Source organism: Achromobacter veterisilvae (assembly GCF_900496975.1).
GTDB lineage: Bacteria > Pseudomonadota > Gammaproteobacteria > Burkholderiales > Burkholderiaceae_B > Achromobacter > Achromobacter veterisilvae.
The window spans coordinates 113,094-222,075 of the sequence record NZ_UFQC01000004.1; the positions used below are offsets into that span (position 1 = coordinate 113,094).

At 65.2% G+C, this 108,982-nt stretch carries 119 protein-coding genes, 3 tRNA genes and 2 pseudogenes (2 of these 124 only partly in view); 46 read left to right on the forward strand and 78 right to left on the reverse strand.

Features of this window, described 5'->3' with window-relative positions; genetic code table 11:
* The 4 genes from AVE30378_RS04805 to AVE30378_RS04820 form a co-directional block, all read right to left on the reverse strand.
* Positions 1-1,035 carry the start of an autotransporter domain-containing protein gene (locus AVE30378_RS04805; RefSeq protein WP_129239636.1) on the reverse strand. The gene continues 3,222 nt to the left of window position 1, outside the view, so the window shows 1,035 of its 4,257 coding nt (coding positions 1-1,035); its start codon is at positions 1,033-1,035; the stop codon falls past the left edge of the window.
* 189 nt (positions 1,036-1,224) lie between these two features.
* Positions 1,225-2,268 (reverse strand): rod shape-determining protein, encoded by a 1,044-nt coding sequence (locus AVE30378_RS04810; protein WP_129239637.1) that lies wholly within the window; start codon positions 2,266-2,268, stop codon positions 1,225-1,227.
* 12 nt (positions 2,269-2,280) lie between these two features.
* Positions 2,281-2,982 (reverse strand): SLATT domain-containing protein, encoded by a 702-nt coding sequence (locus AVE30378_RS04815; protein WP_165360085.1) that lies wholly within the window; start codon positions 2,980-2,982, stop codon positions 2,281-2,283.
* 212 nt (positions 2,983-3,194) lie between these two features.
* Positions 3,195-7,877, reverse strand: coding sequence for an autotransporter domain-containing protein (locus tag AVE30378_RS04820; protein WP_129239639.1), 4,683 nt, complete (start codon positions 7,875-7,877; stop codon positions 3,195-3,197).
* Between the two features lie 318 nt (positions 7,878-8,195).
* Between AVE30378_RS04820 and AVE30378_RS04825 the strand changes: the two genes are divergently transcribed.
* Entirely contained in the window at positions 8,196-9,056 is an 861-nt protein-coding gene (locus tag AVE30378_RS04825; RefSeq protein WP_244234970.1) for a winged helix-turn-helix domain-containing protein, read from the forward strand.
* A gap of 84 nt (positions 9,057-9,140) precedes the next feature.
* Here AVE30378_RS04825 and AVE30378_RS04830 read toward each other — a convergent pair whose 3' ends face one another.
* From AVE30378_RS04830 to AVE30378_RS04860, 7 genes are all read right to left on the reverse strand, one after another.
* Positions 9,141-9,521, reverse strand: a complete 381-nt coding sequence (locus AVE30378_RS04830) for a hypothetical protein (RefSeq protein ID WP_129239641.1) — start codon at positions 9,519-9,521, stop codon at positions 9,141-9,143.
* Between the two features lie 909 nt (positions 9,522-10,430).
* Positions 10,431-10,817, reverse strand: a complete 387-nt coding sequence (locus tag AVE30378_RS04835) for a helix-turn-helix domain-containing protein (protein WP_341868026.1) — start codon at positions 10,815-10,817, stop codon at positions 10,431-10,433.
* A gap of 257 nt (positions 10,818-11,074) precedes the next feature.
* Positions 11,075-12,292 carry an EAL domain-containing protein gene (locus AVE30378_RS04840; RefSeq protein ID WP_165360086.1) on the reverse strand — a complete coding sequence of 406 codons (1,218 nt, stop codon included), beginning with the start codon at positions 12,290-12,292 and terminating at the stop codon, positions 11,075-11,077.
* Positions 12,293-13,015: 723 nt separating this feature from the next.
* A tRNA-Leu gene (locus AVE30378_RS04845) sits at positions 13,016-13,100 on the reverse strand.
* A 324-nt stretch (positions 13,101-13,424) separates the two neighbouring features.
* A complete protein-coding gene (gene secG, locus AVE30378_RS04850; RefSeq protein ID WP_129239643.1) occupies positions 13,425-13,898 on the reverse strand; it encodes a preprotein translocase subunit SecG in 474 nt (157 codons plus the stop codon).
* 21 nt (positions 13,899-13,919) lie between these two features.
* Positions 13,920-14,666, reverse strand: coding sequence for a triose-phosphate isomerase (gene tpiA / locus AVE30378_RS04855; protein WP_129239644.1), 747 nt, complete (start codon positions 14,664-14,666; stop codon positions 13,920-13,922).
* A 135-nt stretch (positions 14,667-14,801) separates the two neighbouring features.
* Complete coding sequence (locus AVE30378_RS04860) at positions 14,802-15,779, reverse strand: NAD(P)H-quinone oxidoreductase (protein ID WP_129239645.1); 978 nt, start codon at positions 15,777-15,779, stop codon at positions 14,802-14,804.
* A 123-nt stretch (positions 15,780-15,902) separates the two neighbouring features.
* On the opposite strand from AVE30378_RS04860, the gene AVE30378_RS04865 reads away from it, so the two are divergent.
* From AVE30378_RS04865 to AVE30378_RS04880, 4 genes are all read left to right on the forward strand, one after another.
* A tRNA-Ser gene (locus tag AVE30378_RS04865) sits at positions 15,903-15,990 on the forward strand.
* 243 nt (positions 15,991-16,233) lie between these two features.
* On the forward strand, positions 16,234-16,740 hold the full coding sequence (locus AVE30378_RS04870) for a sigma-70 family RNA polymerase sigma factor (protein WP_129239646.1): 507 nt from the start codon (positions 16,234-16,236) through the stop codon (positions 16,738-16,740).
* On the forward strand, positions 16,737-17,732 hold the full coding sequence (locus tag AVE30378_RS04875) for a FecR domain-containing protein (RefSeq protein ID WP_129239647.1): 996 nt from the start codon (positions 16,737-16,739) through the stop codon (positions 17,730-17,732). Before AVE30378_RS04870 ends, AVE30378_RS04875 begins: the two co-directional genes overlap by 4 nt.
* A gap of 66 nt (positions 17,733-17,798) precedes the next feature.
* Positions 17,799-20,195 carry a TonB-dependent siderophore receptor gene (locus AVE30378_RS04880; RefSeq protein ID WP_129239648.1) on the forward strand — a complete coding sequence of 799 codons (2,397 nt, stop codon included), beginning with the start codon at positions 17,799-17,801 and terminating at the stop codon, positions 20,193-20,195.
* Between the two features lie 45 nt (positions 20,196-20,240).
* On the opposite strand, the gene AVE30378_RS04885 is transcribed toward AVE30378_RS04880, so the two are convergent.
* Positions 20,241-21,380 (reverse strand): CaiB/BaiF CoA transferase family protein, encoded by a 1,140-nt coding sequence (locus AVE30378_RS04885; RefSeq protein ID WP_129239649.1) that lies wholly within the window; start codon positions 21,378-21,380, stop codon positions 20,241-20,243.
* Positions 21,377-22,537, reverse strand: a complete 1,161-nt coding sequence (locus tag AVE30378_RS04890) for an acyl-CoA dehydrogenase family protein (protein ID WP_129239650.1) — start codon at positions 22,535-22,537, stop codon at positions 21,377-21,379. The genes AVE30378_RS04885 and AVE30378_RS04890 overlap by 4 nt, the downstream gene beginning before the upstream one ends.
* Positions 22,538-22,624: 87 nt before the next feature.
* Between AVE30378_RS04890 and AVE30378_RS04895 the strand changes: the two genes are divergently transcribed.
* Positions 22,625-23,533: a LysR family transcriptional regulator gene (locus tag AVE30378_RS04895; protein ID WP_129239651.1), complete on the forward strand. Its 909-nt coding sequence runs from the start codon at positions 22,625-22,627 to the stop codon at positions 23,531-23,533.
* A 27-nt stretch (positions 23,534-23,560) separates the two neighbouring features.
* On the opposite strand, the gene AVE30378_RS04900 is transcribed toward AVE30378_RS04895, so the two are convergent.
* Positions 23,561-24,577, reverse strand: coding sequence for a Bug family tripartite tricarboxylate transporter substrate binding protein (locus AVE30378_RS04900; RefSeq protein WP_165360087.1), 1,017 nt, complete (start codon positions 24,575-24,577; stop codon positions 23,561-23,563).
* A 226-nt stretch (positions 24,578-24,803) separates the two neighbouring features.
* On the opposite strand from AVE30378_RS04900, the gene AVE30378_RS04905 reads away from it, so the two are divergent.
* Entirely contained in the window at positions 24,804-26,360 is a 1,557-nt protein-coding gene (locus AVE30378_RS04905; RefSeq protein WP_129239653.1) for an AMP-binding protein, read from the forward strand.
* Positions 26,361-26,469: 109 nt separating this feature from the next.
* Entirely contained in the window at positions 26,470-26,907 is a 438-nt protein-coding gene (locus tag AVE30378_RS04910; RefSeq protein WP_129239654.1) for a universal stress protein, read from the forward strand.
* A gap of 6 nt (positions 26,908-26,913) precedes the next feature.
* On the opposite strand, the gene AVE30378_RS04915 is transcribed toward AVE30378_RS04910, so the two are convergent.
* The 5 genes from AVE30378_RS04915 to AVE30378_RS04935 all read right to left on the reverse strand — a co-directional run bounded on the left by AVE30378_RS04915 (position 26,914) and on the right by AVE30378_RS04935 (position 32,132).
* Positions 26,914-27,828 carry a hydroxymethylglutaryl-CoA lyase gene (locus AVE30378_RS04915; RefSeq protein WP_129239655.1) on the reverse strand — a complete coding sequence of 305 codons (915 nt, stop codon included), beginning with the start codon at positions 27,826-27,828 and terminating at the stop codon, positions 26,914-26,916.
* 27 nt (positions 27,829-27,855) lie between these two features.
* Complete coding sequence (locus AVE30378_RS04920) at positions 27,856-28,815, reverse strand: Bug family tripartite tricarboxylate transporter substrate binding protein (protein WP_129239656.1); 960 nt, start codon at positions 28,813-28,815, stop codon at positions 27,856-27,858.
* A 76-nt stretch (positions 28,816-28,891) separates the two neighbouring features.
* On the reverse strand, positions 28,892-30,100 hold the full coding sequence (locus AVE30378_RS04925) for a CaiB/BaiF CoA transferase family protein (protein WP_129239657.1): 1,209 nt from the start codon (positions 30,098-30,100) through the stop codon (positions 28,892-28,894).
* Between the two features lie 161 nt (positions 30,101-30,261).
* Complete coding sequence (locus tag AVE30378_RS04930; protein ID WP_129239658.1) at positions 30,262-31,173, reverse strand: LysR family transcriptional regulator; 912 nt, start codon at positions 31,171-31,173, stop codon at positions 30,262-30,264.
* Entirely contained in the window at positions 31,170-32,132 is a 963-nt protein-coding gene (locus tag AVE30378_RS04935; protein WP_129239659.1) for a LysR substrate-binding domain-containing protein, read from the reverse strand. The genes AVE30378_RS04930 and AVE30378_RS04935 overlap by 4 nt, the downstream gene beginning before the upstream one ends.
* A 92-nt stretch (positions 32,133-32,224) precedes the next feature.
* Here AVE30378_RS04935 and AVE30378_RS04940 point away from each other — a divergent pair, with 92 nt between their 5' ends.
* From AVE30378_RS04940 to AVE30378_RS04965, 6 genes are all read left to right on the forward strand, one after another.
* Complete coding sequence (locus tag AVE30378_RS04940; RefSeq protein WP_129239660.1) at positions 32,225-33,148, forward strand: carbon-nitrogen hydrolase family protein; 924 nt, start codon at positions 32,225-32,227, stop codon at positions 33,146-33,148.
* Positions 33,149-33,719: 571 nt separating this feature from the next.
* Complete coding sequence (locus AVE30378_RS04945; RefSeq protein ID WP_129239661.1) at positions 33,720-34,199, forward strand: RNA polymerase sigma factor; 480 nt, start codon at positions 33,720-33,722, stop codon at positions 34,197-34,199.
* Positions 34,183-35,124 (forward strand): FecR domain-containing protein, encoded by a 942-nt coding sequence (locus AVE30378_RS04950; RefSeq protein WP_165360088.1) that lies wholly within the window; start codon positions 34,183-34,185, stop codon positions 35,122-35,124. The genes AVE30378_RS04945 and AVE30378_RS04950 overlap by 17 nt, the downstream gene beginning before the upstream one ends.
* A gap of 99 nt (positions 35,125-35,223) precedes the next feature.
* Positions 35,224-37,677: a TonB-dependent siderophore receptor gene (locus AVE30378_RS04955; protein WP_129239663.1), complete on the forward strand. Its 2,454-nt coding sequence runs from the start codon at positions 35,224-35,226 to the stop codon at positions 37,675-37,677.
* Positions 37,678-37,682: 5 nt separating this feature from the next.
* Positions 37,683-38,630: an alpha/beta hydrolase gene (locus tag AVE30378_RS04960; protein ID WP_129239664.1), complete on the forward strand. Its 948-nt coding sequence runs from the start codon at positions 37,683-37,685 to the stop codon at positions 38,628-38,630.
* Between the two features lie 131 nt (positions 38,631-38,761).
* Positions 38,762-39,325: a PIN domain-containing protein gene (locus AVE30378_RS04965; protein ID WP_244234971.1), complete on the forward strand. Its 564-nt coding sequence runs from the start codon at positions 38,762-38,764 to the stop codon at positions 39,323-39,325.
* A 7-nt stretch (positions 39,326-39,332) separates the two neighbouring features.
* On the opposite strand, the gene AVE30378_RS04970 is transcribed toward AVE30378_RS04965, so the two are convergent.
* The 4 genes from AVE30378_RS04970 to rpsO all read right to left on the reverse strand — a co-directional run bounded on the left by AVE30378_RS04970 (position 39,333) and on the right by rpsO (position 44,201).
* The gene (locus AVE30378_RS04970) at positions 39,333-40,550 is read right to left on the reverse strand and encodes a threonine ammonia-lyase (RefSeq protein WP_129239666.1); all 1,218 of its coding nucleotides are present in this window, start codon (positions 40,548-40,550) and stop codon (positions 39,333-39,335) included.
* A 15-nt stretch (positions 40,551-40,565) separates the two neighbouring features.
* On the reverse strand, positions 40,566-41,288 hold the full coding sequence (locus AVE30378_RS04975) for a hypothetical protein (RefSeq protein WP_129239667.1): 723 nt from the start codon (positions 41,286-41,288) through the stop codon (positions 40,566-40,568).
* Positions 41,289-41,678: 390 nt separating this feature from the next.
* Positions 41,679-43,841 carry a polyribonucleotide nucleotidyltransferase gene (pnp, locus tag AVE30378_RS04980; protein ID WP_129239668.1) on the reverse strand — a complete coding sequence of 721 codons (2,163 nt, stop codon included), beginning with the start codon at positions 43,839-43,841 and terminating at the stop codon, positions 41,679-41,681.
* Between the two features lie 90 nt (positions 43,842-43,931).
* Positions 43,932-44,201, reverse strand: coding sequence for a 30S ribosomal protein S15 (gene rpsO, locus AVE30378_RS04985; RefSeq protein ID WP_006223612.1), 270 nt, complete (start codon positions 44,199-44,201; stop codon positions 43,932-43,934).
* A 337-nt stretch (positions 44,202-44,538) separates the two neighbouring features.
* On the opposite strand from rpsO, the gene AVE30378_RS04990 reads away from it, so the two are divergent.
* Positions 44,539-45,057 carry a hypothetical protein gene (locus AVE30378_RS04990; protein ID WP_129239669.1) on the forward strand — a complete coding sequence of 173 codons (519 nt, stop codon included), beginning with the start codon at positions 44,539-44,541 and terminating at the stop codon, positions 45,055-45,057.
* 43 nt (positions 45,058-45,100) lie between these two features.
* Here the strand turns inward: AVE30378_RS04990 and pssA are convergent, their stop codons facing one another.
* The 4 genes from pssA to AVE30378_RS05010 all read right to left on the reverse strand — a co-directional run bounded on the left by pssA (position 45,101) and on the right by AVE30378_RS05010 (position 49,560).
* Positions 45,101-45,874 carry a CDP-diacylglycerol--serine O-phosphatidyltransferase gene (gene pssA / locus AVE30378_RS04995; protein ID WP_129239670.1) on the reverse strand — a complete coding sequence of 258 codons (774 nt, stop codon included), beginning with the start codon at positions 45,872-45,874 and terminating at the stop codon, positions 45,101-45,103.
* A gap of 300 nt (positions 45,875-46,174) precedes the next feature.
* Positions 46,175-47,191, reverse strand: a complete 1,017-nt coding sequence (gene ilvC / locus AVE30378_RS05000) for a ketol-acid reductoisomerase (RefSeq protein WP_129239671.1) — start codon at positions 47,189-47,191, stop codon at positions 46,175-46,177.
* Between the two features lie 75 nt (positions 47,192-47,266).
* Positions 47,267-47,758, reverse strand: a complete 492-nt coding sequence (ilvN, locus tag AVE30378_RS05005) for an acetolactate synthase small subunit (RefSeq protein WP_006223608.1) — start codon at positions 47,756-47,758, stop codon at positions 47,267-47,269.
* 11 nt (positions 47,759-47,769) lie between these two features.
* Positions 47,770-49,560: an acetolactate synthase 3 catalytic subunit gene (locus AVE30378_RS05010; protein ID WP_167507609.1), complete on the reverse strand. Its 1,791-nt coding sequence runs from the start codon at positions 49,558-49,560 to the stop codon at positions 47,770-47,772.
* 479 nt (positions 49,561-50,039) lie between these two features.
* On the opposite strand from AVE30378_RS05010, the gene AVE30378_RS05015 reads away from it, so the two are divergent.
* Positions 50,040-52,262 (forward strand): FUSC family protein, encoded by a 2,223-nt coding sequence (locus AVE30378_RS05015; protein WP_129239673.1) that lies wholly within the window; start codon positions 50,040-50,042, stop codon positions 52,260-52,262.
* Between the two features lie 299 nt (positions 52,263-52,561).
* Here the strand turns inward: AVE30378_RS05015 and yaaA are convergent, their stop codons facing one another.
* The 3 genes from yaaA to AVE30378_RS05030 form a co-directional block, all read right to left on the reverse strand.
* On the reverse strand, positions 52,562-53,332 hold the full coding sequence (yaaA, locus tag AVE30378_RS05020; protein ID WP_129239674.1) for a peroxide stress protein YaaA: 771 nt from the start codon (positions 53,330-53,332) through the stop codon (positions 52,562-52,564).
* Between the two features lie 16 nt (positions 53,333-53,348).
* Positions 53,349-54,131 (reverse strand): 3-hydroxybutyrate dehydrogenase, encoded by a 783-nt coding sequence (locus tag AVE30378_RS05025; protein WP_129239675.1) that lies wholly within the window; start codon positions 54,129-54,131, stop codon positions 53,349-53,351.
* A 105-nt stretch (positions 54,132-54,236) separates the two neighbouring features.
* Positions 54,237-55,442, reverse strand: coding sequence for a cation:proton antiporter domain-containing protein (locus tag AVE30378_RS05030; protein ID WP_129239676.1), 1,206 nt, complete (start codon positions 55,440-55,442; stop codon positions 54,237-54,239).
* 256 nt (positions 55,443-55,698) lie between these two features.
* Between AVE30378_RS05030 and AVE30378_RS05035 the strand changes: the two genes are divergently transcribed.
* The 3 genes from AVE30378_RS05035 to AVE30378_RS05040 all read left to right on the forward strand — a co-directional run bounded on the left by AVE30378_RS05035 (position 55,699) and on the right by AVE30378_RS05040 (position 56,376).
* Positions 55,699-55,789: transfer RNA gene (locus tag AVE30378_RS05035), tRNA-Ser, on the forward strand.
* Positions 55,790-55,948: 159 nt separating this feature from the next.
* Positions 55,949-56,107, forward strand: a complete 159-nt coding sequence (locus tag AVE30378_RS32520; protein WP_165360089.1) for a hypothetical protein — start codon at positions 55,949-55,951, stop codon at positions 56,105-56,107.
* 50 nt (positions 56,108-56,157) lie between these two features.
* The gene (locus AVE30378_RS05040) at positions 56,158-56,376 is read left to right on the forward strand and encodes a hypothetical protein (RefSeq protein ID WP_129239677.1); all 219 of its coding nucleotides are present in this window, start codon (positions 56,158-56,160) and stop codon (positions 56,374-56,376) included.
* Here the strand turns inward: AVE30378_RS05040 and lysC are convergent.
* The 9 genes from lysC to AVE30378_RS32530 all read right to left on the reverse strand — a co-directional run bounded on the left by lysC (position 56,373) and on the right by AVE30378_RS32530 (position 59,954).
* Entirely contained in the window at positions 56,373-56,552 is a 180-nt protein-coding gene (lysC, locus tag AVE30378_RS33085; protein ID WP_425265774.1) for an Rz1-like lysis system protein LysC, read from the reverse strand. The genes AVE30378_RS05040 and lysC overlap by 4 nt on opposite strands.
* Positions 56,482-56,898: a hypothetical protein gene (locus AVE30378_RS05045; RefSeq protein ID WP_129239678.1), complete on the reverse strand. Its 417-nt coding sequence runs from the start codon at positions 56,896-56,898 to the stop codon at positions 56,482-56,484. The genes lysC and AVE30378_RS05045 overlap by 71 nt, the downstream gene beginning before the upstream one ends.
* Positions 56,895-57,302 carry a M15 family metallopeptidase gene (locus tag AVE30378_RS05050; RefSeq protein ID WP_129239679.1) on the reverse strand — a complete coding sequence of 136 codons (408 nt, stop codon included), beginning with the start codon at positions 57,300-57,302 and terminating at the stop codon, positions 56,895-56,897. Before AVE30378_RS05050 ends, AVE30378_RS05045 begins: the two co-directional genes overlap by 4 nt.
* Positions 57,303-57,424: 122 nt before the next feature.
* On the reverse strand, positions 57,425-57,769 hold the full coding sequence (locus tag AVE30378_RS05055; RefSeq protein ID WP_208742349.1) for a hypothetical protein: 345 nt from the start codon (positions 57,767-57,769) through the stop codon (positions 57,425-57,427).
* On the reverse strand, positions 57,762-58,058 hold the full coding sequence (locus AVE30378_RS05060) for an ADP-ribosyl-(dinitrogen reductase) hydrolase (RefSeq protein WP_208742350.1): 297 nt from the start codon (positions 58,056-58,058) through the stop codon (positions 57,762-57,764). The genes AVE30378_RS05055 and AVE30378_RS05060 overlap by 8 nt, the downstream gene beginning before the upstream one ends.
* A 473-nt stretch (positions 58,059-58,531) precedes the next feature.
* Positions 58,532-58,705 carry a hypothetical protein gene (locus tag AVE30378_RS32525; RefSeq protein ID WP_165360090.1) on the reverse strand — a complete coding sequence of 58 codons (174 nt, stop codon included), beginning with the start codon at positions 58,703-58,705 and terminating at the stop codon, positions 58,532-58,534.
* Between the two features lie 70 nt (positions 58,706-58,775).
* Positions 58,776-59,063, reverse strand: a complete 288-nt coding sequence (locus AVE30378_RS05065; protein ID WP_129239680.1) for a hypothetical protein — start codon at positions 59,061-59,063, stop codon at positions 58,776-58,778.
* Entirely contained in the window at positions 59,060-59,791 is a 732-nt protein-coding gene (locus tag AVE30378_RS05070) for a Rha family transcriptional regulator (RefSeq protein WP_129239681.1), read from the reverse strand. Before AVE30378_RS05070 ends, AVE30378_RS05065 begins: the two co-directional genes overlap by 4 nt.
* Positions 59,784-59,954 carry a hypothetical protein gene (locus AVE30378_RS32530; protein ID WP_165360091.1) on the reverse strand — a complete coding sequence of 57 codons (171 nt, stop codon included), beginning with the start codon at positions 59,952-59,954 and terminating at the stop codon, positions 59,784-59,786. Before AVE30378_RS32530 ends, AVE30378_RS05070 begins: the two co-directional genes overlap by 8 nt.
* A gap of 90 nt (positions 59,955-60,044) precedes the next feature.
* Between AVE30378_RS32530 and AVE30378_RS05075 the strand changes: the two genes are divergently transcribed.
* Entirely contained in the window at positions 60,045-60,638 is a 594-nt protein-coding gene (locus tag AVE30378_RS05075; protein ID WP_129239682.1) for an Arc family DNA-binding protein, read from the forward strand.
* The gene (locus tag AVE30378_RS05080) at positions 60,635-61,204 is read left to right on the forward strand and encodes a hypothetical protein (protein WP_129239683.1); all 570 of its coding nucleotides are present in this window, start codon (positions 60,635-60,637) and stop codon (positions 61,202-61,204) included. The genes AVE30378_RS05075 and AVE30378_RS05080 overlap by 4 nt, the downstream gene beginning before the upstream one ends.
* 101 nt (positions 61,205-61,305) lie before the next feature.
* On the opposite strand, the gene AVE30378_RS05085 is transcribed toward AVE30378_RS05080, so the two are convergent.
* Genes AVE30378_RS05085 through AVE30378_RS05105 form a run of 5 tightly spaced genes read right to left on the reverse strand, consistent with a single transcriptional unit; the run spans position 61,306 to position 67,109 of the window.
* Entirely contained in the window at positions 61,306-63,843 is a 2,538-nt protein-coding gene (locus tag AVE30378_RS05085; RefSeq protein ID WP_129239684.1) for a glycoside hydrolase family 24 protein, read from the reverse strand.
* Positions 63,843-65,051 carry a hypothetical protein gene (locus AVE30378_RS05090; protein ID WP_129239685.1) on the reverse strand — a complete coding sequence of 403 codons (1,209 nt, stop codon included), beginning with the start codon at positions 65,049-65,051 and terminating at the stop codon, positions 63,843-63,845. The genes AVE30378_RS05085 and AVE30378_RS05090 overlap by 1 nt, the downstream gene beginning before the upstream one ends.
* Positions 65,052-65,059: 8 nt before the next feature.
* The gene (locus AVE30378_RS05095) at positions 65,060-65,794 is read right to left on the reverse strand and encodes a hypothetical protein (protein WP_129239686.1); all 735 of its coding nucleotides are present in this window, start codon (positions 65,792-65,794) and stop codon (positions 65,060-65,062) included.
* Positions 65,795-65,806: 12 nt separating this feature from the next.
* Positions 65,807-66,691: a hypothetical protein gene (locus AVE30378_RS05100; RefSeq protein ID WP_129239687.1), complete on the reverse strand. Its 885-nt coding sequence runs from the start codon at positions 66,689-66,691 to the stop codon at positions 65,807-65,809.
* Between the two features lies 1 nt (position 66,692).
* Complete coding sequence (locus AVE30378_RS05105; RefSeq protein WP_129239688.1) at positions 66,693-67,109, reverse strand: hypothetical protein; 417 nt, start codon at positions 67,107-67,109, stop codon at positions 66,693-66,695.
* A 56-nt stretch (positions 67,110-67,165) separates the two neighbouring features.
* On the opposite strand from AVE30378_RS05105, the gene AVE30378_RS05110 reads away from it, so the two are divergent.
* The gene (locus AVE30378_RS05110) at positions 67,166-67,849 is read left to right on the forward strand and encodes a hypothetical protein (RefSeq protein ID WP_129239689.1); all 684 of its coding nucleotides are present in this window, start codon (positions 67,166-67,168) and stop codon (positions 67,847-67,849) included.
* Here the strand turns inward: AVE30378_RS05110 and AVE30378_RS05115 are convergent.
* From AVE30378_RS05115 to AVE30378_RS05225, 23 genes are all read right to left on the reverse strand, one after another.
* Positions 67,781-69,553 carry a hypothetical protein gene (locus AVE30378_RS05115; protein WP_129239690.1) on the reverse strand — a complete coding sequence of 591 codons (1,773 nt, stop codon included), beginning with the start codon at positions 69,551-69,553 and terminating at the stop codon, positions 67,781-67,783. The two genes, AVE30378_RS05110 and AVE30378_RS05115, sit on opposite strands and share 69 nt — an antisense overlap.
* A complete protein-coding gene (locus tag AVE30378_RS05120) occupies positions 69,554-70,258 on the reverse strand; it encodes a phage adaptor protein (RefSeq protein ID WP_129239691.1) in 705 nt (234 codons plus the stop codon). It abuts the gene before it with no gap.
* Positions 70,255-71,265 (reverse strand): collagen-like domain-containing protein, encoded by a 1,011-nt coding sequence (locus tag AVE30378_RS05125; RefSeq protein WP_129239692.1) that lies wholly within the window; start codon positions 71,263-71,265, stop codon positions 70,255-70,257. The genes AVE30378_RS05120 and AVE30378_RS05125 overlap by 4 nt, the downstream gene beginning before the upstream one ends.
* The gene (locus AVE30378_RS05130) at positions 71,262-71,555 is read right to left on the reverse strand and encodes a phage holin family protein (RefSeq protein ID WP_129239693.1); all 294 of its coding nucleotides are present in this window, start codon (positions 71,553-71,555) and stop codon (positions 71,262-71,264) included. Before AVE30378_RS05130 ends, AVE30378_RS05125 begins: the two co-directional genes overlap by 4 nt.
* Positions 71,552-71,989 (reverse strand): hypothetical protein, encoded by a 438-nt coding sequence (locus AVE30378_RS05135; protein WP_129239694.1) that lies wholly within the window; start codon positions 71,987-71,989, stop codon positions 71,552-71,554. The genes AVE30378_RS05130 and AVE30378_RS05135 overlap by 4 nt, the downstream gene beginning before the upstream one ends.
* On the reverse strand, positions 71,989-73,284 hold the full coding sequence (locus AVE30378_RS05140) for a hypothetical protein (RefSeq protein WP_129239695.1): 1,296 nt from the start codon (positions 73,282-73,284) through the stop codon (positions 71,989-71,991). Before AVE30378_RS05140 ends, AVE30378_RS05135 begins: the two co-directional genes overlap by 1 nt.
* Positions 73,285-73,290: 6 nt before the next feature.
* Positions 73,291-73,731 carry a hypothetical protein gene (locus tag AVE30378_RS05145; RefSeq protein WP_208742352.1) on the reverse strand — a complete coding sequence of 147 codons (441 nt, stop codon included), beginning with the start codon at positions 73,729-73,731 and terminating at the stop codon, positions 73,291-73,293.
* 53 nt (positions 73,732-73,784) lie between these two features.
* A complete protein-coding gene (locus AVE30378_RS05150; RefSeq protein WP_129239696.1) occupies positions 73,785-74,831 on the reverse strand; it encodes a phage major capsid protein in 1,047 nt (348 codons plus the stop codon).
* A gap of 311 nt (positions 74,832-75,142) precedes the next feature.
* The gene (locus AVE30378_RS05155) at positions 75,143-76,231 is read right to left on the reverse strand and encodes a hypothetical protein (RefSeq protein WP_129239697.1); all 1,089 of its coding nucleotides are present in this window, start codon (positions 76,229-76,231) and stop codon (positions 75,143-75,145) included.
* A gap of 9 nt (positions 76,232-76,240) precedes the next feature.
* The gene (locus tag AVE30378_RS05160) at positions 76,241-78,307 is read right to left on the reverse strand and encodes a hypothetical protein (RefSeq protein WP_208742353.1); all 2,067 of its coding nucleotides are present in this window, start codon (positions 78,305-78,307) and stop codon (positions 76,241-76,243) included.
* Between the two features lie 2 nt (positions 78,308-78,309).
* A complete protein-coding gene (locus AVE30378_RS05165; protein ID WP_129239698.1) occupies positions 78,310-79,710 on the reverse strand; it encodes a terminase in 1,401 nt (466 codons plus the stop codon).
* Complete coding sequence (locus AVE30378_RS05170) at positions 79,707-80,480, reverse strand: terminase small subunit (RefSeq protein ID WP_129239699.1); 774 nt, start codon at positions 80,478-80,480, stop codon at positions 79,707-79,709. Before AVE30378_RS05170 ends, AVE30378_RS05165 begins: the two co-directional genes overlap by 4 nt.
* Entirely contained in the window at positions 80,455-80,727 is a 273-nt protein-coding gene (locus tag AVE30378_RS05175) for a hypothetical protein (RefSeq protein ID WP_165360092.1), read from the reverse strand. The genes AVE30378_RS05170 and AVE30378_RS05175 overlap by 26 nt, the downstream gene beginning before the upstream one ends.
* A gap of 2 nt (positions 80,728-80,729) precedes the next feature.
* Positions 80,730-81,227, reverse strand: a complete 498-nt coding sequence (locus AVE30378_RS05180; RefSeq protein ID WP_129239701.1) for a hypothetical protein — start codon at positions 81,225-81,227, stop codon at positions 80,730-80,732.
* Positions 81,224-82,033 (reverse strand): RuvC family protein, encoded by an 810-nt coding sequence (locus tag AVE30378_RS05185; RefSeq protein WP_129239702.1) that lies wholly within the window; start codon positions 82,031-82,033, stop codon positions 81,224-81,226. Before AVE30378_RS05185 ends, AVE30378_RS05180 begins: the two co-directional genes overlap by 4 nt.
* On the reverse strand, positions 82,033-82,626 hold the full coding sequence (locus AVE30378_RS05190; RefSeq protein ID WP_129239703.1) for an endonuclease domain-containing protein: 594 nt from the start codon (positions 82,624-82,626) through the stop codon (positions 82,033-82,035). Before AVE30378_RS05190 ends, AVE30378_RS05185 begins: the two co-directional genes overlap by 1 nt.
* A complete protein-coding gene (locus tag AVE30378_RS05195) occupies positions 82,623-83,099 on the reverse strand; it encodes a hypothetical protein (RefSeq protein WP_129239704.1) in 477 nt (158 codons plus the stop codon). Before AVE30378_RS05195 ends, AVE30378_RS05190 begins: the two co-directional genes overlap by 4 nt.
* Positions 83,096-83,866 (reverse strand): hypothetical protein, encoded by a 771-nt coding sequence (locus AVE30378_RS05200; RefSeq protein ID WP_129239705.1) that lies wholly within the window; start codon positions 83,864-83,866, stop codon positions 83,096-83,098. Before AVE30378_RS05200 ends, AVE30378_RS05195 begins: the two co-directional genes overlap by 4 nt.
* The gene (locus AVE30378_RS05205) at positions 83,859-84,743 is read right to left on the reverse strand and encodes a helix-turn-helix domain-containing protein (protein ID WP_129239706.1); all 885 of its coding nucleotides are present in this window, start codon (positions 84,741-84,743) and stop codon (positions 83,859-83,861) included. The genes AVE30378_RS05200 and AVE30378_RS05205 overlap by 8 nt, the downstream gene beginning before the upstream one ends.
* Positions 84,740-85,126: a DUF1364 domain-containing protein gene (locus tag AVE30378_RS05210; protein ID WP_244234966.1), complete on the reverse strand. Its 387-nt coding sequence runs from the start codon at positions 85,124-85,126 to the stop codon at positions 84,740-84,742. The genes AVE30378_RS05205 and AVE30378_RS05210 overlap by 4 nt, the downstream gene beginning before the upstream one ends.
* A 92-nt stretch (positions 85,127-85,218) precedes the next feature.
* On the reverse strand, positions 85,219-85,677 hold the full coding sequence (locus AVE30378_RS05215; RefSeq protein ID WP_129239707.1) for a recombination protein NinB: 459 nt from the start codon (positions 85,675-85,677) through the stop codon (positions 85,219-85,221).
* A complete protein-coding gene (locus AVE30378_RS05220) occupies positions 85,677-85,856 on the reverse strand; it encodes a hypothetical protein (protein ID WP_129239708.1) in 180 nt (59 codons plus the stop codon). The genes AVE30378_RS05215 and AVE30378_RS05220 overlap by 1 nt, the downstream gene beginning before the upstream one ends.
* Positions 85,853-86,146, reverse strand: a complete 294-nt coding sequence (locus AVE30378_RS05225; RefSeq protein ID WP_244234967.1) for an XRE family transcriptional regulator — start codon at positions 86,144-86,146, stop codon at positions 85,853-85,855. Before AVE30378_RS05225 ends, AVE30378_RS05220 begins: the two co-directional genes overlap by 4 nt.
* A 177-nt stretch (positions 86,147-86,323) precedes the next feature.
* Here AVE30378_RS05225 and AVE30378_RS32535 point away from each other — a divergent pair, with 177 nt between their 5' ends.
* Complete coding sequence (locus AVE30378_RS32535; RefSeq protein WP_165360093.1) at positions 86,324-86,488, forward strand: hypothetical protein; 165 nt, start codon at positions 86,324-86,326, stop codon at positions 86,486-86,488.
* A gap of 115 nt (positions 86,489-86,603) precedes the next feature.
* Complete coding sequence (locus AVE30378_RS05230) at positions 86,604-86,798, forward strand: hypothetical protein (RefSeq protein ID WP_125283734.1); 195 nt, start codon at positions 86,604-86,606, stop codon at positions 86,796-86,798.
* Positions 86,799-86,923: 125 nt separating this feature from the next.
* On the opposite strand, the gene AVE30378_RS05235 is transcribed toward AVE30378_RS05230, so the two are convergent.
* Positions 86,924-87,109, reverse strand: a complete 186-nt coding sequence (locus tag AVE30378_RS05235) for a ClpX C4-type zinc finger protein (protein WP_129239710.1) — start codon at positions 87,107-87,109, stop codon at positions 86,924-86,926.
* Between the two features lie 267 nt (positions 87,110-87,376).
* Between AVE30378_RS05235 and AVE30378_RS05245 the strand changes: the two genes are divergently transcribed.
* The 12 genes from AVE30378_RS05245 to AVE30378_RS05295 all read left to right on the forward strand — a co-directional run bounded on the left by AVE30378_RS05245 (position 87,377) and on the right by AVE30378_RS05295 (position 93,271).
* Positions 87,377-87,739, forward strand: a complete 363-nt coding sequence (locus tag AVE30378_RS05245; protein ID WP_129239712.1) for a helix-turn-helix domain-containing protein — start codon at positions 87,377-87,379, stop codon at positions 87,737-87,739.
* 175 nt (positions 87,740-87,914) lie between these two features.
* Positions 87,915-88,790, forward strand: coding sequence for a YdhT family protein (locus AVE30378_RS05250; protein ID WP_129239713.1), 876 nt, complete (start codon positions 87,915-87,917; stop codon positions 88,788-88,790).
* Positions 88,791-88,832: 42 nt separating this feature from the next.
* Positions 88,833-89,132: a hypothetical protein gene (locus AVE30378_RS05255; protein ID WP_129239714.1), complete on the forward strand. Its 300-nt coding sequence runs from the start codon at positions 88,833-88,835 to the stop codon at positions 89,130-89,132.
* 2 nt (positions 89,133-89,134) lie between these two features.
* The gene (locus tag AVE30378_RS05260) at positions 89,135-89,497 is read left to right on the forward strand and encodes a hypothetical protein (RefSeq protein WP_129239715.1); all 363 of its coding nucleotides are present in this window, start codon (positions 89,135-89,137) and stop codon (positions 89,495-89,497) included.
* A gap of 94 nt (positions 89,498-89,591) precedes the next feature.
* Positions 89,592-89,831, forward strand: a complete 240-nt coding sequence (locus AVE30378_RS05265) for a hypothetical protein (RefSeq protein WP_129239716.1) — start codon at positions 89,592-89,594, stop codon at positions 89,829-89,831.
* A complete protein-coding gene (locus AVE30378_RS05270) occupies positions 89,828-90,124 on the forward strand; it encodes a hypothetical protein (RefSeq protein WP_129239717.1) in 297 nt (98 codons plus the stop codon). Before AVE30378_RS05265 ends, AVE30378_RS05270 begins: the two co-directional genes overlap by 4 nt.
* Entirely contained in the window at positions 90,121-90,294 is a 174-nt protein-coding gene (locus tag AVE30378_RS32540) for a hypothetical protein (RefSeq protein WP_165360094.1), read from the forward strand. The genes AVE30378_RS05270 and AVE30378_RS32540 overlap by 4 nt, the downstream gene beginning before the upstream one ends.
* A gap of 96 nt (positions 90,295-90,390) precedes the next feature.
* Positions 90,391-91,329, forward strand: a complete 939-nt coding sequence (locus AVE30378_RS05275; RefSeq protein ID WP_129239718.1) for an ATP-binding protein — start codon at positions 90,391-90,393, stop codon at positions 91,327-91,329.
* A complete protein-coding gene (gene ssb / locus AVE30378_RS05280) occupies positions 91,329-91,832 on the forward strand; it encodes a single-stranded DNA-binding protein (protein ID WP_129239719.1) in 504 nt (167 codons plus the stop codon). Before AVE30378_RS05275 ends, ssb begins: the two co-directional genes overlap by 1 nt.
* An 11-nt stretch (positions 91,833-91,843) precedes the next feature.
* Positions 91,844-92,350: a siphovirus Gp157 family protein gene (locus AVE30378_RS05285; protein ID WP_129239720.1), complete on the forward strand. Its 507-nt coding sequence runs from the start codon at positions 91,844-91,846 to the stop codon at positions 92,348-92,350.
* A 34-nt stretch (positions 92,351-92,384) separates the two neighbouring features.
* On the forward strand, positions 92,385-92,714 hold the full coding sequence (locus AVE30378_RS05290) for a hypothetical protein (protein WP_129239721.1): 330 nt from the start codon (positions 92,385-92,387) through the stop codon (positions 92,712-92,714).
* A 29-nt stretch (positions 92,715-92,743) separates the two neighbouring features.
* A complete protein-coding gene (locus AVE30378_RS05295) occupies positions 92,744-93,271 on the forward strand; it encodes a hypothetical protein (RefSeq protein ID WP_129239722.1) in 528 nt (175 codons plus the stop codon).
* A gap of 125 nt (positions 93,272-93,396) precedes the next feature.
* On the opposite strand, the gene AVE30378_RS05300 is transcribed toward AVE30378_RS05295, so the two are convergent.
* The gene (locus AVE30378_RS05300) at positions 93,397-93,744 is read right to left on the reverse strand and encodes a hypothetical protein (protein ID WP_129239723.1); all 348 of its coding nucleotides are present in this window, start codon (positions 93,742-93,744) and stop codon (positions 93,397-93,399) included.
* 112 nt (positions 93,745-93,856) lie between these two features.
* Here AVE30378_RS05300 and AVE30378_RS32715 point away from each other — a divergent pair, with 112 nt between their 5' ends.
* The 7 genes and pseudogenes from AVE30378_RS32715 (at position 93,857) to AVE30378_RS05330 (ending at position 97,434) form a co-directional block, all read left to right on the forward strand.
* Complete coding sequence (locus AVE30378_RS32715; protein ID WP_208742354.1) at positions 93,857-94,561, forward strand: hypothetical protein; 705 nt, start codon at positions 93,857-93,859, stop codon at positions 94,559-94,561.
* A complete protein-coding gene (locus tag AVE30378_RS05310) occupies positions 94,561-94,782 on the forward strand; it encodes a hypothetical protein (protein WP_129239724.1) in 222 nt (73 codons plus the stop codon). The genes AVE30378_RS32715 and AVE30378_RS05310 overlap by 1 nt, the downstream gene beginning before the upstream one ends.
* A gap of 4 nt (positions 94,783-94,786) precedes the next feature.
* Positions 94,787-94,942, forward strand: coding sequence for a hypothetical protein (locus AVE30378_RS32545; RefSeq protein WP_165360095.1), 156 nt, complete (start codon positions 94,787-94,789; stop codon positions 94,940-94,942).
* Complete coding sequence (locus tag AVE30378_RS05315; protein WP_129239725.1) at positions 94,939-95,955, forward strand: hypothetical protein; 1,017 nt, start codon at positions 94,939-94,941, stop codon at positions 95,953-95,955. Before AVE30378_RS32545 ends, AVE30378_RS05315 begins: the two co-directional genes overlap by 4 nt.
* Complete coding sequence (locus tag AVE30378_RS05320; protein WP_129239726.1) at positions 95,948-96,250, forward strand: ASCH domain-containing protein; 303 nt, start codon at positions 95,948-95,950, stop codon at positions 96,248-96,250. The genes AVE30378_RS05315 and AVE30378_RS05320 overlap by 8 nt, the downstream gene beginning before the upstream one ends.
* A 90-nt stretch (positions 96,251-96,340) precedes the next feature.
* A pseudogene (locus AVE30378_RS33090) lies at positions 96,341-96,409 on the forward strand (hypothetical protein); the annotation flags it as partial.
* A 53-nt stretch (positions 96,410-96,462) separates the two neighbouring features.
* Positions 96,463-97,434, forward strand: coding sequence for a tyrosine-type recombinase/integrase (locus AVE30378_RS05330; RefSeq protein WP_129239728.1), 972 nt, complete (start codon positions 96,463-96,465; stop codon positions 97,432-97,434).
* 208 nt (positions 97,435-97,642) lie between these two features.
* Here AVE30378_RS05330 and AVE30378_RS05335 read toward each other — a convergent pair whose 3' ends face one another.
* From AVE30378_RS05335 to AVE30378_RS05345, 3 genes are read right to left on the reverse strand one after another with little or no spacing between them, the layout of a single operon-like run.
* A complete protein-coding gene (locus AVE30378_RS05335) occupies positions 97,643-98,260 on the reverse strand; it encodes a flavin reductase family protein (protein ID WP_129239729.1) in 618 nt (205 codons plus the stop codon).
* A 3-nt stretch (positions 98,261-98,263) separates the two neighbouring features.
* Positions 98,264-99,226, reverse strand: coding sequence for a carbon-nitrogen hydrolase family protein (locus AVE30378_RS05340; protein WP_129239730.1), 963 nt, complete (start codon positions 99,224-99,226; stop codon positions 98,264-98,266).
* Between the two features lie 14 nt (positions 99,227-99,240).
* Entirely contained in the window at positions 99,241-100,893 is a 1,653-nt protein-coding gene (locus tag AVE30378_RS05345) for an MFS transporter (RefSeq protein ID WP_129239731.1), read from the reverse strand.
* Positions 100,894-101,065: 172 nt separating this feature from the next.
* Here AVE30378_RS05345 and AVE30378_RS05350 point away from each other — a divergent pair, with 172 nt between their 5' ends.
* Positions 101,066-101,914: an IclR family transcriptional regulator gene (locus AVE30378_RS05350; protein WP_129239732.1), complete on the forward strand. Its 849-nt coding sequence runs from the start codon at positions 101,066-101,068 to the stop codon at positions 101,912-101,914.
* Between the two features lie 15 nt (positions 101,915-101,929).
* Here AVE30378_RS05350 and AVE30378_RS05355 read toward each other — a convergent pair whose 3' ends face one another.
* The 4 genes and pseudogenes from AVE30378_RS05355 to AVE30378_RS05370 form a co-directional block, all read right to left on the reverse strand.
* Complete coding sequence (locus AVE30378_RS05355) at positions 101,930-103,516, reverse strand: EAL domain-containing protein (RefSeq protein WP_129239733.1); 1,587 nt, start codon at positions 103,514-103,516, stop codon at positions 101,930-101,932.
* Positions 103,517-103,639: 123 nt separating this feature from the next.
* Positions 103,640-103,858 (reverse strand): annotated as a pseudogene (locus AVE30378_RS05360) (tripartite tricarboxylate transporter substrate binding protein); the annotation flags it as partial.
* A 21-nt stretch (positions 103,859-103,879) separates the two neighbouring features.
* Complete coding sequence (locus AVE30378_RS05365) at positions 103,880-104,785, reverse strand: dihydrodipicolinate synthase family protein (protein WP_129239734.1); 906 nt, start codon at positions 104,783-104,785, stop codon at positions 103,880-103,882.
* Positions 104,786-104,801: 16 nt separating this feature from the next.
* On the reverse strand, positions 104,802-105,929 hold the full coding sequence (locus AVE30378_RS05370) for a mandelate racemase/muconate lactonizing enzyme family protein (RefSeq protein WP_129239735.1): 1,128 nt from the start codon (positions 105,927-105,929) through the stop codon (positions 104,802-104,804).
* Between the two features lie 162 nt (positions 105,930-106,091).
* On the opposite strand from AVE30378_RS05370, the gene AVE30378_RS05375 reads away from it, so the two are divergent.
* Entirely contained in the window at positions 106,092-106,970 is an 879-nt protein-coding gene (locus AVE30378_RS05375) for a LysR family transcriptional regulator (RefSeq protein ID WP_129239736.1), read from the forward strand.
* A 12-nt stretch (positions 106,971-106,982) separates the two neighbouring features.
* Here the strand turns inward: AVE30378_RS05375 and AVE30378_RS05380 are convergent, their stop codons facing one another.
* Together AVE30378_RS05380 and AVE30378_RS05385 are read right to left on the reverse strand one after the other, a co-directional pair.
* On the reverse strand, positions 106,983-108,179 hold the full coding sequence (locus AVE30378_RS05380; protein ID WP_129239737.1) for an amidohydrolase family protein: 1,197 nt from the start codon (positions 108,177-108,179) through the stop codon (positions 106,983-106,985).
* Positions 108,180-108,216: 37 nt separating this feature from the next.
* Entirely contained in the window at positions 108,217-108,414 is a 198-nt protein-coding gene (locus tag AVE30378_RS05385; protein WP_043543675.1) for a hypothetical protein, read from the reverse strand.
* Between the two features lie 190 nt (positions 108,415-108,604).
* On the opposite strand from AVE30378_RS05385, the gene AVE30378_RS05390 reads away from it, so the two are divergent.
* On the forward strand, positions 108,605-108,982 hold the 5' portion of the coding sequence (locus AVE30378_RS05390; RefSeq protein ID WP_129239738.1) for an ASCH domain-containing protein. Its footprint extends 117 nt past the window's final position; the window shows 378 of its 495 coding nt (coding positions 1-378); its start codon is at positions 108,605-108,607; its stop codon lies off the right edge, out of view.

The following is a 108,982-nucleotide window of genomic DNA, read 5'->3' on the forward strand; positions in this document are numbered from 1 at the left end:
GGTGCTGTCGACCGTGCTGCCGTAGGCGGACGCCAGGCCCGACGCGTAATCGCCTTGCGTCGCGATCGACACCGACTGCAGCGTGATCTCGCCTGCCGTGGGTTCGGAGGAGTCGCCCGCCACCACTCCCGCGGCGCCCGCGCCCGTGGTCGAAATCGTCGTGTTCTGCAGCGATACCTGGCCGGCGCCCAGACTGCCACCGTACGCCCGGATCCCGGCGGCCCCCACGCCTTCCGTCTGGATATCGCCCCCCAGGTAAGAGAGGGTCGCGCCGTTGAAGACTTCCGCCCCGAAACTGCCGGCGCCGTGCGTCGTAATGGAGGTGTCCTGGGCCTCGACCGCGGCGCCCTTGTTGGCCGCCTGGATCCCGACGGCGTAGCTGTCGCCCAGCGTTTCCACCGAGACCCCGTCCAGCGTGATGCGGGTCAGTTGCTCCGGGTCGTTGGGCGTGCGGTAAGCCACGATGGCATGGCCGAAATGGTTGCCCGTGGTGACCTGCACGCCAACCGCGTCGATGGACCCGCCGTCGTTGGCCTGCAGGCCGACGGTGCGCTTGCTGCCCTCCACCGATACGGTTCCGCCATTCAACCTGACGTTGCCGCCGCCGGAAGCGCCCACGCCGGCGGTGAACGCGTGCGCGTAATCCGTCCCGTTATTGGTCGAGTACGCCGAGACCGAAATCGTGGCGTTGTTCAACGTCGCGGAAGCACCCGCGCCCGTGGCCAACACGGCCCGGCCGTTCTGCCCGGTCGGGCTGTCCAGGTTGTTGGTGATCATCAGGTTATCCAGCACCGCCTGGCCGCCGGCGCTGATCTTCAGCAGGTCGTACGCCCCGCCGGAAATGATGCTGGAATCGCCCGTCAGCACGCCCCCCGCCACGACATTCAACGCGCCGTTGACGGTTTGCGAGCTGATGTCCTGGGCGCTGTCCACCGTGGTCTGCCCGCTCGTTTCCGATGCGTAGCCGAACGCCCCCGTCAGCGCGACGACCAAGGCCGTCCGCTGCATGCGTCTTGACTGAAGTCTTGATTTCACCGTTTTCTCCATTGATGCGCTTGGGCCGGGAACTGTTCGCCGGACACCGTGCTGAAAGCCTTGCCGGCCGCGTCCCCACGCGATGCCGGGTGACCACCTGATGTCAGGTGCAACGAAACTTGTGTTTGAATACAAATCACAAATGTGTTACTTCGGGACGTGCGCGGACAACAACCGTGCCGCGCCCGGCTAGTCGTTCGCGAAAATTGCGCTCAGCTTCTCCAAATGCTCCAGCGCCTGGCCGCAGCCTTTCACGACACAGGTCAGGGGGTCATCGGCCACGAAGACGGGCAATCCCGTCTCTTCCTGGAGCAATCGGTCCAGGCCGCGCAGCAGGGATCCCCCCCCGGTCAGCGCAATGCCGCGTTCGGTAATGTCGGCGCCGAGTTCCGGCGGGGTCTGTTCCAGGGCGATCTTCACCGCCGATACGATCTGGTTCAGCGGATCCGTCAAGGACTCCAGAATCTCCGCGGACGACACGGAAAAACTGCGCGGCACGCCCTCGGCAAGATTGCGCCCGGTGACCTCCATCGTTTTCAGTGGCGCTCCGGAATAGGCGGCGCCCACTTCCTTCTTGATCAGTTCGGCGGTGGGCTCGCCGATCAGCATCCCGTAGTGGCGCCTGATGTAGTTGACGATCGCCTCGTCGAACTTGTCTCCGCCGACCCTGACCGATCCCTTGTAGACCATGCCGCCCAGCGAGATGACGGCCACCTCCGTCGTGCCCCCGCCGATATCGACCACCATCGATCCGGACGCTTCCGCCACCTCCAGGCCCGCCCCGATCGCTGCCGCCATCGGCTCCTCGATCAGATAGACGCGCGACGCTCCCGCGCCCAGCGCGGACTCCCGGATCGCCCGCCGCTCCACCTGGGTCGACCCGCAGGGAACGCAGACGATGATGCGCGGGCTGGGCGCGAACAGGCTTCTCGAATGGATCATGCGGATGAACTGCTTGAGCATTTGCTCGGTGACCGAAAAGTCCGCGATGACGCCGTCCTTCATCGGCCGGATGGCCTCGATATTCCCCGGCACGCGCCCCAGCATCTGCTTCGCGGCCTGGCCGACTGCCTGGATGACCCGCTTTCCCATCCCGGATCCGTCGTCCCGGAGGGCGACGACGGACGGTTCATTCAGCACTACTCCTCTTCCTCGCGCATAAATCAGGGTATTCGCCGTGCCTAGATCGATCGCCAGATCCGTTGCGAATCTATGACGGAGAAATTGCATCATCGCCGGTTCTCACTAGCGGGCGAGGCCAGGCAGATGCAGCACATTCGGGTAGAGCGCGGTCAGCGTCAGCATGTCCGAAACGAACGCCATCTCCATCAGGATGAGCAAGAGCGGAATGACGTAGTTGGACAATACGGAGATGCCGAGCCCCACCCGCAAGGCCAGGCGCTTGCCCGGCCACATCGGGAAATACTCTTTCATCTCGAGCTGCGCCTGGAGATAATCCGAGCGCGAGTGCGCCTCCTTGCCGGAGGTCAGCGCGGCATATTCCTGGTGATACTCTTCCAGCCGCACTTCCGAACCCCCCGCCATGTACCGGGTCAGGCGACGGCTCAGGTCCTTGAGGGAATCGCCCTCCTGATTGAGCTTGTCGGCCCGCAGTTCGAAGCCGGCCTTGCCCGCGATCACGGTGAACACCAGGATACCGACGGCCAGCAGGACCTGGACCATCGCCATCACGGCGGGACTGAAGCCCAGCGTAATGGGGGAGTTCTGGAGCAGCGGAATGATCATCAGCCCCACCGCGAACATCATCGAGGTGAAAAGCCGGAATCGATAGGAACGTCGCAGGCGGACGGACGCGTTGTAGCGGCACTTCTGGGAAATGCGCATGCGCAGCAACAGCGTCTCCGCCTCCGTGCGCGGCCGTATAAGCTCATTGATCGGCGTTAGCACGTCTTCTTGCATGGAGGTGATGTCGGCGGTGTCTTTCATGGATCCGAATCGTCGTGGTTTGGGAATGCCTGACTTCCTGAATGCATCGGAAGCTTCGAAAAAATCCGCCAGACCCGACACATTGGCGGGCCTGACATTGTCGGAAGCGAACAAGCGACCAAGGCGAGGAATCTGCATTCGTTTCGCGGGGTGGTTACTGGCCGGAGAGACTCAACGTCCCTCCGGCGATTGCTTTGAATGACGACTGCCGATCAGAAGCGGACTTTCATGAACAGCGAACCGGCATTGTCGGTATTGCCGCTGCCGAACTGGCCGTCATAGCTCAGCCCCAGGGCAAAGTTCTTGTCCAGGCCGACTTCACCGCTCAGCCCTACGACCGCGGCGTTCTTGGCTATCGGCGAACCGTAGACCGAAAACGCGCTGCCGCCGCCCTGAACGAACGACATCGAACGCGAGGGATCGCGGTCGCCCGTGGCATGGCGCCAGCCCACATGGCCTCGCAGCGTGAACGGATTGGTCTTCCCGGGGTAGACCAGCGCCGTGCGCAGACCCAAGGTGTAGGTGCCGAGGTCCTCGCGCGACGAGCCCGCCTTCAACGCGGCGTCTCCGCCCGACTCGTCAAAGCCGCGCAGGCGCTGTTTGAACCAGGCGACGTTCACATACGGCTCAACCGAATAGTTGTCGCCCAGCGCAATCGCATAGCCCAGATCGCCGAAGAGCTGCCAGGTCGATCCGTTGTAGTCGGCGTCCAGGTCCTGCGAACCGGCCAGGTCGACCGTACGGCTGGTGTCGATGTTGTGCCGCGTGTAGCCGCCGCCGACCAGCAGTTTCAGGCTGCCCGGGCCGGCCTTCCAGGCGTTGCCGCCATACAGCATCATCGTGTAGTTGTTGACGCTGCCGTCCGAGTTGCGGTCGTTGAGCTTGAAATCGCCGCTGCTGACGCCAGCCGCGGCGCCGAGACGCCAGCCGCCGCCGATGGCCGCGTCGCCGCCCACCAGCAGCCGGGTGGTCGAATAGCGCGTGGATGCGGCATTGCCGTCATCGTTCGTCGTCATTCCCGCCGCATTGAAACTCGCCCACAAGGGATAGGCGCCGCTGACCGGCATGGCATCCGGCGATGCCGCGTCGGTCGAGGCGGTCGGCTGGCCGGGCAGCATCTGCGCGCCCAGGTTTGCGCGCATCTGGCCCTGCATCGCCGCGCTGGTCGACAGCATGTCGTTAAAGAGAATGGACCGCACGCTCGCGTGGACTTCACCCGAAAGCTGGTCGAACGCGTTCCTGGGGTTGGCCGAGAAGAAGGCCTCGTCCACGCTCGCGTTGGAGCCGGCCAGCGTTGCCGAACCCAAGGCCGCCCCGCGTTGGTTGCGCGAGAAGCCGTAGTTCTTGATGGCCCCGGTGTCCGGCGCCATGCGGACGGCCACCGATTGCGGCGCATAGATCGTGCTCAGCGCAAGCAAGGGATAGGCCTGTCCGTCCCAGGACGTAGCCGTGAATTTCCCCTGCACGCCCGACGCCGCGGTGAGCACCGTGTAGTCGTGATTGAGAAGGACGCGGCCCACGCCGTTCTCGGGTTTGACCACCAGGCTGGCCTTGCTGATGTCCGCGCCGCCGCTGCCGGTGACTTCCACCAGGTCGGATTGGCCTTGGGCGTTGATTTCCGCCTGATAGACCGAGCCGGCCTGCCAATCGATGGCGTTCGTCGTGATCGCGCCGACGGAGTTGCCCGGGCGGATGATGGCGCCATTGCGGCCCGTCAAGGTGCCGCCGATCTTCCAGTTTCCGCCCAGGGTCGCGTTGTCCACGACAACGTCGCCGCTGGCCGAGATCCGGTTATCGACCGTGCCGCCGCTCGAGACGGCATGATTGTCGATCAACAGCGAGCCAAGCGTGCTGCCGTCGGCGAAATGCAGGGTCTGATTGCCTCCCTCGGTCACGACTTCCCGCACGCCTTGCATGAGGCCGTCATACGAAGCCAATGCGCCCAGACGCACGTACGTGCCGCCGTCTCCGACCAGGTCCTGCTGAATGTCGACGATATTGCCCTTGGTGACCGAACCGTCCTTGAGATCCAGGTTCACCCGGCCATCCCGGCCTTCCTCGCTGCGCTCCACCTGCAGCAGCGTGCCGTTGTTCTGCACCAGCGTGGCGCCGCTGTCGATCGAGATGTTCTGGCGCTGCCCAGCGGTATCCAGGCGCGACGTCAGGCTGGCGCCGGTGGATCGCACGACGGAGTTCGCGATGCTCAGATTCGCCGAATTCTCCAGCACGATGCCCGACGCGTTCTCGCCGGTCGCGCTCAGTGTGCTTCCGGAGATCTCGAGCGACGACACCGCCCTGTGGTGCCGGCTGACGACCGAGCCCACGCGGGCGGCTGCCGCGCCCGCGCCCGACGCGCTGACACGGCTGTCGGCCAGGCCGACCTGGCCGCCATCTTGCACCGACAGGCCCGAGGCTTGCTCGCCGGTCGTCGTGATGGTCGATCCCTCGATCAGCGCGACGCTCTTCCTTCCTTGCACCAGCACGGCGTCGCTGCGGTCGCCCGAAGTCGACACCGTGGCGCCGGACACCCAGGCCCCGGCTTCGTTGCGGTCGCGATCATGGCCACGGCGGCCGCGGCGGTCGTCGTTGTCCCGGGTGGTCCGCACGATCAAGGCGTTCGCGTCGTTGCCCGTCGCGTCGAGGGTCACGTCCTTCAGAAGCGCCAGGCTATTCTCGACCTTCACCGCCGCGCCGCCGTCGCCCAGCGCCGTGACCTGGCCGCCCAGCACCGCGGCGGTCGCCCCGCCGGAGACCGCGATGCCAACCCCGGGGGCCGGATCGCTGCGCCTTGTATAAATCTGCGTGTCGGTGCCGGCCTGCACCGTGGTGTTGATGGCCAGCAGGGAGCTGTCCCGGCCGTCGACGCTGATGCCGATGGCATCGGCCGACACCGTCGACCCCAGCAGGGCCGCCCCGGCGCCCTTGCTGATGGCCACCCCTTGGCTGTCCTGTCCGGTCGCCGCGATGTCGGTGTCGACCGTCCAGACCGAACTGCCCTTGCCGGAAACGTTTATGCCGCGCGCATCATCGCCTTGCGCCTGCACGTCGCCGCCCAGGACGAGGGCCTTGCCGCCCTTCGTGACATTCAATCCAATAGGGGATTCGGGCTGGTAGCGGCCCCGGCCATAGATATTCTCCTGGGCCTGCGCCGAAATCTGGCTGTTCTTGGCAACCAGCAGGCTGCCGCTGCCCGTCACGGTTGCGCCGGCCACCGACCCGACCGCGACGCTGTCGGCCAGATAGGCGAAACCGGAAGACTTGATCTCCAGCGCCTGGCCATCCTGGCCGTTCGCGGTCAATTCGCTGTCGAGGATGAGGGCTCGGGCGCCCTCGCCGCTGACCGCCGCGGCGATGCCATTTTCCCCATTCGCCGACATTTCGCTGTCGGTAACGACCGCCAGGCCGCCGCTCTTGACCGACAGCGCCTTGCTGTCCTTGCCGGAGGCGGAGATTTTCAGATCGTCAGCGATAGCCTTGGAACCGCTGCCTTGCACCGACAGGCCGTCGGCGCTGCGGCCGCTGGTGCCGATCTGGCTGCGCGACATCCGCAGTTCGGCGCCGCTGCCGACCGCCACGCCATCGCTGTCGCGGCCCGAGGTGCTGATGGAGCTGCGCGAGACATTGGCCTGCGCCTTGTCGGACAGGACGATGCCGCTGGCATCGGAGCCGGAAGTGCGGACCTCCGTCTTGCGGACGCTCGCGTCGCTGCCGCGCCCATCCACGCGGATGCCGGCGCTGCCGGAACCCGACGTCGACAGTTCGCTGTCGGTAACGACCGCCAGGCCGCCGTTCTTGACCGACAGCGCCTTGCTGTCCTTGCCGGTGGTGGAGATTTTCAGATCGTCGACGATAGCCTTGGAACCGTTGCCTTGCACCGACAGGCCGTCGGCGCTGCGGCCGCTGGTGCCGATGTGGCTGCGCGACATCCGCAGTTCGGCGCCGCTGCCGACCGCCACGCCATCGCTGTCGCGGCCCGAGGTGCTGATGGAGCTGCGCGAGACATTGGCCTGCGCCTTGTCGGACAGGACGATGCCGCTGGCCCCGGAGCCGGAAGTGCGGATCTCCGTCTTGCGGACGCTCGCGTCGCTGCCGCGCCCGTCCACGCGGATACCGGCGCTGCCGGAACCCGAAGTCGACAGTTCGCTGTCTTCAATCTCTACGTCACCGCCACGGCTGACTTCAACCGCGCTGGAAGAGGCCCCGCGGGTACGGATTTCCGAGCGCTTCAGCTCCGCATCGGAATTCCGCCCGTCGACACGCAATCCGGCGGCGCTGGCCCCGGACGTCTTGATTTCGCTGCGGTCCACGCGCGCCTGGCCACCGTCGGTGACCTCGACGCCATCGGCGTTCGAGCCGCGCGTTTCGATTTCCGTCCGGTACAACGTGGCGCTGGAGCGATTGCCGTGTACCGCCACACCATCCGCGTCCCTGCCCTGGCTCTTGATCGAAACATTGCGCAACTCGACCGTGCCGCCCGACACCGCCTTCGCGACATCGCTGCCGTTGCCATAGGTTTTCAGTCGGGTGCCGTCCGCACTGACCGTGGCGTTGCGGCCCGAGGCCTGGAGCGCGGGCGAATTTGAAGCCTGCGTGGTCACGCTGCCGCCTTTGAGCGACACCTCGGTGTCGCGGCCCCGGGAGTGGCGGTTGTCATTGCTGGTCGCGCTGACGGCGGGCCCCTGCTGGACGTGGTGGCTATGCCGGCTCTTCCCATCGGCGGAGACATCGGTGTCCACCAACTCGATCTTCCCGCCGTCGATGGCTTTCACCAGTTCGCCGGAGCGGCCCTCGACGTCCACGCGCGACCCGCGGATCGTGCCCCCGTGCGTCGCGGTCAGACTGGTGTAGTCCTTGCCCCGCTTCAGCGTGACCTTGTCACGGCCTGAAGCCGTCACGTCGCGGGTGGGCTCCGCATGGGCTTGCGGAAAGGCAAGCAACAAAGCAACCGTCAACGTGCTCAAAACAAGCGTCGGCGCGCTTCTCGACCAATTGATCCTTGACATCAAAGTCCCTCCCGAGCCCCTCGGGCTCATCAGCATGCTGTGACACAGATTGTGTTAAAAGTTTTCGAAACAGGCCGACGAATTTAATTTTTCTTATAAAAATCATTGACTTAAAAAAAATTCGCTTGATCCAACAAGTTTCGTCGTGTTTAAATTATAAACACACTTGTGATTAATTGTGTGGGAGTTGCGGTGAAACCACGCGTGAAGATGATTTCCGAAGATCAAAGCACTGTCAGCGTTTCGGCGGCCTCCGATGGCGGGCTGCCGGAGGGTTGGCTGCCGCGCCATCCTCTTCCCGACGACGGCGCCAGCCGCGGCCTTCGCCAGCGCGCAAGGGAGACGGCGTTCCCGCTCCTTGGCGGCCAAGGTTCCAACATCAGCTATTTCTCGGTGGGGGACGTGGACAGCCAGCGTCAGGTCGAGAGCCTCAGGCTCCTGGGATTCGACGTAAAGATATGTTCCGACAGGCTATGGGCCGGCCTGGAGACCCTCGAGCCCGGGGGAATCCCGATCGTCGTGCTCCATGCAAGTCCCGCCACGGCCCTGCTGGGCGTCGCGCGCCTGCGATCGCTGCTTCCTTCGGCCTGGTTGATTGTGACTTCAGAGTTCCCGGACAAGGTCTCTCGCGTCGCGGCGATGCTGGCGGGAGCGGATACGTGCGCCGACGCCTCGCTGGACTCTCTGGAATTGGCCGCCACCGTTTTGGCCGCGGCCCGAAGACGGGAACCACGGCAGGGAGTGCGCAAAGCACCGCCGCAGGCCGCAGAGGCCCGCCAATTCAAGGCATGGAACCTGACCAATGACGGCTGGACGCTCAATTCGCCCAATGGCACGGCAATCGAGCTGAATCAGATAGAGCGGGAAATCATGCGGGACCTCATCGAAAAGTCCGATAGGCCGCTTATGCGTTCCAGCCACGCCGCCAACGGCGTGAACGACCGCGTGAGCCGCAACCTCGATGTTGCGGTCAGTCGATTGCGAAAAAAAGCCGCTGAGCACTCTATCCGTCTTCCGATCAAGAGCATTCGCGGCGTCGGCTACGTCTTCGTCGCTGAAGAGCCTTTCTAGCCCCGGTTCGGACCACCGATGCGCGCGGCCTGTTCGTCCGCGACCGTTTTGTCCATTGGCCTGGACATGCATCCGGGGCGGATTCTAATCCCCTCCGAAGTCAGGATCGTGCCGGTGGGTCATGTGGTCTGCGAGTTTCTCGATCCTGTCGTTCAGCAGGCCCATGGATTCAATGCAGAGCGATAAAAGCTCATCCACCTGCATATGATTGATAAGGACGTCGTTCGATTGCCCGCCCTCTGGAACGCCGTGTGTCTTGAGCAGCACCAGCAGCGATGCGACTCCGCAAGCCAAATTGCGGGTTGTCTCCAGCGTCTGCAACAATGGAACAGCATCCAATTTTTTTCGGCTGGCTGCTTCATAGGTTGCGCGGTCAAACCGCCCTCCACGAGGCTCACCAAACTCATCGCCAATTCCCATATTTCCCACCGTTACTTTATTACCGTTAATTTCAATGTCCGGCAAGGAAGAGGCGCGCGGTGTCCCTGACAACCATCCCTCATGGTTGAGGAATAGCCGGCGGCGATACCATTAACCCCCGCTCCCGTCTCGACAACAGTCCCCTTCCGCCCAACCACCATGTTCTAAACACAATTGTGTTTGTATTCTTTTTTAAATTCTCGCACAATACCTTATTTCTAGACTATATTTACCTAAGTGCTTATCAGCATCAGGATTAAGTGAATACAAAAAATACTTCACTTGTGTTAGTCAGGCGCGTATGATGGGGATGCACGGAACGTGGCCTCGGGAAGAGGATGACTTTTATGTCAGTTCTTCCGCCAGGCCAGGGCATGGCAATGTGGCCGCTGCGCCGCCGGTGAAGACGCATTGACTAAAGTAACAGCCGCTTTTCAGCCTGCCGAATGCGTTGCACGCGGCAATTTGTTGGCCGAAACATCCCGAGGCAAGCACACAGATGGCCTCGGTTTTATTAGAACTGTTTAAAGCCCGGGCGAGATATTGCCATGGCAGTCGAAACCGCTCTACAGGGCCCGATGCCCCTCCCGGCCATTCGCTGGCCGGCTGGACTCCGGCTATTGGGATATACCGTCAAGGCGACGGATGCGCGTGCCCGGCCTGGGGACGATCAGGCACGGAACAGATCCGCCCTGCGCCGAGGCAAAGTCCCCGATCATTGAAACCTTGGATACTGCCCAAGAGAAGCCGGATAAATGCGCCGATGGCAGCCGCCGTATACGGCCGCCTATTCCAGGGGGAATATAGGTGAAACCCCCAAGGCCCGAGAGTATTGAATACTCCTGGGATTCCCCGGGCGGTTCATGCGAGCAATTTCAAAGAAAACGGTGGCGCCAATATTAGGAAATTTATTTTTGGCAGGCGCACGAAAAATATGGCATTCGTAAACGGCAACTAGCGTTTATGCTGGCAAGCTTGAATATACGTTGCAACCATGCTCGAGAGAATTTTCTTCTCGGATGCGCTCAGGGACAAGTATTCCTCAAGGCTCACTTCCCTGAACGGCCAACGCACCGGCGAACTGTCCAGGGGATTCCTGGATGCCTTTCTTGCGGTGGCGCCGTCTGCTCCAGGCCCTTCGTCCCCATGGCTCAGCCAGCCCGGACTTACCTTCAGCGCCTGAGCAAGGCCGACCAACGCCTGGCCGGAAGGCTCAACTCTCTGCCCGCTCTCATAATTGCCGATTGCGCTCTGCGTGAGGCCACTGGCGAGTGCCAAGTCCTTTTGTGTCCATCCAAGACGCAGCCGCATTTTCCGCACTCTATTGCCGAAGGTATCCACAGTTCTAGTTCTTTTCCATTCGCAGATCGCCGCATAAGATGCAGGCAAGCCATTTCAATTTTAATCTCAATCTTAGCTAACTAAAGCCCCTCCAACGCGACCGCGAGGAATAAGTTAAGAAATGTTTCTCTTTGAATCCTTTTGAATATCTCTATTAACGTGGGCGCCTTATCGGCCACAGCAGTTAAACATATTCGGCGGTATATATCATATGAAACGGCGCGACTTATTCAATTTTAAGCTTAGATCGCAACATTTCATCGCAATGATACAAATTGTGACGTACTATTGAGCCACGGAGGAGCCCTGTCCGGCATGGCGATGGCGAAGCCTTGCACGGCGGACACGCCTCCGCCGGCCCTGGCCAGATTCAGCTCCGCCTCATTTTCTATCCCTTCGACCACCACGCAAGGGCTGCAACTGGCACACAGCTTGATCAGCGCCTGAAATCGCCGCCCCCCCTCTTTTGATTGCGCGGCCCGCCGCAACATCAAACGGTCGATTTTTATGATGCACGGAGAGGCTTCCAGCAGGAACGCCAAGGTGCAGTTACCCACTCCCACATCATCGAGCGCAACTCTTACGCCCGCCTTGCGCAATCGCAAAATCAAACCAAGCGATTTTCTTAAATCCCGCAGCACCCCGGTCTCTGTTATCTCAATGATGAGACGCGCGGCAACAGAGGGGCGCGACTGCAAAAAATCCATCACCTCGAACCACCATGGATCCGGATAAAAGGAAAACGCCGACACATTACATGCCAGGTGCCGCGTCGGATGCGCCTCCAGCACCTCGATCGCTGTCCAGACGATGCTACGATCCAGTAACCAGGCAATCCCCAGCCTTTCCAGGGCGATAGCGATCTGCCCGGGCCCGCCCACGGCGGGACGAAGCAACAACTCGTCGTACAGGACCGAAGACAGGTCCTGAATAAGGACCACGGGCTGGAACGCCAACGGCAACTGGCCGGTTCGAAGGCTCTCCAGCAGATACGATGCCTTGGCCATGTCGTCACGAAATTGCCCAGCCCGCGCCGGCTCGCCGCTTATCCCCTCCGTTCCTGGAACTCCGGCCTCGTCCGCGCCGGACGGTATGGCGCCGCAAGGCCTGCCGGCGCCAACGGACAAGAGTTCCGTGGCTATCAGCGGACATACCCACGAATCAGGCGTTATTTCGATTGGCATGCTAAGTGCCGTCCGCTGGCTCAGTTCGTAATTGAGGATGCCGTCAGCCAAGCCTTCCCACGTCTGGGCAGCATATCCCAAACTCACCGTCAGCACATCGTTCTCGCGCCAGACCGGAATCTCCGGCCCGCCCACAAGGGCCAGGCGCGTCCACAGCTCCCGCCTCACAGCGACGGCTACGTCGAGCCCGTATGCGAGTTCAATGTCCCGTAAATTGACTATCCGGACTCTCAAATAGGGGCACGCATCCCACTGGGCATCGACCCGGCTCGTTTCTATCGACGGAATCATGGAGTACATCCCAAAGCGCAGCGAAGCTGATACATGGATCTACCTCAAGACCTTCCACGTCGATGAGGACGCCCCGATTCGTACTCAGGCCGTTTGCCGGATGTCCTGGCTGTGACCGACCGACCAATGCCGCACCTGATTCTTGAACATGAACGGTAAGCCAGCCGCGCGCGATCATGGGTGAGGGACCATAACCGCGCGCGGCAGCCTTCCAGGGCATACTGCCCTACACGTATGTGTTTTTATATTTAAACACAATCGTTGTACTCTGTGAGGCCTGCCGAAAAGAAAATTTCCACATCCGGGAATGGCAATGAACAGCAATACGCGCTAAATCAATATATGAATTCCGCTCAAGAAATAAAACCATGCCGCGCCATTTAAAATGGCTCGCATTCCGCAATAAATATCCGCGATCAACCTATTTGTTTTTATTGATTTCGCGTTGACATTAATTACCCGAGCTTCAGGCAATATCTGAATCCTTGGAACTCAGGACGATCGCGCGACGCGCGGGATGGCAATACAACGAATTCGGCGAAATGGCGGCGGGCTCGCCGGGCGATGAAAAAAGCCCCCCACACCGCGCGCACGTCGTGCGCTTGCTGCTCCCCTTCCTCCCCCAAGGGGGCGCTTTTTGTCTTGGGGCGACAAAAAACCCGCATCCTCATAGGAGAGATGCGGGTTCTTTACTCTTCCAGGAGCGATCCCGGAACAAATTCTTGGTGCCGACGGCGAGACTCGAACTCGCACAGCTTTCGCCACTACCCCCTCAAGATAGCGTGTCTACCAATTTCACCACGTCGGCTGAACTGACCAGAAAAGCGTGCTTTCCTGGAAAGTCGAACATTCTATCACGCAAATCGGAATTCGGGTGAACCCAGCCAATCTCGCCGCGGGAATCCCCTCTTTTCCCCTTCGGGCGGCGGGGCAGACCGCTGGGCATCGAAGGGGCGGGTCTCGCTGCGCCCCCTCACCTGGACGTCCGGATGCGCGGCCAGGAAGCGCCGCAGGCGCGGAATCAGCCTGCGCGCGCCGAACGTGGGCTGGGGGCCGATCCGAATATGCCTTTGCAAGAATCGCGCGCCAATGAAAAAGGCCGGCATGCGCCGGCCTTTTCGCGTGCTGTGGCTTACTTCGCGGGCGTTTCGGCCGGCTTGCCGCCTTCCGGAGCCGGGGCGGCGGGCGCTGCCGGCACCGAGGGCACCGACGCGTCGGGCTGGGCCGGCGCGGCCGGAACCGAACCGGCGCCCGGCACGGACGACGCGCCGGACGGAGCGGCGGGCGCCGAACCCGGCACCTGCGGAACCGAACGGTCGGCCGGGAAGCTCTGCATCACGCCCGAATCGACGGCGGGGCCAGCCGAACCCTTGTGGCTGACGTAGGCCAGGCCGGCGGTGGACGCGAAGAAGACGACGGCGGCCCATTTGGTCGCGCGCGACAGGAAATTCGCGGCGCCGGTGGCGCCGAACAGGCTGCCGGCCGAGCCGCTGCCGAAGGCGGACCCCATGTCGGCGCCTTTGCCCTGCTGCAGCAGGACCAGGACGATAATAGCCAGCGCCGAGAACACTTGGACGGCCAGCAGAAGTTTGAGCATCAAGGGCATTGCAGACTCCGGAACGGAAACTTAGATGGCGGCGATTCGCAAAAATTCTTCAGCCACGAGCGACGCGCCGCCGACCAGGGCCCCGTCGATATCAGTCATGGCGAACAAACTGGCGGCATTGGCAGCTTTTACGCTGCCGCCGTACAACACTTGCACCTGCCCGGCGCCCAGCGCGCGCAAGGCGGCGCGGATGGCGCCGTGGACTTCCTGCGCCTGCTCGGGGCTGGCGCTGCGGCCCGTGCCGATGGCCCAGACGGGCTCGTAGGCCAGGACCATGCGGGACACTTCCGCCGCGCCCAGGGCCAGCACGGGCTTGAGCTGGCGTTCGATGACGGCGAGGGTATTGCCCGCGTCGCGGTCGGCCAGGGATTCGCCGACACAGACCACCGGGGTCAGGCCGGCGGCCAGGGCGGCCTGGGCCTTGGCGGCAACGGCTTCGTCCGTTTCGCCATGCAGCACGCGGCGCTCGGAATGGCCGGCCAGCGCCCAGCGGCAGCCGAACTCTTTCAGCATGGCGCCGGAAACCTCTCCAGTGTAGGCGCCCTTGCCGTGCGCGCTGACGTCTTGCGCCCCCCAGGACACGCTGCTTCCGGTCAGGGCCGAGGCGGCCTGCGCCAGGTAGGGGAACGGAACGCAGACGCCGATTTCGCAGTGGCTCGCAGCATCCGCGGCACGCAGCTCCGTCAGCAACGCGGCGTTCTCGGCCAGGTTACCGTGCATCTTCCAGTTGCCCAGCACGAGGCGGGCGCGGTTTTCGACTGAAGTCATGGCGAATTGTCTAGAGAGGGGCCTAGAGGGATAGCGGGCGGCGGCAAGCGCCCACGGGCCTGCCTGGAAAAAATTCCAGGCGAAACCCGAGATTGTATCCTGTTGCGGGACGCTACGCCGAGCGGCCCGCGATTCTTACATTGTCAGGATGATTTTGCCGATGTTTTCACCGCTTTCCATCATGGCATGGGCGCGGGAGGCCTCGGCCAGCGGGAACGTCGCGTGCACGATGGGCTTGATGTCCCCTTTTTCAAGCAAGGGCCAGGCGTGCTCGCGCAGGGCGCGGGCGATGGCGCCCTTGAAGGCGACCGGACGGGGACGCAAGGTGGAGCCGGTGATGGTCAGGCGGCGGCGCATGACCTGGGCCGTGTCCACATTGGCGTGCGAACCGCCCAACTGGGCGATGATGACGATGCGGCCGTCGTCGGCCAGGCACTGCATGTCGCGGGCGATGTAGTCGCCGGCCACCATGTCCAGGATCACGTCCACGCCGCGCCCGCCAGTCGCATCCAGCACTTCCTTCACGAAGTCCTGGGTTTTGTAGTTGATGCCGCGTTCGGCGCCCAGGGCTTCCACGGCGCGCGCCCGGTCGTCGCTGCCGACCGTGGCGTAGACCTTGTGGCCCATGGCGCGGGCTAGCTGGATCGCCGTGGTGCCGATGCCGCTGGCGCCGCCGTGCACCAGCAGGGCCTCGCCTTCGGACAGGCGGCCGCGGTCGAACACGTTGCTCCAGACGGTGAAATAGGTTTCCGGCAGGCCCGCGGCCTCGATGTCGGACAGGCCCTTGGGTAGGGGCAGGCATTGCGCGGCGGGCGCTACGCAGTATTCCGCGTAGCCGCCGCCCGCCACCAGGGCGCAGACCTTGTCGCCCACGGCGAAGCCGCTGCCGGCAAGGTCGCCGCCGACGATCTCGCCGGCCACTTCCAGGCCCGGCAGGTCCGAGGCGCCGCGCGGCGGGGCGTAGTTGCCCTTGCGCTGGAACACGTCGGGGCGGTTGACCCCGGCGGCGCTCACTTTGATCAGAACTTCACCCGCGCCGGTTTCCGGCGTGGGACGCTCCACGGGAACCAGGACCTCGGGGCCACCAGGGCGAGAGATTTCTACGGCGTGCATCGCGTGCCTCCTTTGCAGCAAATGGATTATTATTGCGCCCTTTGCTGCGGATCGCGTCCGCTTCGGGCAGATTGTTTGCCAGATGGCCGGATTGCCGGACAATACGCGGTCAAGGCAGTACCCGGAAGCGTGGCAGAGTGGTCGATTGCACCGGTCTTGAAAACCGGCAACGGGCAACCGTTCGTGAGTTCGAATCTCACCGCTTCCGCCAGAACAAGAACAAAATCAACGGCTTGCGGGATTGGCATGCCGATCGCCGCCATCTCCCTGGGCTGCCGGCACTGTCCATCGCGCGCCGCCCGGCCCATCTTCTTCTATTTTTGCGCCCCCGACAGCCTGCCGCCGCCAGGGGGCGCCTCGTTTCGCCCCAGAGCGCACGCCAGGCTGGCATGCGGCCGTGCCCGAAGCTAGAATAATTCTCATCCTCAAATTTTCCGGCCCGCCCGCCCCGTCCATGACCGCCCTCGATCCGACCGCGCAGCAATTGGCGCACGCGCTCTATCGCGACCATCACGGCTGGCTGCAGGGATGGCTGCGCAAGAAGCTGGGCTGCGCCTTCGACGCGGCCGACCTGGTGCACGATACCTATGCGCGCGTGCTGGCGCACCGCGAGCTGTCCGGCATCCACGAGCCGCGCTCCTATCTGGCCACGGTGGCGCACGGCCTGATGGTGAATCACTTGCAGCGCAAGGATCTGGAACGCGCCTACCTGGAAACGCTGGCGCGCCTGCCCCCTTCCGCGGCGCCGTCGCCCGAGGCGCGCGCGCTGGCGCTGGAAGCGCTTCAGGAAATCGACACGCTGCTCGACGGGCTTCCGGCAGCCGTCAGGCGGGCCTTCCTGCTGTGCCAGCTCGAAGGCCTCACCCATGCGGAGATCGCCGCCCGCCTGCATGTGTCGGTCGGGTCGGTGCGGCAGTACATCGCCCGCGCCCTGCGCCAGTGCCTGGAGCTTGCCGCGTGAGCGCGAGGGAAGCCGCGCGCATCGACCCGCGCGCGCTGGACGGCGCCGTCGAATGGTTCCTGCGGCTGACGTCCGGCGCCATGACCGACGCCGACCAGGCCGCCTGGCTGGCCTGGCGCAAGGCAGACCCGGAACACGAGCGCGCCTGGCAGCGCACCGAAGCGCTGACCCGCCGCTTCGAGGCCCTGCCGGAAGGCGCGCTACCCGTGCTGGCTCGTCCCCGCTCGCCCGCGCGCCGGCGGGCCCTGGCCAAGCTGGCCGTGCTCGCGGGCGCGGGGGCGGTGGGCTGGTCGGCCTGGCGCGAAGCCCCCTGGCAAGCCTGGACGGCTCAATATCAAACGCCGGCCGGCGGCAGGCGCGAATTGGTGCTGGCCGACCAATCCCGCATCGTGCTCAATACCCGCACGGCGATCGACGTGCTGTTCGACAGGACGCAGCGCCTGGTGGCCCTCCACGCCGGGGAAATCCTGGTCGATGCCGTGCCGGACCGCCAACCCGACCCTCGTGCCTTCGTGATTCGCACGAGCGAAGGCCGCATCGCGACGTCGAGCGCCCGCTTCGTGGCGCGGCACGACGACCGCACGTCCTCGGTGCAAGTGCTGGAGGGCGAACTGCGCGTGCAGCCGCTGGGCGCATCCAGCGCCAGCGTCGTGCCCGCGGGGTTCGGGCTGAAGTTTTCCGCGGCGCGGGCGGCCTCGCCCGAGGCGCTGGCCGGCGATCCCTCGGCCTGGTCGCGCGGCATGCTCCAGGTGGACGGCATGCCGTTGGCGGAGTTCCTCGAAGAGCTTCAACGCTATCGCACGGGCTGGATCGATTGCGCGCCCGAAGTGGCCCGCCTGCCGATTTCCGGTTCCTTCCCGCTGGCCGACACCGATCGGGTGCTGGCTGCGGTGGCCGACACGCTGCCGCTGCGCCTGCGCTACCGCACCCGCTACTGGGTCTCGGTGCTGCCGCAGGATGCCGCGGAGCGCGCGGGCACGGCTTTTTTGTAACAGCGACTGGCACTTTTCGCGTTTCGTCTGGCTATGAAGGCAAGACCAACGATTGGAGTGTCTTTCATGTCCTCGCGTATTCCTCCGCGGCGCGCGCGCCGCTCCCGTCTCGCCCTGCGCTGCGCCATCGCGTTCGCCCTGCCGCTGGCGGGCGCGGCGCCCGCACACTCCCAGGCGCCGGCGGGCTCGGCCAGTGTCGCCATCTCCCCGGGGCCGCTCGGCGCCGCGCTGGCGGCCTATGCCGCGAACGCCGGCGTGCTGCTGTCGTTCGATCCGGCGTTGACCCAAGGGCTGCACACGGCGGGCCTGAGCGGAAGCTATCCATTCGAAGAGGGATTGCGGCGTTTGCTGGCAGGAAGCGGACTGACGCCGCAGCGCAGGTCCGACGGCAGCTACACGCTGCGTCCGGAGCCGCAGGGCGCGACGACCTTGCCGGCGGTGACCGTGCACGGCGCCGCCGAGACGGCATGGGGGCCCGTGGGCGGCTACGTCGCGCGCCGCAGCGCCACCGGCACCAAGACCGATACGCCGCTGATCGAGACGCCGCAGTCCATTTCGGTGGTCAGCCGCGAGCAGATCGAGGACACCGGGGCGGCCAGCCTGGGCGAAGCGCTGCGCTACACCGCCGGCATCCTGTCGCAGGAAGGCAACGACCGCACCACGGACGGCTTCGTCATGCGCGGGTTCCAGCTTTCCGGCTACGGCGGCATCTACCGCGACGGCATGAAGTACATGGGCAACGTCTACGACGGCACGCAGGAGCCCTACGGCATGGAACGGGTCGAGGTGCTGCGCGGCGCGGCATCGGTGCTGTATGGCCAGGCCTCGCCGGGCGGGCTGGTCAACGTGACCAGCAAGCTGCCCACCGCGGAGCCGCTGCACGAGCTGCGCACGTCGCTCGGCAACCATTCGCGCTACGAACTCGCCACGGACCACGGCGGCAAGCTGACCGAGGACGGCACCTGGACCTACCGGCTCACCGCCCTCGCGCGGGACAGCGACACGATGGTGGACTACGTTCCGGACAATCGCACGTACATCGCGCCGGCGCTGCGCTGGCAGCCTTCGGCCGCCACGTCGATGACGTTCCTGGGCACCTACCAGCGGACCCGCACGGCCTACGTCTACGGCCTGCCGGCAATCGGCACGCTGGAAGACTCGTCCCAGGGCAGGATCCCCACGCGGCGCTTCACCGGCGAACCCGGCTACGACAAGTCGGAGACCCGGTTCTACGACATCGGCTATCGCTTCGAACACGCGTTCAACGACGCGGTGACGGTGCGGCAGAACCTGCGCTACTTCTCGTCCCGCAACGAACTGCCGTCCGTCAACCTGGGAGGCTTCGTGCCGGGCACCGGCGACACCGTGATCGATCGCGGCGCGCAGGACCGCGTGGACCATTCCGACAACTTCGTGGTCGATACTCAGCTCCAGTTCAAGGGGCTGACCGGGCCGCTCGCCCATACGCTGCTGGCGGGGGTGGACTATGCGCACCGGCGCCATCGCTCCGAGCGCTACAACCGCACGCTGGCGCCGCTGGACCTGTACCACCCGGTCTACGGAGCCGAGCCCGGCGTCCGCGTGCCGGCGCTCAACAGCTCCACTTCCAGCGACGACCGCTTCGGGGTGTACCTGCAGGATCAGGTGAAGATCGCCGACAAGTGGGTCCTGCTGCTGGGCGGACGCTACGACTGGTCCAGCGAACGCACCAACGCAATCTTCTTCGACGCGAAGCAAAAGACGGACAGCGAGGCCTTCACCGGCCGCGCGGGCCTGGTCTATCTGGCCGACAACGGCCTGGCGCCGTTCGTGAGCTTCAGCCAATCGTTCGAACCGACCAGCGGCGTCGACCGCGGCGGGTCGCCCTTCAAGCCCACCCGCGGCGAGCAGTACGAGGCCGGGGTGCGCTACCAGCCGGCCGGCAGCGATACGCTGATTTCCGCCTCGGTCTACCAGCTCACGCAGAAGAACGTGCTGACGCCGGATCCGTTGTTCCCGATGGATTTCCAGGTCCAGACCGGCGAAGTGCGTTCGCGCGGCTTCGAGCTGGAGGCGCGCAGCGCCGTCGGCGCGCACGGGCGCATCATTGCGTCCTATGCCTACACCAATGCCGAAATCACGCGCAGCAACAACCCGGCCGAGGTGGGGCAGCGGCGGGGAATGACGCCGCGCAATACCGTATCGCTGTGGGGCGACTACCGGCTGGCCGCCCTGGGCTTGCCCCGGATGCGGATCGGCGCGGGGGTGCGCTATATCGGGTCCACGCTGGGGCTTTTCAACACCGCGATCGAGGTGCCGTCCTACACGATCGTGGATGCCATGATGAGCTACGACGCCGGGCCGTGGCAGTTCACGCTCAATGCCAACAACCTGACCGACCGCGTCTACGTCGCGTCCTATTCCTATGGCGCGTTCTACGGTCCGCGGCGCAGTGTGATCGGCACGCTGGCGTACCGCTGGTAGGCCGGCGGCTTCCGGGGCGCGTCATGCCTGGCCGCGCGGCCCGGCCTATCGCGGCCCGGCCTGCCCCCCCGCCCGCAGGCGCGCCAGGATCTCCTCGCGGTGCTGGTCCAGGGCGGGGACGCCGGATGCCGAAGGCGGCAAAGGCTTGGAGAACTTCACCGGGAAGCCGACCAGGCGCCCCTCGGGCGTATCGGAGGTGACCGCGCGGTGCCGCACATGCGGATCCTCGAACACCTCGTCATGCCGCAGGACGGGCGCCCAGGGAATATCGTGCCCGTCGAAGACGCGTTCCCAGTGAGCCAGGCCGCGGCTCTTGAACAGCGCGCGCAGGAGATCGTTCAGGGCCCGCTTCTCCCGCATCCGCCCCGCCCGGGTCCGATAGCGCGCGGCGGCCAGGCCGGGGCAGGACGGCGCGAGCGCCGCGCACAGGTTGCGCCAGAAGGCTTCCTCCAGGATACCGAGCGCAAGGTGCCGGCCGTCCGCCGTCTCGAAGACATCGTTGTCGGGCATGACGTGCGCCATGTGCTCAATGGCGGCGCCGGCAGGGCCGTTCATGGCCTGGAGGGCGGGCGCCATCCACGCCATCAGCGTGTCGTGGATCGACACGTCCAGGTGCTGGCCCGCGCCCGAGGCGCGCGCATCCTGCACGGCGGCCAGGATGGCCAGCGCGGCATGCATGGCCGCGCAGTAATCCGACAGGCGCAGGCGGGGCCTCGCCATGACGTCGCGCACCTGCGACGGCACCGCCCAGTATCCCGCCAGGGCCATGTAGTTCACGTCATGGCCGGGACGCTGCGCATAGGGCCCCGTCTGGCCGAAGCCCGAAATGGAACACAGCACGACGCGCGGATTGGCGCGCGCCAGCCGCGCGTAGTCCAGGCCCAGCCTGGCCATGACCCCGGGCCTGAACCCCTCCACCACGACGTCGCAGCGTTCGACCAACTGCAAGAAAATGCGCTGGTCTTCGGCGCGCTTCAAGTCCAGGCAGATGGACTGCTTGCCGCGGTTGTACTTGGCGAAGGTCTCCGCCCCCAGTTGGCGCGCGGTGTCGCCTTGCGGCTTTTCCACCTTGATCACCGTCGCCCCCAACTGGCCGAGCAGCAGGGCGGTGTAGGGGCCGGGATGCAATTGCCCCAGGTCCAGCACCGTCAGGCCGCTCAGATAGCCCGCCGCGCCGGCGCTCACGCGAGTATCCCCTTGGCGATGGTGTTGCGCTGGATCTCGCTGGTGCCGGTGACGATGCGGTACAGCCGCAGCCGCCGGAAGATGAACTCCACCGGATGGTTCTTCGTCACGCCGACGTTGCCGTGGATCTGCATGGCCTTGTCGGCGATTTCGAAGCAGCGCTCCGACACGAACAGCTTGCACATCGAAGCGGCGTCGCGCACGTCCTCGCCGGCGTCGGCCCGCGCGGCCGTGGCAAGCACCATGTGCTCGCAGGCATAGAGCGCGGTCGCCATGTCGGCCAGCATGTGCTGGATGGCCTGGAAGCGGCTGATGGGGCCGCCGAATTGCTGGCGGTGTTTGGCATAGTCCACCGCCAGCCTGAAGGCCTGGCGCGCCAGGCCTATCATGGTCGGACAATGCAGCAGGCGGTTCACGCTGATGCGGTTCATGGCGATCTTGAAGCCCTGCCCCTCCTGGCCGATCAGGTTTTTCTTCGGCACCCGGACCCGGTCGAACACGATGTCCGCGTCGACGTACTGCCCGGTCATCGGCACGCAGTCGTGCACCAGGCTCACCCCGGGGCTGTCCAGGTCGATGAATATCGCCGAAATGCCGTCGGCGCCCCGCGCGGGATCCGTGACGCACATCGTGATGGCGAAGTCGGCGAACATCGAGGCGGTGATGTAGTGCTTGGTGCCCGTCACGATGTAGTCGTCGCCGTCCGGCACCGCCGCGGTCTGCAGCCGGGTGGCGTCCGAACCTGACTGCGGCTCGGTCATCGCGAAGCAGGCCCCGCGCTCGGCGTTGACCACGGGCATGATGTAGCGGTCCCGCTGATAGGGCGTGGCGTACTGGATCAGGTTACCGATGCGCGAAGGGCCGCCCCAGTCTCCCAGCACATGGGGGAACAGGATCGCGCCGGACGCGGCGACGTCGTCCTTGAGCGTGCACAGGTCCCGGTAGGACAGCCCCTGCCCCCCGATCTCGCGGGGGAGCTGGGCGCCATAGAACCCCAGCTCGCGGCATCGCTTCCACACGGATTTCACCAAATCGCGCGCGAACTTGTCTTCGTACCCCAGCCCCAGCGACTGCTCGAGCGGAATGAGTTCGTCCTGCAAATATTGCTGCAACCGGGCGCGCAGACCGGCCAGCGCCGGGCTTGTGTCTTGGGGCATGTCGTCTCCTCTCAGTCGTTCCAAGCTTGACAGCGCCAGGCATCCTCGTGATTATCTTTTCTTCGTTTTTGATAACCGGGCGGAATCATGAGACTGGAAGACCTGGACTACTTTCTGGCTGTCGCCCGGCTGGGGCACGTGGGCCGGGCCGCCGACGGCATCGGCGTCAGCCAGCCCGCGCTGACCAAAGGCATACGCCGGCTGGAAGAAGAGCTGAAGCTGCAGTTCTTCGTCCGCACGCCCAAGGGCATGGAGCTGACGGTGCCGGGGCGGGCCTTCTATCAGCGCTCGGTACAGGCAAGGCGCGAACTCGATGACGCGATGCAGGAAGCCGGCGACCTGCACCGGGGCAGCATCGGCTTGCTGCGCGTCGGCGTCACGCCGCTGCTGGCCGAGCCGTTCTTCAACCCGGCCTGCATCGAACTGCTGGCGCAACGGCCGGCGGCCAAGGTCCAGGTCATGGTCAGCCTGAACGACGCCTTGATTCCCGCCCTGCGCCAGGGGGACGTGGACTTCGCCATCAGTTCGTTGTTCGAGTCCGCGACCGCCGGCGAATTCGACCGGGAACCCTTGTTCTCCGACAAGCTCTTCGTCGCCGCTCGTCCCGGGCATCCTTTGCTGGACCGCCGCAAGATCCGCTTTGCCGACCTGATGGCCTACCAGTGGATGCTGCCGGGCCCGCAAACCGCGTCGCGACGCTGGCTGGAAGCCAAATTCGAACAGCACGGCTCGCCCCCGCCCAATGTGATGATCGAGTCCAACGCGTCGGTGTCGGGCTTGCTGGGCATCCTGCACAGCACGGACCTCCTGACCCTGGTGAGCGAGATCACCCTGTCGGCGCACGCCGGCCAGGGCCTGAGCGTCCTGCCCCTGGACGAAATGACCTGGCACCGCCAGATCGGCGTGCTGACGCGGCGCAACAGCTACCAGTCGCCGCTGACGCAGCGGCTGCTGGAGATCCTGCGCGAGCACGCCCGGGCCAGGGCCGCGGCGTAGCGCGCGCATGCCCGCGCGCGGGCCGGCCTAGTCCGCATGCAGTCCCAGTTTCTCGATCAGCGGCCCATAGCGGGCGGACTCTTCATCGATGAGCGCGCGCAGTTGCTCCGGCGTGCCGCTGATGGGCGTGAACGACTGCGACTCCAGCGCCCGCAGCACCTGGGGGTCCTGCATGGCGCGGCCGACGGCGGCCGCCAGCTTGTCCACGATGCCGCGCGGCGTATTCTTCGGCACGGCGATTCCCGCCCAACTGCCGCTGTCGAACCCGGGGTAGCCCAGCTCGGCCACCGAGGGCACGTCCGGCAGGGACACGGCGCGCCTGGCGCTGGTGACTGCCAGCGCGCGGATTTTCCCAGACGCGAGGAAAGGCATGGCGGGCGCCACCGCCACGATGCCCATGTCGATCTGTCCGCCGGCCAGATCATTGAGCGCGTTGCTGCCGCCCCGATAAGGCACATGGATGGCGTCCAGGCCGAAATGCTGCTTGATCGTCTCGAACGTCAGGTGCATGGAAGAGCCGACGCCCGGGCTGCCGTAGCTCAGCTTGCCGGGATGGGCCTTGGCGTAGGCAAGCAGTTCCGCGAAGGTCTTCACCGGCAGGGCGCTGCTGACCAGGACCACGTGGGGCGCGATGCTCAGCCCGGACACCGGCGCCAGGTCCGCGATCGGGTCGAACGACAGATTGGGCGTGAGGTGCTTGGCGATCGCGAAGTTGCCGCCGTACTCCAGCAGGGTGTAGCCGTCGGCGGGCGCGTTGGCGACCTTGGCGCCGCCCAGGTTGCCGCCGCCCCCGCCCACGTTCTCGACAATGATGCTCTGGCCCAGTTCCTTGCCCAGCGGCACGGCGACCAGCCGGGCGATGTAGTCGAACTGGCCGCCCGCCGAGAACGGAACGATGAGGCGTATGGGTTTGTCGGGGTAGCCGGACGCCGCCGCGCCGGAGGCCTGCGCGGGCGCGGCGGCCAGGACGGCCGCCAAGCCCAGGCTGGCCGACGCCAGGCAACGGACCGCCCTGCCCCAGAGGCGGGAATTTCGCTTATCCACTTTGTCTCCTGTTCTTGTACAAGGCGTGGCCCGGCGCGGGCCCGCTTTCGCATAGAGGTAACCCGCGGGCCGCCGGAACATGATGCCGTATCGGGCGAATTCCATAACGCCCGGGAATCGCGCCGTCGCGATAACGGGGCGGCATGAGGATTCGCGTCTCCGTTATCCGCTTGCGGCCGCCGGCCCCGCAGGATAGCGGCACGCAAACCCCTGACACGGATACCTCATGAACCAAGGCCGATACACCACCCGCAACGCCCGCTATTGGCGCGACCGCCCCGCCGTCATTTTTGGCGACCGGACGCTGAGTTTCGGACAACTGGAGACCCGCTCCAACCGCCTGGCCAACGCGCTGCTGGGGCTGGGGCTGAAAAAGGGCGACCGGGTTGCCATTCTGGCCTGGAATTGTCCGGAACTCATCGAACTGGAATGCGCGCTCTACAAGGCCGGGCTGGTCAAGGTGGCGCTGAATGCGCGCCTGTCCAACCAGGAAGCGCTGGACTCGGTCAACAATGCCCAGGCCTCGGCGTTCATCGTGGACCCGGCCCATGTGGAAGGGGCGGAATCGATCCTGGACGCGCTGGAGGGCGTGCGGCACAGACTGGTGACGGGGGCCCGCGACATCGGGGGCTGGCTATCGTACGAGCGGCTGCTGGAAGCGGCCGCGGACCGCAATCCGGACGTCCCGATGCAGGCCGACGATCTGGCCGTGCTGCACTTTACGTCCGGATCGACGGGCAAGCTCAAGGCCGCCATGCAGACAGTCGGCAACCGCCTGGCCTCGCTGCGCAAGGTCGTGATGGGCCGCATGCGCGCCAACCCCGGCGAAGTGCTGGCGCTGGCCGGGCCAATTACGCACGCCAGCGGCATGTTCATGCAGCCGTTCCTGTTCCAGGGCGGCACGATCCTGCTGCATGACCGCTTTGAACCGGAAAGCTTCCTCGCATCCGCGGCACGGCACCGCGCCGCCTTCAGCTTCATGGTGCCCACGATGGTCAATATGCTGATCGCGCACCCGCGGCTGCACCAGCACGACCTGAGCGCGCTGCGGCAGATCTCGTATGGCGGCGCGCCGATGGCGCCGGCACGCATCCGGGAAGCCTGGGAAGCGCTGGGGCCCAAGCTGAGCCAGGGCTATGGCGCGGGCGAAACCACGGGCGGCCTGGTGCTGCTGAGCGCCCTGGACCATGCCGAAGCCCTGTCGCGCCACCCGGAACGGCTGCTGTCCTGCGGCCGCCCGTTCGGCGAAAGCGAGGTGCGCCTGCTGGGCGACGACGGCCAGGAAGCCGCGGCGGGCGAGGTCGGCGAAATCACCGTCAGCGGCCCCGACGTCTTTGCCGGATACTGGCGAGAGCCCGAGCTGTCCGCGCAGGCCCTGCGCGGCGGCAGGCTGCATACGGGCGACCTGGCGCGGATGGACGACGAGGGCTTCCTCTATGTCGTGGACCGCAAGAAGGACATGATCATATCGGGCGGGTTCAACATCTATCCGACCGAAGTCGAGCAAGCCCTGTATCAGCATCCGGCCGTGTACGAAGCCTGCGTCTTCGGCGTGCCCGACAAGCTGTGGGGCGAGACCGTCAAGGCGATGCTGGTGCTCAAACCGGGCGAAACCGCCACGCAGGCCGACCTGATCGAGCACTGCCGCAAGCACCTGGCGGATTTCAAAAAGCCCCGCAGCATCGAACTGGTGGCCGAACTGCCGAAAAACGCCAACGGCAAGCTGGCGCGCAAACAACTGCGGGACGCGCACTGGGCGGACGAGGAACGAAAAGTAGGCTGAAGCCGCGCAAATTGCCGCGGCAAGGGGTAGTATGGGCGAAGCGGTTGCTGTTCACGCTCCTTGGAGGCCGGCGGGCTCGCGCCGTCCTCTTCACCCTCAGGAGGTCGTCATGTACAAGCACATCCTTATCCCCATCGATGGATCCGCCCTGGCCGCCGCCGGCCTGGAACAAGGCCTGGGCCTTGCCCGCGCGCTGGGCGCCAGCGTCACGGTGCTGACGGTCTACAGCCCCTTCCAGACGATTTCAATGGAAAGCGTGCAGCTTGAAGGCGTGCGCTCGGAATATGAACGCCACGCCCGGGATCTGGCGCAGTCATACCTGTCCGAGGCGGCGGCCCGCGCAAAGGCCGCGGGCGTGGAGTGCACGACGGAAATGCGGGAAAGCAGCAACCCCTACCAGGCCATCATCGACCTGGCCATGACCCAGGGCTGCGACATGATCGCCATGTCGTCGCGGGGCCATGGCGCCATGGCGGCCATGCTGCTGGGCAGCCAGACGCAAAAGGTGCTGGCGCACTCCACGCTGCCGGTGCTGGTGTACCGCTGAAGCCGGCTAGGCCCGGAAGGTCCTGGGAATGCCCGCGGCGGCCACGCCGCTGCGCAGGCTTTCCCGCGGCAGCGCGCTGGCCAGCAAGGCGCGCGCGGCCAGCAGCCTGGGCAGGTCGACACCCGTGCGGTACCCCATGCTTTCCAGCATGAACACGAGATCCTCGGTAACGATGTTGCCCGACGCGCCCGGCGCGAAGGGGCAGCCGCCCAGCCCGCCCAGGCAGGCGTCGAAACCGCGGATGCCCTCGTCCAGGCCCGCCAGCGCATTGGCCAGGCCCAGGCCCATCGTGTCATGCAGGTGCAGCTTGGCCAGCCGCTCGCCCACGGCGTCCTGCGTGGCGCGCACCGCGTCGCGGACCTGCGAGGGATAGGCGTAGCCCACGGTGTCGGCCAGCGCGATTTCGTCCGCCCCCGCCCGCGCGGCGGCGGCGGCCACCTGCGCCACCCGCCGCACCGGCACCGCGCCTTCCATCGAACAGCCGAAGGCCGTGGCCACGGCCGCGTCGATGCGCATGGGCCGGGCCTGCGACTGCGCCCAATCGACGATGGACGCCAGCACCTCCAGTTGCGCGTCGGTTCCCTTGCCCACGTTGGCGCGGCTGTGCGTGTCGCTGACCGAGACCGGGAACGACAGCACGTGCGCGCCCGCCTCGTGGGCGGCGATGGCGCCCTTGAGGTTGCAGGCCAGCGCGCAGACGGTCAGGCCGTCCATCTTCAGGACTTCGGGCAGGATGGCGCCGGTATCGGCCATCTGCGGCACCAGCCGCGGCGACACGAAGCTGCCCACCTCGATCTCGCGCAGGCCGGCGTCGGCCAACTGCCGTATCCAGCGCAGCTTGTCGGCGGCGGGCATCATGCCCTTGGCCATCTGCAGCCCGTCGCGCGGGCCGACCTCGCAAAGCCTCACTTCCTGGTTCATGGCTGTGTCCTGTGGTCTGCGCCGGGGCTATTGCTGCACCACGATGCCCGCGCTCTGGATCGTCTGGCGCGCCTTGCCGATGTCCGACTGGATCAGCGCGGCGAACTGTTCCGTGGAGACCGGATCGGTTTCCAGTCCCTGCGACGCCAGCGCTTCCTGCACGTCCTTGCGCGCCAGCAATTTGTTGAAGTCGCCGTTCAGGCGCGAGACGACGGCGGCCGGCGTCTTGGCCGGAGCCAGCACGCCGTAGTAGGTGACCACGCTGAAATCCTTGTAGCCCAGCTCCGCGACGGTGGGCACGTCCGGCAGCGCGGGATTGCGCTTGGGCGAGGTCACCGCCAGCGCGCGCACCTTGCCGGACTTGATCAGCATCGCCGCCGACGAGATCGACGAGCCCGCGAACTGCAGGTGCCCGCCCATCAGGTCGGCCAGCGCGGGGGCCGATCCCTTGTACGGCACGTGCTGCATCTTGAAGCCGGCCTCGTGTTGCAGCATTTCCATGGCGATGTGCACGCCGCCCCCGGTTCCCGACGTGCCGTAGGAGATCTTGTTGGGTTCCTTCTTGGCGGCCTCGATCACTTCGGGCAGCGTCTTGTACGGCGAACCGTCGGCCACCAGCAGCACCATGGGCGTGGTGGCCACCAGCGCCACGGGCGCCAGGTCCTTGACCGGGTCGTACGACACCTTCATCAGGAGCGGAATCAGCGTGACGTTGTCGGACTGCCCGATCACCAGGTCGTAGCCCTCGGCAGGCGAGCGCGCCGCCTCGGCCAGGCCCAGCGCCGTGCCCGCGCCGGGCTTGTTCTCCGGGATGACGGACCAGCCGTTAAGTTCATGCAGCTTGGTGCTCATCAGGCGGCCGATGTAGTCGGTGCCTCCGCCCGGGGTGGACGGAATGATGATGCGGATGGGTTTGCTGGGGTAGTCCTGCGCGTGCGCCGTGCAAGCGGCGGCCAGGGCCGCCACCGCCAGAAGTTTGCGGATCATCTCGGGTTGTCTCCTCTTTGATGGACGTCTTGGCGGTCTGATGCCGCCTCGACAGGGGTCGGGCGCTAGCGCCCGGTCATGCAATGACTCCCGCCGCGCGCAGGGCGTCGATGCGCGCGGCATCCCAGCCCAGGCCGCGCAGGATGGCCTGCGTATCGCCGCCCTGCGCGGGCGGGTCGGAACGCTTGCCGGCCTTGCGGCCGTCGAACTCGATGGGCAGCGCGGCCGCGTCGATCTCGCCGCCGTCCGGCAGCCGGGTCTTCAGGAGCGCGCCGCCCGCGTTCAGATGAGCATCGTCCAGCAGGTCGTGCGGCTGGCGGATGGGCCCGTACGACAGGTTGGCGGCTTCCAGCGCCGCGCACAGTTCGTCGGTCTTCCAGGTCTTGAGGATCTCGCCCACGCCCGGCACCAGCCAGGGCCGGGCGGCCTCGCGATCGACGGCGGTGGCCAGCCGCGGATCGGCGGCCCATTCGGGCGGCAGGAACTTCTGGGCGAAATTGCGCCATTGCGCGTCGCCGACGACGGCGACGAACACCCGGCCGTCCGCCGTCTCGAAGATGTCGTACACGCCCCAAGGCGGCCTGCGCTCCGAGCCCATGGGCTTGGGCGCGGCGCCGGTCAGTTGGTACTGGGCGACGAACTGCGCGACCAGCAGCAGGTTGTTCTCGAACAGGCCGGAGCGCACGTGCCGGCCGCGCCCCGTGGCGTGGCGGTCGTGCAGGGCCGCCAGCGCGCCCACCACCCCGAAGGTTCCGCCGAGGATGTCGTTGACCGACGCCGCCACCCGCTGCGGCGTGTCCTCGCCGCCGTTGATGTAGGCCAGCCCGCCCATCATCTGCACCACTTCGTCGAGCGCGGTGCGGTGCTTGTAGGGACCGGACAGGAACCCCTTGAGCGACACATAGATCAGCCCCGGATTCTCGGCGGACAGCGATTCGTAATCCAGGCCGTACTGCGCCAGGCTGCCGTCGCGGAAGTTCTCCACCAGCATGTCGGCCCGCAGGGCCAACTGGCGCACCGCGGCCTGCCCTTCCGGCGCCTTCAGGTCGATGGCCAGGCTTTGCTTGTTGCGGTTGAAGACGGGGAAGTAGCCGCTGCCCGAGCCCTTCAGCCGGCGCGTGCGGTCGCCCTCGATGGGTTCCACCTTGATGACCTCGGCGCCCAGGTCGGCCAGCGACAGGCCCGCCGCCGGCCCCATGATCATGTGGGACAGTTCCAGCACCTTGATGCCGCGCAAGGGCAGTTCGCTGCTGTCCATGAAGGGTGAAGCCGGTACTGCGCTCATCGGTGTTTCCTCTTGCCTGCCGGATGGATGGATCGGCGCGGGCAAGTGGAAGACCGGGCTTGCCGCTGCCGGAATGCGCCCATGATCGCCGCCGCCGCGGCATCGCGGGTAGCGGTCTTTCAGCACCGGGGTATTCTCGTTTCGGAACGTCCGGGTTAGCCCTAGGGCAGCACGCCCAGGTGCGCCAGCAGGGTGCGCGCCGCGGGCGCCAGCGCGTCCGGATCCCGCACGGCAATGCAGATGGGCGTGCTGGACCACGGGCCGGTCAGGCGGATGAAGCGGATGTCCAGGTGCGCATAGCGGGCCTTCAGGTACAGCGGCACCACGGCCACGCCCATTCCCCGCGCGACCAGCGTGCAGATGGTTTCGTGCGCGCTGACCCGCGCGCTGATGCGCCGCGTCACGCCCGCGGCCTGGGCCGCCTGCTCGAAGACGCTGCTGATGCCGTTGTCGCGGTTCAGCTCGACCAGCTCGAAAGGCAGCAGTTGCGCATAGTCCAGCGTCTCGCGCTCGGCCAGCAAGTGCTGGTCCGGCACCACGGCCGCCAGCTCGCAATGGCCGCAGGGATACACCTGCAAGCCGTCGTGGCCGAAGTCCGACCCCGCCGCCACGTCCGCCTGCCCTTCCAGCACGGCGCGGAAAGCGGCCTGCGTGGTGTCCTCCTGCAACAGGATGTCGATCTGGGGATGGGCGCGCCGGAAGGACTGGATCCGCTCCGGCAAATCGCCCGACAGGGCTGCGACGCTGACCGCCAGCCTGACGCGTCCGCGCACGCCGGTGGCGTATCCCGCCATTTCCCGATGCATGCGCTCCATGTCCTGCAGCAGCCGGCGCACGTGCGCGGCCAGCGCGGTGCCGGCGGGCGTGGGCTGCACGCCCTTGACGCCGCGGTCCAGCAGCAGCACCCCGAACGCCTCCTCCATTTCCGACATGCGCTTGCTGACTGCGGACGGCACGATGTTCTCGCGCGCGGCGGCCCGCGCCAGGCTGCCCTCTTCCAGGGCGGACAGGAACAGGCGCAGCGACACCAGGTCGATATCGCGCGGCAGGGAAACGGGCTGGGCGGGCTTCATGGCCGCAAGTGTCCCGCGCCTGGCGGCGGTGCGCAATCGGTCCAGTCGAAACCTTCCAGCAAGCCCAGCACGCAGCGCCTGACCGCCGCCACCGCCTCGTCGCGCAGCGCGTCCGCCCGCCATCCCATTTCGATGGCGTAGCCCGGCATGGCGACCGGGCAGGGCAGCATGCGCAGGCCCGCCGCCGCGGCCAGGCCGCGCGCCGCATGCGCCGGCAGGGTCGAGACGGAATCGCCGCCGCGCAGCAGGAAAGCCAGGGCGGAGAAATGCGTGGTCGAAGCCCGCACCCGGCGCGCCAGCCCCAGGCCGTGCAGCACCTCGTCCACCACGCCGATGAAGCCGCCCGAGGATACGAGGACGTGCTGGCGGCGGATGAATTCCTCCACCGACAGGGCCGCCTGGCCGGGCGCCAGGCTCGCGGGATCCACCAGGCAGGCATAGCCGCCCTGCCCGACCGTCACGCGCTGCAGGGCATGGGCGGCAAGGCCGCCCGAGGCGATCACCAGGTCGGCCTCCCGCGCCATGAGCATGTCCGCGGCCAGCCGGCTGTGGGTCTGTCGGAAGATGATGCGCAGGCCAGGCGCGCTTTGCGCGACCGCCCGGATCGCGTCCCGTCCCAGCGCGATCTCGAAATCGTCCGACAGGCCCAGCGTCACCGACCTGCCCGCGAAGTCCGTTGCGCCTGGCCGCGCCAGCGCCAGGCTCTGCCGGCATTTGTCCAGCGCCTCGCCGATGACGGGCCGCAGTTCGCGCGCGCGCAGACTGGGCGCCAGTCCCCGCCCGGTGCGGGTGAACAGGGCGTCTCCGTACAGCGCGCGCAAGCGGCCCAGCGCCGCGCTGACGGCCGACTGCGTCACGCCCAGCCGCAACGCCGCGCGGCCGGCGCCGCCCTCGTCGTAGATCGCCTCGAAGACCTTCAACAGGTTCAGGTCCGTCGACTCGATATCAATCTTGTTCATATCATTTATCTCTGGGCGGGATTGATTGATTTTAGAGCCCGCCGGACACTAGGACGCATCGGCATTCCTCCCCCACGCACCGAGACCTGGCCATGACCACCAAAACCATCGCCGCGCTGCAGATCGGCTCCTCTCCGGAAGGCAAGGGCCGGACCCTGGAGAACATACTGGCCTACGAAAGCGAGATCGCCGCCTCCGGCGCCTCGCTCGTCGTCATGCCCGAAGCGCTTCTGGGCGGCTACCCCAAGGGCGAGATCTTCGGCACCCGCCTGGGCTACCGCCTGCCCGAAGGCCGGGAAGCCTACGCCCGCTATTACGAGAACGCGATCGACGTGCCCGGCCCGGAGACGGAAGCGCTGGCCGGGCTGTCGCAGCGCACCGGCGCCAGCCTGGTCGTGGGCGCGATCGAACGCGGCGGCAACACGCTGTACTGCACGGCCCTCTTCTTCGAACCCGCGGCCGGACTGGCCGCCAAGCACCGCAAGCTCATGCCGACCGGCACGGAACGCCTGATCTGGGGCCAGGGCGACGGCTCGACCCTGCCCGTCATCGACGCGGCGGCCGGCCGCATCGGCGGCGCCATCTGCTGGGAAAACCACATGCCGCTGCTGCGCACGGCCATGTACGCCAAGGGCGTCGAGATCTGGTGCGCGCCCACGGTGGACGAACGCGACATCTGGCAATGCTCGATGCGCCACATCGCCCACGAAGGCCGCTGCTTCGTCGTCAGCGCCTGCCAGGTGCAGCCCTCGCCCGCCGACCTGGGCGTGGACGTGCCCGGCTGGGACGCCGCCCGGCCGCTGATCAACGGTGGATCGGTCATCGTCGGCCCGATGGGCGACGTGCTGGCCGGCCCGCTGCGCGGCAAGGCCGGCCTGCTGACCGCCCAGGTGGACACGGACGAACTGGTGCGCGCGCGCTACGATTTCGACGTGGTGGGACACTACTCCCGCCCGGACATCTTCTCGCTGACCGTGGACGAACGGCCCCGCCCGCCCGTGCGTTTCGTGTCGTGACCGGCGGTCCCGGCGGGATGGTATAGTCACGCCGCTGCCGGCCCTTCCGGGGCCGCGCAACGCCCGAGTGGTGAAATTGGTAGACACAAGGGACTTGAACTAATTTGAGCCCTTCGGAGGAAACTCCAAAGGTGTAGCCCGTCAAACTCGGCGAATGCCCTGGACCCGTTCCGAGCCGACGCCGAGCCAAGCCCAGGCCGAAAAGCCCGGGAAGGTGTAGAGAGCAGACGGCGGGCACCTAAGGCCGCAAGGCTACGGTGAAGGCGTGCTCCAGACCACGAACGGCGCCCCCGCGCTGGCGGCGAAAGCCGAAGTGGTAAGAAAATCCCTCGGCCTCGCGGCCGTACCGGTTCGATTCCGGTCTCGGGCACCACCCGCCCGCCTCAATGGCGCGCGCCTCGGCTTTCTCTTCTTTTGCAGCGCGTCCGCGCAAACCTCCTCGCGTTCCGCCCGCTTCCCATGCGGGCATGCGGCGGCTAGAATTGCGTCTGATTCTTATTCGCAAACCATTTTCTTCAACGTGGAAGCGCCCTCGACTCCTGCGCCAGCCGATCGCACCGCGGTGGCATCGATGTACCGCGAGCATCACGCCTGGCTGTTCGCGCTGGTGCGGCGCCACGCGGGCGGACACCCGGCCGACGCCTGGGACCTGGTGCAGGACACCTTTGAACGCCTGTTGCGCCAGACCTACCTGGAGCAACGCGGCTGGAGCCGCGGCTATCTGGCCACCATCGCCCGCCGCCTGCTGATCGACTGCCACCGGCGCCGCGCGCTGGAGGCCGCTTATCTGGCGGCGCTGGCGCAACAGCCCGAGCCGCTCTCGCCGTCGCCCGAAATGCTGGCCCAGGTGTCGCAGCAACTGCTGGCCGTATGCGCCGTGCTAGACCGCATGCCGCCGCGCATGCGCCGGGTGTTTCTGCTGGCGCGCCTACAGGGCCTGTCTTACGAGGCGATCGCGGACCGCCTGAAGCTCACGGTCAATGTGGTGCAAAAGGACATGGTCCACGCCTGGCAACGTCTTTATCACACGCTCGATGTCGACACGCCCTGACCCGCGCAAGCCTGACGCGGTCGCCCAGGCGGCCGGCTGGCTGGTGCGCCTGGAGCGGGACGACAGCGCCGCCACGCGGGAGGCCTGGCAGCGCTGGTACGCGGCGGACCCCTCGCACGCGGCGGTCTGGCAGCGCTTCGCGCTGCTCCAGGAGGCCGTGCCCGCAAACGGCGCCGCCGCCGCCGCGCTCGGGGCCATCGACTTCCAGCATGGCCGCCGCCGCGCCCTCAAGCTGCTGGTGGCCGGCGCCGGGATAGGATTGGGCGGCCCCCTGCTCTACGGCCGGGCGCAAGAAGCGGGCTGGCTCGCGGCCTACCGCAGCGCCACCGGCGAACAGCGCAGCCTGGCGCTGAATGACGACGTCGCGCTGATGATGAATACCGACACCGCCCTGGACGTGACGCGCGACGGACGCCGCCTGGACATCGCCCTGCGCGACGGCGAGATCATGCTGGACACCCGCGCGGCGGACCCGGCGGTGCGGATCCTGACCCGCGGAGGCTGCATCGTGCCCACGCGCGCCCGCCTGGTGGTGCGCGCGCAAGGCCCGCAGACCCGCGTGGCGCTCGAAGCGGGGCAGGCCGCCATCGCCACGCGCGGCGACCTCAACCAAGAACTGCGCGCGGGCGACGTCCGCCGCTTCTCGGCCCACCAGATCGCGGAGGTCGCGGGATGGGCCGGGCGCGAGTTCGCCTGGGTGCAAGGCATGCTGATCGCCGACGACATGCCCCTGGACGCATTTCTGGCGGAATTGGCGCGCTACCGGCCGGGCCTGATCCAGTGCGACGATCGCGCGGCCGCCCTGCGCGTGAACGGCAGTTTCCGGCTGAAGGACACGGACCAGGTCCTGGAAGCGCTGGCCGCCACGCTGGGCCTGCGGATCCAGTACCGCACGCGCTACTGGGTCCGCGTCGAATCGGCCTGATATTGAAACAATATGTAAATATCCGGCAGGTTCGCGGCCCCCGCTCGTTTGGATAGGTTGAAGCCCGCTGCGCGGGCCCCAACCCAAGAACCCATACCGATGTCCCAACGAATCTCCCATGACGGCCAGGTCCGCCGCTTCAAGCCCGCCACGCTTTGCCTGCTTCTGTGCGCCGCCGCGCTGACCGCGGCGCCCCCGGTATCCGCGGCCGAAAGCGCCGCGGTGGATATCGCCCTGCCGGCGCTGTCCCTGCAAGACGCGATTTTGCGGCTGGGCCAGGCCGCCCGCGTGACCATCATCAGCGCGCCGCCGCTCACGGCGGGCAAGCAGGCACCCGCCGTGCATCTGCAGGGATCGGTGACGCAGGCGCTGCGGCAATTGCTGCAAGGCAGCGGCCTGCGGGCGGTGCCCAACGCCAATGGCGAGGGATACCGCATCGAGCGCGCGCCCGAGCCTGTCGGGGAAGGCGCGGCCATGCTGCCCGCGGTGACGGTGACCGGACTGGGCGCCGGCGACATCGGCCCGCTCGCCCTGGACAGCAGCGTGGGCACCAAGACCGACACGCCCATCATCGAAACCGCGCAATCGGTATCGGTGGTCAACCGCGACCTGATGGACATGATCGGCGCCAAGACCACCGCCGAAGCCCTGCGCTACAGCGCCGGCGTTTCGGTGGGCTCGTATGGCGTGGACAGCCGCGTCGACGAGATTTCCGTGCGCGGCTTCCGCACCGGCAGCTTCGCCAACAACCTCTACCTCGACGGCCTGCGTCCGCCCGGCAGCAGCAGCGGCGCCACCGCCTCGGCCACCCAGTTCGACGGTTTCGGCCTGGATCGCGTCGAAGTGCTGCGCGGTCCGTCGTCGGTGCTGTACGGCCAGATCGCGCCGGGCGGGCTTATCAACGTGGTGAGCAAACGGCCCACCGATTACGCGCGCGGCGAGATCGGGGTGGGCACCGACAACTATGGCCTGGCGCGCCTGAACGCCGACGTCAGCGGGCCGGTCGATGCCTCGGGCGAATGGCTGTACCGCGTGGTCGGGACCGCCTACCACAGCGACACCCAGGTCGATTACGTCGAACTCAACCGCGTGATGCTGGCGCCCAGCCTGACGTGGCGGCCGTCGGCCCGCACCTCGCTGACGCTGCTGGCCAACTATCAGCAGGACCGCGGCGGCAGCACCTACCAGTTCCTGCCTTCGCACGGCACGTACTACGGAACGGCCTATGGCCGTTTCGGTTCCGACCGATTCCTGGGCGAGCCCGGCTTCAACCGCTACGACCGCACGCAGTACGCCATCGGCTATGAATTCAGCCACGCCCTGACCGACCATGTGAAACTCGGCCAGAAACTGCGCTACATGCGCGTGGACACCGACAACGACGGGGTCTCGCGGCAGGGCGATCTGCAGGCCGACGGCCGCACCCTGCGGCGCACTGCGTCCAGTAACGAGATCCGCTCGGAAGGCTTCACGGTCGACAATAACGCGCAGTTCGATTTCGGCCTGGGCCAGACCGCGCACACCCTGCTCACCGGCCTGGACTACCGCACCCAGACGATCCGCGTGGCGCAAGCTTCCGGCACCGCGCCCCCGCTCGACGTATTCGACCCGGTCTACGGCGGCCCGGTCGTGATGGGCGCCATGGCGCCCAGCCGGCGCAGCGACAGCGAACAGACCGGCGTCTATGCGCAGGACCAGATCCGCTGGGGACAATGGGCCGCCACGCTGGGCGTGCGCCACGACTGGTCGCGGGATAATTCGCTGGTGCGCGCCACGGGCGCCAAGACGCGCTATGACGACGAAGCCACCACGTGGCGCGCCGGCGCGGTCTATCTGTTCGAGAACGGCCTGGCGCCCTATGCCAGCTATGCCACCTCGTTCGAGCCGGTCAACGGCGCCGGCTTCGAAGACCAGCCCTTCAAGCCGACCGAAGGCAAGCAGGCCGAGGTCGGCATCAAGTACCAGCCGCCGGGTTCGCGCAGCATGATTACGTTCTCGGCGTATGAAATCACACAGCAGAACATCACCACGCCGGACCCGGACCCCACGCACCTGTGCAACGGCAGCCAATGCCAGGTCCAGACCGGTGAAGGCCGCGTCCGCGGCCTGGAGCTGGAAGGTAATTTCGCGCTGACCGACAGCATTACCGTGGTGGCTTCGGCGACGCTGATGCGCAGCGAAGTCACCAAGAGCAACGGCACGGAGCGGGGCAATGAACTGCCGCGCGTGCCGCGCCACAGCTACAACCTGTGGGTGGACTACCGCCTGCCGCTGGATATCGCGCCCGGCCTGAGCATCGGGGCCGGCGTGCGCCATACCGGCAGCAGCTACGGCGATACCGCCAACGATTACCGCAGCCCCTCGGCGAACCTGATCGACGCGGCCATACGCTACGATCTGGGCGCGGTCGATCCCAGCCTGAAGGGCCTGAAATTCTCCCTCAATGCCAGCAACCTGACCGACAAGGAATACCTGGCAAGCTGCTCGGGCAACGCCAGTTGCTACTACGGCGCCCGGCGCAATATTTCGGCGAACCTGAACTACACCTGGTAGACCCCATGACACACAAGATTTCGCGCCCGATTTCCGCCGCCGTGCTGGCGTGCATCCTGGCCGCGGCGGCGCAGGCGCAGACGGCGGCGCCCGACTCGCCGGTGCGCCCCGGCATGCAGCCGCTGGGAGAAACCGTGGCCGACCGCCCCTCGGCGGTCTACCGGTTCGAGACGCACAGGCTGGATTCGGACGACGGCAAGCGCCATTACCGCATCCAGATCGCCATTCCCAGGAATGCACCCGAGGCCGGCGGCAGCCCCGCGCTCTATATGCTGGACGGCAACGCCGCCCTGGCCACGTTGACGCCGGCCGACCTGGACAAGCTGGGACAGGGCCGCGCGCCGGTACTGGTCGCGCTGGGCTACGACGTGGCCACGCGCAACGACGTCGTGTCGCGGGCCTACGACTACACCCCGCCGGTGTTCGAGAACGGCAAGCCCGTGCCCGGCCCCGTAGTGCGCGGCCGCGTCGGCGGCGGCGCCGACGTTTTCCTGGAGTTCATCCGCGCCAAGGTAAAGCCGCTGGTGCGCGAGCGCGCCGCCATCGACCCGGACCGCGAATACCTGTGGGGGCATTCGTACGGCGGCCTATTCACCCTGCACGTGCTGTTTACGCAGCCGCAGGCGTTCGCCCGCTACGTCGTCGGCGACCCCTCGGCCTGGTGGCACGACGGCGCGCTGGTCGAGGAGTGGCGGCAGTTCGACGCCCGCAAAGCCGCCGGCAAACGGGTGGCCGTCCTGGTGGGTACCAAGCCGCGCGACCCCGGCCGCCCCCCGCCCGGCGGCGCGGAGCCGGCCGCGGGCGAGGATCCCCGCGCCGCGGTGCGCGAAATGGCCCAGGGCCTGAAGGCGGCGGGCGCCGACGCCACCTACGAAGCCTTCCCGCAGTTCGGCCACGGCGAGATGATCCGCGCATCGCTGGAAAGGGCCCTGGAGGTGGCGGTCCAGCCTTGAAGCCCGGCGTTTCGGCGGGAGCGCTTACACTGCACGGTCGCGGTCTTATCCCGACCGCCCCGAACGCCTCGACAGCCTTGACCATCCCGAACGCCTCCCCGCCCTTCATCGTCCTCGACGCCTGCGTCCTCATGTCCGGCATCCTGCGCCGCCTGCTGCTCCGGCTGGCCGAGGCCGGCGTGTTCGTGCCGGTCTGGACCGACCGCATCGGCGAGGAATGGCGCCGCAACGCGTCGCGCATCTGGGAAATACCGTCCGAGGTCATGACCGAGATGTGGGACGACATGAATGCGCGCTTTCCCGCCGCCCGCGAAACGGACACGCAGGTCTACGAGGCCTCCTTGCGCTACAGCGATCCCAAGGACTTCCACGTGATCGCGGCCGGCCTGGCGCGCCGCGCCCGCTGCGGCCTGCAGCAGCCGCCCGTGGTGCAGGTGCTGACCTGGAACCTGAAGGATTTCAACCGCTCGGAATTGCGGCGCCAGGGGCTGGACGTCTACAACCCCGACCGCATGCTGGTGCAATGGTGGCAGGCCCGCGCGGACAGCATCCGCGAGGCGGTGGCGCAGGTGCCCGCCGACTACGTCGCGCTGGGGCGCGAGCCCGAGCCGCTGTCGGCGACCCTGCACCGGGAACGGCTGTACGGCCTGAAGAACCTGCTGGCGCGCGACGTCGCCCCGGCCGGCGCGGCCTGAGGCGTCCTCAGTGGTCGTGATTGCTGGCGGCGAAGCCCGCCGCGTTCAGCACCGCGATCACTTCCTGGATATGCTCGTGCCCGCGCGTCTGCAGGACGAAGTCCACTTCGACATTGCGCACCGGCAATGAGGTGAATGCGCGCTGGTGGTGCACCTCGGTGATGTTGGCCTGCGCGTCGGCGATGAGCTTGGTGGCGTGCGCCAGCGCGCCCGGCAGGTCGCGCAGGTCCACGCGGATGCGGGCCAGCCGCCCGGCCCGCACCATGCCCCGCTCGATCAGCTCGCCCAGCATCAGCGGGTCGATGTTGCCGCCGGTCAGCACCAGCCCGATGCGCTTGCCCTTGTAGCGGTCGCTGCCGTCTTTCTGCGCATGCAGCAGCGCGGCCAGACCCGCCGCGCCCGCCCCTTCGACCACCGTCTTCTCGATTTCCAGCAGCACCACGATGGCGTGCTCTATATCGCTTTCGGAGACCAGTTCGATGCGGTCGACCAATTGGCTCACGATCGGCTGCGTCAGCGCGCCGGGGGATTTCACGGCGATGCCCTCGGCGATGGTGTACAGCCCCTGCGGCATGGACACGCCGTTGACCGCCGCGTACATGGACGGAAAGCGTTCGGTCTGCACGCCGACGATCTCGATGCCGGGCTTGAGCGCCTTGGCCGCGGTGGCGATCCCCGAAATCAGGCCTCCCCCGCCGATGGCGATGACCAGCGTGTCCAGTTGCGGCTGGTCCTCCAGCATTTCCAGCGCCACCGTGCCCTGCCCCGAAATGACGGCCTCGTCGTCATACGGATGGATCATGATCAGGCCGCGCGATGTCGCCAGCTCATAGCCATGGGCCTTGGCGTCGTCGAAGGTGTCGCCCGCCAGCACCACTTCGGCGCCGAAGCGGCGCGTGTTGGCGATCTTGACCGTCGGCGTGAAGCGCGGCATCACGATCACGGCCGGCACGCCCATGCGCTGCGCATGGTAGGCCACGCCTTGGGCATGATTGCCGGCCGACACCGCGATCACGCCCTTGGCGCGCTCTTCGTCGGACAAGGTCAGCATGCGGTTCAAGGCGCCACGTTCCTTGAACGACGCGGTGAACTGCAGGTTCTCGAATTTCAGCCAGATTTCGGCGCCGAAGATGTCGGACAGCGTACGCGACAGGGTAAAGGGGGTCTTCAGCACCTGGCCGCGCAGGTTTTCGCGGGCGGTCTGGATAGAGGCGATATCGATCACGATGGGTAGATCCGGTTAGCGGACAGGCAGAAAATTGAACAGCAGCAGGCCCTGCGCATAATTGATCCCGATGCGCCGCGAGTTTTCACCCAGCAGGTTGGCGATCAGGTCCAGCCGGCCGATGATGGCGCCGAACTCCCGCTCGAAGCTCAGATTCGTGGCGTTGGGGGACATTTCGTTGGCCAGCAACAGCGGCTCGCCTTGATTGTTGCGGCGCGACGCCAGCAACCAGGCGGCGGCCTCGACATTCCGTGCGGCATTGTAGACCCGCTGGCCATCCAGCGCGTCGGTGGCATACAGCCGGGTCTTGCCGTTGTGAGCCGCGATGATGGTGTCCGCCAGGCCGTAGATGAAGGCGCCGACGCGGTCGCCCGTGTAGTTGGGGTCAAGCGACACGGCCAGGATCTGGATGTCGCGCAGGCCGGCCAGATCGCCGGGCGGGACGCGGACTTCGATGGCATGCTTGACGCGGTTCACGGCCGTCTTCTGGTCCGCCACGCCGGTCTTGCGCCATTCGCGGGGATTGCGGCGGTAGAGCTTGTCCAGGAGGGAATACAGGCTCGTGAGGTTGTCGCGGACTTCCAGGGTGACCGTGCGGTTGAAATCGGTCTGGGCGAACTGGTCGGCCGACATGTCTTCGCCGGCGGGGCCGCGCTGGCCAGGACCGGGGCTGCCCATGCAGCCGGCCAGCATGGCAAGCAGCACCGCCATAACTGTGGTTGTCAGCCATCTATTCATGCTTGGCTCATCCGATTTCCCCCTTCGCGCCAGACTTTACAGGAATCCCGGGATTCGTAGGATGGGTGGAGCGCGAGAGTTCTTAAGCAAGAACCCCAGCATCCAGCGCGCGCAACCCATGCTGCCGTGAGCAGACAGCGCCCGACATCGGCCATGGGCAGACGGCTCCCCCCGCATCGGCCATGGGCGGACAGCCCCCCCCGCATCGGCCGAAAAAAACAGTCGATTGCAGCCGTATGGGTTGCGCGCGTTCGGCATCCGGGTTCTTGCCTAAGAACTCTCGCGCTTCACCCATCCTACGTCGTCGCCAGAGTCTCGGCACAGCACAACGCCCCCCCCAAAGAAAAACGGCGCCTTGCGGCGCCGTTCTTCGTCAATCAGCCTGCAAGCTTATTCGGCTTGCGGTTCCGATTGGGGAGCGGCTTCGGTAGCGGCAGCGGGTTGCTGCGCTTCGATGCCGCCGATGGCCTTGATGGACAGGCGCAGGCGGCCCTTGTCGTCGGCCTCGATGACCTTGACGCGGACCTGCTGGCCGACCTTCAGCACATCATTGATGTTGGCGATGCGGTAGTTGGCGATTTCCGAGATGTGCAGCAGGCCGTCGCGGCCCGGCAGCACCTGCACGATGGCGCCGAAGTCCAGCAGGCGCAGCACCGAGCCTTCGTAGACCTGGCCCACTTCGACGTCGGCGGTCAGCTCGACGATGCGGCGCTGGGCTTCCTTGGCCTGCGCTTCGTCGACGCTGGCGATCACGATCGTGCCGTCGTCGGAGATGTCGATCTGCGTGCCGGTTTCTTCGGTCAGCGCGCGGATGGTGGCGCCGCCCTTGCCGATCACGTCGCGGATCTTCTCGGGGTTGATCTTGATGGTCAGCATGCGCGGGGCGAAAGCCGACAGTTCGCCGCGCGAACCGTCCAGCGCTTCCTTCATCTTGCCCAGGATGTGCAGGCGGCCTTCGCGGGCCTGGGCCAGCGCCACCTGCATGATTTCCTTGGTGATGCCCTGGATCTTGATGTCCATCTGCAGCGCGGTGACGCCGTTTTCGGTGCCCGCGACCTTGAAGTCCATGTCGCCCAGGTGATCTTCGTCGCCCAGGATGTCCGTCAGCACGGCGAACTTGCCGCCGTCCAGGATCAGGCCCATGGCCACGCCGGCCACGTGATCCTTGACCGGCACGCCGGCGTCCATCATGGCCAGCGAGCCGCCGCAGACCGAAGCCATCGACGACGAGCCGTTGGACTCGGTGATTTCCGACACGATGCGGATCGTGTACTGGAAGTCTTCAGGCGCCGGCAGCAGCGGGATCAGCGCGCGCTTGGCCAGGCGGCCGTGGCCGATTTCGCGGCGCTTCGGCACGCCGATGCGGCCCGTTTCGCCGGTGGCGAACGGAGGCATGTTGTAGTGCATCATGAAGCGGTCGCGGTACTCGCCCATGAGCGCGTCGATGATCTGTTCGTCTTGCTTGGTGCCCAGCGTGGCCACGACCAGCGCTTGCGTTTCACCACGGGTGAACAGCGCGCTGCCGTGCGCGCGGGGCAGCACGCCCAGGCGCACGCTGATGGGGCGCACGGTGCGGGTGTCGCGGCCGTCGATGCGCGGTTCGCCGTTCAGGATCTGGCCGCGGACGATGGCCGATTCCAGCGAGAACATGATGTTGTCGACGGTCACCGCGTCCGGGGCGGACTCGCCCTTTTCAGCGGCGGCGGCGGCCAGCTTGGCCGACACGTCGGCCGACACTTCACGCAGCTTGGCGGTGCGGGCCTGCTTTTCGCGGATCTGGTAGGCGGCGTTCAGGCCTTCCTGGGCGGCCGAGGTCACGGCGGCGATCAGGGCTTCGTCCTTGGCGGGCGCTTGCCAGTCCCAATCGGGCTTGCCGGCGTCCTTGACCAGTTCGTGAATGGCGTTGATGACGGCCTGCATTTGCTCGTGGCCGTAGACCACGCCGCCCAGCATGATTTCTTCGGACAGTTGCTGCGCTTCCGATTCCACCATCAGCACGGCGTTTTCGGTGCCGGCGACGACCAGGTCCAGCTTGGACGACTTCAGTTGCGAGGCGGTCGGGTTGATGGCGTACTGGCCATCGATGTAGCCCACGCGCGCGGCGCCGATCGGGCCGTTGAACGGGATGCCCGAAATGGCCAGCGCGGCCGAGGCGCCGATCATGGCGGCGATGTCGGGATCGATCTCGGGATTGACCGACAGCGTGTGGATGACCACCTGGACTTCGTTGTAGAAGTCTTCGGGGAACAGCGGGCGCAGGGGACGGTCGATCAGGCGCGAGGTCAGCGTTTCCTTTTCGGACGGCTTGCCTTCGCGCTTGAAGAACCCGCCCGGAATACGGCCGGCAGCGTAGGTCTTCTCGATGTAGTCGACGGTCAGCGGGAAAAACGTTTGACCCGGCTTGGCCTTCTTGGAAGCCACGACGGTGGCCAGGACGACGGTGTCCTCGATCGACACCACCACGGCGCCGGAGGCCTGGCGAGCGATCTCGCCAGTTTCCAGGACGACCGTGTGCTGGCCGTACTGGAACGATTTTGTCACTTTATTGAACATGACGATTATTCCTTACAAATGAAAAACCGTGGCCGTCGCGACATGCGTCGCACCGACCACGGTTGCGTCATGGGGAGCCAGCCCCGTCGATCACTTGCGCAGACCGAGTTTTTCGATCAGTGCGCGGTACGAATCGGGATTGCGGCCCTTGAGATAGTCGAGCAGCTTGCGGCGACGGCTGACCATGCGCAGCAGACCGCGGCGCGAGTGGTGGTCCTTCATGTGTTCTTTGAAGTGACCGGTCAGTTCGTTGATACGGGCGGTGAGCAGAGCCACCTGGACTTCGGGGGAGCCGGTATCGCCTTGAGCGCGTTGGAATTGCGCAACGATATCGGATTTCTTGATGTCAGCTACAGACATTGATGACCTCTTCGGACATGCGACAGGGCCGAGGCGCCCTGACGTGGTTTGGAAAAAATTTGCGCGAACCTGGCTGAATTCGCTTTCTCACTGCTGCCATTGATGACTCAAACAGCAACCTGGAACGAGCTTGACGCTCGGGTCTAAATCCTGGGACTTACACCCCGGGGGTCCAGTCCCATCCTCAGGCTTCCGCGGCCAGCGCAAAGTATCTTGCAGAATCAATACACTTGATAAAGCTCGATGATTATAGCCGATTCGCTAGAATTACCCCAATGCGCCGGCCGTCCCCTTCCCTGGGCCGGATGGCCGCCCCCCGCCTCCGCAGGAGAGAGACATGTCCAAATATTACAAAACCGCCCGCACCGCGCTTGCCGCCGCGGCGCTGGCCGGCCTGACCGCCTGCGCGAACCTGGCCCAGATCCCCCCCGGCGCGCCCTACGCCGACGTCCTGACCCAGTTCGGCCGTCCCAATTTCGAATGCCCGCTGGCCAATGGCGGAAGCCGCGTCATCTGGACCCAGCAGCCCATGGGCCAGTACGCCTGGGGCACCAACGTCGGCACCGACGGCCGCGTGGACCGCGTGGTGCCGCTGCTGACGGACGCGCACTTCAAGGTGCTGGCCGAAGGCGACTGGGGCCCCGAGCGCGTGCGCTGCGAATTCGGCCCGCCCGCCGTCATCGAGGAATCCGGACTGGGCGAAAAGCGCGAAGTGGTGTGGTCGTACCGCTACAAGGAGAACAGCGTCTGGAACTCGCTCATGTACGTGTACATGGGCCGCGACGGCAACAAGGTGACGCATTTCCACCCTGGCCCGGACCCGATGTACGACGACGACAAGTTCATGTGGCGGTAAACCCGCCGCGGCGGGTTTTTGCTTTTCTGATGGCGGGGGCCGGTCAGGACGAGTGGCCGCGGCGCTCCTGCGTCAGGCGGCGCGCCCGGTTCCAGCGCCAGGCCCAGGTGATCCAGCCGGACAGGCCGTACAGCACGAACAGGCCGAACAGCACGACCGGGGGATCGCTGGAGATAAAGACGAACACCGCCACCACCAGCAAGATGCCCCAGAACGGCACGCTGCGGCCCAGCGCGAAGCTCTTGCCGCTGAAGAACGGCGCGTTCGACACCATGGTGATGCCGGCGTACATGGTCAGCGCGAACGCCACCCAGGCCATCAGGCTGTCGTGGATGGGCAGTTTGTTGTCCACGGCCAGCCAGACGAAGCCCGCCACCAGCGCGGCGGCGGCCGGGCTGGGCAGCCCCTGGAAGTAGCGCTTGTCCACCACGGCAATGTTGGTGTTGAAGCGCGCCAGGCGCAGCGCAGCGCCCGCCACGTAGACGAACGCGGCCAGCCAGCCCCAGCGGCCCAGGTCGTTCAGGATCCATTCGTACATGACCAGCGCGGGGGCCACGCCGAAGGACGTCATGTCGGACAGCGAGTCGTACTGCTCGCCGAAGGCGGACTGGGTATTGGTCAGGCGCGCCACCCGGCCGTCCATGCCGTCCAGCACCATGGCGACGAAGATGGCGATGGCGGCGACTTCGAAGCGGTCGTTCATGGCCTGCACGACGGCGTAGAACCCCGCGAACAACGCCGCGGTGGTGAACGCGTTGGGCAGCAGGTAAATGCTTCGGTGGCGGTTCTCGGAATCGCGCATGGAAAAATTGGGCATGGTCTCAATAACTTACAACGGACATGGAAAGGTTAACCCATCTGGCCCCGCTTGCGGGCCGGAGCAAGGGGCGTGCCTGCGCAATCGGCCAAGAAAAAGCGGCACGCCGATGCGGCGGGGTGTCTGACACCGGGGAATGGGTCAATGCGGCAAGGTGTCTGACACCCCCGAAGCACCGCCTCAACCCGACGCCCCTCTCCCACGGGTGTCAGACACCCGGAATGAAAAAAAGCGGCATGCCCTCGCAGGCATGCCGCTTTTTGACCAGTATCGCGGGAACGGGTCCCGCATCCGCATGGATCAGTTCTTGGACTTGTCCACCAACTTGTTGGCGGCGATCCAGGGCATCATGGCGCGCAGCTTGCCGCCCACCACTTCGATCTGCGATTCCGCGTTGATGCGGCGGCGCGAGGTCAGCGTCGGGGCGCCGGCGGCGTTTTCCAGGATGAACTTCTTGGCGTATTCGCCAGTCTGGATGTCCGTCAGGCACTGGCGCATGGCCTTGCGGGTTTCGTCCGTGACGATCTTCGGACCCGTTTCGTACTCGCCGAACTCGGCGTTGTTCGAGATCGAGTAGTTCATGTTGGCGATGCCGCCTTCGTAGATCAGGTCGACGATCAGCTTCAGTTCGTGCAGGCACTCGAAGTACGCCATTTCGGGCGCGTAGCCGGCTTCCACCAGCGTGTCGAAACCGGCCTTGATCAGTTCGACGGTGCCGCCGCACAGCACGGCCTGTTCGCCGAACAGGTCGGTTTCGGTTTCTTCGCGGAAGTTGGTTTCGATGATGCCGGCACGGCCGCCGCCGTTGGCGCTGGCGTACGACAGGGCCACGTCGCGCGCGGCGCCCGACTTGTCCTGGTACACGGCCACGAGGTGGGGCACGCCGCCGCCTTGCTTGTAGGTGTTGCGCACGGTGTGGCCCGGGGCCTTCGGCGCGATCATGATGACGTCGATGTCTTCGCGCGGCACGACCTGGCCGTAGTGCACGTTGAAGCCGTGGGCGAACGCCAGCGCGGCGCCCGGCTTGATGTTGGCATGCACTTCCTTGTTGTAGACGGAAGCGATGTTCTCGTCGGGCAGCAGCATCATGACGATGTCGGCGGACTTGACGGCGTCGGCGACTTCCTTGACTTCCAGGCCGGCGTTGGCGGCCTTGTTCCACGAGGCGCCGCCCTTGCGCAGGCCGACCACGACCTTCACGCCCGATTCATGCAGGTTCTGCGCGTGCGCATGGCCTTGCGAGCCATAGCCGATGATGGCGACGGTCTTGCCTTTGACGAGGGAGAGATCGCAGTCTTTGTCGTAGAAAACTTTCATGTTGTGCTCCAGATTCCAGTATTTTGGATATTGTTCAGTTCAGATGTAGGGTGCGGCTTGGCCTGGAAGGCCGGGTCAAATCTTCAAAATCCGTTCACCGCGTCCGATGCCGGACACGCCGGTGCGCACGGTTTCAAGGATGGCACTGCGGTCCAGGGCCTCCAGGAAGGCCTGTACTTTTTCCTGCACCCCCGTCAATTCGATGGTGTAGGACTTGTCGGTCACGTCGATGATGCGGCCGCGGAAGATGTCCGCCATGCGCTTCATCTCTTCGCGCTCCTTGCCCACGGCGCGCACCTTCACGAGCATCAGCTCGCGCTCGATGTGCGCGCCCTCGGTCAGGTCGACGACCTTGACCACGTCCACCAGGCGGTTCAGGTGCTTGGTGATCTGCTCGATCACCTCGTCGGAACCGGTGGTCACGATGGTCATGCGCGACAGCGTGGAGTCCTCGGTGGGCGCCACCGTCAGGGTCTCGATGTTGTAGCCCCGCGCGGAAAACAGGCCCACCACGCGCGACAGCGCGCCGGGTTCGTTTTCGAGGAGGACGGAAATCACGTGCTTCATGGGTGGCCTCCTTACAGGTCTTCAGAGCCGAGCAGCATTTCGGTCAGCCCGCGGCCGGCCTTGACCATCGGCCACACGTTTTCGGTGCGGTCGGTGATGAAGTCCAGGAAGACCAGGCGGTCCTTGTGCTTCTTGAACGCCTCGCGCAGCGCGGGCTCGACGTCAGCCGGGCGCTCGATGCGCAGACCCACGTGGCCATAGGCCTCGGCCACCTTGACGAAATCGGGCAGCGAATCCATGTAGGACTCGGAATAGCGCGAACCGTAGTCGATCTGCTGCCACTGCCGGACCATGCCCAGGAAGCGGTTGTTCAGGCAGACGATCTTCGGCGTCAGGCGGTACTGGTGGCAGGTCGACAGTTCCTGGATGTTCATCTGGATGGACGCCTCGCCGGTGATGACGGCCACGTCGTGCCCAGGATTGGCCATCTGCACGCCCATGGCGTACGGCAGGCCGACACCCATGGTGCCCAGGCCGCCGGAATTGATCCAGCGGCGCGGCTTGTCGAACTTGTAGTACTGGGCCGCCCACATCTGGTGCTGGCCCACGTCGGACGTGACGAAGGCGTCGCCGCCGGTCACTTCCCACAGCTTCTCCACCACGTACTGCGGCTTGATGACCTCGTCCGAATTGGCGAACTTCAGGCATTCCTTGCCGCGCCAGGCTTCGACCTGCTCCCACCACTTGGCGATGGAGGCGGGCTTGTGCTCGGCCGAGGCGATGTCGTATTGCGCGCTGAGATCGGCCAGGACGTCCTTCACGTTGCCCACGATCGGGACGTCCACGCGCACGCGCTTGGAGATCGACGAGGGGTCGATGTCGATATGGATGATCTTGCGGGCGTTCTGCGCGAAGTGCTTGGGGTTGCCGATCACGCGGTCGTCGAAGCGGGCACCGATGGCCAGCAGCACGTCGCAATGCTGCATCGCCATATTGGCTTCGTACGTGCCGTGCATGCCGGGCATGCCCACGAACTGGCCGCTGCTGGCGGGGAAACCGCCCAGGCCCATCAGGGTGCTGGTGCAGGGCGCGCCCAGTTGCGAAACGAGCTTGTTGAGCTCGGGCGCGGCATTCGACAGGATGACCCCGCCGCCCGTGTAGATCATCGGGCGCTCGGCCGACAGCAGCATCTGCACGGCCTTCTTGATCTGCCCCTGGTGGCCCTTGTTGACGGGCGCGTAGGAGCGCATCGAGATCTCGCCCTTGGGCGGGGTGTACTTGCACTGCGCGACGGTGATGTCCTTGGGGATATCCACCAGCACCGGACCGGGGCGGCCGGTGCTCGCGATGTAGAACGCGCGGCGCATGGTCTCGGCCAGGTCCTTGACGTCGCGCACCAGGAAATTGTGCTTGACGCAGGGACGCGTGATGCCGACGGTGTCGCACTCCTGGAAGGCGTCCTCGCCGATGGCCGCAGTGGGCACCTGCCCGCTGATGATGACCATCGGGATGGAATCCATATAGGCGGTGGCGATGCCGGTGACGGCATTGGTCACGCCCGGGCCGCTGGTCACGATGCAGACGCCGACCTTCTGCGACGAGCGCGAATAGGCATCGGCGGCGTGCACGGCGGCTTGCTCGTGGCGCACCAGGATATGCTGGAATTTGTCTTGCTTGAAAATCGCGTCGTAGATGTAAAGCACCGCGCCGCCGGGGTAGCCGAAAACGTGTTCCACGCCTTCTTCGGCCAGGCAGCGCACGACGATATCGGCGCCATTCAGTTCCATGTTGTCATTCCTTTCAAAACCGGCCCTGCAAACCCTGCCTGCTGCTCGCCCGGATACGGCGGCAACTGAACCCATACCGGCTACGACAACATGATCCGGCGCTTAGCGGCTCACGGAGCCACGCCACCCGGACACCTTGCCGACCCGGCACACGCTCGACAGAACGCAGTGCGAACGCCCCTGGGGGACGCTGGAGGTCGAAATGGAAGCCTTGGCAACACACGCTTGTGGCGCGGCCAACGGCAGGTGTAACTGCTGCGGGATGGATGGGAGGTGTCCCTGGCCATCCGCCTCAACGCACCGGCTTCGGATAGGCAGGCCGGCGCAAGTGGAGGAATTTACCGCGTTGCGTCAAAGGTGGCAAATCGGCCTTTCCACGGCCGTTGCGCGGAAGGTTCGGTAACCATCTGGCCCCAAAAAAAGCCCCCACGCCGCGCGCTACGCGCTTGCTGCCCCCCGAGGGGGCGTTTTTTGCCTTGGGGCGGCCCGGCGGCAAAAAATCCCACTGGCCCCATCTATATACTTGTGGCGTCGCCCAGAACCGAGCCCCGCCCATGGATTTGCGCATTGCCAGCATCCGCCGCTTCCTCTACAGCCATTACTTCTTCGGAGGGGTGCGCCAGGGGGTGGGAATGCTGTTGCCCGTGCTGGTGCTGGGCGGTGTCTTCGGCAACTACACCACGGGGCTGGTGGCGACCTTCGGCGCGCAGTGCCTGGCCATCATCGACCAGCCCGGCGGCCCGCAGCGCCATCGCACCAATGAAATGCTGGGCGGCGCGGCGCTGGGCACCCTGACCGTCGTCATTACCGGGCTGGCGTCCTCGCATCCGGTGCTGATCTGGCTGGCGGTCATCGCGCAGTGCTTCGTCTATTCCATGTTCACGGTCTTCGGCAAGCGCGGCGGACTGATCGGCTTCGCCGGCCTGCTGCTGATGACGCTGACCATGCATTCGCCGCTCGAACCCCACGAAGTGCTGGCGCATGCGGCCGCCACGCTGGGCGGCGCGCTGTTCTACGTGGCGTTCAGCCTGGGCTTTTCCCGCCTGTTCTGGCTGCGCGAGGAACAGCAGGCCATGTCGGTGGCGCTGTTCGCCACCGCCGACTACGTCGCCGCCCGCGCCGCCTTCTACGACGACACGGCGGACCTGGACGAGGCCTACCGCGCGCTGATCCAGCGCCAGTCCGTCATGACGGAAAAACACCAGGCGGCGCGCGACATGGTGCTGCGCGCCCTGCCCCGCGGCAAGGGCCTGGGCGACCGCCAGCGAGTGATGATCTGGAACATGTTCGTGGACATGCTGCAACTGCTGGACACGCTGGTGGCCACGCATACCGACTACGCCGCCCTGCGCCGCACGCTGGCCGGCAACGACTGCCTGATGTTCATGCGCGACGCGCTGGTGAAGATGTCGCTGGAACTCAACCGCATCGCGCTGGACGTGTCGCGCGGGCGCAAGGTGCAGTACCGCAGCAGCGCCCGCGCCGAACTGCGCGCCATCGAATACGAGATCGAACAGCTCAAGCAGCAGGGCCTGGGCGAACGCGAACCGGAAATGCTGGCGCTGATCGTCCAGGTGCTGCGCCGCCTGCGCAATTCGGCGCGCATCGTGGACCGGCTGGCCGACCACACCGCCGCCTCGCCGGACGCCAAGCCCACCGACGTGCTGCGCATCAACAAGTCGCTCACGCGCTTCATCTCGCGCCAGGAATTTCGCGTGGGGCTGCTGACCAGCAACCTGCGCCTGGATTCGCCGCATTTCCGCTACGCGCTGCGCGTGACGGCCGCCGCCGCCATCGCCATGACGCTCGCCAGCCGCTGGCTGTCGCCGGAGTTCTCCGCCCACAACTACTGGATCATGCTGACCATCGTCATCATCATGAAGCCGGGCTTCGCGCTGACGCGCCAGCGCAACGGCTGGCGGCTGATGGGCACGGTGATCGGCTGCTTCTGCGCCCTGCTGCTGTTCCACCTGACCGAACGGCCCGAAATCCTGTTCGCCGTGCTGCTGGGCGCCTGCATCATGGGCAACAGCCTGGTACAACTGAACTACATGGCCAGCGCCATTTTCAACACGCTGTTCGTGGTGCTGGTGTTCCATTTCGTGTCGCCGGGCACCGTCTCCATGGCGGTGATCGGCGAACGCGCCATCGACACGCTGCTGGGCTGCGCGCTGGCGCTGGTCTGCAGCTACATCCTGCCCTGGTGGGAGGCCCGCTATCTGAAGCCGCTGGCGGCGGCGGCCACGCGCGCCAACCGCGAATACCTGATGGCGGGCCTGCGCTACGTCGAGGCCATGCAGGCCCACGGCGCCCCGGTGGGCGCGGCCGCCGGCGACACCCCGGCGGTCACGGACGCCGACCTGGCGTGGCGGCTGGCGCGCAAGAACGTGCACATCTCGTTCAGCAATTTCGCCGAAGCCTTCTACCGGATGATGAGCGAGCCCAAGTCGCACCAGGTGAGCGTGCCCGAGCTGAACAACCTGCTGATCCAGAACCACATCCTGGCCTCGCAGATCACGGCGGCCATCCCCATCCTGGCGGCCCTGCCCAGAACGCCCGAGGCCGTGCAGCGGGCGCTGACCGGCATGGTGGACCTGCTGGACGAAAAGCGCGCCCAGCCGCCGGCCAACCTGCCCACCCAGTTCGAGACGGAAGGCGAACAGGCGGCCCTGGTCTATCCGGTCAAGCAGATGCTCAAGGCGGCCCACATGATCCGGCAGGAACTGCACGCGCTGGCGGACCCGCGGCATGCACCGCCGGTGGCGGCGGCGGCTTGAATCCCGGCGGGCGTACGTAGATGGGTGGAGCGCGGGAGTTGTGGGATGGGTGGAGCGCGAGCGTTGTGGGATGGGTGGAGCGCGGGAGTTGTAGGATGGGTGGAGCGCGGGAGTTGTAGGATGGGTGGAGCGCGGGAGTTCTTAAGCTAGAACGCTATTGCCGAACGCGCGAAACCCATCAGGCGGCGCCAGCCGGCATCTTTGCGCTTGCCACGAAAAACGGCGGCTGGCGCCGCCTGATGGGTTACGCGCGTTCGATATTTGAGTTCTTTCTTAAGAACTCTCGCGCTCCACCCATCCTACGCCTTGCGCCTGAACACCAATTTGTCTTCCGACGAGGCCGACGCGTCATACGCGTAGCCTTCCAGGTCGAAGCCCTGCAGGCCTTCGGGCTTGGACACCTTGTGCAGGATGGCGTAGCGCGCCATCAGGCCGCGCGCGCGCTTGGCGTGGAAGCTGATGATCTTCCAGGCACCGTTCTTCCAGTCCTGGAACACGCACTGCACCACGCGCGCCTTCAGGGTCTTCAGGTCGACCGATTTGAAGTACTCCTCGGACGCCAGGTTGACGATCACCGGCGCCTTCTGTCCCGCCTGGCGCTCGTTCAGGTAGCCGGCGATGGTTGAACCCCAGTACTCGTACAGGTTCTTGCCCTTGGGTGTGGCCAGGCGCGTGCCCATCTCCAGGCGGTACGGCTGCATCAGGTCCAGCGGACGCAGGACGCCGTACAGGCCGCTGAGGATGGCGACGTGCTCCTGCGCCCAGTCCAGTTGTTTGGCCGACAGGGTGGAGGCCTCCAGCCCTTCGTACACGTCGCCGTTGAAGGCCAGCACCGCCTGGCGCGAATTGGCCTGCGTGAAGCTGCGCTTCCAGTGGGCGTAGCGCTGCACGTTCAGTTCGGACAGGGCCGGGCTCAGGCTCATGAGGTCGGAGATATCCTCGGCCGACTTGGTCTTCAGCACCTTGATCAGGCCGGCGGCCTGGTCCACGAACAACGGCTGGGTATGCGTCTCGACGTGCAGCGGCGAGTCGTAGTCCAGTTTCTTGGCGGGGGAAAGCAGAAACAGCATGGCGGGATTCCTTTGTTCAACGCGCCGTCCAGCCGCCATCGACCGAGACGGACGTTCCAGTGATTTGCGCGGCGGCGTCCGAGGCCAGGAACACGGCGGTGCCGCCCAGTTGTTCCGGCGTGACGAACTGCAGCGAGGGCTGCTTTTCGCCCAGCAGTTCGCGCGCGGCGGCTTCCTGGTCCACGCCGTTCTTCTCCGCCAGCGCGGTGATCTGCTTTTCCACGAGCGGGGTGCGGACCCAGCCCGGGCAGATGGCGTTGGCGGTGATGCCCTGCCCGGCCGTTTCCAGCGCCGTGACCTTGGTGAAGCCCACCACGCCGTGCTTGGCCGCCACGTAGGCCGACTTGTAGGCCGACGCCACCAGGCCATGCGCCGAGGCGATGTTGATGATGCGGCCGTAGCCCTGTTTCTTCATGTGCGGCAGCGCGGCCGCGGTGCCGTGGAACACCGCCGACAGGTTCAGCGCCAGGATCGCGTCCCACTTTTCTACCGGGAAATCCTCGATCTGCGCGGTGTGCTGGATGCCGGCATTGTTGACCAGGATGTCAAGGCGGCCCATCTGGCGCACGGCGTTCTCGACCAGCTCGCGCACGGCCGCGCCCTTGGACAGGTCCGCGCCGTCGTAGATCACCTTCACGCCATGCTTGCCGGCCAGGCCGGCGCGGACTTTCTCGATCTCGGCGGCGTCGCCGAAACCGTTCAAGACGATATCGGCGCCCTGCTCGGCGAAGGCGGTGGCGATACCCAGCCCGATGCCGCTGGTGGAACCGGTGACAAGGGCGACTTTTCCTTTAAGCATGAGCGTTCTCCTGTGATCTGGCACGTGGGACGGGAAGCAAGGCAGGCGTCAAGTGTAGCTGCCCGGCAAGACGGCAATCATGCCATGTCCGCGCGGCCGGCGGGGTCAGGCCGCGGGCGGCTTGTCCCCGGGTCCGGAAGGCGGCGCCGCGGGCCCGGCGGCCGGCAGGTCCGCCATGCCTCCCCGGTTCTCGGGTATGCGCTCCAGCAGCTTGATGAGCACCGGCACCACGCCCATCGAGATCGCGACCACCACGGACAGCACGTCGCGCTGCTCCAGGTTCATAAGATGGTTGTCCCAGGCTTCGTTGAAGATCGCGAAGCTGAACTCGCCGCCCTGCGCCAGCGCGACCGCGAACAGCAGGCGGTGGTAGCGGGGCAGCCCCAGGAACCGCGCAAAGCCGTACAGCACCAGGCCCTTGACCAGCAGCAGCGCGGTCACGCCGACGATAATGAAGAGCCAGTGGTGTTCGACCACCCCCAGGTTCACGGACATGCCGATGGCCACGAAGAACAGGCCCAGCAGCAGGCCCTTGAACGGGTCGATGGCCTTTTCCAGTTCGTCCCGGTAGCGGGATTCGGCCATCAGCACGCCGACCAGGAATCCGCCCAGGCCCGCCGACAGGCCGGCGTAGTCGAACAACTGGGCGGCGCCCACCACCATCAGCAGCGCCGCGGCGGTGAACAGTTCGTTCAACTGCGCCTTGGCCGCCCAGCCCAGCAGCCGCAAGCGGTAGGCCAGCGCGACCACGACGACGGCGACCAGGGCCTCTTTGAAGGACGGCGCCGACGAGCCGTCGGACCCCAGCAGGCCAGCCGCCACCAGCATGGGGATCGCCGCCATGTCCTGGAACAGCAGCAGCCCCAGGGCCGACCGCCCCAGCGGCATGCGCGTCAGCCCGCGCTCCTCCAGCAGGCGCAAGGCCACCGCCGTGGACGACAGCGCCAGCGACAGGCCGCAAAGCACCGCCGCCTGCCATCCCATCCCGGCCAGGTGCCGCAGCGCCGCGCCGAACACCACCCCCAGCAGCAGGCCGCAGACCAGCATCTGCAGGGAACCCAGCACGAAGACTTCGTTGCGCATGGCCCACAGGCGCCTGGGCGAGAGTTCCAGCCCGATGATGAACAGCATCATCACCACGCCCCACTGGGACACCCCGATCATGGTGTCCACGTTCGTGACCAGCTTCAGGCACGACGGCCCCACCAGCACGCCCGCGATCAGATAGCCCGGAATGGCGCCCAGGCCCAGTTGCTGGGTGACGGGCACGCACAGCACGGCCGCGAGCAGGAGGATGAGGATGAGATCCATGAAGGCGATGGGCTGCGGAAGAGGCCGGCGCGCAAGGCCGGCATGAGGGAGATTCTGGGCAAAGAATGCCGCCGCCGGAAGTCAGTTGAAACCCGCGATGGGCCGCTTTCAGGCACCTCTTTACACAAGTGAAAAAAATCCTGTAGAATTGCGGGCTTCGCTACTTCGACAACGAAGATCCTTCCGACCAGGGATCTTGCGTGGAATGAATCCTTAAACGAATCTTTCCGCCGTTTTCGAAACCCCGTAGCGGAAAGGAGAGGTGGCAGAGTGGTCGAATGTACCTGACTCGAAATCAGGCGTACGGTATCCCCGTACCGTGGGTTCGAATCCCACCCTCTCCGCCAGTATTCAAGCACTTACGTGCTTTGCAAAGGCCCCGAAAGGGGCCTTTTGCTTTTGGCCTGGTGGGGAAAATATTGACGGGTGCCCGAGCCTAGGTAGGGATGGTCCTGTAATTCCACCAATGACCGGATACAGAGATTGGGCCGGGCTACAGTCCCAGCATGGAACCCTGGCCCTATGACCGATATTTCACCGTGGCAGAATTCGCCGCCCTGCCGATCGCGCAGCAGCGGCAGATCGCGCTGATCGTCCGCGCTCTCGTCTACTACCTTGAGCATGGGCCAGAGGCTGCCGCAGTCTCGGGAAAGCCCGAAAGCTGACCCCGATTTCAATGGGAATATACTGTGCAACCATCCAGTATCTTCCCATCATGAACGACAACGGAATTCTCGCCGAGGTCCCCGGCCAATACGTGGCCCAGGCCGCCCAAACCCTGCCGCCGGCCGTTACAGCCGAGGACCGCGACTATGACGTTGTGATAGATGCTGGGCACGCCGGCCGAGTCCGCCTGTTCTACCGCAAACAGAAAGCCCGACGCGGTAAGTTTAGCCACTGGTTCTGGCTGGCCCATCGGGCGGAACGGGTTTAAGGCTTGGCCCAGGCATCTACCACAGCCTGATGCCGGGCGGCGCACTCCGCGTACTGGAACGCCAGCGCGGCATGAGCCTGCGCCAAGTCGTCCCAGGATGCCGAATCAACGTGCGGAATCGGTGGGCACGGCGCGCTGAGGTTGACGGGCAGCGTTGGCCGCGTCGATGGCGTCATTGGTTGCGCGCACCCGGCCAGGGTCGCGCACGCAGTCAGCAGGCAAAGGGCGCTGAACGATTTCACGGGTATACCTCTCGATGACCTGCGGCCACGTCGCGGCGAGTTGATCGATGCGGGCCTGCAGGTCGCCGGACAGACCGGTCAGCCGCTCAGCCTCCGTCTTGAATTCTTCCAGGCTGGCCACGCGGTTGGCTTCCTCGCACTCGGCCCGGCCGGCGGCGCGCTGGGAGTTCCCGTACCACGCAATCGCGCCCACGGAGGCCCCCAGCAGCAACGCGCCCAGCAGGCCGGCTGCGGCGTAGCCCTTCCAACCTGTCAGCATCTTCAGCAGGCCGGCGATCACGCGCGCCCCTTCCAGTCACGCGGGATCTGGAAATGCGGGCCGTCCCTTAGCGTCTTCCAGTCGCCGCCCCACTCCACCGGCACACCCAGTTCGGCGGCGCAGGCCTTGACCACGCCGGCCAGATCCGCGAAGGCCTGCCAGTTGTTCCAGGGAATCGACCCGTCGACCAGCGGCGCCAGGTCGACGGCATGGCTCAACCCGTCCGCCTGCGGCAAGTGGTAGCTGGCCATCGTCTGGCTGACGCCCTTGGCCACGTTCTCGCGCTGCTGCGCGACCGTGCGCAGGCCTTCCACAACGGTGAAATCCACGGCAGTGCGCTGGATGGCCAGCTTCACAATCTCGACTAGGTCGGGATGCACGCCGGCCAGGCGGTCTAGACTGCGTTGGGAAAGTTGGAAGGACATGAACGGCCCCACAGTTTCGATGGGGCCATTCTGTGGCGCACACGGGGCGGTGGCGGATTTTCGTCAACCAATGAAAAAGCCGCCCGAAGGCGGCTTGTTCTCAACGGCTTGAGGCTCAGTGCTTACGCGACGCGCTTCTCACGCGGCTTCGCCCGCTCTGCAACTGCCTCAACCTCCGCCCTAGCGCGGCACGCAGCCTCTTGCAGCAGACGACGCTTCTCGCCGTCGGCGAAGCGCCGCAGAGCCTGCCGCATCAAAGGCTGGTACGACAACCCATGGATCGAGGCGATCATCTTAAAATCTTCGATCAGAGCCTTTTCCAAACGGATAGAGATAGGCTGCAAACCAAGCGCTTCGTTAAGAGCGGTCTCGTTGTGGTCAACCGCGACGACACTCTCTTCGTCCCGGCCCAGTTCACCGGATTCCCACGCGTCGTCGGTGTCCGTGATATGTGTGGCCTTAGACATGATTTTCTCCATATTTCCTGTATATACGAATCTCTTCCCGGTCAGGATCATAAGCTGTGCGAATCACAAACTTATCCGGGAACGGGATGTAACAGACCTTCAGCTTTCGGCCGTAGTCCGTTTCAGCAATGAACCATTCAGTAAGGGGGTCGGTAAGGTTCTTGGCGCGCTTGTCCTGCAGGTTCTTACCGACACGGTTCGCAAAACACTGGAGAATGTCCTCTTCGGACACGGGAGGGGTCTTGGCCGAAAGTTTAGCCCGGACGCCTTGCGAGATGATGAGACCCACTCAGTTCCCCCGGGCATGATCACAATGTAATCGATAAGTCCATTGTATATACACGGCGAACCTTTAGCAATCGCTAATGTTCGCTTGGCCGAACTCTAAGCCGAACGGCCTCAAACGGGGTCGAACCGCCTCGCGACCATGAAAAAGCCCCTCCGAAGAGGGGCTGCCGAGGGTGTCGAGCCTCGCGACGGCCTACCCGGTCCGACGTCCTGAGTCCGCGTACTCAGCCAACCGCCGCCGCATGACGTCCAGCGTGCACTGCATCATGTCCAGCATCCGGTAGGCAGCAGTCAGGGGATCCATGGGATCCGCCGGCGACGGCACCGCCTCCGCCACCTCCCGCGGCGTCCTCATCGCCACGACGCCCTTGGGCAAGCGACCGCGCCGCGGCGCCTGCTCTACCTTTGCGCGATCAAATTGCGGGTGAGTCAATACAACGGCGGATTGCTGCATCGCGACCTCTGTGTTAACTTTCATCGGGTATTCCCTTTCTTTTCGGGTTGGGACTGCAGTTTCAACGCCTCGACGGTGCCAGCCGTCGGGGCGTTTCCTTTTGGATCACGCAGATGCAAATATGCCAGTGCAGCCTCCGGTGTTCTATTAAATGCGTTTAAAGAACGAGCGCTCGAGGGGGTCAGGGTTGACATGGCGGCTCCTTCTCGGTCTGTCCAGAACATGATGACAAATCGCTGGGGGTAGATTCAAGTCCGGGCTTGATCATTGGATTGCGTCCGGCCCGTCGAGAGTTACCGGGATGTCATGACACTGGGCAGTCAAATCGCGCACCGCATCCCGCTGGAACATGTCGATCAATCCATGCAGTTGCTCGACCATTTCATGCATCCCCATGAAAATAAGCTGGTGGGCGATCGAGGAAAAGATCAGCATATATGTCGTGATTTGACTCGTTCCTGACTCTTTCTCGTATTGGGCTGCCATCGACAATATGGGATTGAGCAAGTCGGCATGTTCATCGAAGAGCGCAATGTATGCTGGTTCGCTCATGCCACAGCCCTCGCTAGGCGCTGATTAGCGGCGTTCCCCCGGTTAGGAATGCGCCTTTTCAAGGCCACCGCCAGTTCCTCGCATGCTTCCTTGGCCTTTAGGTAGCAATCCTTGTAGTGCAGCCCCTCTTCCATGCCCTGCGTCAACGCTTCCTGGCACGCCATTTCCACCACGGTAAGCTGGCTATGCTGGACAGCATCTAGAACATCGCGGAAAGCCTTGTCCGAGGCCAGCTTGACCAGCTCAAGGGCTGCGTACTCCATCTTGGTGATGCTCATGTAGTACTTGGCGGCGTTCTGGCTTCCCTGCGCCTTCGCGTAGCTGACGAACTCCTGGATAACGCCTGTCAGAGCCAGCCGAGTTGCCTTTCCTTCCAGGCGCTTCTGCTGCCAATAGGCGTCCTGGCGCTGGAGAAGTATGCGGCGCAGTTCGGCGCGCATCCGCAGAAACTCGTCGACAAGACGTTTCTGGCCCTGCTCAGCCTTGTCGCCACCGATGAACGGCATGGCGATAAGGAAAGCACGCTCGGTCAGTTGGTACGCACGGTACGTCCGGTTCTTGCTGTCGGTGTAGGTAATCTGCGTGAAATCACGCAGATTGATTGCCCGGCTTTCGACCAGTTTGTCTACTGCTCGCATCACATCGTGATGCCGACGACCGAATTCCCGCGCCACGATGTCCGATGTCGTCCACAGGTCATCGCCCTTGACTTGGATGAGGTCATCCATGGCGGACCTCCTTTTCCTGTTCCATCCGACGCGCCTTGTACTCCCGCAGGGCCTCGACAGCGATAGCGTTCATGCTGGTAAAGCGCTCCTTCGCGTAAATCCTGATCCATGCCATGACGTCCGTAGGGGCGCGGAGCTGTCCCCGCCATTCTTCCTGTTCCATAGTTCCTCCATGAAAGATGACTACATAACTGTAATGATTACATATCTGTAGTTGTATCGTCAATAGGGAAACCACTACATAATTGCAGCCATGTCCACGTCACCCAAACCCATCTCAGCAATTCCCCCGTTTGGCCTGAGGATGCAGCCCGCCCTCAAAGCCAAAGTGGAAGAGGCTGCCAAGCAAAACGCCCGGAGCCTCAACGCCGAAATCGTTGAGCGGCTCCAGGCGTCGTTTGATCCTATGGCCAGCGACAGCTCCACTGCCGACATGGCAGCGTTGGCTGCCAGGCTTCAAGCGGAGCTTGCGGAAGAGCAGTTCAAGAATCACACATTGGTCGTCAAACTGTCCGAGGTCGCGGAGATCATGGAGGATGACCTTCACGAACTCGAGACCTATGCCGAAGAGCATGACTTAAGGCTGGACGACTTCGGGATCGACGAATGGGATTGGCGAAAGATCATCAGCGAGTACCGCTACGCAGACCGCTGGCTGGAGCAAGAAGCCAAGAAATATGAAGACCAGCTAAAACAGGCTATGGAGGCCAGAGACCGTAGCCTCAAGGAACTGCGCGAGCGAATCGAGCGGCGCAACGCGGCCGTCCACGCCGGCGCTGCGGAAGAATCCGCGAAGCCGGCAGAGCGGATGCACTTCGACCACACAACGAAGGAGACGGACAAATGACCATCCAGTGGCGCAGGGGTATCCGGCGCATTTTGATAGTTGTGTCCATTCTCTGGTTGATACTGGCTGGGGCGATCCTTGCCACTGCACAAGCAGCACAAGGCTCAGAAGACAAGTTTGCCGACATCTTCGCAGACACCAAGGCGCCTGTTCAAAAGCCTCCAACGCCTTGGAAGGATGTCATTGTTAAACCAGAGTTCCGAGCATTGACTCTTCAGCAACAAACAACTGCTCGGCAACAGTACTTCGACCAAGTCGTGGCGCCGTACGTACCAAACGATAAGCTTGGTGCGGCCAGAGCACAGTTCTTTTCGGCCTATCCTCTCCCGGGCGAGACTCCAAACTTCTTTGATCAATTTGACGAGCCCAAAAAAATCGACCCATCGGCTGTCAAATGGGATCCCTCTACCAAACCGCCCGCAACTAGCATCTTGAATGCTTTGTTTTTCATGTTTGGGCCGATTGCTGCGATCTGGGCTGCCTACTTCACTTTTTGTTGGATTGTTGCTGGATTTCGGCCGAATTCCACTTACTCAAACCAACATGCCAATGGGGTTGACGGATGAAGGATCTCCCCCTATGGGAAAAGATCGCTCAAGCCATTGGCTTCGCGATCATGCTCATCGCGGCCTGGAAAATTCACTACGGCCCCATCTTCTATCGCTGGCTAGCGCGCCGCCGGCAGGCCCAAGCCCCCCGTAGTGATGGCCGGGAAGAGATCTGGAAAGAGAGCCTTTATGCCCGCCTGCGTCGCCGCCTGCGCGGCGACACCACCACCATTACCCTGGAAAGCCGCGCGCCCGACTGCAGGGTCGAGTAGCGCCTCGGCCAAGCGTTCCCGGATCCGCTCGTTCGCCCCGCTGTACGCAAGCCGCCCAACCTGCCCCAACACAGTCCGACCTCCCTTGTCGCCCGCGACCTGCCCCAGTTTCCCGGGCAGCAGGGCTTGCAAGATCCGATCAGTTGCGATGTTCTGCATTGTGTTCGACCCAGCAGCACGCGCCACGTTTTGTGTAGCAGCCTGCCGCGAAAGATCTTGCACGATGCTCTGGATGGTCTGCAGTTGCTGTGGGTTCATCACATCGGCTAGAGAATCCACGCCACCGAAGCCAGTCGACTGCCGTACCAGGGCACGCTCATTGCGCAGCGCCTTGTTGAAGGCATCGGCCATCAATCTCGGGTTGCCAGCCAGATCCGCCGTCCCCGCCGTGTATTTATCGAGCAACCGCTGACCAACATCCATAGCGTTGATCGGCTTGCTGAGATCGGCAAAGAGACTGCGGGCCTGCCCGTACTCAGGAATCCGTGATTCGAGCCAATTCATGAACTGCCCGCGCGTCGCGCGCAACGCAGCCTGCTCGTTCGCCCCAATCCCCAGCGTGCGGTCATTGAGCATGTCATCCAGTGCTTGCTTCAGCGTATGCAGACCATTCCCGGAGATCTGCTGCGTAGCTGCACCAGGCTGGCCAGCGAAAAGCTCCTCCCCTCGTTCGGCGGACAATCGCTGCGCTCTGGCAACCGCAGACTGCATGGCCGGCCGCTTCAGCAACTGTTCCAAGGCTCCATCAACGTCAAGTGTGCGTCCACGAACGGCGGCATACAGAGGCTCTACCGCAGCACTGCGCGCAGCCACCGCCGCCGCCCGAGCAGCGTCGTCTCCGGCGATTCCCTGCAAAGCGGCCACACGCGCCGCGTTGTTGGCCATTTGCTGTTCGGCCAGCGCCGTTCCGAATCGGGTAGGGTCCGAGGACTGAAGCGCTCGCTGCAATTGCGCAAGCCCCACGTCGCCCGCAGCCTCAGCCGTAGTTGGCGCCGATCCCGGCAGTACGGAAGAGGATCGGCCAAGGTTCGTTGCAGCCACGGCCGGATCGCTGGCGAACTCACGCATCACGCTTTGCGCAATTTTTCCCTGCCCTGCTTCCGTGAAAGGCTGAAGCAGGCTTCTGGCCACGTTGCCCGCGTAGCGGGCCCCTGCTCCTACAGCAGCCCCAGCGAAAGGGATCACCGCGCCCACCGCGCCACCGGTGGCAAGTTGCTTAGATTTCAACGCGTCATAGTCTCCCGCCTCCGTAATAGGCTGGGCACCGGCTAAGCCCGCGCCCAATGCCGAACTTCCGGCCGCACGCCCGAACAGCGCGGCCATTCCTTGCACAGTTGCATTGTTCGTGAGCGCGCTCGCGCCTGATCGGGCAAGTTGACCGCCGGCCGTAATCAAGCGGCTGCCAGCGGCCCCGGGCAATACCGCCCCGCCCGCGATGCGCCCGACACCAGCGGCGACTGAGCCGGGGGTGGCTGTCTGATAGTCTTGTTCCCGTTTGATCGCTTCCTGATCAGCCTCAGCAGCGCGCCGCTCAAGCCTCTTCGCCATTTCGGATTCAGGCGCAATTGCCTTGACCATGGAAAGCGTCTGATGAATCGCATTTTGCCCTTCGCCCGCAAAGATATCGCCAAAGCCTTGCTGGAAGCCCTCCTTCAGATTGTCCAGCGCTCCCGGCTCCGCGGTGGATGAGGAAGCTGCGGCCGCTGCCGGGGCCCCATACTGCCCCATGAACTGCGCGCGGGCCGCGTCGATCTTGCCGGCCGGCACGCGCGGCGCCACGACTTGGTCGAAGTACTGCTGCTGGGCCTTGGCCTGCTGCTCGGGCGTCAGGGCCTGGAATTCCGGCTTGGCGATAACGTCTTTCCAAGGCGTCGGAGCCTTGGCGGGTGCTGGCGCTGCCTGGGCGGACGGGAGAATCGCAGACGCGGCCTTGTCCAGTGCTTGGGCCATGAACCCCGGCGAGCGCTTGGGTTGCGCATAGGGGCTGCTGGGAAGGCTGGCCCACGTGCTGCCCGACTTCTGGATCGCCGTGTCGAAGTCGTCAGCGAGGATGGCCGGCAGCGCTCCATTGCGACGAAGCAATTCCACCGCAGCGATATCCTGGCTTTCGGGCCCGAAATCCTTCAGGCCCAGCTTGCCCGCGATGTCATCCCACGTGCTCCCCAAAAACTGATACCGGCCGGCCGCGCTGGTCTTATTTGGCGTACCGTCCGTCTGGGTGAAGTCGTGCAGTAGGCGCGGGTGGTCCGCCAGCGATTCCAGCTTGCCGCCACCGAACGCGGTGTTGTAGCCGTGCGTGTCGGTCCCTTCGGCGCTGCCGATGGCGTCCAGGAAGCGGCGGACGCGTTGGTCCTTGGCGTAGGCGCCCAATTCGTCGATCGTCATTACCCACCCCACAAATGCGCAAAATCATCGCCGGTGGCGCCGCTGGGTGCGCCGGCTGCCGGCTGCGGCTCGGGCGGCGTATTGAACAGCGGATTCGCGGCGGCATAGTCTCGCACGGCTCGGTTGAAGCCGAAATCCAGCCTCCCATGCTCGGCGATATAGTCGTCGGCCAGCCGCGAGATATCAACCTTGCGCTGTTCGAGCGCCCGGAAAGCGGCGAGCATCTTGCGGTTGCCCTCGGGTGTGCGGTCAAGGCCGATCTGTGCGTCGCGCAGGAAGACAAGGTCCCGGTCCGATACGGCGCCCGGCATGCCCATGCCACTGTCCGGCGAGCGCATGATAAGCGCCATGCGGTTCTGGATCGCTCGGATAAGCTCGCCGCCGGCAACCTTGTCGGCATCGCCAACGCCGATAGACTGAGCGAAGCGGCGCAGATTCAGTTCCGATTCGCCGCCCACGCCGGTGCGCACCCCGGATGACAGCGCCTGCTCTGCGAGGTCATACATCCCCATCATCTGCTGGGCCGCCTGCGCCTGCGTGGCGAGATCGTCGTACCGCTTTGCGAAGAGCTTGGCACTTTCGTTGTCCCAAGCCTTCTCCCCGCCGACATTCACCGTCGTTCCCGTTTTGGTGCCGGCCAGCATGGCGTCCTGATAGGGCTTCGTCCCGGGCTGCAGCCCAGCCGCGACCAGATTTCGCATAAGAGGAGTCGTGCCTTCCTTCTCGCCGAACAATGCGCGCATACCGGGGTCGATAACGACCCCCTGTCCCGTCGCGGCGTTGTAACCCGACCCGGTTTCGCCAATATTCTTGAACGGCTCGTAGGTCTTCCCCTCCAGAGCCGAGGTAAGCATATTGATCGTGTCACGGTCGGTCCCAGGATTCCCAAAATTGTCCAACACCTGTTTGCGAAATCCGACCTGCTGCAGGGTCTTGGCGCCGCCGGCCAGGTTATTGACGTCCCCGCCCGTGGCGTACATGTCCCCCAGGCCCGGCATGATGCTGTTCAGCGTGGAGATCGTGCCAGGGTCTCGGAGCTTCTCCAGCTTCAGACCCGACATCTCGGCATCCTGCCCCGCTTTTGCTGCCTGGGCTGACATGAGGCCGGATTGCAGTTGGGCCTGCTGGCGAACGTTAGCCCCCAAACCCAAGGCGCGGATGGCGTTGGAAAGACCGGGCAACGCGCCGGTGGCAAAGTTATCGTTCATAGGTCACCTCAGAGCCATTTCCCAAATCCAAGCGGATTGGACGCCGTTTTCAGCCCTAGACCTCCTGAGCCCATGGAAATACCATTGGCTCCGCCCGCGCCCGAAGCGAGCCCGCCACCAGACCAAGCGTTCGAAGCCCCGGCCGCACCACCAAGGCCGCTCATCAGGCCAGCGGAACCGCCAGCCTGCAGCAGTCCGCCTGCGAGCATCGTGCCGCCGCTGGGCTGCCCCGCACGGCTGATGCCGATCTGCGCGGCGTTGCCACTGCCTTGCGAAAAACTCTTCAGCCGGTCAATCAACTGCCCCGTCTCGGCCATACCCAGGGCCTCGTTCGTGCGCAAGCGGCCTGCCCCGGTGATCTTGCCCAGGACGCTGGCCAATGCGTTGGCGTTGCGCAATTGTTCAGCCTGCGACCGCGCACGACCCGCCGCGTAGTCCTGGGAAACGTTGCCCTGCACCGCGGACTGGTCCTGCATCGCCTGGGCAGACTGCTCCACAGGCTGAATCATCTGCTCGGTAGCCTGCTGCTCCAGCTCCTGCTGCTTCTCCTGGCGTACTTCCGGCGCGAAATCCTGCGCACGTGCCAGCGCTGCCTGCTCGGCCTGCTGCTGCAGGCCCTGCTGGCGCATCAGATTCTCCTGGATCAAGCGCTGTTGGTTTCGCCGGGCATCGGATGCTGCTTTCTGCTGCAGGGCCGCCCCGGCGACCATGGCAACCAAGCTGGCTATGGTGAACGGATCCATCGGTCTACCTCCTTAGCTGGTGGATCCGGCGTAGCTCGACCGCGGGTTGCTGCTGACGCCCGGCTGCCACTGCTGGTACGGCGCCGCGCCAGCGCGTGCACCCTGCTGTTGCTGGCCATACAGATAGGCCTGCGCCAGGTCGCCGAACAGGTTGCCAACCGTCGCGCCCGACCTCGCCGACGCGGCATTGGCGGAGTTCGCATCCAACTGCGACAGCGCCATCTGGGCGGCCTGTCCGGTGTCGATGCCCGACTGGGCCATGGAAATCAGGTTTTGCCGGCTGCGCTCGTCCGAGGTCTGCAGGTCCGCCGCCGCCTGGTCTCCGATACCCGCGGCCTTGATCAGCCCTTCGTTCGTGCGGCGTTGCAGTTCTGCGTTGCTGTCGATGTCGGCCGAACCGCCGATCAGCCCGGACCGCGCCAGCCCGAACCGGTTTGCGCGCTCGGCGTCCAGGAACTGGCGGTCAACGTCGCGGCGGTTCAGATCCGTCACGGCCTGGCGCTGTTGGTCGTACATCGCGTTGCGATCCATGCCGGCCACGCGCTGGACACCGGTATAGAGCTGTCCGGACCGAAGGGCCTGGTTGATGGCGTCCTGGTCGAGTACGTTGTACCCGCCGCTGCTGCCGTCCCAGATATTCAGGTTGCCGTTCAGATATCCGTCCAGGCGATCGCCGGTCGTCGCGTTCATGGCCTTGGTGGGTGCGGCCCACACGCTTCCGTCCGCGTTGTAATACGTTTGGCCCTGGTTGAACGTATTGGCCTGACCCACCCCCTTCAGGGTTGGAGAGCCGTTGAAAATCGAATTGATCGCGTTGACCGCGGCCTGCACTCGCGCTTGCCGCTGGTCTTCCATCTTTTGGGCGCCACCGTCGCCGCCACCGCCGCCACCAGACATGTCAATCTCCCAAATCTGCGCGCACCACGTTGTACGCCTTTCCAAAGCCATAGCGTTGCAGCATCCGGCTCATTGCCTCGCCGCATCGCGCCTCCACAATGTCCGCCCCGGCGAGGCGGCAAAACACTCTGAACTTGTCGAACAAATCGGCTGCGATCTCGTCCAACCGCTCACCGGCCAGGGCGATGATGTTGACTGCCAGCACGGCCGGGTAGTTGATAAATTCGAAGGCCATCGCTCCAACCAGTTCGCCGTCGTCGCCCTCGATGCGCCCTATGTGAGCGGCGCCGCGCCGGGCCAAGTCGAGCAACTGGCGCGGCTGGTATTCCGGCACGGGCGGAAGACGTTCGAAGATCGGCAGCAGCTTGGGGAATTCTGCCTCCAGCTCGGCCGCGTCCTGGATAAACGTCAATTTCATGAAATCTCCATCGACAAAAATCCATACTGGCGCTCTGTTCGATCTAGAGTGCCGGCATGACCAAAGCACTCGACCTCGTAGGGCAGAAGTTCGGCCTGCTCACCGTGATCAGCCGATCTGCCACCAACACTATGCGCGGCGGTTCCATGTGGGACTGCATTTGCGAATGTGGAGGGCGAAAAACCGCATGGAGCGCCAATCTCAAAAAGGGGGGCACGCGCTCCTGCGGGTGCTTGCGAAAAACCCAATTGATTGAACGCAACCGCGCGACAAAGACGAGACACGGCCTGACCGGCACGTCTGAGTGGCAGGTATGGCAAGGAATGTTGGAGCGCTGTAAGCATGGCTCCAAGGATGCGCACAACTACAGCGCGCGCGGGATTTTTGTCTGCCCGCGATGGCGGGCTTCGTTCGATACCTTTCTCGCAGATATGGGCCCGCGCCCCTCGCCCCGCCATTCCATTGATCGTATCGACAATAATGGCCCATATGAGCTCGGAAACTGTCGTTGGTCCACTGCCATCGAACAGGGAAACAATCGCCGCACGAACGTCCTCGTCGCATGGCAAGGGCGCACGCAGTCGCTGGCCCAATGGGCAGACGAGCTTGGCATCAAGCGGCCGACTTTGTACTGGCGATACGGTCAGGGATGGGAAGGTCATAGGCTCTTCTCAGGTCACCGCGCCGAGCGCCTCGAAATACAGCGTCACCGCATCCAGGCGGAAGGATTTGCTGGATAGGTTGCGGAAGATCAGTGAGAACTCGGTACCGGAGCACTCCACCGGGATGACCCCATCCGGCCGGGTATTCCCGCGGATCCGCACCGGCGGCGTGTAGGCGTCCGGATTGCGCACGTCGAATGCGATGGAGAATTCGCACTCACCTTCCATCACAACATCCGCACCCAGGATGCGTTTCATCTGCCCGGGCGCCTTGAGATCCATATAGGGAAGCTGCAACAACACTTCGAACTGCGTGCCGGCGTCGTCATAAGCATCCGCAGTAAACCGGTAGATATCGTCGCCGTTTCGGAAGTAAAGCTCGCCGTTCAGCTCAGCAAACGCATCGACCCGGAAAGGGATGTAATAGCGCGACCAAGCCGCAATCTTGGCCGTGCGCGAGACCGAATAGACATACAGGATGCTACCGATCACGCAGATGTATTGGCCCGTTCCGTAGTGGAAAAAGGCTTTAGGCACCGCGTTGGACTGCCGGATGTCGGGTACCACCAACGAATCTATGGGGCTGCCCACGTCGACATCAGCAAGATTGTTCGTGTACTGAAGCGTGGTGATCGATCGGAAGCCGAAGTCGGCCAGGAAGTACAGATCCCCGGATACATTGCGCACAGTCCGCGGATAGCTGGTGCCCACATTCTCGACCCGATCCACCAACTTCATCGTCGACGGATCGACGTTCTGGACCTCCCAAATCTGCGTACCGTCCCGCGCAAAAACCGCCAGATTCGATTGGTACAGCCCCAGGGCGTTGGCGTTCCGGTCGCCGCTGAACTGCAGACCGGTGGGCAGGAAGCCGGCGTCGTTCGTGGCGCTCCAATCCCGAGGCTTTGCCGCCGCGCAGTAACGCACCGTGGACCCGTCAGCACCAGCAGCGAAAATGCGCGACGCGGTCTTGATGACGGCTTTGGTGTGCGGACAGTTCAGGTCCGCAATGGCGGTGGTTTCCGCCGTCCATGTGATCGCGGTTCCGTCTGCCACCTGGCCGCCAGAATTCGTCGGCCATGCGGGTTCCGTTGCCGCCGTGGTCGCGGTATCCAGCGCAGTCCAGGTTACCGATCCGTCCGTCACCGTCTTCCCGTTCTCGGTCGGCCACGCGGGCTCGACAGTGGCGGTGGTGCCAGCCACGGTACATTGATAGCGGAAGCCGTTTGCGGTCGCCGGGCGGCGCTGGCTATTCAGCGCCTGCGCGGTGGATGCCGCCCAGGCGGAGATCCCGCCATCCACGGCGGTCACGCGGTACCGGAGCAGGTTCGGCGTAGTCGAGCCGGCATAGTCGCCAAGCCGCACTGTCGTTGATGCCTTCCATGCAGCAGGCGTATCCAGGTAATGGTGCCGGACGCTGCCATCTACATACTCGACGACCGCATAGATGAAGGCGTTGAACACGTCGGCAAACCAAACGTCGACCGCCGCGCGCTCACCATCCGGATGTGCCACTTTGTGCGCCTGAAAGCGGGTATCCGCATGCGTGACGGAGCCTTGGCCGTAGAACGTGTTCAGCTTTCCCAGGCCGGCGAACAGGCCCACCGTGCCAGGTTCCAGCGTCGTGACCCTGACCAGGCCCGGACGCTTCTGTGTAGCAAGGCCGGTAGTCACATACGCGTTCTTCATCTCCAGCAGTCGGTTGGCGTCCGAGACGCTGGCGCCCTTGCGGCGATCTATGCCGAGGTCGAATTTATCGAAGGTGATCGATTTCGCTGCCATCTATCGCCCCAGGACGAAACTTCCATCAGCAGTCTGCACGACCTGAGGCTGCGATGGCGCAGGCGCTCCAGCGATGTATCGTCGATTCTCGTGCTGATCGGATTTGAATTTCCCAAACAGGGCCTTGAATGCCTCGCCTGCGACGGCTGCATCAGGATGTCGATAGTGCGCTTTCGCCTGCGCCAGCGCATAGAGAAATACCAGACGGCCGGGAACCGTCGGCCGGTCGGAATCCTGCTCGAACCTCCCAGGAGACGCGGTGTACTCGACGATGACGTCGTACTGGCCGCCAGGGATCGGCCAAAGCTCCATTTGGCCGTTCAGCGTGTCGTAGCGCTCGGGAACGTCACGCATGTCGGTCAGCTCGCGCTGGCGCTCGGTGATACCTTGGAATAGTTGCTCGCGCCATGAGTCTCCACGGACGACCCAGACCGACAGCACATTCGCCGGGTCAATGTCCTCGTCCTCGTCATCGTTATGCCAGTCGTACAGGTAAGAACCCGCGGAAGTCTTGATAGCGCACTTTTTGCGCAATGCCGACACCCCGACCAGCGACTGAATGTACTCGTGGCCTTCCTGGAGAAAGTCATTCAGCACGTCCCGATTGTTCTCCGCGGCCGGCCCTTGTACGGCGAAACCCAGGCGCGCGCGAAGCCTGCGGCGTAGTTCGCCCAGGGTCTTGTAGCGATCAGATAATCCGTTCATGTAGCGCTCAACGTGAGAACGACCTGGCCTCCAACCTGCGACAGCGTGGCCGTCAGGGTGGTCTTGCCGGTCAGAGTGACGGTCTGAGGCGTCGTGTCAACGGACGCGAGCTTTCCAGCCGAGGACCCGGCGGGATCGAACATTGTTCCGATGTCGGCCCCATTGGCGAGCTTGACTCCCGTGTTCGTCGCGCTGGTCCCGGCAGTCACCAGGGAATCCAGTTCCATTGACTGCAATGCCGGCGTGTTCTGGCCATTGTCGAGCCGCAGGCGCGAGTTGTTGGGGATCAGCCGAAACTGGAACCCTGTGAACATGAACAACGGCGCTGCCATCCCGAGCGCGCCGGCAAATGAGGGCGCCGACAGCGGGCTCTGAATGGATTGGTCCGATGTGATGTCGTTGCGCACCACTTTCGAATAATCCACGACCCCAGGGTTACCCTGGAGGCCCGGAACTCCCTGTATGCCTTGGTTACCCTGTAACCCACGCAGGCCCTGCAGGCCTGGCGGCCCCTGTATACCCGGAACCCCCTGTATTCCTTGGGCCCCTCTACCGAATACAAACCCCGCAGACCAATCGCCTGAAGCCGCCGACAGCTTGAATGAGAGCAGGCCTGTATCCATGGCGAGGAAGGAAAAACCCTTCGGCTCCGTGTCGTACAGGCTTCGGTTCGCCGCGATATCGCGGGCATCGGCGTTGAAAGACGCGCCGACGGGACCCTGAGCCCCTGGGTTCCCTTGGGGGCCAGTATTTCCGACCTGACCTTGTGGGCCTTCAGGGCCTGGCCGAGAGAGGTTTTCCTGGGCATCCGGCGTCAACTGTTCGACGCCCACAGTGCCGGCCTTCAACGTTCCATCGTCGGCCTGCAGAAGCGCCTGATTCGCACGCAAAGCATTGATGCTGGTAGAGACGGCATCGTATTCGGCATTCAGCGCACCGTGGTCTGTGCGGTCTGGGTTGTTGTCCAGGAAATTCTTCTGCCGGACGTACTCAGGGGCTTGGCTCATTTCGCATCCCCTCCCCCAAGTTTGAAGGCGATAAGGCGCCGAGCGGCAAGCTCCAGCACCTGTTCGCCAAGGATTCCAAGGCCTGCTCCGGCGCCGATCACAACAGGCATCGGAGCGTCAGGGAACGGAATGTAGATGAGCGCCGCCACCGCCGCGACGGCGCTTCCCAAGATGGTGCGACCCAACACGACCCGCCACGAGAGCTTCTCCTGGCTTGTCAGGGCGCGCCCGACTGCGATGAGCGCGCCCACGCCAGCCAGCCATGCAATCGTCTGTTTCCAGTCGTTCATGCTGGAATCTCCTGGTCGAGGGTCGGCGCCAGCAGCGCGTCGCGCCGGTCGATCTGGAGCAAGCCCTTGCTGATATACAGGTCGATGCCCGCCGCCGTTGCGGGGTCTGTCACATCAATGAACTGCGCGGCGAGAAATTCGTCGTATATGAGACCGATGTGCATATCAGCGAAGCTAGCTGCACGGACCGCCATCTGCTCGTCAAGACTGAATCTCTGACGGAACTCCCGCACGCTGAATATCGTGCGAGGCGCTGCCGGAGGCTCCGGCTCGGGATCTGGCTTGGGCGGAAGCGCGATGCTGAAACCACCCTCGACGGAAACCACTTTCCCATCCAGCATGCCGGCAAGCGCGGCAGCATACTGGTCATCGGTGATCTCGATACCGCCGGGGATCGGGTCATGGCTGATCTGGTCATCTGCGGCGTAGGGCATCAGAGGATCCTCATGTAATAGGTAGCGCCAGCGTTGCGCATCCGCGTTTCTGTTGATGTGCGTACCGACGTGCCACCGGTCGGTGCGTCAAAGACAACGTTTGCAGTAGTCTCGATGTAAAACCCCATGCTGGAGATGCCGACGGAAAGTGAGCCATCTGAACTACCCATGGCATCGGCTGACAACCCGACGGAGCCGCTACCGCGTCGCGCGCGCAGAGCAAATTTTTGAAGTGCGTCATCTTGAACATCACCGGAAGCGCCTGCGCGTATACCGCGGCGCTCAGTGTTGACCAAGTTGATCGTGACCCCATTCAACGGGCTATCTGCAAGCGCAATTACGGCAGTCGCAGTTAGAAGCGGTGCGCTTCCGGACACAGACTCGCCGCTGAGAACGCCAGCGTTGTATGGATCTGATGCCGAGAGTTTTATGTAGCGACAGCCAGGAATATCTGTGGGTGGAATGTCGGCACCGGGAATATGGTCCCAGACGGCCACAAGCTCACCAATCCCTCTTGTCGCCCATTTCGGGCTTGCCGTAGTGAGGGCGGCATAGTATTTAGCGGAATACTCGTCACCGACTACTGGACCATCCGTCTTCGTGGCCCACTGTTGCGCCAGCGTAGCGCTCGATACCGCAACGGTCGCCGACGCAGCCGCGGCGCTCTCGCTCGTTGCTGCGCCACTAGCGTCGACCCATGCCGATGACGCACTGCCGGCCGCCGCAGACGCACTTCCAGCAGCATCTGAGGCGCTCGCAGCTGCGCCGACCGCCGAGCTATTTGCCTCGGTCACCGATCCTGCTGCGGCGGTAGCGCTTTCCCAAGCGCCTACGGCAGCCGCTACCGCGCTCGTGGCGCTCGTCTGTGCCGAAGCCTCAGACCCCGCTGCAGCCGCTTCGCTGATGCTGGCTGCCGAAGCGCTGACCTGGGCGCTGGTCTGCGCGGTCTGCGCGGCGTCGCGGGCGCTTGCGGCAGTGACCGACGCATCGACGGCGACCTGGGCAGCGTTATTCGCCTCCACAGCCGCCTGCTGGGCCTTCAATACGCTGTCATTGATGTTGCCCGAAAATTCTGCGTACAGCTCGTCCTTCAATTCGGGATCCAGCGCGTCCTTCGTGACGATCCCGTCGCGCAGCCCCCCGTCGTCCCGCTGGATCTTGGCGAGATTCCCGCGGATAGCGTTGATCGACGTAGCGACCGCATCCAGTTCGTTGTTGATGGCCTGGTTGTCGGTCTGGTCGCCATAGTCGGCCGAGAAATCCTTGGTCCGGTTGTAGGCGGGGGGCTGCGCCATGGTCGCTTACTCCTGCGGTGCGCCGGTGCCGGCAGCGTCGGCAGGCTTCTTGGCCTCGCCCGCAGCCGAGGCGCGCCCGCGACCACGCCCGCGGGCCTCGCCGGTGCCGGCAGCGTCGGCGATCTTGGCGATGGCTTCGTCGAGGCGATCGGCGGCGGTGTCGAGGTTGCCGGCGGCGCGCTTGCCGTAGACCTGCTCGACGACCAGGCCTTCTTCGTTGCCGCCGTACTTGGACGCCAGGCGGTTGAACTCGTCTTCCGACGCCGGCACCTCGCCCGCAACGTCGACGGCTTCCAGGGATTTCAGGTCCAGGACCAGGCCATCGACGTTCTGGACGTTTTCCTCGCCATGGATAGTCTGCAGGATGGCCACTTCGTGCGGACGCACGGTGACCGGGGTGATGGTGTTCGCGTCGCGGCGGATCCGCGCATGGATGACAAAAGGCATAGTTTCCTCTCTGGAAAGAGCTGCCCGGCAGCCGAAGCCACCGGGCTGCCCGATTAGGCGATGGCCAGGACCGAATGCGCGTTGGAGCGCTTCAGGACCAGCGCCAGGCGCAGGTTGATCATCTGGAACAGCGACAGCACGTTGTGCGGTCGCACCGGGGTGACGATGTCCATGTCGTCGTCGCGCAGGTCGATGAACTTCGTGTTCAGGAAGTAGCAACGCTTCTCCCACGGGATCGTGGGCGAATCGAGCGCATCCAGCGTTTCGAAGTTCGGATCCCAGACGATCGGCACGCCCTTGAAGAACAGGCCGGTTTCGGTGCCGGTGCCGGTGGCGGCGTCGATGCGCTTGGCCGTGCCGGACTCGGCGTTCTGGGTGATGGTGATCGTCTTGCGGTAGGCGTCGATGAACGCGGACCCGGCCAGGATGAAATCGGGCGAGCCACCGTTGCGGATGCACTTGCGCCACTGCAGTTCCATGGCGTCGGCCAGCGCGCCCGCAGTGCCCGACGCGATCGCCGTGACGGCGTTGTTGCGCCAGTACGTGGCCGTGGCGCGGTCCAGGCCACCGACGACGCCGGTCGCCGGCGCGGTGGCGATCAGGCCGTCCAGGCCCGTGACGGCATCGGTCGACGACGTGCCGTCGCGGTGCAGTTCCAGATCCAGCTTCTCGAAGAAGCCCAGTCGGAAGGACTCCATCTGCTCGTCGATCAAGTTGACCAACTGCACCTTCTCGCTTTGTTCGAGCTTGTAGGCGCCGCGTTCGCCCTCGCGGACCTTGATGCCGTTGCCGAAGAGCGTGTCGTAGGAGATGCGGAAGGCATCCACGGCACGGCGCCACGGGAATGCGGCCTGGTCGGTCGTCTGGCGGGTGTTGAAGTTGACGGCGGCTTCACCGTAGGCCCACGCGAAATTGCTGTCGTAGGACTTGCGGACGTTCACCACCACGTTCTGCTTTGCGCCGAGAAACAGCTTGCGCTTGCTCATCAGCTTCTTCAGCAGGGGATGCTCCACGCCGATCTGATCGACCGGGGTGTTGCGCATGTAGTCGTCCAGGGAAACCTTCCCCAGATAGGCGAGATCACCAGGAGAAATGGGCATTTGTCGCTCCAAGAATGAAAGTTGCAAAAAACCAACTTCCACACCGGTCCAGAACGCCAAGCTGGATGTGCTTGTCCCTTCTGCCGTGCGCGACTCCGGCATTCTCCGTCTTCGGAAAGGACTTGCGGCGCTACCGGACGCGACCCCGGCGATACAGCGACAGATTCGGTATGAGGGTGCTCGAAAAGACGGGCCCGACTGGGCTGGCCGCGCTCTCAGCTATCGCGATTTCCAGCCGGGCCGTCTACCCCGTGCCACCCATGGCAATGCCAGTATGAAGGCGCAAGGGAAACGTCAAGGATTTTTGTCGATTACAAGCCCAGGCTGTCGATGTGAGACATGATGCGCTCTGCCGGCGCCTGGTTTGCGGAAGCAATCGGCCGACCCAGCGCGCCAGTGCGGCCGCTGATCGGCGCGGGCGGCGCGCGGCGGGCAGGCGGAGCAACCGGCACGTTGTCGTAGAGCATGCGAATTGCCGTCGGCCATTGGTGAGGCTGGTAGGTGCTTGCGAATTCCTGCAGCTTTCGCGGATCGGCGAAGTACGTTTCCAACGCCTTCATGCGGGCCGGATGATCGATCTCGTGAGACCGGGTTTGGACATAGCTCTCCAACGACTGCTGCGCCTGTGCCACCGCCTGGTTGAATTGAGCGGTTTCTTGCTCCTGCGCCTGAACCTGGGCGCGCTGCTGCTGGATCGCCTGCTGCTCGCGGCGCATCTTCGCCACCTCCAGCGCCGTCTCGCGCGGCATTTCCAGGTTCTGCACGCGCTGGGCCAGGTCGGGGTGGTCCGCCAGCACATCGACGCCGGGCGCGTCCTGGCCCAGACGCCGATACAGGTCTGCGCGGGTCTGCTCCAGCATCTGCGCGGCCCGTTTCAGGTCGCTCGGGTCGTTGGAGTTGGCCAACCTCGAGAACTCGATGTGCTGCCCGAAGGATTCGGCCGTCATGCCTGCAGCATGGACCAACTCTCGCACTGCCGCGACCTCTCCCTGGGCGGCCTTCCGCTCCTCGATGATCTGTGCCACGCGAGCCCGACCGCGTTCCGACTTGATTCCGGTCAGCAGCTCGGCGTCTTCCTGCTCCGGCGTTTTCGCCGGTGGCGGAACCTGAGCGGGCGGCGCAGCGTCGGCGCCCGGTTGCTGTCCGGTGGCCTGCTGGCGCGCCGGATCGTTCGCGGCGAATCGGCCGAGTTCATCCCGGGTACGGTCCTGCGCCGCCTGGTCAGCGGCCTCACCATTGCCCCCCTCGGTAATCGAATCCAGGAAGGCGGCGGCCTGGCCGCCCTCGGATGGCAATGCAACACCATCACCGGCCGCGGGCTCATTACCACCAGGCGCGCCCGGCTCGGGCGTATTGTCCGCCGGCTCTCCCGCCGGCAATTCGTTCAGTTCTTCGTCCATATGAATCTCCTATTGGGTGAGTGCGGGGAGTACCGGTGCCTGGGCAGGCGCTCCGGGGATTTGGCCGCCTTGCTGCACGGCCGCCATGGGATCTTGCGAAGGGTCAGGTTGCGCGCCTGATTGCGGCGCGACCGGCTGGGCTGGATTGCCCGGCATGGTTGGCGCAGGCACGGGGGCAGGTTTCGGCAGGAACATATCCACGTCGATTCGGTCATCAAACCGATTGAGCGTCTCCCGCAGGAGCGCCTCGAGCGGCCCATAGTCCCCGCCGGTGCCTGCGATCTGCATCATCTGCAGCAGCAACTGCTGAACCAGCGGGAATACCTTGGTCCATATCTCCTGCGCCTGGGCCTTGTCCGGCGCGCCGGTGGTGCCGGCGACGATGTTGATTTCGACCATGTCGAAGATCTGGTCGCGCGAAAGCTGCGGCCAGTCGTATGCCGGCTCCAGGATCACCTGGACCTGCATACCCGGGTTCATCGGATCGGGTGCCAAGCCCGTCTTATGGGGGCCGGTGTACCGTTCGACCTGCGCGGGCGTCAGTTCCTGCAACAGGATCTGCGCGCCATACTCGTCCATTTCCTGCAGCAGATCCTCCAGCTTGTCCCGGAACTCGGCGGTACGGCCAGACAGCGATTGCTGCATGATGCTGGCTTCGGTGGCCGTCTTCGGCTGCACGACCGTGGAGCGCGCGGCGTCCTGCAGGCCGGTGACCTGCTCCCAGTCCACGCGGATCGGGCCGGTGTCGTAATCCGCCGGATTTACCGGGATGGACTGCTTAGGCATGATTACCTGCTGGACGGGCCGCCCTTGGGCGTCCAGCATCGTCACTTCACCCAACACGGCATCCGTATGGCGACTGATCGACTTCGCATCGACGCTGCCGGAGTCCGCCACCCAGCCGGGCTTGTTGGCTTCCCGGTGCGCGGCGAACTTGTCGCGGGTGTCGTTGTATTCGTTCTGCAGCTTCTCGGTCAGGTCGACCAGGCACGGCGCAACGAACTGCCCAGGCAGCACCGCGTAGGGCAGGATGAAGAACGGATACCAGCGCTGCCCGACCTTCTCGACGGGGTACGGCTCGCGGCAGAAGAAATTGCAGCCGTCGGCCATCGTGTACACGAGCTGGCTGGTTCGGTCCCAGATTTCCAGGATGCAGATCACCTCCTCGTCATCGCCTGATTGCTGCGACATGCCCGACATCAGCCGGCCGCTTCCATCCAGAATCTGGCCGCCCCTCGCTTCCCCCATCTGGAGGTCGGTGGGTTTGTATGCTTTTGCCTTGGACAAGTCCACCTTGTACAGCCCCTGGGCTGTTCCCCTGGGCATGGGAATGGCTTGCGTCATCCAATCGGCATGTGGGTAGTCCTCAAACTCCACCACCGCCGGATCGATAATCAGGTTCTCCGGAAGTATCCGATCCAGAACCAGTCCTTCGGAGCGCACAACCTCTGATTGCGCTTCCAGCCCGCGCATCTGCTCTTCCAACTCGCGCTTCCGGAGTTCTGCATCGCCGCGGCTGTCCGGGTCTTCGGCCTGCTGAATCAGGTTATCCAACTGCACCAGGTTGTCCTGGGCGTCGTTGATCCGTTGCATGATCAGCGGATCCTGCTCAATGTCGCGCTGATATGTCATCTTCACGATGCCGAAATACTCGGTCATCGCGGCCAGCACGGACATTTTCATCCGGCTCTTGAGCTTCGCCATGCGCATCTGCTTGGACAGCACGGTCTGCAGCGTGTCGCAGAAAAGACGCACGTCCTTGTTGCGCCAGGTGCCCGTGACCGACACATCGGGGTTCCGGGCGTAGATATTGGGCAGCGTCGCCTGCGCCGTCGAGAAAATGAGATTGGCGCGCGGATCGACGAACTCCTGCGCCGCCGGGTCTTTGTCCCAGCAGAAGCCCGCCACCTTTTTCCGGTTGTGGGTGATGCGCTTGCGCAGCTTTTCCCAGTGCTTGCGCCCCTTGGTGATCCGGCCGGCCCATTTCTTGGCCAGTTCATCGTCTGGCGGCAGGTGCAGGCCAGCGCCATCCGGCTGCTCTTCGGCCTGGGCGGTCAACAGGTCTTCAGTGGGCATGGTCAGACTCGCATGCTGTAGTTTCCATGCTCGTCATGCTGCCTGTCCTCGTCGTCATCGTCGGATTTTTGTCGATCCGGCGCATCCGGCGCGCGGCGACGGCGCATCACGCCATACCGCAGGGCATCCCAAGCGTGGTCTTCCGCGTCGCTGTCGACGTCTTCGGGGTTCAGATGATCGGGGGGCAACGCCGGTACCGTCCGAATCAGGTGCTTGCACGTCGAGAAAACCTTCAATTTGCCCTCGGTCAGCAAGTTGATGATCATCTGCGCACCGTTCACCCTAGAGCGTGGCCCGTTCCAGGCTTCCTGCCAGCGAACCCCCGCATCGCGAAAAATCTGCCCGATCGACCGATCCGCGCCGATCTTGGAGAAAATGCTGGGATCAGCGAGGTTCTGCCAGTATTCATAGCCCATGCGTGCGTCATGGCGCTCGATCTGCTTGACCTTCTCGGCCACGGCGGCAGCAGATTCCCTGGTCCCCACGTTTTCGCCTTCGCCGGCGCCGTACAGTTCCCGCCAAATGTAGACCACTCCGTCATGATCCATTGCCATCCAGTAGACGGCGTAGGGCCTTGCAAAACCCCAGTCCATAGACTTCCAGACCTTCCATGAACTAGGCACATTGAACGGCTGGACCACGCAGCTCTTGGCGTCCCAGACTCCTTCCAAGAACGATCCAACGTGGATATCCCAATCCCCATCCAACCAAGCGCGGCGCCGGTTGGGGTCCCGGATCCCGGCGAAGGTGTTGCGGTATTCCGGCTCTGCCGACAGAAGGACCGAGTTCTCGGCTAGGTCCGAGTGAATACGAACACGCGGACGCTGGCCATCCTCGCGAATCACCACGCCGGGCGGTGTTCCGCCGGTGCCAAGCTGGAAACGCTTCTTGACGGGCGCATGCCCGCGACCAAACGGGTTGCAAGTGGCACGTACCATACGCGGCACGTCCGGGTGCGACGATCGGCATGTCGAGTGCATGGACTCATAGAACGCCAGACTGCCCCAGTTGGTGAGTTCCTCGAATCCGAGCCACGGATACTCGTGGCCGTGATAGTTCCAGTAGTCTTCCTCGGTTGCCCCGTAGCGGAACAGCAACGCCTCCCCTGACGGCCATGTCCATTCGTAGGCCGACTTATTGAACTGGGCCTCCGGGAAAATGCGCCGGAACCAGCGCCGGGACTTCGCGACCACGTCAGCCAACTGCGGATAGGTCAGCCGGAACAGGGCGCCGCGCCAATACTCGCCGTAGCCACGGCCCACGTTCTGGGCGAACGACATCAAGAGCGCATCGGTCTTTCCGCCGCCGCGATTGCCCTCGAGGAGCGCTTCAAACACCGGGCAGGTCAGAAACGATACCTGCGCCCCAGGGTTCGGGCGCCATACGACCGGCGGCCGGGTCATCGGCCGGCCTCCCTCGCCGCAGCCGCTTCCCACTCCTCCAGCGACATAGCGCTTGGCACCAACAGCACACCGGCCTGCATGCCGCTGGGCAGCTTGTCACCCTTCGTTGTGTGGTCGACCCTGTCCTGGAGCATTCCCTCATGGCGCATGAGCAGCGCATTTGCCTCCGCCCGGCCCATGGTCTTGAACTTCAGGCCGTCGCGGGTTTGCTCGACCCCCTCGAAGATGGCGCGCTGATCCGGATCGAGCTTGCGCGTGTCCTTGAAGAACGTTTCACCCACGCCCTCGCCGAAGCACTCCGGGCAATCCGGGTGGGGGTCGCGCAGCTTGTGATACCCGACGCCTCCCTGCGCCTGGAAGCGCCCGGGGCTGGGCTTCTTGGGATCCGCCTTGTGTTCGGCCATTCGGCGGGTGTGGTCCGCCTTGTCCCGCGCCATTTCGCCCTGCGTCCGCTGGTACTGGAACCCGGCGCCGTGGCAGTATCGGCAGCACACCCGGCGAAACTCCGTCAGGCCGTTGCGGTCGGCGTGCGCCGCCGCCAGCAGGTTGCGCAGGATGGCGTCCTGGTCGACCTGCACGCGCTTGCTGCGTTCCGCCTTGGCGGCCGCGATCGCCTCGGCAATGGCTGGCTTGCCCAGTAGCTCATAGGCTATTTCCTTGGCCGATTTAGCGCTATATCCGGCGCGCTTAGCCGCGGCGGTGCCGTTCAGGTCCACCAGGTACTCGTCGATGAAGCGGAGAACCTTAGGGGTGAGCGGATTCTTGGCCATAGGTTGCGTGATCCTCGAAGGGGAATTCCAATTGGGGGCCGGCGTTGGCCGGCTTGAGAAGGCTGGGCATCAGGGCAACGGTGGCGCGGTCCCGTCCGCCGCGGTCCAGGTAACGGACCATGCAACGCTCGTGCGCGTCGCCCTTGGACTCGGCGCCCTTGTGCGCGACGACGACGCCCAGCCGGCCGGTGGGCGTCACCACGCGTGTACCGACCGGGAAAGCGTCAACGTCGAGCAAACGGTCCATAATCAAGTCCCGGGCAATGTGATGAGACGCGACTGGACCAGGCCGGCGCGCTCCATGGCAAAGCGCATGGCCGGCGGCAACGTCAGCGCCCGCGGCGCCACTTTGGTGCCAGGGACGACCATGACCGGCCCGGCGTAGGGCTGCTCGGGCTCAGCCGGCTTCGGCGCGAGGTGCGCGGCGACACGGCCGGCCAGCGACGCTTTCAACCAGCGCTCATATGCCGCTGTGGGCGTCTCGCCGCGGCGCTCAACTCCCTCGCCGGTGCACAGCCACAGGCCCAACTCGGCCTTGCGCAGGCGCGGCCGGATGCGCTGGGCGGGCTGCTTCTTCTGCCGCGCCGTCTTCGGGATCTCGCCGGCTTTCTCCCGGTGACGGCGCACCAGTTGCGCGATGCGAGTGGGCGTCACGCCGTATTCGCGCGACAGGTCGGAGGTGCCCTCTCCGTCCAAGCGCCGGCGGACGATTTCCGCGTTGCGTGCGGTCTGCTCGTGAGTGGTCATGCTGCCCTCTCCTGCGCCACGGCGTCGGCCTTGCGCGTTCGCTTGGGCTTGGTCCGCGGTGCAGCCCATTCCCCTTGCTCCCTGGCGATGGCCAGATGCAGGATCGCCAGCGCGTCGGCGTTGTTGTCGTCCAGCACGCGGTAGCCCCGTGCCTTGGCCTGCGTGACCATTGCATCCTTCTTGGCTACGCCGGAGCCGGTCCAGTGCTTCTTGATCTGCCCCACACCCAGGGGAACCAGGGTGATGCAATGCTGGTCGGCCACCATCTCCAGCATGGCGCGAAAGCCACCGTAGGCATGCGCTGCCAGCACCTGGCCCGAGCCGTGGCGCTTAACGTCCTCGAATGCGATCTGCGTGATGTTGTGATGCATGATCGTGGCCGATAGCCACGCCCGGAAGCGCTGCCATTTCTGGCCGGGCGCCCAGCTCGCGCGCGGCGTGAAATCCTCGGTGCCGTGCAGCAGCGCGGCGTCCCGCCGGCGCAGCGCCCAGCCCGTCTTGGCCCCCAGGTCCAGAGCCAGAATGTTGATGTTCAGGCCCACCGAGGGCGCCACCCCAGAGCCAGCATTGGCGCGGCTTTCCGGGATGATCATGCTGCTTTGGGCGCCATCCCGCGCCCAGGGGTCGGCGGCGTCCGTGTTAATTTTTTCGAGGCCAGATGTGGGCCGGCCCGGCGCGCGCGCGTAGCTGTCCGGGGCGCAGACGAGGCACCCGTCGCAGCCGCGGGCCTGGCACTGCATCGCCGTCCTGGCCAGCGTGCCAGCCATCGGGTCGTAGGGGTCGGTGAGGTTCGGTGAAGCGTTCATCAGATGGTTTCCTTGGCGGGGAAGTGGCGGGCCAGTTGGTCGATCACCGGCAGCATGGTCTTGGCGCGCGCGTCGTGGAGAACCTGCTGGCGGTCGTCCAGGTGCATGTCGTCGTAGCCGGGCGGCAGTTCCACGTCACGCAGGCACTTCCAGCCGGGCACCCGGTACACCGTCCAGCCGAGGGCGGCCAGCTTGCGGTCGCGCGCGGCGTCTTTGCGGGCGTCATGGAACTGCGCGCCGTCGCATTCCAGGGCCACCTTGGAGATGGGATTGCCGAAGTCGACGAAGAAGCCAGCCACCGGCAGCTGCGGCCACATGGACAGGCCGGCGCGGCGGATGTGATACCAGGCCTCCTGCTCGATCGGCGAAAAGATCAGCACCCAGTCGCCGACGGAATACTGGTTTTCGCCATCCCAGCTTTCCAGGCCGGCGTCGACTCGGACCTGGAATTGCCGGTAGGCGCGGCGGATGCGAGAGAACATCTCGCCCAGGTTGGCGGACCAGGTGGCCTGCTGCAGCGGGTAACGCTGCGACATGCGGCGGTGGTCAAAAAATGCCGGCATGTCCTCGGCGACGTGAACGGGCTCTTTCATGCGTCGGTTTCCTCGGGTTGGGTCTGTTCCAGCCAGGTGCTGCCCTGGCCGGCGCGTTTCGGGGTGCCCATGTGTTCCTGGGGCTGGCGGCACTCGTCGCCCAGCACGCGGAGCATGTGGACGCCCAGGTGGTAGGCGGTTACGCCGCGCACGCTGGGCACCTTCTCCAGCAGGTCGGCGCGGCCCAGGGCTTTGATGCGATCGCGCACCTTGCTGGTGACGGTGTCGCCCTTGGGACGGCTGACCAGCCAGTAGGCGGCGGTGAACAGGGCCTTGCGGTTCTGGGCGCGCGCGCTGATGTCGTCGAACTCGGACCGCGGCGCGCCGAAGTGCAGGCGGCAGTGCCAATCCTTGCCACCCTGGGTGCTGGCGCTCATCGTGCCCGGCAGGCAGCAGCCGAAGGCAGCGCAGACGCCATAGCCCCCGCTTTCGTTGCCGCCCACGGCGGCGCTGGCTTCGGCGTAGCTGCTCATGCTCGGGCCCCTTGCTGGTGCTGGGCGACCTTGGCCGCCGTCTCGGCCTTCAGGACGTCGAGGCGGTCACGCTCGGTCTGGCTGGCCGCTTCGGCTTCGCGGCGGCACTTCTCAGACGGCGTGATGGCCTTGGCCAGCATCTGGTGCAGCTTGCGGATGTTCTCGGCCGCGACCGCATCGTCGGGGATGCCGGACTCGGCCGCCGGCGGCGGCAACAGGCCGGCCACGTGCGGCGCGGGCAGTTGGCCCAGATCAACGGCGTGCTGCAAGACGGCCTCGCGCTGCGTGAGGTCATGTCCCAGGGACGCCACCCAGCGCACCGGGCGCAGTTCCTTGCGAGCCTGCGTCAGCAGCCGGCCGTACGCCGCTTTGAACGCCATGCGGGCGCCGACCTCATCACCGCGGGCCAGCACCGGCCGCGCAGCGGTGAGCGCTTGGCTGATCTCGTCGGTCCAGACTACCGTGACCGCTTCGTCATCGGCACGCATTGCGATGGCCCATGCCTCGTCTGCGTCGGGCCGGCCGTCGTTGGCCGCAGCGCCCTCGATCTGCGCGACGATGTGCGCGGGCTGCACCATGGTCTTGAACCGGCCTTCCACCGGGTCGATCAAGTGGGCTTGGATGGCCTTCTCGACGATGTGCAGCGGATACCGGCGCACCGCATCGAAGAACAGCAGCTTGGCGCGGTCGCTCAGCACGGGCAGTTGCCGAAGCGCGGCAACGTCGTCCAGCAGCGCCATGAACGCGTCGAAATCGTCGTCAGACATCGATGATCTCCTGCTGATTGCGGCGCGCCAGCAACATGCGCTTGGCCTGCGCGTTGATGGCGGATGCGTCCGCCGGGGGCAAACCGGAACCGGGGCGAGTGTTGACGACCGGCACCTTGGCCCAATTCGCACGGATGGCGTTCATCAGAGCTTCGTCCCAGTCGACGTAGGCATAGCCGCGCGCCTTGGCGCTGCCGATGAAGTGCTCGAGGTGGCGGTCCAGATGCGTGTGGCCCTTTTCGGCCGCCCATCGGCGGACACGTTCGGAGAGTCCGAAGCCGTCCGGCAGCTTGGTCTTGCGTTGGGCCTTTTCGGAAGGGGCTCGCGCAGGCGCGCGATTACCTGTTCCTATACCTGTTCCTAATACCTGTTCTACCTGTTCTGTAGGGAAAACTGGTACTGCTTCGGGTGGATTTTGGGACTGCTTCCCGGAAAAACTGGTACTGCTTCCGGAAAAATTGGGACTGCTTCCACCATCCGAAGGTGTCCCAGTTTCGGGACCGCTTAGGGGTTCCAGTTTTGGGACTGCTTCAACGCTGGAAGCAGTCCCGGATTTGGTACCGCTTCTGACCCTCGAAGCAGTACCAGTTTTGGTATCGCTTGTCGGCTCGGAAAGTTCGTAGACCGTGACCGATTTGGTCATGCCGGCGCGGTCGCCGGTGTCGCGCAGTGCGCCGCATTCGACCAGGCGGATGAGGTTGGCGAGGATCGTCTTGCGGTCTTGCCCGGTGTCACGGGCCAACTGCGTGACGGACGGATAGGCCGTCCAGGGTCGCTGATCCTTGTGCGCATAGTGCGCCATCACCGTCAGGATTTGCTTTGCCGGTGCGTGGCTGATGGGCTGGCTCAGCGCCCATTCGACGGCCTGGTGGCTCATGCCGCCTCCTGCAGCTTGCTGGCGCGCACGGGCAGCCAGCAGTTGTATGCCCACTCCCACGTGGCGCGCTTGATGTCGCGGTCAATCCCACTCTGGTCGTACAGCGCGTGGCAGAAATGGCACGCTGGAACGCTGAAGCGGTCAGGAACCTTCAGGCCCATGCCCTTCCCTTCGTTCTGGTGGGCTGGCACGACCGTAGGGTCGCCCTCGTAGCTCTTGCAGCCGGCGAAGTTCAGGTAGCAGCATTCGCCGCGGCACGCGGCCAGGTACTTGGGTTCGTGGCCGGCGCGCTTCTTCGGCGCGCGGCGCTTGATGGGGGACCTCGACAGGGGTGTCGAGCCCTTCGGCATCGGGGTCTTGCGGGTCAGCGGTGTGGATCTCATAAGGGCAGTCTGGCGCGGGAGGGGTGTCGAAATCTCGACTTTTTGCATTCGCCCACTGTCCCGCAGACCGGTAGTCGGAATCCCGTCTTTTTTCATGGCCGGCCCCCTTGCGTACGGAACTCGACGCCCAGTTCAGCGCCGGCGGCTTCCACCTGGGTCAGGTATTGGGCCATGCCCTTGACGGTCAGCATGGTGGTGCTGCCCACCAGCGCACGGTCACCGCGCGGGGTGATCTGCCACTTCACGTAGCCGTCCAGGCAAAGCTCGGGGTCGAACTGTTCGGGCAGGTATTCACGCTTGAAATGCTCGTGCCAGGCCTCGGCGGTGAAGCGCTTGCCGCCCACCCAGGCCTGTTCGGCAATGTCAGCCAGCGGCCCGACCCACATAAGCGCGTTCTGGCTCATCTTGCGCGGCTTGACGCGCTCGCGTACGACGACCTCGATAGGGTTCTCCGGATCCAGCGGCAAATTGCGCAGGAAGGCCTGGGCGGCGTCGTGTTGGCTGAAGCTCAACAACAAGAACGTCTTGGGGTTCAAGAGACGTTGGCGCATCAATGCCTCGTCGAGAAGGCTGTGTGGCGGCCAATCACCAGGAAGGCCTCACGCAGTTGGGGGTTCAAGTCTTCGCGCAGCATCATTTCCTCGTAGGCCTTGGCGCGGTCCCAGTTGTGCAGGCGTAGCGCTTCCTCGAAGGCGCGCTTGGTGATGGCCAGGGCTTCGTCATAGCTCATGCGGCCCTCTGGGCGATGACTTCTTCCATGATCGTCAGCCGGCCCAGGTGGTTCAGGTACTGGCGGATGCCATGGTTACCCACGGCTTCCTCGAATGCGTCGATGCAGTCGGCCGGAAGGTCCAGCCGCGGGCGCTTCTTGGCATCCAGAGGCTCGGGGTGCAGGTAGCTGCTCACGTGCGGCGCGTACAGGCCGCATTCCTCGGCTAGGCTGCGCTGGGTCATGTTGGGCCGCGCCCGGTGTTCCCAGGCGAGGCGCACGGCCTCGCGGAAGGTCTTGCAAGCCGCCACAGCAGATAGCGGCAGGAATCGCTTTCCGGCGGGCGCCGGGAACGTACTGGCGCCATAGACAACTGCGGAATGGGTGTGCACTTCGCTTCCTTTAGGAAAAAATCATCGGGTTACAACGTGAGTTACAGCGTGGACTCGGGCAAAAATTTTTCGTACCGACAACGTGATACGAACGAAATGACCGAAACCGAAAAGCTGCTGCAACACGCCCAGGACATCGCCCGCCGGACCTTCGTGGATCCGAGCGAGGCCGCGGTGCTGGCCATCTTCGAAGAGTTGCGCATCGAGCGCGACCGCATGGCCTGGGCCACCGATGGGCGCGACAGCGCGGCGGTGCACTGAGCCATGGCGGCCCGAAACTGGCGAGAACCCCTTCCTGCGGCTACGATCGGCGTTGCCCGGGTTGCCCGGGCGTGGGTACCAACCACTACCAACTTTCCCCACAGGAGGGGTTCTCATGACGACGGTGACGAAGTTCTTCGAGGACAACATCAAACGCCTCGGCTCGGCAGATCGCGATCCACTCGCGTGGAACCTGAATTGCGGGCTGTTTGCCCTCGCGAAGCAGATGGACGAGATCGAACAGCGCCAGCGCGCGACAGAACGTGCGCTTCAAGATCTCGCCGCCCAGATTCGAGTTCAGACGCGGTAAACAGGTGCGCCCCAGGGTTGCAGCGCAGCTCTTCCTTCAGCACCGCTGCCACCCTGGGCCCGTCTCTCCGCTGTTGCAGCTTGAGCGCCGGACGTATCAACGCCAGCAGGAAGCGCGCGTATAGCTCACGCATGGCTCGGCTCCTGCTGGGCCGACTGTGCGGGGAGCGCCATCAGGGCCTTCGATGCGCAGTCTCGGCAGATGTGATGGGTTGCCTCTGCGCCCAAGGGCTTGGCCGAGAACAGGGAGACCTCCCACTGGTGGCGGCCGCAGAAGTCGCAGACCCACGCGGCAACAGGTTTGAGGCTCATCTACGCCGCCTCCTGCTTCGCTGCAGCGGGAAAGGCCTCAGGCCTAATGGCCTGCAGGTACATCCGGCGCGCAGACGGGATTCCCTCTTTGCGCCAGTCAGACACCGAGGGCGGCTTCACCCTGCACAGGCGGGCGACGGCTACGGTTCCACCAAGCGCGTCGATGATTTCGGAGTCGGGGTGTTTGGTATCCATGGCCAATATTTAGCCATAGCTAAGATAACAATGCAAGCCATGGCTAACATTTACACAATTAGCATTAGCTAAATGAGCACACTCTCTGAACGCCTCTCTGAGGCCATGGCAGAAGCCGGCGTGACCGCCGCCGATCTCGCACGCGCCACGGGCACCAAGGCTCCGTCCGTCCATAAATGGGTACACGGCCAGACCAAGAATATTCGCGGTGCCAACCTTGTTGCAGCAGCCCAACTTCTCAACGTCAACGAAGCGTGGCTCGCGGATGGGCATGGTCCCAAGACGCGTAATGCTGCGCCGGACTTGTGGCCTTTTCCCACCATCAGCGCATCAGAGTTCGCGCAGCTCTCCCAGGCAGATAAAGACGACATCGTTGCGCTCATCGAAACGAAGATCTCTCGGCTCCGGAAAAACGCTTCGCCGCGATCGGCGTAGCAACGGTCTAGCCCCACCACGGTTCGTTTAGCAAACGACCTCCAGCGTTTAGCGCAAAGCTAAGTGCTGCTCCTTGTTGTTACAAAATAGTTAGCCATGGCTATTGATTGATAGTTAGCTTTGGCTAATAATCCTCCCCACACCTCCCCACCCCGGGGAGAACTGGGAGAAGCCCGTGACCGAGAAGACCGTCAGTACCGAACTGACCATCACCATGCGCAAGCTGCGCAAGTGGCAGGCCTGCGACGATGGCCGCCAGTGGTTCGAATCCAAGTTTCCGCAGGGCGCCGCGTACTCCGCCGTGCAGCAGGCCCTGCGCACCGACAACCGCTTCGATGATTCGCGCTGGCTGACGGATCGCGTGTTCGCCTCGCTGCTGACCGACCCGGCCGGCGTGACGCAGGCCGCGGCGGACGACGCGAAAGCCGAAATTGCTGCGCTGGCCGAAGCGACGAACCCCGAGAAGGTGCAGAAGGACGCGCCGGCCGATGTCGGCACCGCCGACGAGGCGGGCGACTCCGCCCGGATCGGCAGCAGCGGCGACTACGCCCGGATCGGCAGCAGCGGCGACTCCGCCCAGATCGGCAGCAGCGGCTACTCCGCCCAGATCGGCAGCAGCGGCGACTACGCCCAGATCGGCAGCAGCGGCGACTACGCCCAGATCGGCAGCAGCGGCAACTCCGCCCGGATCGGCAGCAGCGGCGACTCCGCCCAGATCGGCAGCAGCGGCGACTACGCCCGGATCGGCAGCAGCGGCAACTCCGCCCGGATCGGCAGCAGCGGCGACTACGCCCAGATCGGCAGCAGCGGCAACTCCGCCCAGATCAACGCGACTGGCCGCAACGCCGCGGTTGCCTGCGTGGGCCGCGAATCCATCGCGCGCGCCGGTGAAGGCGGCTTCATCGCGCTGACCTGGCACGACGAAGAGGCCGACCGACCGCGCATCACGGTGGGCTACGTGGGCGAGACCATCGACGCCGACACCTGGTACGGCGTGGATGCGTCGGGCCGGTTCGTCAAGGTCGACGCGCCCGACTCGGCCGACGAGTAATCCTTCCCCACCCGCCCCGGGTGCCGGGGCAAGGAGACAACCATGGACTATCCCGGTGAATACCAGACGCAGGCCGACATCCAGGCCAACCAGCGTCAGCGGCAGTGGGCGCGCGAAGCGCTCAAGCCCGCGGGCCCGAACGCGACGGAGGCCGAAGTGCTGCGCGAGATGCGCGCGCTGGGCGGCAACTTCGTTCAGCACCTGATGAACCTGTGGGACGCCGCGGACGATGAGAACCGCGAAATCATCCGCAAGGCGTGGCCGCACACGTTCCGCGAGTACGCCACCAAGGTGCACTACAGCAAGTTGGCCGTCGAGGCCGACCGCATGGGGAGGAACTGACCATGGGTGCCTATCACGCCGAACTGATGGACGACCTGCTGCAGGTCGCGCCGCCCTACTCCCTGCCGCACGAGCCGGACGAAGACGCGCCGACCGTGACGAAGGCGCAGGCCGTGGCCGCCGTGGTGGCGTGCCTGTCGAACGAAGCGCCGACGGCCTACGGGCTGACGGCGGCCGACTGGGCCGAACACCTGATGAACGAGCTGGCCGACAACCCGGCGGCGGTGCTGCTGGTGCTGCTGATCGGCTCGAGCGTGCCGAGCGTGGGCGAGTTCCTGGCCGGCCACCTGGGCAACTGCATCGAGGGCGTGGCCAACCGTCGGCTGGCCGAGATGGACCCGGACGAAGCGGAGCAATACCTGTGACCGCCCTCCTTCAATTCATAGCCGGCGGCCTGGCCGCGGCGTACCTGATTGGCCTGGCTGGCGATGCCGCGATGGCCCTGCACCGGAGAAATGCATGAACAAGATCAACGACGGCGGCCCGGCCTTCCCCAACGTGCCCGAAGGCGCTGGCTCCAGGTGGGCCGACTGGGACACCGGCATGACCCTGCGCGACTACTTCGCGGCGAAGGCCCTTTCCGGTCTGGCTGGTCGGAAGTTTCACAAGGGCGACCGTGAGGACGGATACGCGGAATGGGCGGCCGCCATGGCCTATGAGTTTGCCGACGCCATGCTGGCCGCGCGAGGTGCCCAATGACCACTTACCACCTCGTCAAGGGCATTGATCTGGAAGGTCCGGCCGGCTGCACGGTAGTCGCGGCGCTTCTCATCGAGTTCACGCATCACAAGGCCGAGCCCGACGTGGGCGCGCCCGAGCATCTGACCATCGAAAACATCGACGTCCTGATTGGTGCCGTAACCCACGAATTCAACGGCGATTACAGCGATGCCGACCTGGTCGCGGACTGCTGGCAGCACCTGGCCGATGAGAAGGAGCGCATCGAATGCGAGCGCGCCGACATGCAGCGCGATGAGCGAGGTGCCCAATGATCCGCCGCCTCCTGCGCGACCGCGACAACCGCGTTGCCGCCTACGTGGTGGCCGGCCTGCTGACCGCGCTGATCTTCGGCTATGGCGAGCGCCAGCAGACCGACGCCAAGTCCAACCCCTACCCCACCTGCGAAGGCTGCGGCAAGACCGCTGTGGCCGCCAAGGAATAGCGCCATGGACCCGGACGACGAAGACGCCGCGCTGGCGCACCAACAGCAGCAAGAGCAGCAGCAATCCGAAGCACCACCCCCTGAAAGGAAATGACCATGAAGTTCGAAAAAGCCGTGAGAAAGAAGGCCAAGCTACGGCTGGCACTGACCGGCCCCAGCGGCTCCGGCAAGACCCTGTCGGCCCTGCTGCTCGCCAAGGGCATCGGCGCCGCCATCGCCGTCCTGGACTCGGAACGCGACAGCGCGAGCCTGTACGCCGAGCCGATCAGCCTGCCGGGCGGTGTGGTGATCGAGCCGCCCGAGTTCGATTCGCTCAGCCTGGGCGCGCCGTACACGCCCGAGCGCTACATCGAGGCCATCCGCGCCGCGGAACAGGCCGGCTACGGCACGCTCATCATCGACAGCATCACGCACGAATGGAGCGGCGTGGGCGGCTGCCTGGAGCTGGTCGACGAGATCGCCCGAGCCAAATACAAGGGCAATAGCTGGTCCGCGTGGAACGACGTCACGCCGCGCCACCGCGCGCTGCTGGACGCCATCCTGCAGAGTCCGATGCACATCATCGTCACCCTGCGCAGCAAGACCGAGACGGCCCAGCAGGAGGGTCAGAACGGCCGCAAGACCGTGGTCAAGCTGGGCATGAAGGCCGAACAGCGCGACGGCTTCGAATACGAGATGACCGTGGTGCTGGACCTCACCCACGACGGCCATTTCGCCATGGCCACGAAGGACCGCACCGGCCTGATGATGGGCCGCGATCCCTTCGTCATCGACGAATCGGTTGGCACCAGCCTGCTGGCTTGGCTCGAATCGGGCGCCTTCGTCCCGCCGCCCCAAACCGGCATGACCGAGGACGCACTGGCCGCCCACCTGGCCGCTCTGGATGACGCCACCACCATGGCGGAACTGGTCGACGCCTGGAATGCCGCCCAGAAGGCCGCGCGCACCGCCAACGACGGCGCTGCGCTCGAACAACTCACCCGGCGCAAGGAAGGCCGCAAGGCCGCCCTGGCGCCTGCGCAGGAGGCCGCGTAATGGCATCGGTCAACAAAGTGATCCTGGTGGGCAATCTGGGCCGCGACCCGGACGTGCGCTACAGCCCCGACGGCGCTGCCGTCTGCAACGTATCCCTGGCCACGACGTCGAGCTGGAAGGACAAGACCAGCGGCCAGAAGCGCGAAGAAACCGAATGGCACCGCGTGTTCATGTACGGCCGACTGGCCGAGATCGCCGGCGAGTACCTGGCGAAGGGGCGCGCGGTCTACATCGAAGGCCGCCTGAAGACCCGCAAGTGGCAGGACAAGGACACCGGCGCTGACCGCTACAGCACCGAAATCGTGGCCGACCAGATGCAGATGCTGGGCGGCCGCGAAGACGGCGGCAGCGGCGGTGGCGGTTACAACGACGCCCCGGCGCGCCAGCCGCAGCAGCGCGCCCCGGCACAGCGCCCGGCGCCACAGCAGCGTCCCGCGTCCCAGCCAGCGCCCGCCGCCGGCCGGTCAGACCTGGACGATATGGACGACGACATTCCCTTCTGACGGAGACAACCATGAATATGCCCCTCTACACGCTCGCCCAGGAGTACCGCGCGCTCGCCGTGCGCCTGGCCGAGGGCGACTTCGACGAGAAGGCCATCGCCGACACCATGGAAGCCAGCGGCCTGCCCGAGCAGATCGGCGAGAAGGCCCAGGGCTGCGAGATGGTCGCGCGCACCTTCGAAGCCGACATCCCTGCGATCGACGCCGAGATCAAGCGCCTGCAGGAGCTGAAGAAGGCGCGCCAGGCCCGCGCCGATGCGCTGCGCGACTACCTGCTGCGCAACATGATCGCCAGCGACATCCAGGTGATCGAGTGCCCGCTGTTCCGCCTCAGCGTGGTGAAGAACCCGCCGGCCGTCGAGGTGTTCGACGAGAAGCAGATCCCGGCCGACTACTTCACCAGCCCGCCGGCCCCGCCGCCCGTGCTTGACAAGAAGCTGATCGCGCAGGCGCTGAAGGACAACCACGACGTGCCTGGCGCCCGACTGCGCCAGGGCGTGCGTCTGGCCATCCGCTAACCCTTCCCCAGCAGCACAACCTACGGAGCAATCCATGAACCACAACCAGATCGGGCAGTTCGCCCAGGCCTCCCAGCCGTCTATGGCTTCGTCGCCGGTTAGCGCGCAGCAGTCGTCCGGCGAGATTCTGGACGCGCTCGAGGCGCTCGCCAGCACCATCGCCAAGTGCGAATTCGCTGCCCAGGAACTGATGAGCCGCCTAGGCCCCGTTCTCTCCTGCACGAATGACAGCCAAGCATGCGGCACTGCACCCTTCCCGCAGCCGGACACGCAGATAGCGCGGATCGTCCTGGAGAACACCCACCGCGTGCGCGCCCTGATGACTTCCATCGAGGACGCCGGCAAGCGCCTCGCCCTGCCGTAACCATCGCCCATCACCAGGAGCAATCCCGCATGTTCTCCATCACCGAGCAAACCGCGACCCTGGCGCACATCAACGTGCGCACCGAGCGCCACGGCGAAGAGCCGGCCGGCGCTGCTGACCTGAAGATCAGTTTTACCGATGGCAACGGCGTGCTGTCCGAGTTCCATTCGGCGCTGCGTTCGTGGCTCTACAAGCAGGAGGAATCGCCCGACCAGGGCGAAATGCCTGTAGGCGATGCACTGACGGTGCGCCGCTTTGGCGACCTGATCGAGAAAATCCGGCTGAAGCATGAACTGATCGGAGCCAAGGTGCTGATCGGCTTCGGCCTGGGCGGCGCTTCCGATATCGAACTGGACCCCGCCGACGTGGATGGATTCGCCGCGGAGCTTATGGAAGGTGGGAGCGTGATCATCACCTTCCGCGTGAAATGCCACCCGAGCGGAGAGCAGATCAAGAAACTCTACGAGGTGCTGGGCAACGACATCACGATCAGCATCACGCCGGCGGTCGACAAGCAGGGATCGCTGGGCCTGAACCTGGAGCCGGAAGCGGCGTAACCCTTTGGCCGGCCCGGCGGCGGGACTCCCTGCCCTTCTCCCCGACCGCCGCCGGTGCCCGGCCACCAGATACCGAGAAGACCATGTCCCACGCCCGCAAGCCGCCCACGACGGCGCACCGCCCGCTACCCCCGTGCCGTACCCAGCACCGCGGTGATCGCGTCGTGCTCGCTCCCGCCTCGAGAAATTTCCTTCCAGTCACCGTTTTCCCGGACGAAGGCATACCAGTATCCGTCGCTACCCTTCTCCACCTTCGTGCCAGATGGGAGCGGCGGCCGCTGCGCCACGCGCACGGCGTCGTAGACGGTCTTGAGGACTTCATGGCTGTGCAGCCAGTCCGCGCCAAGTTGCTGAGCATTGGGCGCCCCGACGCGAGCAACCTTCGTAAATGCTTCAAGTCGTTCGGCGTGTTGCTTAGCGATCTCTTCATATTGGTCAAGCGCGTGTTGCAGCTTATCGCTCAATGCAGCCATTCAGATCTCCTAGTTGTCGTTTTGAGGTCGCGACGAGTCGCCGCAGGGAAGACCGGTATCAATACCCGATTCTTACACCGTGCGCAATCGAGCACTCAACTTGGAGCCTGACATGACCGAATTCGAGATCACCCATGGCCTGAGCCAGGACGAGCCGGGCCCGCTGGAGCCGCTGGAGTTGGCGAAGGTGCCGGCCGCCAAGCAATACCGCAAGAAGCCCGTAGTTGTGCAGGCGGTCCAATACCCCTGCGCACACCCGGCTCTGCAGCGCTGTTCGTGCGACGCCAACTCGGCCTGCTCCAGTTGCGGGCGAGAATTCATCATGACGCTGGAAGGCCCCCTCAACGTTTCGCCAGGAGACTGGATCATTACCGGCGTGCAGGGTGAGCATTACCCGTGCAAACCGGACATCTTCGCCGCAACCTACGAGGAAGCTGCTGCCCCCGTATCCACGGTAGCGCAAGGGGATGCCCAGGACGAGCGCGCGTTCGGCGATGAGGTACACGTTCTGGTGCCGGTCGGTCTGCTGGGCGCCGCTTGCAGTGCCATCGACATCAAGCGCAACGCACCGAAAACGCTGGCCGAGCTGCGCCGCTACACGACCGGCGATCTGAGCGGCCGTCATGTCCCCGCTCCCGCTCCCGCTCCCGCTGTTGGCGATGCGCGGAAAGAACTGACGCCCACGCAGATCGAGGCCGGCTGGCACCAGACTTTCAGCACCAGCAACCCGTATTGCCCCTGCAATCTCAAATCGTTCACCAAGGCCGTGCGGTGGGCCGAGTGCGCCATTGCCGCCCAACGTAAGGGGGGTGCGTGATGGCCTACACCACGAAAAGCATGAGCGAGCGGGCCTACCAAAACGGCTACTCCTCCGGGTACGCCGCTGGCCGCAAGTCTATGGGTCTGGCCGACCGACTGGCTGTAGCTGAATTCAAGGCCGATTTCTACGGACGCATGTTGCAGCGCGCAGTTGACGATTTGCATGAGACGAAGGCTGCACTCGCCGCCCAGCAGAGCGGCCAGTGCGCGGGGAGGTGAAGCCATGCAATTCACCACCGACGACAAGTTGCGCGCCGTGGCCGCGTTCCTGACCACGCTGCGGGACACGGCCGGGTGCACCCCCGACGAAATCAAGTGCCTACTGGATCCGCGAATGATCGACGGCATCCTGGCGGCCACCGACAAGGCACAGAAATGACCAACCACCCCAACCCGAACAGCACCGCCCAGGCGGCCGAACCTCAAACCGTGCTGTCGTTTGACGAGCGCGAGCGCATCTTGTGCCAGTTCATGGGCGAACCGATCAACCACGACCGGGAAATGGCCATCGCCATCGAAACCGCCGTGCTGTCCAAGCTGCGCGCCCCTGTAGCCAACTCGATGCCGATCCGACTGAGCGCAGAGGTGCTGGAGTATCTGAAGGAGGGCATCGAAAGTGCCACCGGATGCGAAGAGTCTGACGTGGACTACGACTTCGCCAATGAACTGGCGCGCCTGATGACCGGACCGCTCTATACCGCCCCTGTTGCAAGCGCTCCTGTAGCCGGGGAGGCGCTCGCAGTCGTGTACCCGCCCGATGGCACCGAATCGCCATTTACTGTTATCAACCTGGGAGCCGGCGCGGTGCGGATGGGGCCATGCATCCATGATGGCCGAATTGGCGCTCTATGGTTCGGCAAGGGCGGACAAGGAATGGGCCACGAGTGGGTGCTGAATCGTCAGGCACACCCCGGGGAAACCATCGCAGTCGTGACGTTCGCCAACGCGGATGGCCTGGATGTGATGTTGGGCGAATTGCTGCGTTGCCGGGAGAAGTACTTCCCCGATGCCGCGCCCCTGGCCAGCGCCGGGGACGCGCGCAAAGCCTTGGGAGGGTATCAGACCGATTCTTTCCGCGTCCCCAAGACCCACCCCGCACCCACGGCGGCCAAGGACGGCCAGCAGCGCGCCGGGGATGTGTCACCCCTGCTCGCCCGCGCGCTGGACGAGTGGCACGAGGACGACGGCCCGGTGATGTGGTGGGCCTGGTGCGGGCACGAATGGGCGGGTGAGGCGCCCTGGTGCGGTACGCCGCACTATCAAGACTGGCCCGGCTACCACACGCACTGGACCCCGATTGCGGGGTTTCCTGCCACCCCGTCCCCGCAATCGGCAGCTATTCGAAATTCTCTAATAGCTGAGCCCTCCGAGGATGGGAGCGCCAATGGCTGACCTGCACCTAGCCCTCAAGGGCGAATACTTCGACGCCATCAAGGCAGGAACGAAGACCGAGGAGTATCGGCTATGCACGCCCTACTGGCAAAAACGGCTCGCCAGCCCGTTTGGCCTTTACGACCGCATCGTGCTGACCCGCGGCTATCCCCGCCGTGACGATGCCGAACGGCGCTTGGTGCTGCCCTGGCAGGGATACACGATTAAGTCGATCACGCACCCGCATTTCGGCACCGACCCCGTGATGGTCTACGCCATCCACGTGCGTGTCGGCACTGACGAGAAGGAGATGTAGATGGCACACGCAGCCCAACACCAAGCATCGGCCGCGGCTCAGTGCGCCCCAGCCATGACGGAACTCATCCAAGTTGCGGATGCAGCACGGATGCTGGGAGTCTCCGCGCGCCATGTTTATGATCTAGCTGCCCCAAAGGGCCCCATTCCTTGCTATCGGATCGGAAAGCGCATCACCTTCGAAGTATCTGACCTACTGGAATACAAGCAAAAATGTCGATCTACAGAGATTCAAAGCGCGGTCAGTTCATCTTTGAATTCGACCGTACGATTGAAAACCAGCGAATCCGGGCTCGAAAACGTCTTCCGAAAGCTTGGACTCGAACCGAAGCGGACGCTTTCGACCGGAAAGAGTCGGCGCGCCTCTACGCCGTCGCGGCCGGCGTTGCGCGTGATCGGGCAACCGTAGAAAAGGCAATCGAGTATTACCTGGCGGACAAGAAGCACCTCAAGACCTATGACGAGGTGGCCCGCAACTTCGCGGCACTGTACCCCTACTACGTGGGCAAGTTCGTTGACCAACTTCCTGAAATTGCCGCGGAGATCACAGCCGAAGAATCGGACACGAAAGCACCGGCCAGCATCAAATACGAGATATCGCTGTTGCGGGCGGCCTGCCGCTGGGCATGGAAGAAGCACAACCACGGCGAGCATGACCCCGGCGCGCGAGTGCTGGTCCCCCAGGTCAGGAACGAGCGGCATGTCTACATGACCTTCCCGCAGCTCCTGAGCCAGCTTCGGCACTGCCGCAACAAGGGAGCGCGCAAGGCGATGGTTACCGGCTTCTTCACGGGAATGCGCCTATCTGAAATTCTCCGGGCGAAGATGGAAGGCGATAGCCTGGCTGTCTACGACACCAAGAACGGAGATGCCGTCAAGCGCGTTCCGATTCACCCGACGCTTAAGCGATATCTGGACCGGCACGGCTGGCCTGTAGGAGCGGCCAAGTCCACCGTGCAGAAGTGGTCCCGGGAAAGTCGGGCGAAAGCCGGCCTAGATCACGTACGCTTCCACGATATCCGCCACAGCACCGCCAGCGAGCTGATCAACAACGAGGTGGATCTGTACACAGTGGGGGCCATCCTGGGGCATAAGGACCCAAGAAGCACCAAACGATACGCCCATCTGAACCAAGCCAGCTTGGTCAAGGCCATCGGGAAAATGGGCGAGAAAAAGCGGGCCTGAAATGGTGGGGGAAAATTTGGCGGAACAGGCGCATTTTGGGCATCCGATGCGGTCAGCGCACAGCAAAATACCCTTTCAGATCAATGGCGCAAGGTGCGCGCATGCGACTCGAAATCAGGCGTACGGTATCCCCGTACCGTGGGTTCGAATCCCACCCTCTCCGCCAGTATTCAAAAAGGCCAATCCCTCGGGATTGGCCTTTTTTCTTTCAGGCCGGCGCGGTCGGCCGGGCCAGTTGGAACAGGTCCGTGCTGCGGGCATACCAGCCGCCCCCGTGCATGCGCGCGATCAGCGCCATGGAAGGCGTGTCCACATATCCGCGCGCGGCGTCCTGCACATAGGCGTCGTCGACGTGCGCCCCCAGTACCCGGCCGATCACCACGATCTGGCGCGGGCCGGTCACGACGGTTGCCTGGCTGACGCATTCCAGCGAAACCGGGCTGCCTTCGATGAGCGGCGGGCGCACGTGGACGGCCGGCTTCGCGGCCAGGCCGGCCGCGGCCAGTTCGTCCACGTCCGGCGGATAGTCCGCGCAGGTCTGGTTCATCTGCTGCACCAGCGACTCCGGAACCAGATTAACGACGAACTCGCCGTTCTCGATGATGTTGGCGCCGGAATCCTTCAGTTCCCCGTTGGCGTGCCGCATCAGCCCGATGGCGACCGTGGGCGGCTGATGCCCCATGACGTTGAAGAAGCTGAAGGGAGCCGCGTTGACGACGCCTTTGCCGGATACGGTGGTGACCCACGCGATGGGGCGCGGGGTGACGGTCGACGTCAGTACGTTGTAGACCGTCTGCGCTGGCAAGGCGCTGAAATCGAAATGCATGGCTCAAGCCTCCTGCTGCTGGCCGGCGGTGTCGATGGCGGACACCGCGCGCTTTGCGCGGGTGTCGACCTGCAACTGGAAGACGTCGGGGCGGGCATAGTGGCCCGAGACGTCGAAATCGTACTTGCCGCGCAGGATCTGGTTGGGGTCGATGTCCGCGTAAAGAATGGTCTCGCCCGAAAAGTCGGGGCCCGCCAGCACCTCGCCCAGGGGGCCGATGATGGCGCTGCCGCCGCGCATCAGCACCGTGTCCGGCTTGTCGCCCAGCGCGCACTCGAAGTCGTCGGGATAGGCGTCGCGGCGCAAGTGCTGGCAAGACGTCAGCACGTAGCAGCGCCCTTCGAGCGCGATGTGGCGCATGCTGGGGATCCACGAATCGCGGTCGTCGGCGGTCGGCGCGCAATACAGCGCCACGCCCTGGCTGTACATGTACATGCGCAGCATCGGCATGTAGTTTTCCCAGCAGATGACCGCGCCGATCTTGCCGTAGGGGGTATCGAAGACCGGCAGGGTCGAGCCGTCGCCGAAGCCCCAGATCAGGCGTTCGCCCGCCGTGGGCATGAGCTTGCGGTGCTTGCCCGCCAGCCCGTGCTGGCCGTTGAAGTACAGCACGGTGCAGTACAGCGTGCCGCCGTCGGCCTCGATGCAGCCCATCACCACGAAGCTGTCGGTCTCGGCCGCGGCCTGGGCGATCAGCGCGACCTCTTCGCCGTCCAGCCGGACGGCCTGGCGGTGATAGCTGGCGAAGGCGTCGCGGCCTTCGGGCTTGCGCATGCCGATCGGCGCGCCGAAGGAGTTGCCCTTGGGGTAGCCCCCCAGGAACGCCTCGGGGAACACCTGCACCCGGGCGCCCTGCTCCGCCGCCTGGCGGATCAGGGAGGCCGCCTTCTGGGCGCAGGCAACGCTGTCGGTGGGAATGGACGCCGCCTGGATGACGGCGGCCTTGAAGCTTTGTTGCGCGGACATGTCTCTCCTTTATCTCAGAGCGCCGGGTCTTCGTCGATGCCCCGGGCGCGGGTGTTCGGCAGGAACAGGCTGCCGATGACGCCGACCACCGCCGTCACGGCGACCGGATACATCAGGCCGCCGAAGATGTTGCCGCTGGCCTGGGCCAGGTAGGTGGCGGTAAAGGGCACGATACCGCCGAAGATGCCGGCGCCGATGTGGTACGGGAAGGATAGCGCCGTATAGCGGATGCGGGCCGGGAACAGTTCGACCAGGTAGGCCGCGACCGGGCCGTAGACCATGGCGACCACGGCTGTCATCAGCACCAGGATCAGGACGATGGTCGTGGTGTCGACGCGGGCGGGATCGGCGCGGTCCGGATAGCCAGCGGCGGTCAGCGCGGCCGCGTAGCCGGCGCGGTCGAAGCCGTTGACGGTCTTGCCGCCCACGCTCATGGCGATCTCCTGGCCCGGCAGCGGCGCGGCGTATTCGAAGTTGATGCCCTTGCCGACCAGGAACTTCTTGGCTTGCACGCACACTTTCTTGTGGTCGGCGTGGCTGCCGATCATCGCGGCCTGCAGCCCGAAATCGCAGGCGCCGCCGCTCACGTCGGCGTGCACGCGCACCGGCGTGCTCTGCATGGCTTGCGCCAGGGCGGGGTTGCCGGCCTTGAGCAGCGCGTCGAACATGGAGTGGTAGCCGAGGGCGGCGACGAACAGGCCCGCCATCATGATCCACTTGCGGCCGATGCGGTCGGACAGCCAGCCGAACAGCACGAAGGTCGGCGCGCCGATGATGAACCCGATCAGAATCAGCGTGTAGACGCTGGTCTGGTCCAGTTGCACGGCCTGCTGCATGAAGATCATGACGTAGAACTGGCCCGTGAAATAGGTCGCGCCCTGGCCGGCGGTGACGCCGATCAGCGCCAGCAGCACCAGGCGCAGGCTGGGCCATTGGCCGAAGGTCTCCTTGACCGGGTTCTTCGACAGGCGGTTCTGCTGCTTCATCCGCGTGAACACGGGCGACTCGTGCAGCTTGGCGCGCACGTAGATGGAGACGGCCAGCATCACGATCGACAGGATGAAGGGCAGGCGCCAGCCCCATTGTCGGAAGTCGTCCGCGCTCATCGAGGCCTGCGTGCACAGGATCACGATCAAGGACAGGATCAGGCCCGCCGACGAGGTGATCTGGATCCAGCCCGTCAGCAGCCCGCGGCGCCGGGGTTCGCAGTGTTCGGCCACGTAGATCACCGCGCCGCCGTATTCGCCGCCCACCGCCAGGCCCTGGATGACCCGCAAGGTCAGCAGCAGGATCCAGGACAGGTGGCCCGCCGATTCATAGGTGGGCAGGCAGCCGATCAGCACGGTCGCGCCCCCCATCATCACCACGGTGATCAGGAAGGTGTACTTGCGGCCCAGCTTGTCGCCCAGGTAGCCGAACAGCACCGCGCCCAGCGGCCGGATGATGAAGCCCACCGCCAGCGCGCCCAGCGCGGCCAGCAGCGCCACGGTGGGGTTGTCCTGCGGGAACAGCACCTGGCTCATGAAGACGGCCAGGGTCCCGTAGATGAAAAAGTCGTACCACTCGAACAAGGTGCCCAAGGTCGACGCCACCACCACCTGGCGCTCCTCTTTCCGGCTGAGCGTCTGCTCCGCGCCGATGTGCTGCATTGCGACATTCGCTTCCATGCTTTTTTTCCCCAATCGCTTTAGATTGATATTGCTGTATCCATTAACTATTATCAAACTTAAATCCGGGCATGAAAAAGCTAGGGAAAACCCGGCGGCGGCGCTTTCTCTCCTGGCGCAAGCCCGCTGCCGCCGCTGCTACACTCCCGCCAGAAACACAGTGGAGGCAGTAATGGCAAGGCCCGCCGGCAAGGTCGAAAAGAACGCAGAACAGACGCCAACCGCTGCGCGCAGGGGCATCCAGTCGATCGAAGTGGGGTTCCGGATCCTGGACGTGATCCGCAAGACCGGCCGCCCGATGCCCCTGAAGGAAATCGCGGACGCCTGTGAATTGACGGTGCCCAATGTCCATTACTACCTGGTGAGCTTCCAGAAGGTGGGCGTGGTGCAGCAGCACGCCGACACCGGCCATTACGGCCTGGGGCCCTATGCCTTGCGGCTGGGCCTGGCGGCCCTTGAACAGTTCGACGTGTTCACCACCGCCCGGCCCATCATGGCCGAAGTGGCCGCCATCACCGGCCACACCGTGTTCCTGGGCGTATGGGGTAACAAGGGCCCCACTATCGTCTACCGGGTGGAAGGCAGCCGCAGCCGCCCGCTGCTGGAATTGCGGGTGGGCAGCGTGCTGCCGCTGCTGTCGTCCGCGCTGGGCCGGAACTTCCTGGCCCACCTGCCGGAAGCCAGCACGCGCGAACTGCTGGAGCAGGAAATGGCCTCGTCCGTGCCCGAAGGGCATGGCGGCGCGGCCGGCAATTCCTATACGCCGCGGGACGTGCAGGCCATCCGCGACGAAGTGCGCAAGCACCGCCTCAGCCGCTGCCGCGATGCGCTGCTGCCGCACTTTACATCGCTGTCGGCGCCCATCTTCGACATGCTGGGCGAAATGAAGGCCGCCATCACGCTGATGGGCCCGGTGGGCGCCATCGACGACGATCTACAGTCCGACACCGCGCGGCTGCTCAGCGAAAAGGCCCGCTCGATCTCGGCCACGGCCGGCTGGGTGGAGCCGCAGGCGCGCTGAGCGCCGCCGCCAGGCTCATGCCGCCGCGTCCGGCAGCCGCCGGGGCGGCTGCGTGGCGGCCACGTTCCTGCGGTAGTAGAGGATGAATTCCGGCACCGGCATGGGCTTGCCGTAGAGCCAGCCCTGGCCGAAATCCACGTTGCGCGCCTTCAGGTGGTCCGCCTGTTCCTGGCGCTCGATGCCTTCGGCCACGGTCAGCAGGTTCAGCGATTTCGCCATGTCGATGATGTGGTCGGTCACCTTGTGGGTGGCGGAATCGGTGCCGATGGTGTCGACGAAGGACTTGTCGATCTTCAGCGTGTCCAGCGGCAGCCGCTGCAGATAGGACAGGCTGGAATAGCCGGTGCCGAAATCGTCGATCGCCACCGCGTGCCCCTGCTCCCGGGCCTGTTCGATGATGCCGCGCGCCTTGTCCACGTCCATGAATCCGCGTTCGGTGGCTTCCAGCCAGATCTGCCGGGCGTCGATGGCGGTGCCCGCGAGCATGCATTGCAGCACGCGCAACGCCTTGCCGTCCTTCAGGTCGGACGCGCTGAGGTTGACGGAGATGTGCATGCCCCGGTCCTCGGCTAGCAGGTCTTCCATGTCCCGGATCACCAGGCGGAACACCTCCTCGGTGATGCGGGTCATCAGCCCGTTCTCCTCGGCGATGGAAATGAACAGGTCCGGCCTCAGGGTCTTGCCGCCGGGCCGGATCCACCGGACCAGGGCTTCCGCGCCCACGCACCGCCCGCTCTGGAGGTCGATGATGGGCTGGTAATGGACGACGAACTCCCGCCGCCTGACGGCGATGGCCAGTTCGCCGGCGAGCGACAGGCGCCGGCGCGACAGCCACACGACCACGCCGATCATGAGCGCGGCGGCCAGCACTCCCATCGGCAGCCAGAACAGCCTTTCGCGCCGCAGCGCGCCCAGCGCCTCGCTTTGCGGTTCCAGCAGGACGGCCGCCAGGTCGTCGTTGCGGGCGACGGCGCTCAGGTAGGCTTCGTCGATGTCCAGCTTGCCGCCGTTCAGCGCCTGGGACACCAGCACCAGGTCCGGATGGTTGCGGGTTCCGAGCATGCCCACGCCCGGCAGGACCACCGCCAACTGGACACCGTCGGCCGGGCCCTTTTCGGTGAAGCGGGTTGGGTCGAGCAAGGCGCTGTAATCGCCGTAGCGCACGGCCACCATGCGGATGCCGGGGCTGACGACCGGCACCGGGTCCAGCACCAGCAGGCCGCCATTGGCCAGTTCGAACTGGGCCGGGGCCAGCGGTTCTTCATAGCCGGGAATGCCCCAGGTGGTGCACTTCACGCTATTGCCGGCCACGTAGGCCAGTTCGTCGACGGCGCGGTCGCGCAGGACCAGCGCCCTCAGGTGGCGGATGTGCTGGGGCGAACAGGGTTCGAACGGCATCTCGTCCACGCTGCGCAGCATGGCCACCGTCTGGTCCAGCAGGTCCTGGACGTGCGCCAGGGTCCGCCGGGCCTGCGCCTGCAGGTCGCCCTGCTCCACCGCGACGGCGCGGGACCAGGACATGTGCAGCGCGAAACCGATGGGCAGCAACGCCGCGGCGGCGGCGAAAGCGATGGCGATTCCGATTACATACGTGCGCGGCATCGAAGCCTGCCCCCTGGGATCGCCGACCTGGCGAAGTTATATCTTTTTACACTTTTGGAGGGCAAGTGTCTTCGTGAATTTTTGCCTTGAGGCCGCCCCTAGGAGCAAGCCCCGGCGGCGGGTTCAGCCTTCGGCGACGATCTTCGCGTCCTTGATGGTCTTGACGTATTTCTCCTGTTCCTGCTTCATGAAGTCGGCGAAGCGCCGGACGCTGCCGCCGCCGTCCTCCGCCCCGACCTGCGCCAGCTTTTCCTGCACGTCCGGCATCGCCAGCACCTTGTCGATATCCTGGTTCACGCGCTGGACCATGGCGGGCCGCATGCTGCCCGGCCCCACCATGCCGATCGTGCCGCCGGCGATTGGTTATGAAAGCGCTGCCAGCCGCTGCGCCAGTTGCGCGGCCTGGATCTCGTTCAACTCCACCAGCGGCGGCCTCACGGTGGCCCACGCCGGATCTGCGCGGCGCTGCGCGATCGCGGCCTTCATGGCGGGAATCATGGGATAGGACTGGAAGATCGCGCGGGTTTCGTTCAGGGCGCGCTGCCGGTCCTCGGCACCGTCTTCGCGCCAATGGCGATAGAGTTCGACGATGGGGCCGGCGTTGACGTTGCCGGTGGCGGTGATGCAGCCGGCGCCGCCCGCGCGCAGGGTATCCAGCAGCACCGTCTCCGTGCCGGCGAACACGTCGAAGCCGCGCGGCTGGAAGTCGCGCAGCATCGCTTCCGTATTGGCCCAGTCGCCGGAACTGTCCTTGACGCCCGCGACGATGCCGGGAAATTCGCCCAGCAGGCGCTCGATCAGCGCCAGGCTGATCGGCACGCCGGACACCGGCGGGATGTGATACAGGTAGATGCGCAGGCGTTCGTCGGCCACCTGCTCGATGACGTGCGCGAAGGCGCGGAACAGGCCTTCGTCGCTGACGCCCTTGTAGTAGAACGGCGGCAGCATGAGCACGCCGCCGCAGCCCGCCCGGACGGCGTGCTTCGTCAGTTCCACCGCGTCGGGCAAGGCGCAGGCGCCCGTGCCGGGCATCATGCGCGCGGCGGGCAGCCCCGCGTCCAGCAAGGCGTCCAGCAACTGGCGCTTTTCGGCCACCGTGAGCGAATTGGCCTCGGAGTTGGTGCCGAAGATCGCCAGGCCCGCGCCCTGTTCGAGCAGGGCGCCGCAATGCTCGACAAAGCGCGCAGCGCTGGGCGACAGATCCGCGTTGAACGGCGTCAGCACGGGGGAATAGACGCCTTGCGGGCGGACGGGGGCAGCGGTGCTCATGCGGGCTCTCCTGTGATCAGCGGCCGACGCGGGTCCACTTGCCGTAGCGCTCGACCATGCGTTCATCGAAGCCGAATCCCAGGCCGGGCTCCTGGTGCAGGACCACGCGGCCCTGCCTGTGGCTCAGTTGGCGGTCGACCAGTCTGCGAAAATTCAGGACCTGGTCGTCCCAGAAGAATTCAACATAGCGCGCATTCGGCGTCGCCGCCACCAGCGGCGCGTGGACGTCGTGGAACCAGTGCGGGCACACCACGACGCCATAGCTGGCGGCGGTGGCGGCGATGCGCTTCCATTCGGTGATGCCGCCGCAGACGGCGGCGTCGGTCTGGAGAATGCCCGCCGCGCCCTTGTCCAGCAGTTCCTTGTGATACCAGCGGCCGTAGCCGATTTCGGCGGTCGCGATGGGCAGGCGCGTCAGCCGCGCCAGCTTGGCGTGGCTGTCGATGTCGTCGGGGCTGAAGGGCTCCTCGATGAAGTAAGGGTCGTACTGTTCGAAGCGGCGGACGTACTGCATGGCCTGGGTGACGTCCTGCCACGCGTTATTGCAGTCCATCATCAGTTCGACGTCCGGGCCCACCGCCTCGCGCGCCGCCTTCAGGCGCGCCTCTTCCTCGCGCGGGGACAGGCGTCCCGTCTTCATCTTCACCGCGCGGAAGCCCTTCTCCACGTAGCTGGCCATTTCCTCGCCCAGGTGCCGCGGCGTCTTGCCGTCCAGGTAGTAGCCGCCGCTGGCGTAGGCCGGCACGGATTCAAGCTCGACCGCGCCCAGGTAGCGGTGCAGCGGCAGGCCCGCCGCCTTGGCGTTCAGGTCCCACAGCGCGATGTCCAGCGCGCTCAGCGCCCGCATCACGGTGCCCTGGCGGCCTTGCAGCAGGGCTTCCTGGTACATGGCCTGCCACAGCCCTTCGACGGCGTGCGAGTCCTTGGCCAGCAGCACCGGGGCCAGCAGGCTCTGGACCGCGGCCTCGAAGATGGCCCCGCCGGCGCTGCCCACGTAGCAGAAGCCGATGCCTTCCACGCCGTCGGCGGAACGGACCTTGACCAGGCCATAGTGCCGCGTCGAGACGCTGCGGTTCGAAAACGAGGTGACTTTATCCAGGGGCACCGCGGCGGCGCAGACGTCTATGGATTCGATGATGGGCACAACAGGCTCCTTGGTGGCTGGAAGGTTCCGACTGGGCGCCGCCGGCGCGGCTTCGCGCAGCCTTGACGCCCTGGACGTATTCTTGCCGCGGCCAAAGAAAACAACAATTATCTTCACCCATCTTTAGAATATGAAAAAAGCATCTTTTGGAGACAGGCCGCCATGGACTCGCGCTTTCTGCAAACCTATGTGCACGTGGTGGAGCTGGGTTCGATCGCCCAGGCCGCGCGGCACCAGGGGCTGACTCCCGCCACCGTGCAGCAGCGGCTGCGCGCGCTGGAGGCGGACGTGGGCAGCGCCCTGATCGCGCGCTCGGGCCGCACCGTGAAGCCCACGCCGGCCGGCACCCGGATCCTGGAGCGCGCCCGCGCGATCCTGCGCGACGTGCGGGACCTGCGCTCCGCCGCCTCGGACACCGAACTGCCCGCCGGCCCGCTCCGGCTGGGCGCCACGCCCACCGCCCTGACCGGGATCATGCCGCCCGTGCTGCGCACCTGGGTGGCGCGCCATCCGCACATCGAAATCTACATCGAGCCCGCCCCCACCACCTTGCTCTACAGCAAGGTGCTGGCCGGCGAACTGGACGGGGCGCTGCTGGTGCACCCGCTGTTTTCGATCCCCAAGACCTGCGCCTGGCGCGATCTGCGGCAAGAGCCGCTGGTGCTGGTCACCCCGGCCGGCATGAAGGTGCGCGACCCGCTGGCCGTCCTCGCGCGCGAGCCCTACATCCGCTACGACCGCAGCGTGGTGGGCGGCAAGATGGCCGAAGACTACCTGCGGGCGCGCAATCTGCGGCCGCACGTGAGGTTCGAACTGGATGGAATCGATTCCATCGCCAGGCTGGTGTCGGAGGGACTGGGGGTCGCGCTGCTGCCCGACTGGGCCGCCTCGGGCGAGCCGTCCGCCAGCGTCAGGCGCTGGCCGCTGCCCGCGCCCTGCCCCGCGCGCACTGTGGGCGCGATCTGGCCGCGTTCGGGGGTGCGCTCGGCGTTGATGCGGGCGTTCGTGGAACTGACCGAGACCGAACTGGGCCTGGCCTGAAGCCCCGGCGGCTCAGCCCAGGCCGGCGGCGTCCTGGCCGTCGCGGGCCACGACCGCGCCGCCGGACACCACCAGGCGGCGGGGCGCCCGTTTCACGACCGCTTCCGCCACGCAACTGGCGTCGACCAGCACCAGGTCGGCGCGCGCGCCGGGCGCCAGGCCGTAGTCGGCGAACCCGCAGGCGCGGGCCGCGGCCGCGGTCACGCAATCGAACGCCCATTCGACCTCGTCGTCGCGGCGCAGGTCGTTGCGCAGGCCGATCAGCGTGGCGCGCGCCAGCATGTCGGGGTTGCCGTAGGGCGTCCAGGTGTCGCGGATGCCGTCGTTGCCGCCGAAAATGGTCACGCCCGCCTCCCGACAGGCGCGCACGGCGGGAACCGGACGCGACGGCGGCGCCGTCGTCAGCAGCGCCACGTCGAGCGCCGCAAGCCGCTGCAGCAGCCCGCCCAGCCGCTTCGCGTCCACGCCGCCCAGACAGAAGGCATGGCTGATGACGACCTTGCCGTTCATGCCCAGCGCCTGGGTGCGGTCCAGGATCAGTTCCATCGTGAAGGCGCCCAATTCGCCGGGCTCGTGCAGGTGGATGTCCACGGGCTTGCCGTGCCTGTCGGCGATGCCGAACAGCACGTCCAGCGAGCGGGCGGGATCGCGGTCGATGGCGGACGGGTCCAGGCCGCCCAGCACGTCCGCGCCGCGCGCGAGGGCCTCGTCCAGCAATTCGGCGGTGCCCGGACGGACCAGCAGGCCCGATTGGGGAAAGGCCACCGTCTGGATCTCGACCAGGCCCGCCAGTTCCCGGCGCGTGGCGTGCACGCCGTCCAGGTGGCGCAGCCCGGCGTCGGTATCGACGTCGACGTGAGTGCGGATGCGGGTCGTGCCTTCGCGCAGGAACGCCAGCGCCAGGGCGCGCGCGTGGCTGGCGGCATCATGGCCGGTGCTGGCGCGCCATTGCCGTTCGTTGTGGATGCGGTCGGTCAGCGCCGACCCCACCTCGTTCACGTACCAGGGCGAACCCCAGGTGGTTTTGTCCAGGTGGGCGTGGCCTTCGACCAGGCCGGGCAGCAGCAGGGCGCCCCCGCCGTCTTCCACGGCCATGCCGGGATCCGCGCCAAGCGCGGGGCCGATTTGCCGGATGCGCCCGTCGCGCACCAGCACGTCCGCGGCGCCGCCTTGCGGAACGCGGACATTCTTCAGTAACAGGTCGGTCATGGTGTCGGGGCGAGCCGGGCAGAACCGCCGCCAGGGTTCACACCTGGGGCGGTTCGATCCAGAAAAAGCGTTCGCCTTGGCGGACCATGTCGGCCACGCCTTCGGCGCCGATGCGGTAGTCCGTACCCATGAGCGTGGCGCCGCCATCTTCATGGATGTGGATGATGGCCAGCGGGTCATTTGCCATGGTGTACCAGTAGTACCCCGGCTTGAGATCGTGCAGGTCTGTATTCATGCTTCGAGTATACAAACTTCCCCCCGCCGTATTCAAAAAGACACATAAATCCAGGCGGACGCCTGACATGATGGGCGCGACACGGCATACTGTCCGATGCCAGGCCCAAACCGAGCGCAATCGGCATGCGCCCGCTGGGCGATTGCCGCAATGGCCCATATGCCTTGATCGTGAGAGGAACCGCGAGCGTATGAAAAGGCAACCACTTCAATTCAGCGAGCCGCTTAAACAGGCTGTCTTGAACGGCGGCAAAGTGCAAAGCCGGCGCATCCTGAAACCGCAGCCCAGCAAACCCACCACCATCTGGTATGCCGACGCCTCGGATTCCGGAAGATGGGTGGCCATGGGTCCTTCCCAGGACCACCCTTCCGAATTGCGCAAGACCTCCAGTTGGGTCCGCTGCCCTTACGGGAAATCGGGCGAAAGCATCGTATTGACCGACGAGGCCGGCAATCCATTCGCCACGGCCGTGATCGTGGGCGTGCGCATCCAGCGGCTGCAGAACCTGTCCGAGGCCGACGCCCGGGCCGAAGGCATCCTCGCCCTTTACCAGTCGTCGTCCCTGCTG

Excerpts from the sequence above, each read along its gene's own strand:
- AVE30378_RS05165 (WP_129239698.1), bottom strand. The coding sequence starts at position 79,710 with ATGACCCGGCCGCCGGTCGTATGGCGCCCGAACCCTGGGGCGCAGGTA.
- AVE30378_RS05150 (WP_129239696.1), bottom strand. The coding sequence starts at position 74,831 with ATGCCCATTTCTCCTGGTGATCTCGCCTATCTGGGGAAGGTTTCCCTG.
- AVE30378_RS05135 (WP_129239694.1), bottom strand. The coding sequence starts at position 71,989 with ATGCCCTACGCCGCAGATGACCAGATCAGCCATGACCCGATCCCCGGC.
- AVE30378_RS05120 (WP_129239691.1), bottom strand. The coding sequence starts at position 70,258 with ATGAACGGATTATCTGATCGCTACAAGACCCTGGGCGAACTACGCCGC.
- AVE30378_RS04895 (WP_129239651.1), top strand. The coding sequence starts at position 22,625 with ATGAGACTGGAAGACCTGGACTACTTTCTGGCTGTCGCCCGGCTGGGG.
- AVE30378_RS04925 (WP_129239657.1), bottom strand. The coding sequence starts at position 30,100 with ATGAGCGCAGTACCGGCTTCACCCTTCATGGACAGCAGCGAACTGCCC.
- AVE30378_RS05205 (WP_129239706.1), bottom strand. The coding sequence starts at position 84,743 with ATGAGCCACCAGGCCGTCGAATGGGCGCTGAGCCAGCCCATCAGCCAC.
- AVE30378_RS05345 (WP_129239731.1), bottom strand. The coding sequence starts at position 100,893 with ATGGAAGCGAATGTCGCAATGCAGCACATCGGCGCGGAGCAGACGCTC.
- AVE30378_RS05140 (WP_129239695.1), bottom strand. The coding sequence starts at position 73,284 with ATGGCGCAGCCCCCCGCCTACAACCGGACCAAGGATTTCTCGGCCGAC.
- AVE30378_RS04945 (WP_129239661.1), top strand. The coding sequence starts at position 33,720 with ATGTACCGCGAGCATCACGCCTGGCTGTTCGCGCTGGTGCGGCGCCAC.
- AVE30378_RS05130 (WP_129239693.1), bottom strand. The coding sequence starts at position 71,555 with ATGAACGACTGGAAACAGACGATTGCATGGCTGGCTGGCGTGGGCGCG.
- AVE30378_RS04960 (WP_129239664.1), top strand. The coding sequence starts at position 37,683 with ATGACACACAAGATTTCGCGCCCGATTTCCGCCGCCGTGCTGGCGTGC.
- AVE30378_RS05315 (WP_129239725.1), top strand. The coding sequence starts at position 94,939 with ATGACCAACCACCCCAACCCGAACAGCACCGCCCAGGCGGCCGAACCT.
- AVE30378_RS05125 (WP_129239692.1), bottom strand. The coding sequence starts at position 71,265 with ATGAGCCAAGCCCCTGAGTACGTCCGGCAGAAGAATTTCCTGGACAAC.
- AVE30378_RS05320 (WP_129239726.1), top strand. The coding sequence starts at position 95,948 with ATGGCTGACCTGCACCTAGCCCTCAAGGGCGAATACTTCGACGCCATC.
- AVE30378_RS05110 (WP_129239689.1), top strand. The coding sequence starts at position 67,166 with ATGACCAAAGCACTCGACCTCGTAGGGCAGAAGTTCGGCCTGCTCACC.
- AVE30378_RS05230 (WP_125283734.1), top strand. The coding sequence starts at position 86,604 with ATGACGACGGTGACGAAGTTCTTCGAGGACAACATCAAACGCCTCGGC.
- pssA (WP_129239670.1), bottom strand. The coding sequence starts at position 45,874 with ATGCCCAATTTTTCCATGCGCGATTCCGAGAACCGCCACCGAAGCATT.
- AVE30378_RS05190 (WP_129239703.1), bottom strand. The coding sequence starts at position 82,626 with ATGAAAGAGCCCGTTCACGTCGCCGAGGACATGCCGGCATTTTTTGAC.
- AVE30378_RS04955 (WP_129239663.1), top strand. The coding sequence starts at position 35,224 with ATGTCCCAACGAATCTCCCATGACGGCCAGGTCCGCCGCTTCAAGCCC.
- AVE30378_RS05215 (WP_129239707.1), bottom strand. The coding sequence starts at position 85,677 with ATGCGCCAACGTCTCTTGAACCCCAAGACGTTCTTGTTGTTGAGCTTC.
- AVE30378_RS05090 (WP_129239685.1), bottom strand. The coding sequence starts at position 65,051 with ATGAACGATAACTTTGCCACCGGCGCGTTGCCCGGTCTTTCCAACGCC.
- AVE30378_RS05010 (WP_167507609.1), bottom strand. The coding sequence starts at position 49,560 with ATGGGTTCAGTTGCCGCCGTATCCGGGCGAGCAGCAGGCAGGGTTTGC.
- AVE30378_RS05185 (WP_129239702.1), bottom strand. The coding sequence starts at position 82,033 with ATGAACGCTTCACCGAACCTCACCGACCCCTACGACCCGATGGCTGGC.
- AVE30378_RS05025 (WP_129239675.1), bottom strand. The coding sequence starts at position 54,131 with ATGCTTAAAGGAAAAGTCGCCCTTGTCACCGGTTCCACCAGCGGCATC.
- AVE30378_RS05175 (WP_165360092.1), bottom strand. The coding sequence starts at position 80,727 with ATGGACCGTTTGCTCGACGTTGACGCTTTCCCGGTCGGTACACGCGTG.
- AVE30378_RS05145 (WP_208742352.1), bottom strand. The coding sequence starts at position 73,731 with ATGCCTTTTGTCATCCATGCGCGGATCCGCCGCGACGCGAACACCATC.
- AVE30378_RS05070 (WP_129239681.1), bottom strand. The coding sequence starts at position 59,791 with ATGGATGACCTCATCCAAGTCAAGGGCGATGACCTGTGGACGACATCG.
- AVE30378_RS05335 (WP_129239729.1), bottom strand. The coding sequence starts at position 98,260 with ATGCATTTCGATTTCAGCGCCTTGCCAGCGCAGACGGTCTACAACGTA.
- AVE30378_RS05220 (WP_129239708.1), bottom strand. The coding sequence starts at position 85,856 with ATGAGCTATGACGAAGCCCTGGCCATCACCAAGCGCGCCTTCGAGGAA.
- AVE30378_RS05235 (WP_129239710.1), bottom strand. The coding sequence starts at position 87,109 with ATGAGCCTCAAACCTGTTGCCGCGTGGGTCTGCGACTTCTGCGGCCGC.
- AVE30378_RS05330 (WP_129239728.1), top strand. The coding sequence starts at position 96,463 with ATGTCGATCTACAGAGATTCAAAGCGCGGTCAGTTCATCTTTGAATTC.
- AVE30378_RS04990 (WP_129239669.1), top strand. The coding sequence starts at position 44,539 with ATGTCCAAATATTACAAAACCGCCCGCACCGCGCTTGCCGCCGCGGCG.
- AVE30378_RS04870 (WP_129239646.1), top strand. The coding sequence starts at position 16,234 with ATGACCGCCCTCGATCCGACCGCGCAGCAATTGGCGCACGCGCTCTAT.
- AVE30378_RS04930 (WP_129239658.1), bottom strand. The coding sequence starts at position 31,173 with ATGAAGCCCGCCCAGCCCGTTTCCCTGCCGCGCGATATCGACCTGGTG.
- pnp (WP_129239668.1), bottom strand. The coding sequence starts at position 43,841 with ATGTTCAATAAAGTGACAAAATCGTTCCAGTACGGCCAGCACACGGTC.
- AVE30378_RS04815 (WP_165360085.1), bottom strand. The coding sequence starts at position 2,982 with ATGAAAGACACCGCCGACATCACCTCCATGCAAGAAGACGTGCTAACG.
- AVE30378_RS32540 (WP_165360094.1), top strand. The coding sequence starts at position 90,121 with ATGATCCGCCGCCTCCTGCGCGACCGCGACAACCGCGTTGCCGCCTAC.
- AVE30378_RS05380 (WP_129239737.1), bottom strand. The coding sequence starts at position 108,179 with ATGACCGACCTGTTACTGAAGAATGTCCGCGTTCCGCAAGGCGGCGCC.
- AVE30378_RS05290 (WP_129239721.1), top strand. The coding sequence starts at position 92,385 with ATGAACCACAACCAGATCGGGCAGTTCGCCCAGGCCTCCCAGCCGTCT.
- AVE30378_RS04940 (WP_129239660.1), top strand. The coding sequence starts at position 32,225 with ATGACCACCAAAACCATCGCCGCGCTGCAGATCGGCTCCTCTCCGGAA.
- rpsO (WP_006223612.1), bottom strand. The coding sequence starts at position 44,201 with ATGTCTGTAGCTGACATCAAGAAATCCGATATCGTTGCGCAATTCCAA.
- AVE30378_RS04825 (WP_244234970.1), top strand. The coding sequence starts at position 8,196 with ATGATTTCCGAAGATCAAAGCACTGTCAGCGTTTCGGCGGCCTCCGAT.
- AVE30378_RS05095 (WP_129239686.1), bottom strand. The coding sequence starts at position 65,794 with ATGGATCCGTTCACCATAGCCAGCTTGGTTGCCATGGTCGCCGGGGCG.
- AVE30378_RS04950 (WP_165360088.1), top strand. The coding sequence starts at position 34,183 with ATGTCGACACGCCCTGACCCGCGCAAGCCTGACGCGGTCGCCCAGGCG.
- AVE30378_RS05285 (WP_129239720.1), top strand. The coding sequence starts at position 91,844 with ATGAATATGCCCCTCTACACGCTCGCCCAGGAGTACCGCGCGCTCGCC.
- ilvN (WP_006223608.1), bottom strand. The coding sequence starts at position 47,758 with ATGAAGCACGTGATTTCCGTCCTCCTCGAAAACGAACCCGGCGCGCTG.
- AVE30378_RS05100 (WP_129239687.1), bottom strand. The coding sequence starts at position 66,691 with ATGTCTGGTGGCGGCGGTGGCGGCGACGGTGGCGCCCAAAAGATGGAA.
- AVE30378_RS05030 (WP_129239676.1), bottom strand. The coding sequence starts at position 55,442 with ATGGATCTCATCCTCATCCTCCTGCTCGCGGCCGTGCTGTGCGTGCCC.
- yaaA (WP_129239674.1), bottom strand. The coding sequence starts at position 53,332 with ATGCTGTTTCTGCTTTCCCCCGCCAAGAAACTGGACTACGACTCGCCG.
- AVE30378_RS05105 (WP_129239688.1), bottom strand. The coding sequence starts at position 67,109 with ATGAAATTGACGTTTATCCAGGACGCGGCCGAGCTGGAGGCAGAATTC.
- AVE30378_RS05270 (WP_129239717.1), top strand. The coding sequence starts at position 89,828 with ATGACCACTTACCACCTCGTCAAGGGCATTGATCTGGAAGGTCCGGCC.
- AVE30378_RS04910 (WP_129239654.1), top strand. The coding sequence starts at position 26,470 with ATGTACAAGCACATCCTTATCCCCATCGATGGATCCGCCCTGGCCGCC.
- AVE30378_RS05350 (WP_129239732.1), top strand. The coding sequence starts at position 101,066 with ATGGCAAGGCCCGCCGGCAAGGTCGAAAAGAACGCAGAACAGACGCCA.
- AVE30378_RS05200 (WP_129239705.1), bottom strand. The coding sequence starts at position 83,866 with ATGTCTGACGACGATTTCGACGCGTTCATGGCGCTGCTGGACGACGTT.
- AVE30378_RS04965 (WP_244234971.1), top strand. The coding sequence starts at position 38,762 with ATGTCCGGCATCCTGCGCCGCCTGCTGCTCCGGCTGGCCGAGGCCGGC.
- AVE30378_RS05255 (WP_129239714.1), top strand. The coding sequence starts at position 88,833 with ATGGACTATCCCGGTGAATACCAGACGCAGGCCGACATCCAGGCCAAC.
- ilvC (WP_129239671.1), bottom strand. The coding sequence starts at position 47,191 with ATGAAAGTTTTCTACGACAAAGACTGCGATCTCTCCCTCGTCAAAGGC.
- AVE30378_RS05365 (WP_129239734.1), bottom strand. The coding sequence starts at position 104,785 with ATGAGCACCGCTGCCCCCGTCCGCCCGCAAGGCGTCTATTCCCCCGTG.
- AVE30378_RS05180 (WP_129239701.1), bottom strand. The coding sequence starts at position 81,227 with ATGACCACTCACGAGCAGACCGCACGCAACGCGGAAATCGTCCGCCGG.
- AVE30378_RS05265 (WP_129239716.1), top strand. The coding sequence starts at position 89,592 with ATGAACAAGATCAACGACGGCGGCCCGGCCTTCCCCAACGTGCCCGAA.
- AVE30378_RS04920 (WP_129239656.1), bottom strand. The coding sequence starts at position 28,815 with ATGATCCGCAAACTTCTGGCGGTGGCGGCCCTGGCCGCCGCTTGCACG.
- AVE30378_RS32535 (WP_165360093.1), top strand. The coding sequence starts at position 86,324 with ATGACCGAAACCGAAAAGCTGCTGCAACACGCCCAGGACATCGCCCGC.
- AVE30378_RS05040 (WP_129239677.1), top strand. The coding sequence starts at position 56,158 with ATGAACGACAACGGAATTCTCGCCGAGGTCCCCGGCCAATACGTGGCC.
- AVE30378_RS32715 (WP_208742354.1), top strand. The coding sequence starts at position 93,857 with ATGACCGAATTCGAGATCACCCATGGCCTGAGCCAGGACGAGCCGGGC.
- AVE30378_RS05340 (WP_129239730.1), bottom strand. The coding sequence starts at position 99,226 with ATGTCCGCGCAACAAAGCTTCAAGGCCGCCGTCATCCAGGCGGCGTCC.
- secG (WP_129239643.1), bottom strand. The coding sequence starts at position 13,898 with ATGCCCTTGATGCTCAAACTTCTGCTGGCCGTCCAAGTGTTCTCGGCG.
- AVE30378_RS04905 (WP_129239653.1), top strand. The coding sequence starts at position 24,804 with ATGAACCAAGGCCGATACACCACCCGCAACGCCCGCTATTGGCGCGAC.
- AVE30378_RS05310 (WP_129239724.1), top strand. The coding sequence starts at position 94,561 with ATGGCCTACACCACGAAAAGCATGAGCGAGCGGGCCTACCAAAACGGC.
- AVE30378_RS32545 (WP_165360095.1), top strand. The coding sequence starts at position 94,787 with ATGCAATTCACCACCGACGACAAGTTGCGCGCCGTGGCCGCGTTCCTG.
- AVE30378_RS05275 (WP_129239718.1), top strand. The coding sequence starts at position 90,391 with ATGAAGTTCGAAAAAGCCGTGAGAAAGAAGGCCAAGCTACGGCTGGCA.
- AVE30378_RS05245 (WP_129239712.1), top strand. The coding sequence starts at position 87,377 with ATGAGCACACTCTCTGAACGCCTCTCTGAGGCCATGGCAGAAGCCGGC.
- AVE30378_RS05085 (WP_129239684.1), bottom strand. The coding sequence starts at position 63,843 with ATGACGATCGACGAATTGGGCGCCTACGCCAAGGACCAACGCGTCCGC.
- AVE30378_RS04915 (WP_129239655.1), bottom strand. The coding sequence starts at position 27,828 with ATGAACCAGGAAGTGAGGCTTTGCGAGGTCGGCCCGCGCGACGGGCTG.
- AVE30378_RS05075 (WP_129239682.1), top strand. The coding sequence starts at position 60,045 with ATGTCCACGTCACCCAAACCCATCTCAGCAATTCCCCCGTTTGGCCTG.
- AVE30378_RS04810 (WP_129239637.1), bottom strand. The coding sequence starts at position 2,268 with ATGATGCAATTTCTCCGTCATAGATTCGCAACGGATCTGGCGATCGAT.
- AVE30378_RS05375 (WP_129239736.1), top strand. The coding sequence starts at position 106,092 with ATGGACTCGCGCTTTCTGCAAACCTATGTGCACGTGGTGGAGCTGGGT.
- AVE30378_RS04840 (WP_165360086.1), bottom strand. The coding sequence starts at position 12,292 with ATGATTCCGTCGATAGAAACGAGCCGGGTCGATGCCCAGTGGGATGCG.
- AVE30378_RS05355 (WP_129239733.1), bottom strand. The coding sequence starts at position 103,516 with ATGCCGCGCACGTATGTAATCGGAATCGCCATCGCTTTCGCCGCCGCC.
- AVE30378_RS05155 (WP_129239697.1), bottom strand. The coding sequence starts at position 76,231 with ATGGACGAAGAACTGAACGAATTGCCGGCGGGAGAGCCGGCGGACAAT.
- AVE30378_RS05260 (WP_129239715.1), top strand. The coding sequence starts at position 89,135 with ATGGGTGCCTATCACGCCGAACTGATGGACGACCTGCTGCAGGTCGCG.
- AVE30378_RS05065 (WP_129239680.1), bottom strand. The coding sequence starts at position 59,063 with ATGAGCGAACCAGCATACATTGCGCTCTTCGATGAACATGCCGACTTG.
- AVE30378_RS05050 (WP_129239679.1), bottom strand. The coding sequence starts at position 57,302 with ATGTCCTTCCAACTTTCCCAACGCAGTCTAGACCGCCTGGCCGGCGTG.
- AVE30378_RS05385 (WP_043543675.1), bottom strand. The coding sequence starts at position 108,414 with ATGAATACAGACCTGCACGATCTCAAGCCGGGGTACTACTGGTACACC.
- AVE30378_RS04975 (WP_129239667.1), bottom strand. The coding sequence starts at position 41,288 with ATGAATAGATGGCTGACAACCACAGTTATGGCGGTGCTGCTTGCCATG.
- lysC (WP_425265774.1), bottom strand. The coding sequence starts at position 56,552 with ATGACGCCATCGACGCGGCCAACGCTGCCCGTCAACCTCAGCGCGCCG.
- AVE30378_RS32520 (WP_165360089.1), top strand. The coding sequence starts at position 55,949 with ATGGAACCCTGGCCCTATGACCGATATTTCACCGTGGCAGAATTCGCC.
- ssb (WP_129239719.1), top strand. The coding sequence starts at position 91,329 with ATGGCATCGGTCAACAAAGTGATCCTGGTGGGCAATCTGGGCCGCGAC.
- AVE30378_RS05295 (WP_129239722.1), top strand. The coding sequence starts at position 92,744 with ATGTTCTCCATCACCGAGCAAACCGCGACCCTGGCGCACATCAACGTG.
- AVE30378_RS05170 (WP_129239699.1), bottom strand. The coding sequence starts at position 80,480 with ATGGCCAAGAATCCGCTCACCCCTAAGGTTCTCCGCTTCATCGACGAG.
- AVE30378_RS04860 (WP_129239645.1), bottom strand. The coding sequence starts at position 15,779 with ATGCACGCCGTAGAAATCTCTCGCCCTGGTGGCCCCGAGGTCCTGGTT.
- AVE30378_RS05210 (WP_244234966.1), bottom strand. The coding sequence starts at position 85,126 with ATGAGATCCACACCGCTGACCCGCAAGACCCCGATGCCGAAGGGCTCG.
- AVE30378_RS04890 (WP_129239650.1), bottom strand. The coding sequence starts at position 22,537 with ATGCCCCAAGACACAAGCCCGGCGCTGGCCGGTCTGCGCGCCCGGTTG.
- tpiA (WP_129239644.1), bottom strand. The coding sequence starts at position 14,666 with ATGACTTCAGTCGAAAACCGCGCCCGCCTCGTGCTGGGCAACTGGAAG.
- AVE30378_RS05015 (WP_129239673.1), top strand. The coding sequence starts at position 50,040 with ATGGATTTGCGCATTGCCAGCATCCGCCGCTTCCTCTACAGCCATTAC.
- AVE30378_RS05055 (WP_208742349.1), bottom strand. The coding sequence starts at position 57,769 with ATGTCTAAGGCCACACATATCACGGACACCGACGACGCGTGGGAATCC.
- AVE30378_RS05195 (WP_129239704.1), bottom strand. The coding sequence starts at position 83,099 with ATGAGCAGCTACGCCGAAGCCAGCGCCGCCGTGGGCGGCAACGAAAGC.
- AVE30378_RS05300 (WP_129239723.1), bottom strand. The coding sequence starts at position 93,744 with ATGGCTGCATTGAGCGATAAGCTGCAACACGCGCTTGACCAATATGAA.
- AVE30378_RS05160 (WP_208742353.1), bottom strand. The coding sequence starts at position 78,307 with ATGCCCACTGAAGACCTGTTGACCGCCCAGGCCGAAGAGCAGCCGGAT.
- AVE30378_RS04935 (WP_129239659.1), bottom strand. The coding sequence starts at position 32,132 with ATGAACAAGATTGATATCGAGTCGACGGACCTGAACCTGTTGAAGGTC.
- AVE30378_RS05080 (WP_129239683.1), top strand. The coding sequence starts at position 60,635 with ATGACCATCCAGTGGCGCAGGGGTATCCGGCGCATTTTGATAGTTGTG.
- AVE30378_RS05115 (WP_129239690.1), bottom strand. The coding sequence starts at position 69,553 with ATGGCAGCGAAATCGATCACCTTCGATAAATTCGACCTCGGCATAGAT.
- AVE30378_RS32530 (WP_165360091.1), bottom strand. The coding sequence starts at position 59,954 with ATGGAACAGGAAGAATGGCGGGGACAGCTCCGCGCCCCTACGGACGTC.
- AVE30378_RS32525 (WP_165360090.1), bottom strand. The coding sequence starts at position 58,705 with ATGTCAACCCTGACCCCCTCGAGCGCTCGTTCTTTAAACGCATTTAAT.
- AVE30378_RS04880 (WP_129239648.1), top strand. The coding sequence starts at position 17,799 with ATGTCCTCGCGTATTCCTCCGCGGCGCGCGCGCCGCTCCCGTCTCGCC.